This is a genomic window from Actinomadura syzygii (assembly GCF_008085905.1).
GTDB classification, from domain to species: Bacteria; Actinomycetota; Actinomycetes; order Streptosporangiales; family Streptosporangiaceae; genus Spirillospora; species Spirillospora syzygii.
The window spans coordinates 1-112,935 of sequence record NZ_VSFF01000011.1; the positions used below are offsets into that span (position 1 = coordinate 1).

Annotated in this window: 110 protein-coding genes and 2 riboswitches (1 of these 112 only partly in view); of the genes, 71 read left to right on the top strand and 39 right to left on the bottom strand. The window is 73.9% G+C overall.

Annotated features, from left to right (window positions below):
* The 3 genes from FXF65_RS27920 to FXF65_RS27930 all read right to left on the bottom strand — a co-directional run.
* The coding region (locus FXF65_RS27920; protein ID WP_342787566.1) for a biotin/lipoyl-containing protein at positions 1-495 on the bottom strand (495 nt) is incomplete at its 3' end.
* Between the two features lie 35 nt (positions 496-530).
* On the bottom strand, positions 531-1,973 hold the full coding sequence (gene lpdA, locus FXF65_RS27925; RefSeq protein ID WP_148353031.1) for a dihydrolipoyl dehydrogenase: 1,443 nt from the start codon (positions 1,971-1,973) through the stop codon (positions 531-533).
* 142 nt (positions 1,974-2,115) lie between these two features.
* Positions 2,116-3,660 (bottom strand): leucyl aminopeptidase, encoded by a 1,545-nt coding sequence (locus FXF65_RS27930; protein WP_148353032.1) that lies wholly within the window; start codon positions 3,658-3,660, stop codon positions 2,116-2,118.
* 202 nt (positions 3,661-3,862) lie between these two features.
* Between FXF65_RS27930 and FXF65_RS27935 the strand changes: the two genes are divergently transcribed.
* The 6 genes from FXF65_RS27935 to FXF65_RS27960 are packed head-to-tail and all read left to right on the top strand — an operon-like array spanning position 3,863 to position 10,668.
* On the top strand, positions 3,863-4,630 hold the full coding sequence (locus FXF65_RS27935; RefSeq protein ID WP_148353033.1) for a GntR family transcriptional regulator: 768 nt from the start codon (positions 3,863-3,865) through the stop codon (positions 4,628-4,630).
* Positions 4,631-4,669: 39 nt separating this feature from the next.
* The gene (locus FXF65_RS27940) at positions 4,670-4,897 is read left to right on the top strand and encodes a 4Fe-4S dicluster domain-containing protein (RefSeq protein ID WP_131763497.1); all 228 of its coding nucleotides are present in this window, start codon (positions 4,670-4,672) and stop codon (positions 4,895-4,897) included.
* A gap of 23 nt (positions 4,898-4,920) precedes the next feature.
* Positions 4,921-6,333 carry an ABC transporter substrate-binding protein gene (locus FXF65_RS27945; protein WP_148353034.1) on the top strand — a complete coding sequence of 471 codons (1,413 nt, stop codon included), beginning with the start codon at positions 4,921-4,923 and terminating at the stop codon, positions 6,331-6,333.
* Entirely contained in the window at positions 6,330-7,136 is an 807-nt protein-coding gene (locus tag FXF65_RS27950; protein ID WP_148353035.1) for an ABC transporter permease, read from the top strand. Before FXF65_RS27945 ends, FXF65_RS27950 begins: the two co-directional genes overlap by 4 nt.
* Entirely contained in the window at positions 7,136-7,924 is a 789-nt protein-coding gene (locus FXF65_RS27955; protein ID WP_148353036.1) for an ABC transporter ATP-binding protein, read from the top strand. The genes FXF65_RS27950 and FXF65_RS27955 overlap by 1 nt, the downstream gene beginning before the upstream one ends.
* Positions 7,924-10,668, top strand: a complete 2,745-nt coding sequence (locus FXF65_RS27960; RefSeq protein WP_148353037.1) for a fumarate reductase/succinate dehydrogenase flavoprotein subunit — start codon at positions 7,924-7,926, stop codon at positions 10,666-10,668. Before FXF65_RS27955 ends, FXF65_RS27960 begins: the two co-directional genes overlap by 1 nt.
* On the opposite strand, the gene FXF65_RS27965 is transcribed toward FXF65_RS27960, so the two are convergent.
* Positions 10,646-11,404 carry an adenosylcobinamide-GDP ribazoletransferase gene (locus FXF65_RS27965; RefSeq protein WP_148353038.1) on the bottom strand — a complete coding sequence of 253 codons (759 nt, stop codon included), beginning with the start codon at positions 11,402-11,404 and terminating at the stop codon, positions 10,646-10,648. The two genes, FXF65_RS27960 and FXF65_RS27965, sit on opposite strands and share 23 nt — an antisense overlap.
* Positions 11,401-12,345, bottom strand: coding sequence for a bifunctional adenosylcobinamide kinase/adenosylcobinamide-phosphate guanylyltransferase (locus FXF65_RS27970; RefSeq protein WP_148353039.1), 945 nt, complete (start codon positions 12,343-12,345; stop codon positions 11,401-11,403). Before FXF65_RS27970 ends, FXF65_RS27965 begins: the two co-directional genes overlap by 4 nt.
* Before the next feature lie 65 nt (positions 12,346-12,410).
* On the opposite strand from FXF65_RS27970, the gene FXF65_RS27975 reads away from it, so the two are divergent.
* Both FXF65_RS27975 and FXF65_RS27980 read left to right on the top strand, forming a co-directional pair.
* Positions 12,411-13,274 carry a DsbA family protein gene (locus FXF65_RS27975; protein WP_187412538.1) on the top strand — a complete coding sequence of 288 codons (864 nt, stop codon included), beginning with the start codon at positions 12,411-12,413 and terminating at the stop codon, positions 13,272-13,274.
* A gap of 55 nt (positions 13,275-13,329) precedes the next feature.
* Entirely contained in the window at positions 13,330-13,527 is a 198-nt protein-coding gene (locus tag FXF65_RS27980) for a hypothetical protein (RefSeq protein WP_148353041.1), read from the top strand.
* A gap of 60 nt (positions 13,528-13,587) precedes the next feature.
* Here the strand turns inward: FXF65_RS27980 and FXF65_RS27985 are convergent, their stop codons facing one another.
* Positions 13,588-14,589, bottom strand: coding sequence for an aldo/keto reductase family protein (locus tag FXF65_RS27985; RefSeq protein WP_148353042.1), 1,002 nt, complete (start codon positions 14,587-14,589; stop codon positions 13,588-13,590).
* 90 nt (positions 14,590-14,679) lie between these two features.
* On the bottom strand, positions 14,680-15,258 hold the full coding sequence (locus FXF65_RS27990; RefSeq protein WP_148353043.1) for a DUF3043 domain-containing protein: 579 nt from the start codon (positions 15,256-15,258) through the stop codon (positions 14,680-14,682).
* Positions 15,259-15,390: 132 nt separating this feature from the next.
* Between FXF65_RS27990 and FXF65_RS27995 the strand changes: the two genes are divergently transcribed.
* From FXF65_RS27995 to pspAB (FXF65_RS28020), 6 genes are all read left to right on the top strand, one after another.
* Entirely contained in the window at positions 15,391-16,197 is an 807-nt protein-coding gene (locus FXF65_RS27995; RefSeq protein ID WP_246178820.1) for a PspA/IM30 family protein, read from the top strand.
* Entirely contained in the window at positions 16,194-16,472 is a 279-nt protein-coding gene (gene pspAA, locus FXF65_RS28000; RefSeq protein ID WP_148353044.1) for a PspA-associated protein PspAA, read from the top strand. The genes FXF65_RS27995 and pspAA overlap by 4 nt, the downstream gene beginning before the upstream one ends.
* A 124-nt stretch (positions 16,473-16,596) precedes the next feature.
* Entirely contained in the window at positions 16,597-17,514 is a 918-nt protein-coding gene (htpX, locus tag FXF65_RS28005) for a zinc metalloprotease HtpX (RefSeq protein ID WP_148353045.1), read from the top strand.
* 3 nt (positions 17,515-17,517) lie between these two features.
* The gene (gene pspAB / locus FXF65_RS28010) at positions 17,518-18,087 is read left to right on the top strand and encodes a PspA-associated protein PspAB (protein WP_148353046.1); all 570 of its coding nucleotides are present in this window, start codon (positions 17,518-17,520) and stop codon (positions 18,085-18,087) included.
* Between the two features lie 68 nt (positions 18,088-18,155).
* The gene (locus FXF65_RS28015; protein ID WP_148353047.1) at positions 18,156-19,049 is read left to right on the top strand and encodes a M48 family metalloprotease; all 894 of its coding nucleotides are present in this window, start codon (positions 18,156-18,158) and stop codon (positions 19,047-19,049) included.
* Position 19,050: 1 nt separating this feature from the next.
* Positions 19,051-19,647, top strand: a complete 597-nt coding sequence (pspAB, locus tag FXF65_RS28020) for a PspA-associated protein PspAB (RefSeq protein ID WP_148353048.1) — start codon at positions 19,051-19,053, stop codon at positions 19,645-19,647.
* 20 nt (positions 19,648-19,667) lie between these two features.
* Here pspAB (FXF65_RS28020) and nadA read toward each other — a convergent pair whose 3' ends face one another.
* A complete protein-coding gene (gene nadA / locus FXF65_RS28025) occupies positions 19,668-20,822 on the bottom strand; it encodes a quinolinate synthase NadA (RefSeq protein WP_148353049.1) in 1,155 nt (384 codons plus the stop codon).
* A 239-nt stretch (positions 20,823-21,061) separates the two neighbouring features.
* Between nadA and FXF65_RS28030 the strand changes: the two genes are divergently transcribed.
* Positions 21,062-21,424, top strand: a complete 363-nt coding sequence (locus tag FXF65_RS28030) for a HesB/IscA family protein (protein ID WP_148353050.1) — start codon at positions 21,062-21,064, stop codon at positions 21,422-21,424.
* Between the two features lie 148 nt (positions 21,425-21,572).
* Positions 21,573-22,559, top strand: a complete 987-nt coding sequence (locus tag FXF65_RS28035) for a carbohydrate kinase family protein (protein WP_148353051.1) — start codon at positions 21,573-21,575, stop codon at positions 22,557-22,559.
* An 89-nt stretch (positions 22,560-22,648) separates the two neighbouring features.
* Here FXF65_RS28035 and FXF65_RS28040 read toward each other — a convergent pair whose 3' ends face one another.
* Entirely contained in the window at positions 22,649-22,957 is a 309-nt protein-coding gene (locus FXF65_RS28040) for a sulfurtransferase TusA family protein (RefSeq protein ID WP_148353052.1), read from the bottom strand.
* Complete coding sequence (locus tag FXF65_RS28045; RefSeq protein ID WP_148353053.1) at positions 22,954-24,276, bottom strand: cysteine desulfurase family protein; 1,323 nt, start codon at positions 24,274-24,276, stop codon at positions 22,954-22,956. The genes FXF65_RS28040 and FXF65_RS28045 overlap by 4 nt, the downstream gene beginning before the upstream one ends.
* Before the next feature lie 163 nt (positions 24,277-24,439).
* Here FXF65_RS28045 and ctaC point away from each other — a divergent pair, with 163 nt between their 5' ends.
* The 4 genes from ctaC (at position 24,440) to FXF65_RS28065 (ending at position 28,828) form a co-directional block, all read left to right on the top strand.
* Positions 24,440-25,231 carry an aa3-type cytochrome oxidase subunit II gene (gene ctaC, locus FXF65_RS28050; protein ID WP_148353054.1) on the top strand — a complete coding sequence of 264 codons (792 nt, stop codon included), beginning with the start codon at positions 24,440-24,442 and terminating at the stop codon, positions 25,229-25,231.
* Positions 25,228-26,895 carry an aa3-type cytochrome oxidase subunit I gene (gene ctaD / locus FXF65_RS28055; RefSeq protein ID WP_148353055.1) on the top strand — a complete coding sequence of 556 codons (1,668 nt, stop codon included), beginning with the start codon at positions 25,228-25,230 and terminating at the stop codon, positions 26,893-26,895. Before ctaC ends, ctaD begins: the two co-directional genes overlap by 4 nt.
* Before the next feature lie 3 nt (positions 26,896-26,898).
* On the top strand, positions 26,899-27,309 hold the full coding sequence (locus FXF65_RS28060; protein ID WP_148353056.1) for a cytochrome c oxidase subunit 4: 411 nt from the start codon (positions 26,899-26,901) through the stop codon (positions 27,307-27,309).
* Between the two features lie 223 nt (positions 27,310-27,532).
* Complete coding sequence (locus tag FXF65_RS28065) at positions 27,533-28,828, top strand: L,D-transpeptidase (RefSeq protein ID WP_246199167.1); 1,296 nt, start codon at positions 27,533-27,535, stop codon at positions 28,826-28,828.
* Between the two features lie 25 nt (positions 28,829-28,853).
* Here FXF65_RS28065 and FXF65_RS28070 read toward each other — a convergent pair whose 3' ends face one another.
* From FXF65_RS28070 to FXF65_RS28090, 5 genes are all read right to left on the bottom strand, one after another.
* Positions 28,854-30,254, bottom strand: coding sequence for a M48 family metallopeptidase (locus FXF65_RS28070; RefSeq protein ID WP_148353057.1), 1,401 nt, complete (start codon positions 30,252-30,254; stop codon positions 28,854-28,856).
* Positions 30,251-31,525: a hypothetical protein gene (locus FXF65_RS28075; protein WP_148353058.1), complete on the bottom strand. Its 1,275-nt coding sequence runs from the start codon at positions 31,523-31,525 to the stop codon at positions 30,251-30,253. The genes FXF65_RS28070 and FXF65_RS28075 overlap by 4 nt, the downstream gene beginning before the upstream one ends.
* A 39-nt stretch (positions 31,526-31,564) precedes the next feature.
* On the bottom strand, positions 31,565-32,407 hold the full coding sequence (locus FXF65_RS28080) for a CHAP domain-containing protein (RefSeq protein ID WP_246199168.1): 843 nt from the start codon (positions 32,405-32,407) through the stop codon (positions 31,565-31,567).
* Positions 32,408-32,601: 194 nt separating this feature from the next.
* Positions 32,602-32,800: riboswitch (cyclic di-AMP (ydaO/yuaA leader) on the bottom strand.
* A gap of 482 nt (positions 32,801-33,282) precedes the next feature.
* Entirely contained in the window at positions 33,283-34,224 is a 942-nt protein-coding gene (locus tag FXF65_RS28085) for a C40 family peptidase (protein ID WP_246199169.1), read from the bottom strand.
* A gap of 323 nt (positions 34,225-34,547) precedes the next feature.
* On the bottom strand, positions 34,548-35,948 hold the full coding sequence (locus tag FXF65_RS28090) for an NYN domain-containing protein (RefSeq protein ID WP_222868768.1): 1,401 nt from the start codon (positions 35,946-35,948) through the stop codon (positions 34,548-34,550).
* A 246-nt stretch (positions 35,949-36,194) separates the two neighbouring features.
* Here FXF65_RS28090 and FXF65_RS28095 point away from each other — a divergent pair, with 246 nt between their 5' ends.
* From FXF65_RS28095 to FXF65_RS28105, 3 genes are all read left to right on the top strand, one after another.
* Complete coding sequence (locus FXF65_RS28095; protein WP_148353059.1) at positions 36,195-37,985, top strand: DEDD exonuclease domain-containing protein; 1,791 nt, start codon at positions 36,195-36,197, stop codon at positions 37,983-37,985.
* 133 nt (positions 37,986-38,118) lie between these two features.
* Positions 38,119-38,868 carry a rhomboid family intramembrane serine protease gene (locus tag FXF65_RS28100; protein WP_148353060.1) on the top strand — a complete coding sequence of 250 codons (750 nt, stop codon included), beginning with the start codon at positions 38,119-38,121 and terminating at the stop codon, positions 38,866-38,868.
* Between the two features lie 39 nt (positions 38,869-38,907).
* Positions 38,908-39,195 carry an Lrp/AsnC family transcriptional regulator gene (locus FXF65_RS28105; protein WP_148353061.1) on the top strand — a complete coding sequence of 96 codons (288 nt, stop codon included), beginning with the start codon at positions 38,908-38,910 and terminating at the stop codon, positions 39,193-39,195.
* A 38-nt stretch (positions 39,196-39,233) separates the two neighbouring features.
* Here FXF65_RS28105 and FXF65_RS28110 read toward each other — a convergent pair whose 3' ends face one another.
* Both FXF65_RS28110 and FXF65_RS28115 read right to left on the bottom strand, forming a co-directional pair.
* Complete coding sequence (locus FXF65_RS28110) at positions 39,234-39,950, bottom strand: cache domain-containing protein (protein ID WP_148353062.1); 717 nt, start codon at positions 39,948-39,950, stop codon at positions 39,234-39,236.
* 17 nt (positions 39,951-39,967) lie between these two features.
* Complete coding sequence (locus tag FXF65_RS28115; protein ID WP_148353063.1) at positions 39,968-40,675, bottom strand: FadR/GntR family transcriptional regulator; 708 nt, start codon at positions 40,673-40,675, stop codon at positions 39,968-39,970.
* Positions 40,676-40,755: 80 nt separating this feature from the next.
* On the opposite strand from FXF65_RS28115, the gene FXF65_RS28120 reads away from it, so the two are divergent.
* Genes FXF65_RS28120 through FXF65_RS28135 form a run of 4 tightly spaced genes read left to right on the top strand, consistent with a single transcriptional unit; the run spans position 40,756 to position 44,762 of the window.
* A complete protein-coding gene (locus tag FXF65_RS28120; RefSeq protein ID WP_148353064.1) occupies positions 40,756-41,790 on the top strand; it encodes an ABC transporter ATP-binding protein in 1,035 nt (344 codons plus the stop codon).
* A gap of 38 nt (positions 41,791-41,828) precedes the next feature.
* The gene (locus tag FXF65_RS28125; RefSeq protein WP_148353065.1) at positions 41,829-43,034 is read left to right on the top strand and encodes an ABC transporter substrate-binding protein; all 1,206 of its coding nucleotides are present in this window, start codon (positions 41,829-41,831) and stop codon (positions 43,032-43,034) included.
* Positions 43,013-43,918, top strand: coding sequence for an ABC transporter permease (locus tag FXF65_RS28130; protein ID WP_222868769.1), 906 nt, complete (start codon positions 43,013-43,015; stop codon positions 43,916-43,918). Before FXF65_RS28125 ends, FXF65_RS28130 begins: the two co-directional genes overlap by 22 nt.
* Positions 43,919-43,952: 34 nt before the next feature.
* Positions 43,953-44,762 (top strand): ABC transporter permease, encoded by an 810-nt coding sequence (locus tag FXF65_RS28135; RefSeq protein ID WP_148353067.1) that lies wholly within the window; start codon positions 43,953-43,955, stop codon positions 44,760-44,762.
* A 1-nt stretch (position 44,763) separates the two neighbouring features.
* Here FXF65_RS28135 and trpD read toward each other — a convergent pair whose 3' ends face one another.
* Positions 44,764-45,813, bottom strand: coding sequence for an anthranilate phosphoribosyltransferase (gene trpD / locus FXF65_RS28140; RefSeq protein WP_148353068.1), 1,050 nt, complete (start codon positions 45,811-45,813; stop codon positions 44,764-44,766).
* Positions 45,814-45,836: 23 nt separating this feature from the next.
* Positions 45,837-46,262 carry a type 2 periplasmic-binding domain-containing protein gene (locus FXF65_RS28145; RefSeq protein ID WP_148353069.1) on the bottom strand — a complete coding sequence of 142 codons (426 nt, stop codon included), beginning with the start codon at positions 46,260-46,262 and terminating at the stop codon, positions 45,837-45,839.
* A 92-nt stretch (positions 46,263-46,354) separates the two neighbouring features.
* On the opposite strand from FXF65_RS28145, the gene ctaE reads away from it, so the two are divergent.
* The 5 genes from ctaE (at position 46,355) to FXF65_RS28170 (ending at position 51,903) form a co-directional block, all read left to right on the top strand.
* Positions 46,355-47,011: an aa3-type cytochrome oxidase subunit III gene (gene ctaE / locus FXF65_RS28150; RefSeq protein ID WP_342787576.1), complete on the top strand. Its 657-nt coding sequence runs from the start codon at positions 46,355-46,357 to the stop codon at positions 47,009-47,011.
* A 51-nt stretch (positions 47,012-47,062) separates the two neighbouring features.
* Positions 47,063-47,974, top strand: a complete 912-nt coding sequence (gene qcrC / locus FXF65_RS28155) for a cytochrome bc1 complex diheme cytochrome c subunit (protein WP_148353070.1) — start codon at positions 47,063-47,065, stop codon at positions 47,972-47,974.
* The gene (gene qcrA, locus FXF65_RS28160) at positions 47,971-49,086 is read left to right on the top strand and encodes a cytochrome bc1 complex Rieske iron-sulfur subunit (RefSeq protein ID WP_148353071.1); all 1,116 of its coding nucleotides are present in this window, start codon (positions 47,971-47,973) and stop codon (positions 49,084-49,086) included. The genes qcrC and qcrA overlap by 4 nt, the downstream gene beginning before the upstream one ends.
* Entirely contained in the window at positions 49,083-50,711 is a 1,629-nt protein-coding gene (gene qcrB / locus FXF65_RS28165; protein WP_148353072.1) for a cytochrome bc1 complex cytochrome b subunit, read from the top strand. The genes qcrA and qcrB overlap by 4 nt, the downstream gene beginning before the upstream one ends.
* A gap of 70 nt (positions 50,712-50,781) precedes the next feature.
* The gene (locus tag FXF65_RS28170) at positions 50,782-51,903 is read left to right on the top strand and encodes a glycosyltransferase family 4 protein (RefSeq protein WP_148353073.1); all 1,122 of its coding nucleotides are present in this window, start codon (positions 50,782-50,784) and stop codon (positions 51,901-51,903) included.
* 11 nt (positions 51,904-51,914) lie between these two features.
* On the opposite strand, the gene FXF65_RS28175 is transcribed toward FXF65_RS28170, so the two are convergent.
* Positions 51,915-52,538, bottom strand: a complete 624-nt coding sequence (locus tag FXF65_RS28175; RefSeq protein WP_148353074.1) for a YciI family protein — start codon at positions 52,536-52,538, stop codon at positions 51,915-51,917.
* Between the two features lie 165 nt (positions 52,539-52,703).
* On the opposite strand from FXF65_RS28175, the gene FXF65_RS28180 reads away from it, so the two are divergent.
* The 7 genes from FXF65_RS28180 (at position 52,704) to FXF65_RS28210 (ending at position 61,589) form a co-directional block, all read left to right on the top strand.
* Entirely contained in the window at positions 52,704-54,245 is a 1,542-nt protein-coding gene (locus FXF65_RS28180; RefSeq protein ID WP_187412539.1) for a penicillin-binding transpeptidase domain-containing protein, read from the top strand.
* A gap of 318 nt (positions 54,246-54,563) precedes the next feature.
* Entirely contained in the window at positions 54,564-56,441 is a 1,878-nt protein-coding gene (locus FXF65_RS28185; RefSeq protein WP_148353076.1) for a M23 family metallopeptidase, read from the top strand.
* Positions 56,442-56,487: 46 nt separating this feature from the next.
* Positions 56,488-57,312, top strand: coding sequence for a ferric reductase-like transmembrane domain-containing protein (locus FXF65_RS28190; protein WP_148353077.1), 825 nt, complete (start codon positions 56,488-56,490; stop codon positions 57,310-57,312).
* Positions 57,309-58,799, top strand: coding sequence for an NADH-quinone oxidoreductase subunit NuoF family protein (locus FXF65_RS28195; protein ID WP_148353078.1), 1,491 nt, complete (start codon positions 57,309-57,311; stop codon positions 58,797-58,799). Before FXF65_RS28190 ends, FXF65_RS28195 begins: the two co-directional genes overlap by 4 nt.
* 164 nt (positions 58,800-58,963) lie before the next feature.
* Positions 58,964-59,539, top strand: coding sequence for a DUF4142 domain-containing protein (locus FXF65_RS28200; RefSeq protein ID WP_246199170.1), 576 nt, complete (start codon positions 58,964-58,966; stop codon positions 59,537-59,539).
* Positions 59,540-59,574: 35 nt separating this feature from the next.
* Positions 59,575-60,780, top strand: coding sequence for a DUF1996 domain-containing protein (locus FXF65_RS28205; protein WP_187412540.1), 1,206 nt, complete (start codon positions 59,575-59,577; stop codon positions 60,778-60,780).
* 134 nt (positions 60,781-60,914) lie between these two features.
* Positions 60,915-61,589, top strand: a complete 675-nt coding sequence (locus tag FXF65_RS28210; protein ID WP_148353079.1) for an NAD(P)H-binding protein — start codon at positions 60,915-60,917, stop codon at positions 61,587-61,589.
* Positions 61,590-61,595: 6 nt separating this feature from the next.
* Here FXF65_RS28210 and FXF65_RS28215 read toward each other — a convergent pair whose 3' ends face one another.
* Positions 61,596-63,386, bottom strand: a complete 1,791-nt coding sequence (locus tag FXF65_RS28215) for an AMP-dependent synthetase/ligase (protein WP_148353080.1) — start codon at positions 63,384-63,386, stop codon at positions 61,596-61,598.
* Positions 63,387-63,538: 152 nt separating this feature from the next.
* Here FXF65_RS28215 and FXF65_RS28220 point away from each other — a divergent pair, with 152 nt between their 5' ends.
* From FXF65_RS28220 to FXF65_RS28245, 6 genes are all read left to right on the top strand, one after another.
* The gene (locus tag FXF65_RS28220; protein ID WP_148353081.1) at positions 63,539-64,234 is read left to right on the top strand and encodes a copper homeostasis protein CutC; all 696 of its coding nucleotides are present in this window, start codon (positions 63,539-63,541) and stop codon (positions 64,232-64,234) included.
* Between the two features lie 96 nt (positions 64,235-64,330).
* Entirely contained in the window at positions 64,331-65,098 is a 768-nt protein-coding gene (locus FXF65_RS28225; RefSeq protein ID WP_148353082.1) for a metallophosphoesterase family protein, read from the top strand.
* A gap of 60 nt (positions 65,099-65,158) precedes the next feature.
* Entirely contained in the window at positions 65,159-65,593 is a 435-nt protein-coding gene (locus FXF65_RS28230; protein WP_148353083.1) for an SRPBCC family protein, read from the top strand.
* Positions 65,594-65,646: 53 nt separating this feature from the next.
* Complete coding sequence (locus tag FXF65_RS28235) at positions 65,647-66,003, top strand: hypothetical protein (RefSeq protein WP_148353084.1); 357 nt, start codon at positions 65,647-65,649, stop codon at positions 66,001-66,003.
* A gap of 46 nt (positions 66,004-66,049) precedes the next feature.
* Positions 66,050-67,018: an ROK family glucokinase gene (locus FXF65_RS28240; protein ID WP_148353085.1), complete on the top strand. Its 969-nt coding sequence runs from the start codon at positions 66,050-66,052 to the stop codon at positions 67,016-67,018.
* A gap of 30 nt (positions 67,019-67,048) precedes the next feature.
* A complete protein-coding gene (locus tag FXF65_RS28245) occupies positions 67,049-67,753 on the top strand; it encodes an endonuclease/exonuclease/phosphatase family protein (protein WP_148353086.1) in 705 nt (234 codons plus the stop codon).
* Between the two features lie 13 nt (positions 67,754-67,766).
* On the opposite strand, the gene FXF65_RS28250 is transcribed toward FXF65_RS28245, so the two are convergent.
* Positions 67,767-68,603, bottom strand: a complete 837-nt coding sequence (locus FXF65_RS28250; RefSeq protein WP_148353087.1) for a hypothetical protein — start codon at positions 68,601-68,603, stop codon at positions 67,767-67,769.
* Positions 68,604-68,943: 340 nt separating this feature from the next.
* Between FXF65_RS28250 and FXF65_RS28255 the strand changes: the two genes are divergently transcribed.
* The 5 genes from FXF65_RS28255 (at position 68,944) to thiI (ending at position 74,088) form a co-directional block, all read left to right on the top strand.
* Positions 68,944-69,678 carry a lysophospholipid acyltransferase family protein gene (locus FXF65_RS28255; protein WP_148353088.1) on the top strand — a complete coding sequence of 245 codons (735 nt, stop codon included), beginning with the start codon at positions 68,944-68,946 and terminating at the stop codon, positions 69,676-69,678.
* Between the two features lie 64 nt (positions 69,679-69,742).
* Positions 69,743-70,924 (top strand): MacS family sensor histidine kinase, encoded by a 1,182-nt coding sequence (macS, locus tag FXF65_RS28260; protein ID WP_148353089.1) that lies wholly within the window; start codon positions 69,743-69,745, stop codon positions 70,922-70,924.
* A 20-nt stretch (positions 70,925-70,944) separates the two neighbouring features.
* Entirely contained in the window at positions 70,945-71,616 is a 672-nt protein-coding gene (locus FXF65_RS28265; RefSeq protein WP_187412560.1) for a response regulator, read from the top strand.
* 105 nt (positions 71,617-71,721) lie between these two features.
* Entirely contained in the window at positions 71,722-72,747 is a 1,026-nt protein-coding gene (locus FXF65_RS28270; protein ID WP_148353091.1) for a 6-phosphofructokinase, read from the top strand.
* A 114-nt stretch (positions 72,748-72,861) separates the two neighbouring features.
* Positions 72,862-74,088, top strand: coding sequence for a tRNA uracil 4-sulfurtransferase ThiI (gene thiI / locus FXF65_RS28275; protein ID WP_148353092.1), 1,227 nt, complete (start codon positions 72,862-72,864; stop codon positions 74,086-74,088).
* A gap of 12 nt (positions 74,089-74,100) precedes the next feature.
* On the opposite strand, the gene FXF65_RS28280 is transcribed toward thiI, so the two are convergent.
* The 3 genes from FXF65_RS28280 to aroF form a co-directional block, all read right to left on the bottom strand.
* Positions 74,101-75,000, bottom strand: coding sequence for a DUF5954 family protein (locus FXF65_RS28280; RefSeq protein ID WP_148353093.1), 900 nt, complete (start codon positions 74,998-75,000; stop codon positions 74,101-74,103).
* 40 nt (positions 75,001-75,040) lie between these two features.
* Positions 75,041-75,958, bottom strand: coding sequence for an EamA family transporter (locus FXF65_RS28285; protein ID WP_246199171.1), 918 nt, complete (start codon positions 75,956-75,958; stop codon positions 75,041-75,043).
* 278 nt (positions 75,959-76,236) lie between these two features.
* Positions 76,237-77,283: a 3-deoxy-7-phosphoheptulonate synthase gene (gene aroF, locus FXF65_RS28290; protein ID WP_148353095.1), complete on the bottom strand. Its 1,047-nt coding sequence runs from the start codon at positions 77,281-77,283 to the stop codon at positions 76,237-76,239.
* A gap of 282 nt (positions 77,284-77,565) precedes the next feature.
* Between aroF and FXF65_RS28295 the strand changes: the two genes are divergently transcribed.
* From FXF65_RS28295 to FXF65_RS28315, 5 genes are all read left to right on the top strand, one after another.
* Positions 77,566-78,189 (top strand): sulfite oxidase-like oxidoreductase, encoded by a 624-nt coding sequence (locus tag FXF65_RS28295; protein WP_148353096.1) that lies wholly within the window; start codon positions 77,566-77,568, stop codon positions 78,187-78,189.
* 108 nt (positions 78,190-78,297) lie between these two features.
* Positions 78,298-79,818 (top strand): histidine kinase, encoded by a 1,521-nt coding sequence (locus FXF65_RS28300; RefSeq protein WP_148353097.1) that lies wholly within the window; start codon positions 78,298-78,300, stop codon positions 79,816-79,818.
* Positions 79,819-79,893: 75 nt separating this feature from the next.
* Entirely contained in the window at positions 79,894-80,745 is an 852-nt protein-coding gene (locus FXF65_RS28305) for a LytR/AlgR family response regulator transcription factor (protein WP_148353098.1), read from the top strand.
* Positions 80,742-81,227, top strand: coding sequence for a hypothetical protein (locus FXF65_RS28310; RefSeq protein ID WP_148353099.1), 486 nt, complete (start codon positions 80,742-80,744; stop codon positions 81,225-81,227). Before FXF65_RS28305 ends, FXF65_RS28310 begins: the two co-directional genes overlap by 4 nt.
* Entirely contained in the window at positions 81,224-82,942 is a 1,719-nt protein-coding gene (locus FXF65_RS28315; protein WP_148353100.1) for a sodium:solute symporter family transporter, read from the top strand. Before FXF65_RS28310 ends, FXF65_RS28315 begins: the two co-directional genes overlap by 4 nt.
* Before the next feature lie 450 nt (positions 82,943-83,392).
* Here FXF65_RS28315 and FXF65_RS28320 read toward each other — a convergent pair whose 3' ends face one another.
* From FXF65_RS28320 to thiO, 6 genes are all read right to left on the bottom strand, one after another.
* The gene (locus FXF65_RS28320; protein ID WP_148353101.1) at positions 83,393-84,256 is read right to left on the bottom strand and encodes a deoxyribonuclease IV; all 864 of its coding nucleotides are present in this window, start codon (positions 84,254-84,256) and stop codon (positions 83,393-83,395) included.
* A 20-nt stretch (positions 84,257-84,276) separates the two neighbouring features.
* The gene (gene pknB, locus FXF65_RS28325) at positions 84,277-86,217 is read right to left on the bottom strand and encodes a Stk1 family PASTA domain-containing Ser/Thr kinase (protein WP_148353102.1); all 1,941 of its coding nucleotides are present in this window, start codon (positions 86,215-86,217) and stop codon (positions 84,277-84,279) included.
* A 36-nt stretch (positions 86,218-86,253) separates the two neighbouring features.
* On the bottom strand, positions 86,254-87,222 hold the full coding sequence (locus FXF65_RS28330) for a DMT family transporter (RefSeq protein WP_148353103.1): 969 nt from the start codon (positions 87,220-87,222) through the stop codon (positions 86,254-86,256).
* Positions 87,223-87,371: 149 nt separating this feature from the next.
* Positions 87,372-88,145 (bottom strand): thiazole synthase, encoded by a 774-nt coding sequence (locus FXF65_RS28335; protein WP_148353104.1) that lies wholly within the window; start codon positions 88,143-88,145, stop codon positions 87,372-87,374.
* Between the two features lie 3 nt (positions 88,146-88,148).
* On the bottom strand, positions 88,149-88,349 hold the full coding sequence (gene thiS, locus FXF65_RS28340; RefSeq protein ID WP_148353105.1) for a sulfur carrier protein ThiS: 201 nt from the start codon (positions 88,347-88,349) through the stop codon (positions 88,149-88,151).
* A complete protein-coding gene (thiO, locus tag FXF65_RS28345) occupies positions 88,346-89,473 on the bottom strand; it encodes a glycine oxidase ThiO (RefSeq protein WP_148353106.1) in 1,128 nt (375 codons plus the stop codon). Before thiO ends, thiS begins: the two co-directional genes overlap by 4 nt.
* Positions 89,463-89,577: riboswitch (TPP riboswitch) on the bottom strand. It overlaps the preceding gene by 11 nt.
* A 93-nt stretch (positions 89,578-89,670) precedes the next feature.
* On the opposite strand from thiO, the gene FXF65_RS28350 reads away from it, so the two are divergent.
* From FXF65_RS28350 to FXF65_RS43980, 4 genes are all read left to right on the top strand, one after another.
* Positions 89,671-90,882 (top strand): NAD(P)/FAD-dependent oxidoreductase, encoded by a 1,212-nt coding sequence (locus tag FXF65_RS28350; RefSeq protein WP_148353107.1) that lies wholly within the window; start codon positions 89,671-89,673, stop codon positions 90,880-90,882.
* Positions 90,883-90,984: 102 nt separating this feature from the next.
* Positions 90,985-91,359: an Rv2175c family DNA-binding protein gene (locus tag FXF65_RS28355; protein ID WP_067885292.1), complete on the top strand. Its 375-nt coding sequence runs from the start codon at positions 90,985-90,987 to the stop codon at positions 91,357-91,359.
* Positions 91,360-91,513: 154 nt separating this feature from the next.
* Complete coding sequence (gene thiE / locus FXF65_RS28360; protein WP_148353108.1) at positions 91,514-92,182, top strand: thiamine phosphate synthase; 669 nt, start codon at positions 91,514-91,516, stop codon at positions 92,180-92,182.
* Between the two features lie 144 nt (positions 92,183-92,326).
* A complete protein-coding gene (locus FXF65_RS43980; RefSeq protein WP_169809194.1) occupies positions 92,327-92,488 on the top strand; it encodes a hypothetical protein in 162 nt (53 codons plus the stop codon).
* Between the two features lie 33 nt (positions 92,489-92,521).
* Here FXF65_RS43980 and FXF65_RS28365 read toward each other — a convergent pair whose 3' ends face one another.
* Together FXF65_RS28365 and FXF65_RS28370 are read right to left on the bottom strand one after the other, a co-directional pair.
* Complete coding sequence (locus FXF65_RS28365; RefSeq protein WP_148353109.1) at positions 92,522-93,289, bottom strand: serine/threonine-protein kinase; 768 nt, start codon at positions 93,287-93,289, stop codon at positions 92,522-92,524.
* A 101-nt stretch (positions 93,290-93,390) separates the two neighbouring features.
* Complete coding sequence (locus FXF65_RS28370) at positions 93,391-94,443, bottom strand: polyprenyl synthetase family protein (RefSeq protein WP_148353110.1); 1,053 nt, start codon at positions 94,441-94,443, stop codon at positions 93,391-93,393.
* A gap of 159 nt (positions 94,444-94,602) precedes the next feature.
* On the opposite strand from FXF65_RS28370, the gene metF reads away from it, so the two are divergent.
* On the top strand, positions 94,603-95,538 hold the full coding sequence (metF, locus tag FXF65_RS28375; protein WP_148353111.1) for a methylenetetrahydrofolate reductase [NAD(P)H]: 936 nt from the start codon (positions 94,603-94,605) through the stop codon (positions 95,536-95,538).
* Here the strand turns inward: metF and FXF65_RS28380 are convergent.
* The 5 genes from FXF65_RS28380 to FXF65_RS28400 are packed head-to-tail and all read right to left on the bottom strand — an operon-like array spanning position 95,475 to position 98,189.
* Positions 95,475-96,077: a GNAT family N-acetyltransferase gene (locus tag FXF65_RS28380; RefSeq protein WP_148353112.1), complete on the bottom strand. Its 603-nt coding sequence runs from the start codon at positions 96,075-96,077 to the stop codon at positions 95,475-95,477. The two genes, metF and FXF65_RS28380, sit on opposite strands and share 64 nt — an antisense overlap.
* A 10-nt stretch (positions 96,078-96,087) precedes the next feature.
* Positions 96,088-96,420 carry a hypothetical protein gene (locus tag FXF65_RS28385; RefSeq protein WP_148353113.1) on the bottom strand — a complete coding sequence of 111 codons (333 nt, stop codon included), beginning with the start codon at positions 96,418-96,420 and terminating at the stop codon, positions 96,088-96,090.
* Positions 96,421-96,456: 36 nt separating this feature from the next.
* Positions 96,457-97,302 (bottom strand): hypothetical protein, encoded by an 846-nt coding sequence (locus FXF65_RS28390; RefSeq protein ID WP_148353114.1) that lies wholly within the window; start codon positions 97,300-97,302, stop codon positions 96,457-96,459.
* Positions 97,303-97,359: 57 nt separating this feature from the next.
* Positions 97,360-97,710 carry an ArsC/Spx/MgsR family protein gene (locus FXF65_RS28395; RefSeq protein WP_148353115.1) on the bottom strand — a complete coding sequence of 117 codons (351 nt, stop codon included), beginning with the start codon at positions 97,708-97,710 and terminating at the stop codon, positions 97,360-97,362.
* 14 nt (positions 97,711-97,724) lie between these two features.
* Complete coding sequence (locus FXF65_RS28400; protein ID WP_148353116.1) at positions 97,725-98,189, bottom strand: YbaK/EbsC family protein; 465 nt, start codon at positions 98,187-98,189, stop codon at positions 97,725-97,727.
* Between the two features lie 23 nt (positions 98,190-98,212).
* On the opposite strand from FXF65_RS28400, the gene FXF65_RS28405 reads away from it, so the two are divergent.
* The 6 genes from FXF65_RS28405 (at position 98,213) to FXF65_RS28430 (ending at position 105,315) form a co-directional block, all read left to right on the top strand.
* Positions 98,213-99,007 (top strand): L,D-transpeptidase family protein, encoded by a 795-nt coding sequence (locus FXF65_RS28405; RefSeq protein WP_148353117.1) that lies wholly within the window; start codon positions 98,213-98,215, stop codon positions 99,005-99,007.
* A gap of 264 nt (positions 99,008-99,271) precedes the next feature.
* Positions 99,272-99,787, top strand: a complete 516-nt coding sequence (locus tag FXF65_RS28410) for an SAV_6107 family HEPN domain-containing protein (protein WP_148353118.1) — start codon at positions 99,272-99,274, stop codon at positions 99,785-99,787.
* 259 nt (positions 99,788-100,046) lie between these two features.
* Entirely contained in the window at positions 100,047-101,465 is a 1,419-nt protein-coding gene (locus FXF65_RS28415) for an aldehyde dehydrogenase family protein (protein ID WP_148353119.1), read from the top strand.
* Between the two features lie 31 nt (positions 101,466-101,496).
* Positions 101,497-102,582 carry a Zn-dependent alcohol dehydrogenase gene (locus tag FXF65_RS28420; protein WP_148353120.1) on the top strand — a complete coding sequence of 362 codons (1,086 nt, stop codon included), beginning with the start codon at positions 101,497-101,499 and terminating at the stop codon, positions 102,580-102,582.
* A complete protein-coding gene (locus FXF65_RS28425) occupies positions 102,579-103,763 on the top strand; it encodes a CoA transferase (RefSeq protein ID WP_148353121.1) in 1,185 nt (394 codons plus the stop codon). The genes FXF65_RS28420 and FXF65_RS28425 overlap by 4 nt, the downstream gene beginning before the upstream one ends.
* 31 nt (positions 103,764-103,794) lie before the next feature.
* A complete protein-coding gene (locus FXF65_RS28430; RefSeq protein WP_246199172.1) occupies positions 103,795-105,315 on the top strand; it encodes an MFS transporter in 1,521 nt (506 codons plus the stop codon).
* Here FXF65_RS28430 and bldD read toward each other — a convergent pair.
* Entirely contained in the window at positions 105,211-105,705 is a 495-nt protein-coding gene (gene bldD / locus FXF65_RS28435) for a transcriptional regulator BldD (RefSeq protein ID WP_021597992.1), read from the bottom strand. The genes FXF65_RS28430 and bldD overlap by 105 nt on opposite strands.
* A 433-nt stretch (positions 105,706-106,138) precedes the next feature.
* Between bldD and pyrR the strand changes: the two genes are divergently transcribed.
* The 5 genes in view from pyrR to carB are tightly spaced (each overlapping or abutting the next) and all read left to right on the top strand, a layout consistent with a single transcriptional unit that may run on beyond the window.
* Positions 106,139-106,738: a bifunctional pyr operon transcriptional regulator/uracil phosphoribosyltransferase PyrR gene (gene pyrR / locus FXF65_RS28440; RefSeq protein ID WP_148353447.1), complete on the top strand. Its 600-nt coding sequence runs from the start codon at positions 106,139-106,141 to the stop codon at positions 106,736-106,738.
* Positions 106,735-107,676, top strand: coding sequence for an aspartate carbamoyltransferase catalytic subunit (locus FXF65_RS28445; protein ID WP_148353122.1), 942 nt, complete (start codon positions 106,735-106,737; stop codon positions 107,674-107,676). Before pyrR ends, FXF65_RS28445 begins: the two co-directional genes overlap by 4 nt.
* A complete protein-coding gene (locus FXF65_RS28450) occupies positions 107,673-108,962 on the top strand; it encodes a dihydroorotase (RefSeq protein WP_148353123.1) in 1,290 nt (429 codons plus the stop codon). Before FXF65_RS28445 ends, FXF65_RS28450 begins: the two co-directional genes overlap by 4 nt.
* Positions 108,959-110,077 carry a glutamine-hydrolyzing carbamoyl-phosphate synthase small subunit gene (gene carA, locus FXF65_RS28455; RefSeq protein ID WP_148353124.1) on the top strand — a complete coding sequence of 373 codons (1,119 nt, stop codon included), beginning with the start codon at positions 108,959-108,961 and terminating at the stop codon, positions 110,075-110,077. The genes FXF65_RS28450 and carA overlap by 4 nt, the downstream gene beginning before the upstream one ends.
* On the top strand, positions 110,077-112,935 hold the 5' portion of the coding sequence (gene carB / locus FXF65_RS28460) for a carbamoyl-phosphate synthase large subunit (RefSeq protein WP_246199174.1). 543 nt of this gene lie beyond the right edge of the window; the window shows 2,859 of its 3,402 coding nt (coding positions 1-2,859); the start codon lies at positions 110,077-110,079; its stop codon lies off the right edge, out of view. Before carA ends, carB begins: the two co-directional genes overlap by 1 nt.

Consider the following 112,935-nt stretch of genomic DNA (forward strand, 5'->3'; position numbering starts at 1 on the left):
GGCCGCGGGCGCCGGCTCCGGCGCCGCGGGCGGCTGCTGCGGGGCCTGCTGCTGGGCCTGCTGGGCCGGGGCGGGCGCCGGGGACGGCGGCGCGGGCGGCTGCTGCTGGGCGGGCGGCGGCCACGCGGCGGGCGGCGGGCCCTGCGGGGCCTCGGCCTGCGGCGCGGCGGCCTGCTCCTGCCGCGCCGGGTCCTGCTGCGCGGGCTCCTGCTGCTGCTCCTCCGCCGCGGGGGCGCCGCCGCCGGACGGCGCGTCGCCCTCGTCGCCGATGACGGCCAGCTCCGCGCCGACCTCGACGGTCTCGTCCTCGGCGACGGTGATGCTGGTCAGGATGCCCGAGGCGGGGGAGGGGATCTCGGTGTCGACCTTGTCGGTCGACACTTCGAGGAGCGGCTCGTCGGTCTCGACGCGCTCGCCCTCCTTCTTGAGCCAGCGGGTGACGGTGCCCTCGGTGACGCTCTCGCCGAGCTGGGGCATGGTGACGGAGACCGGCATGTCTCAGCGACTCCTTCGAGATACTTGGCGGCTTGTCAGCCGTGTACGTGCAGTGGTTTGCCGGCGAGGGCGAGATGCGCCTCGCCGACCGCCTCGGACTGGGTCGGGTGGGGGTGGATGAGCTGCGCGACCTCGCCGGGCAGCGCCTCCCAGTTGTAGATGAGCTGCCCCTCGGCGATCAGCTCGCCGACGCGCGCCCCGACCATGTGCAGGCCGAGGACGGGACCGTCCACGGCCGCGATCACCTTGACCTCGCCCTGCGTCCCAAGGATCTTGCTCTTGGGGTTGCCCGCGAGGTCGTAGGTGACTTCCTTGATCTCGTACCCGCGTTCGCGGGCCGTGGCCGACGTGATGCCGACCGAGGCCACCTCGGGGTCGGAGTAGGTGATGCGGGGGACGCCGTCGTAGTCGATCGGGGCCGGGCCGAGCCCGGCGAGCCGCTCGGCGACGAGGATCCCCTCGGCGAAGCCGACGTGCGCGAGCTGCGGGGACGGGATCAGGTCGCCGACGGCGGAGATCGTGGGGACGCTCGTCCGGCAGTACTCGTCGACCTTGACGAACCCGCGCTCGGTCTCGACGCCGGCCTCGGCGAGGCCGATGCCGTCGGAGACCGGCCCGCGGCCGACCGCGACGAGCAGCAGCTCGGCGTCGATGTTCTTGCCGCCTTCGAGGGTGACGGACACGCCGCCCTGCGTCGGCTTGGCGCCCTCGAAGCGGGTGCCGACCTCGAACTTGATGCCGCGCTTGCGGAAGGCGCGCTCCAACCGCTTGGAGCTGGACTCCTCCTCCAGCGGCAGCAGGTGCGGCAGCGCCTCGACGATCGTGACGTCCGCGCCGAACGAGCGCCACACGCTGGCGAACTCGACGCCGATCACGCCGCCGCCGAGGATCACCACCGAGCCGGGGACGCGGTCGAGCCGCAGCGCGTGGTCGCTGGAGATGACGCGCTCGCCGTCGATCTCCAGGCCGGGCAGCGTCTTCGGCTGCGAGCCGGTGCCGAGCACGATGTGCGCGCCCTCAAGGGTGCGGGCCTGCCCGTCGGCGGTGACGACCTCGACCGTGGTGGGGCCGGTGAGCCGCCCGGTGCCGTGCACGACCTCGATGCCCCGGGTCTTGATCAGCCCGGTGAGGCCCTTGACGGTCGTGGAGACGACCTTGTCCTTGTAGGCGTTCACGCCCGCCACGTCGATGCCCTCGAAGGTGGCCTTCACGCCGAACTTGGCGGCCTCGCGGGACTGGTCGGCGATCTCCGCCGCGTGCAGCAGCGCCTTGGTCGGGATGCAGCCGCGGTTGAGGCAGGTGCCGCCCAGGGACTCGTCCCGCTCGATCAGCGCGACGGACTTGCCGAGCTCGGCGGCGCGCAGCGCGCACGCGTATCCGCCGCTGCCGGCTCCCAGGACGACGATGTCGAAGGGGCCGCTGTTGGCCACTGGACGCTCCCTTTCCCGGTGGTGGCGCCGCGTGGGTCGAGGCGCCATGGGCGCGGCGGGGCGCGACGTCTCCGGGCCCCCGCCGCCATGAGAAATCTATTCTGCTCTTCGTCAGGGCCGGTGGGCGGCCCCCCGTGGAATTCCGGTCCGTCCTTTTTCGGCGCGGCCTCTCCGGGGCGTCCCGGCCCGGTCAGAGGACGCCGGCCGCGAGGTCCTCGGCGATGGCGACGAGCGTGCGGGCGGCGGCGCCGGTGCCGCCCTTCGGGGTGTAGCCGTAGGGCTCTCCCTTGTTGAACGCCGGGCCCGCGATGTCGAGGTGGACCCACCGGACGCCGTCCGGCACGAACTCCTTGAGGAACGTCCCGGCGACGAGCATGCCGCCCCAGCGCTCGCCGCTGATGTTGGCGATGTCGGCGACCGCGGAGTCGAGGCCCTTGCGCAGCTCGGCGGGCAGCGGCATCCCCCAGGCGGCCTCCCCGGCCCGGCCGGCCGCGGCGACGACCTTCTCGCGGACGTCGTCGTCGTTGGCCATCACGCCCGCGGTGCGGGTGCCGAGCGCGACGAGCTGCGCGCCGGTGAGGGTCGCGACGTCGACGAGCAGGTCGGGGGAGTCCTCGCCGGCGCGGACGATGGCGTCGGCCATGACGAGCCGCCCCTCGGCGTCGGTGTTGAGGACCTCGACGGTCTTGCCGCCGTACATGCGCAGCACGTCGGACGGGCGCTGCGCGGTGCCGCTCGGCATGTTCTCGGCGATCGCGAGGTAGCCGACGACGTCGACCTTCGGCGCGAGCCGCGCGATGGCGGCGAGCGCGCCGAGCACCGCGGCGGCGCCGCCCATGTCGGACTTCATCCAGTCCATGGCCTCGGAGGGCTTGAGGGACAGGCCGCCGGAGTCGAACGTGATGCCCTTGCCGACGAGGGCGAGCGTCTTCGTCGCCTCGGGGTGGGAGTAGGCGAGCCGGACGAGCCGCGGCGGGTTGACCGAGCCCTGCCCGACGCCGACGATGCCGCCGTAGCCGCCCTCGACGAGGGCCTTCTCGTCCAGCACCTCGATGGACAGCCCGGTCTCCCCGGCGACGCGCTCGGCCTCACCGGCGAGGTCCTCGGGGGAGAGGTGGGACGGCGGCGTGTTGACGAGGTCGCGGACGAGCTTGATGGACTCGGCGAGCACCCGGGCCCGTTCGACGGCGTCCTCCGCGCCGGACGCGGACGCGCCGGGACCGGCGAGGCGGATCTCCTCGACCGGGTTCTTGTGCTTGTCGCCGGTGCGGTAGGCGTCGAAGGAGTAGGCGCCGAGCAGCGCGCCGAGCGCGACGGCGGCGACGTCGTCGGCGGAGTCGGCGGGCAGTGCGACGGCGACCCGGGCGGTGCCCGCGAGCGCGCGGACGGCGGCGCCCGCGGCGCGGCGGACGTCCTCGGCGGACGGGTCCTCGCCCAGCCCGACGGCGACGATCAACCTGGCGGCGACGGCGCCCAGCGCGGGCAGCTTCACGACCTCGCCGGGCTTGCCGGCGGCGCCGAGCGCGGCGAGGGCCTCGGCGAGGCGTCCGTCCAGCGCGGCGTCGAGGTCGGCGGCGCCCGCGGCCGGCGCGACCCCCTGCTCGGCCGGGGCGACCCCGATCACTACCGCGTCGACGTCAATGCTGGCAAGGGATGCGCCGTCAAGGCTGATGCTCGTCACGTAGCACGATGTTAGTCCTCCCGTTGACCGGTTTCGCCCTTTTGGATCAAGCATTGCCCGCCCTGGACCCGGGGTACGGCAAGGCGTGCCGAAGCCCCCTTCGCGGGCCCGGGGGAGGGCGCGGCGGCGCCCGGGGGGTGGCGGAACGGCCGGGGCGCGGCGTCCCGCCGCAGGTCGCGGGGGGTGCCGCGGACGTTTTCCCTGGCGGAGCTCGTCCTCTATTCACCTATTCCGATGGATTTAGTAGGTTAACGCCGTGACCAGGACGAACTCCGCCGCCGGGCGGCTCACGCTGGCGGACGCGCGGCGGCTGCGCGCGGACCGCGCCCGGCAGGTCGCGGACGTGCTCCGCCGCCAGGTTCTGGACGGCCGGTTCGAGGGCGGCGCGCTGCCCGCCGAGGCCGACCTCGTCCGCGAGTTCGGCACGTCCCGCAACACGGTGCGGGAGGCGCTGGACCTGCTGCGCGCCGAGGGGCTCGTCGAGCGGTGCCCCGGCGTCGGCACGCTCGCCGTCGCCGCGAAGTACCCGCACGGGCTGGAGCGGCTGCTCGGCCTCGCCGAGACGCTGCGCGAGCACGGCGAGGTCGAGAACGAGGTCCGCACGACGGGGCTGATCACGCCGTCGACGGAGATCTCGGACCGGCTGCGGACGCCGCCGCGCGAACCGGTCGTCTACATCGAGCGGATCCGGCGGCTGAACGGGCTGCCGCTCTCGCTCGACCTCACCTACATCGCGCGCGACCTCGGGGAACCGCTGCTCGGCGAGGACCTCGCGCGCAACGACATCTTCGTCCTGCTCGAACGGATCGCCGGGCAGCGCCTCGGGCTGGCCGAGGTCACGCTGGAGGCCGTCAACGCCGACCCGCACTCGGCCGCGACCCTGGACGCCCCGCGCGGCGCGGCCCTGCTGATGCTCGAACGGCTCACCCATCTCGCGGACGGCCGTCCCGTCGACCTGGAGTTCATCCGGTTCCGCGGCGACCGCATCGCGATGAGCGGCACCCTGCGCCGCCCCCTTCCCTGACGCGCCCCGACGCGCCTTCCTTCCCGACTGGAGCACCCCATGTCCCTGGTGGAGAACCGCGCCGACGTCCCGGTGACGGTGGACGAGGCCCTCTGCATCGACGGCTGCACGCTGTGCATCGACGTCTGCCCGCTGGACGCGCTGGCCGTCCACCCCGAGACCGGCAAGGCGTACATGCACGTCGACGAGTGCTGGTACTGCGGCCCGTGCGCGGACCGCTGTCCGACCGGGGCCGTGACCGTGAACATGCCGTACCTCCTGCGCTGAAGGACGCCCCAATGAGACGCCCGATGAGAAGGCCGTTCGTTTTCGCGCTCCTCCCCCTGCTCGCCGGCTGCACCGTCGCGGGCAACGCGTCCGGCGGGGGCGGGTCCGGGGAGATCGTCGTGGGCTACCAGTCCAAGACCATCAACACCGTCACCGCCGGGACCCTCCTGCGCTCGCTCGGCTACTTCGACAAGCGCCTGAAGGAGGTGGGCGGGAAGCACTCCGTCGTCTGGCGCGACTACGACACCGGCGCGCCGATCACCGCGCAGATGCTCGCCGGGAAGATCGACATCGGCTCGATGGGCGACTACCCGCTGCTGATCAACGGGTCGCGGGCGCAGGCGCAGGGCGGCGACGCCGAGACCGAGTGGGTGTCGGTCACCGGCTACAACCTGCGCGGCTCGCTGAACGGCGTGGTCGTCGCGCCCGGCTCGAAGGCGAAGACGCTGCGCGACCTGAAGGGCGGGACGGTCTCCGCCAGCGTCGGATCGGCCGGGCACGGGACGTTCGTCCGGGCGGCCCGCAAGTACGGGCTCGACCCGTCCAAGGACGTGAAGGTGGAGAACCAGCAGCCGACCGTGGGGGCGTCCGCGCTCCAGGCGGGCAGCGCGGACGCCTTCGCCCAGTTCGTCGCCTGGCCCGGACTCCTGGTGAACAAGGGCCAGGCCAGGTTGCTCTACGACGGCGGCGACCTGAACGTCCCGACGTTCCACGGCGTGGTCGTCCGCAAGGGCTACGCGAAGGAGAAGCCCGAGATACTGCAGGCGTTCTTGCAGGCGCAGATCGACGCGACGAACTACCTGCACGCCCACCCGTTGCAGGCGGCGGAATCGGTGGCGGCGACGACCGGCCTGCCCGTCGAGACCGTGTACCTCTACAACGGCGCGGGCGGCGTGGCGACGTTCGACCCCACCATCAAGAAGGAACTGCGGGCCGCGTTCGTCCAGGACGTGCCGTTCCTCAAGTCGCTAGGCGTCATCCAGACGCCGCTCAAGGTGGACCCGTTCGTCAACGACGCCTACATCAGGAAAGTGGTCGGGCCGTCCTACGACCAGGAGTCCGCCTCCACCGTGAACCCGGCCGCCATCACCGGCGACGACTCTGTCTGCAAGAAAAAGGTGGACGACCCCAAGACCGCCGGTGAGGTGTGGGTGAAGGGCGAGCCCACGACCCGTCCCGTGGCCGACCCCGTGTGCCTGTTGAAGAACGTCCGGGCGTTGCAGGGCGAAGGCAAGCAGATCAGGGCCGTCTACATCCCCGACGCCGCCGCCGGGACGCGCTGGTTCGCCGACAAGGACGTCTGGGTCGAGGACCCGTCCGCGAAGGGCGGGCAACGGTTCAAGCCGTTCGCGACGCCGGAGGGCGCGCAGAAGTACGTGTCCGCGCACTCGGGGGCGAAGGTCGTCCCGTACGCCGAGGCGGTGCGGCGCGCATGAGCGGACTGCACCGCACCCGGCCCCGCCGCGACGGGCTGTACCGGTGGCCCGTCCGGGCGGCGTCGCTGCTGGCCGCGCTCGGCGTGTGGCAGCTCGTCACCGCCGCCGACCTGCGCGTCTGGGTGCGCTTCGACCGGTTCCCCGGCCCGGTGGACGTGGTCCGGGAGTTCGGCAGGCAGGTCGAGCACGGGCAGTACTGGCAGGACGTCACGCAGAGCCTCGTGCGGATCCTCACCGGGTTCGCGCTGGCGGCCGTCCTCGGCGTCGCGCTCGGCGTCGCCACCGGGCGCTCCCGCTGGGTGGGGGACGTCCTGCAGCCGCTGTTCGAGGTGGCCCGCCCGATCCCGGCGATCGCGCTCGTCCCCGTCGCGATCCTGCTGTTCCCCGCGAACGAGCAGGGGATCGTGTTCATCACGTTCGCGGCGGCGTTCTTCCCCGTCCTGGTCAGCACCAGGCACGCGGTCAAGGCGCTCCCGGTCGTCTGGGAGGACGCGGTCCGCACCCTCGGCGGCGGACGGTGGCGGGTGCTGGCCCGGGTCGTCCTGCCGGGGGTGCTGCCCGGCGTGTTCGGCGGCCTGTCCATCGGGATGGGCGTCGCGTGGATCTGCGTGATCTCCGCCGAGATGATCTCCGGCGACTTCGGCGTCGGCTACCGGACCTGGCAGGCGTACACGATCGTCGACTACCCCGGCGTGCTCGTCGGGATGGCGACCATCGGGCTGCTCGGCTGGCTCACCTCCGCGTCCGTGGAGCTGGCGGGCCGCCGCCTCACCCGATGGCTGCCGCGGGAGGGGGAGCGCTGATGACTGGCGAAGCGCACCGGGGGGCGCGGGGGGGCGCCCCCTCGCAGGGAGCACCGCACCGGGGGGCGCGGCGCGGGCTGGCGCTGCGGGCCGAGCGGCTCACGCTCGGGTACGGCGGGCGGTCGGTCGTCGCCGGGCTCGACCTGGACGTCGCGCCGGGGGAGATCCTCGTCGTGCTCGGGCCGTCCGGCTGCGGCAAGTCGACGCTGCTGCGCGCGTTCGCGGGGCTGCTGCGGCCGGTGTCCGGGGGCGTCCTCGCCGACGGCGCGGAGGTCTCCGGGCCGTCCGCCGACCGCGCGCTGATGTTCCAGGACGACGCCCTGCTGCCGTGGCGGACGGCGCGCCGCAACGTCGAGCTGGCGCTCGCCCTGCGCGGCGTGCCGCGCCGCGAGCGCCGCCGGGCCGCGCTCGGCTGGCTCGGCCGGGTCGGGCTCGCGGACGCGGCCGGGCGGCTGCCGCGCGAGCTGTCCGGCGGGATGCGGCAGCGCGTCCAGCTCGCCCGGACGCTCGCCGCCGGGCCACGCGCCGTCCTCATGGACGAGCCGTTCGGCGCCCTCGACGCGCAGACCCGCGCGTCCATGCAGCGGCTCCTCCTGGACGTGCTCGACGGCGCCCCCGCGACGGTCGTGTTCGTCACCCACGACGTGGACGAGGCGCTGCTGCTCGGGCACCGCGTCGTCGTCCTCGGCCCCGACGGGGTCGCGGCCGAGTTCCCCGTCCCGGCGTCCCGCGACGCGGTCCTCGCCGCGCTCGGCGCCGGTGCGTCTCGCCTGAAGGAGGCCGTCTGATGGAGATCCCGCCCGTGGCGGAGCGGCGCGAGCTGAGCTGCGACGTCCTGGTGGTCGGCGGCGGCACGGCCGGGACGATGGCCGCCATCACCGCCGCCGAGCACGGCGCGTCCGTGCTGCTGCTGGAGAAGGCGCACGTCCGGCACTCGGGGGCCCTCGCGATGGGCATGGACGGCGTGAACAACGCGGTCATCCCCGGCAAGGCCACGCCCGAGGACTACGTCGCCGAGATCACCCGCGCCAACGACGGCATCGTGGACCAGCGGACCGTCCACCAGACCGCCACGCGCGGGTTCGCGATGGTGAAGCGGCTCGAACGGTATGGCGTGAAGTTCGAGAAGGACGAGCACGGCGAGTACGCCGTCCGCAGGGTTCACCGGTCGGGTTCGTACGTCCTGCCCATGCCGGAGGGCAAGGACGTCAAGAAGGTGCTCTACCGGGTGCTGCGGCAGCGGTCCATCCGGGAGAAGGTGCGGATCGAGAACAGGGTCATGCCGGTGCGCGTCCTGACGTCCGGTGGACGCGCCGTAGGGGCGGTGGGGTTCGACACCCGCAGCGGCGAGTTCGTGACCGTCTCGGCCAAGGCCGTGATCCTGGCGACGGGCGCGTCCGGACGTCTCGGGCTCCCCGCGTCCGGCTACCTGTACGGGACGTACGAGAACCCCACCAACGCGGGCGACGGCCACGCCATGGCCTACCACGCGGGCGCCGAGCTGAGCGGCATCGAATGCTTCCAGATCAACCCGCTCATCAAGGACTACAACGGGCCCGCCTGCGCCTACGTCGCGAACCCGTTCGGCGGCTACCAGGTCAACGCGGAGGGGACCCGGTTCGTCGACTGCGACTACTGGTCCGGGCAGATGATGTCGGAGGTCAAGCGGGAGATCGACTCCGCGCGCGGCCCCATCTACCTCAAGCTCACGCACCTGCCGGACGAGACGCTGACGTCCCTCGAAGGCATCCTGCACACGACCGAGCGCCCGACCCGGGGCACGTTCCACGCGGGACGCGGCCACGACTACCGCACCCACGACGTGGAGATGCACATCTCCGAGATCGGGCTGTGCGGCGGGCACTCGGCGTCCGGGGTATGGGTGGACGAGAACGCGCGCACGACCGTCCCCGGCCTGTACGCGGCGGGCGACCTGGCGTGCGTCCCGCACAACTACATGATCGGCGCGTTCGTGTTCGGCGACCTCGCGGGGGCGGACGCGTCCGCGAACCTGGGGGAGCGGGCGGCGCTGCCGGAGGACCAGGTCCGGGCCGCGCACGAGCTGATCTACCGCCCGCTGCGCAACCCGGGCGGGCCGCCGCAGCCGCAGGTCGAGTACAAGCTCCGCCGCTTCGTCAACGACTACGTCGCGCCGCCGAAGACGCGGGCCAAGCTCGACATCGCCGTCGAGACGTTCACGCGCATGGAGGCGGAGATCGAGGCGATGGGCGCGCGGACCCCGCACGAGCTGATGCGCTGCGCGGAGGTCACGTTCATCCGCGACTGCGCCGAGATGGCCGCCCGCTCGTCGCTGACCCGCACCGAGAGCCGCTGGGGGCTCTACCACGACCGCGCCGACCTGCCCGAGCGGGACGACGCGACCTGGATGTACCACCTGAACCTGCGGCGCCGGGACGACGGGGCGATGGAGTTCGTCAAGCGTCCGGTCGCCCCGTACCTGGTGCCGGTCGACGGGTTCGCCGTCCCCGAGCCGGGGGAACCGGTGGTGCTCGCGCCGGAGCCGTCCGCGGCCCCCGCCGCCGCTCGCGCGGACGGCCCGGCGCGTCCGGTCGGGGAGGCGCGGCCGATCGGGCGGTCGCCGCGCCTCCTCGAACTCCAGCGGCTCGCCGAGACCGGGCCCGGCGTCGGCGAGATCGCCCCCTACCTCGACGATCCCGACCCGAAGGTGCGGCGCGCGGCCGTCGCCACGCTCACCGAGGTCGCGCCGGACGGCGTCGCCGGGGCCCTCGCGGCCGCGCTCGGCGACGCGCACGGCTCGGTCCGCCGGGCCGCCGCGACCGCGCTGCGCGAGCTGGTCGAGGTGCTGCCCGCGACCGACGCGCTGCGGGCCGGCCTCGCGCCCGCGCTCGGCAGCCGGGACGCGCTGGTCAGGGCCGCCGTCCTGGATGTCCTGCGCGCCCTGCGGCTCGGCTCCCCGGACGTCTTCGGCGGCGCGCTGCACGACGCCGACCACCGGGTGCGGATCCAGGCCGTCCGGGGGCTCGTCGCGCACGACGCGGCGGACGCGCTCGGACGGGCCGCCGACGACCCGTCCAGGGAGGTGCGGGTGGCGGTCGCGCACGGCCTCGGCACGGTCGGCGACCCGGCGGCGGCCGGGTCGCTCGGCCGCCTCCTCGCCGACGGCGACGCGCTGGTGCGGGCGGCGGCGCTGGAGGCGGCCGCGGGGATCGGCTGCCCGCCGCCGCTGGCCGAGGCCGCCCTCGCGGCCCTGCACGACCCGGCCTGGCAGGTCCGCGCGGGCGCTGCGCGGGGCCTCGCCGCCGCGCCCCCGGACGTCGCGGCCGGGCCGCTCGCCAAGGCCCTGGACGACGCGCACCTGGACGTCCGGAAGGCGGCCGTGCTGTCGCTCGCCGGGTTCCGGGACGTCCCCGAGGCGGCGTCCGCGCTGGACCGGGCGCGCAGCGACCCGGACGCCGACGTCCGCGCCCACGCCCGGCACGCGCTGGCCGGGGCCGGCGCGACGTCCGAGGTCGGGGCGGCGTCCGACGTCAGGGCAGCGTCGCCAGGGTGATGAGCGCGGCGGTGGCGGCGACCTCGACCAGCGCGCCGAGGACGTCGCCCGTCACGCCGCCGAGCCTGCGCACGGCCCGGCGGAGCAGGAGCAGCGCGGCGGCCGCGCCGCAGCCGACGGCCGCCGCGCTGTGCAGGGCGCCGCCGAGCCCTCCGGCGGCCGTCCCGGCGGCGACCGCCGCCGCCAGCACGGCGGCCGTCGCGGCGACCGCCGCGCGCGCCGGCACGGTGCCCGCCACCAGCGAGCCGAGCCCGCCCGGACGCGCGGACGGGACCCCGGCGCGGCACGCCCACGGCAGCGCGAGGCGTCCCGTCACGGCCGCGACCAGCGCCGCGACGGCCGGATGCGGGGCCGCCGCCAGCGCCGTCACCTGGACGAGCAGCGTCAGCAGCAGTGTGACGACGCCGAACGGCCCGATGTCGGACCGCTTCATGATCGCCAGCGCGTCGGCGGCGGGACGGCCGCTGCCGAGGCCGTCCGCGAGGTCGGCCAGGCCGTCCAGGTGCAGGGCCCGCGTCACGGTCGCGCTCGCCGCGACCGCCAGCGCGGCCGCGAGCAGGCCGTTGAGTTCCAGCAGGTCGCCCGCGAGGAGCACGAGCGCGGCGGCGCCGCCGGTGATCAGCCCGACGGCGGGCGCGAGCAGCATGGCCGAGCGCGCGGCGCCGCGGTCGACCCGCTCCGACCCGACCGGCACGATCGTGAGGAGCGTGACCGCCAGCCGCAGCCCGGCGATCATCCGAGTTCCAGCACGCGGCCCGCCACGACCAGCGCCGCCTCCTCGGACTCGGCCGCGAGCCGCTGGTTGAGCCCGCCCAGCAGGTCGCCGAACACCCGTCCGGACGCCGTCGTGGGGACGAGAGACAGCCCCACCTCCTCGCTCACCGCGACCACCCGCGCCTCAGTGCCGCGCCAGGCGGACACGAGGTCGTCCAGGACGGGTTGCACGAGGGGCGGGTGCTCCCAGGCCCCGGCCTCGTCCATCGCGGCGGCGAGCCAGGTCCCGATGCCGTCCACCAAGACCGCGCCGGTCGCCGACTTCAGCACGCCTACGAGATCGGTCGTCTCGACGGTGCGCCACCACGCCGGACGGCGGAGCCGGTGCGCGGTGACGCGATCCGTCCACTCCGGGTCGTCGTCGCGGGACGGGCCGGTGGCGACGTAAAGCACGTCCGCGCACGCGGCCAGGCGCAGTTCCGCCTCCGCCGACTTGCCCGAGCGGGTGCCGCCGAGCAGGAGTGTCCGGAACGGGCCATGATCAGGACGGCGCCAGAAGGCCGTCCTGCGTTCCAGCTCCGCCGGGGAGGAGACGCGGTGGTCGACGTGGACCGCCAGGATCTCCGTCCCGGACGTCACCGCTCCGACATGGCGCAGATAGCCCAGATGCTCGGGCGAGCCCACCAGATCCAGCAGGACGGCGTCGTACGCGACGCCCCTGACCGGCTCCGGCCTCGCCCCCGGAGCGGCCGCGACAAGGGCCCGTCCGCCGCGCGGAGCGCGCACCTCGTAGCCGCCGTGGACGTCCGCGCGCGGGAGGTCGTCCAGCGGGACGCCGTCGACGACCGCGCCGAACGGCCCGTACCGGGTCCCGGCGGCGCGCAGCCGCCCGCAGGACGCGCACCGGCACCCCGGCTCCGGCCACCCGCCGGACGCGGCCACGCCGCGAAGCTCGATGTCCATCTCGACCGGAACTCTACGGTTACGCTCGGCTGGAAGGCTCACGACGTCCCCCCGAGGAGGCCCCGGTGGGCAACCCCCCGAACGCGCCGTGGCCGGGCGGTCCGGCTCCGGGCCCGGGTCCCGGCGCGCAGCCGCCCTACGGCCCGCCGCCGCCCGGAGGCTGGCAGCCCGGACCGTTCGGCCCCCCGCCGCCCCCGCGCAGGAGCGGCGGCGGACCGGCGCTCCTGCTGATCGGCGGCGGTCTCGTCCTGCTGCTGGTCCTGGTCGGGGTCGTGGTGCTGGTGGCGCAGAGCGGAGACGACAAGGGCGGCGGGGGCGGCGGAGGAGGCGACGTCCGGCTCCAGGTCGGGCAGATCGCCGGGGGCGCGGAGGCCACCCCGCTCGCCGACGGGAGCCTCGTCATGGCCCGGCCCGGCGTGACGTCCCCGGTCGTCGACATCTACGAGGACTTCGCCTGCCCGCACTGCGGCGCGTTCGACCGCATGCACGACCCGATGCTCAAGGAACTGGCCGTGGCGGGACGGGCCAAGGTCGTCTTCCACCCGATGGTCATCTTCGGCGAGGGCAACCAGCCCGCGCACGACAACTCCCTCCGGGCGGCGTCGGCGCTGCGCTGCGTCGGCGACGGCGCCCGCTGGCTCTCCTACCAGGACGCCCTCTACGCCCGGCAGCCGCCGAGCCTGGAGACCCGGGGGTACGCGACGGCCGAACTGGTCGCCTACGCGCGGCCGTTCGGGCTCACCGACGACGGGTTCACGGCGTGCGTCGAGAATCAGCGCTACGCGGAAAGTGTCAGGACGGTCAGCCAGGGCTACATATCGTCCGGCGTGCAGGCCACGCCCAGCGTGCGGGTGAACGGACGGGCCCTGAGCACGTCCGACACCGAGAGCGCGGACGCCCTCCGCCGCGCCATCGAGGCCGCGTCCTGATCCCCGCGCCGGGCGGGACGGGCTAATCTCACCGCGACGAGGGAGGACGAACACGATGGCGTGGAGCTGGCGGCTGGAGAAGGCCGACGGGCGGACGGTCGGCATGTCGGAGGAGACGTTCTCCACCCAGGCGGACGCGGAGAGCTGGCTGGGAGAGAACTGGCGGGGGCTGCGCGCCGACGACGTCGACACGGTGACCCTGCTGGACGGCGAGTCGGTCGTGTACGGGATGAGCCTGCACGACCCTGAATGACCCCGCACACGGGGACGGGGACGGGCCGACGGCCCGTCCCCGTCCAATTCGCGCGGCCGCTCAGGGGCGGCGCGGCGGGCTGCCGGTCTTGGCCGGGTCGCGGATGACGACCGGGCCGAGCACGTCGTCGATGCGCTTCAGCACGTCCTCGTCCAGCTTGACCCCGGCCGCCTTGACGTTGTCGGCGACCTGCTCCGGACGGGACGCCCCCACGATCGCCGCCGAAACGTTCGGGTTCTGCAGCGTCCACGCGATCGCGAGCTGCGCCATCGACAGCCCGAGCTCGTCCGCGATCGGCCGGAGCCGCTGCACGCGGGTCAGCACGTCGTCGTTCAGGTAGCGCTTGATCATGTCGGCGCCGCCCTTGTCGTCGGTGGCGCGCGACCCCTCCGGCAGCGGCCGCCCCGGCAGGTACTTGCCGGTCAGCACGCCCTGCCCGATCGGCGACCAGACGATCTGCCCGACGCCCTCCCGCTCGGACAGCGGGACGACCTCCTCCTCGATCACCCGCCACAGCATCGAGTACTGCGGCTGGCTCGACACGATCCGGTCGAGGCCCATCTCGTCCGCGATCTTGAGAGCGCGCTCGATCTCCTCGGCCCGCCACTCCGACACGCCGATGTAGAGGACCTTGCCCTGCCGGACGAGGTCGTCGAACGCCCGCAGCGTCTCTTCCAGCGGGGTCTCGTAGTCGAACCGGTGCGCCTGGTAGAGGTCGACGTAGTCGGTCTCCAGGCGGCGCAATGACCCGTGGATCGACTCCAGGATGTGCTTGCGCGACAGGCCCCGGTCGTTCATGCCGGGACCGGTGGGCCAGTAGACCTTCGTGCAGATCTCCAGTCCCTCGCGGCGCTGCCCCTTCAGCGCGCGGCCGAGCACCGCCTCGGCGCGCGTGCCGGCGTACACGTCCGCGGTGTCGAAGGTGGTGATCCCCTCGTCGAGGGCCGCCCGCACGCACGCGCGTGCCGCGTCCTCCTCGACCTGGGAGCCGTGGGTGAGCCAGTTGCCGTACGCGATCTCGCTGACCTTCAGACCGCTCCGGCCCAGGTTTCGGAACTCCATGGCCACGACCCTAGTCCGCCGCGCACCGGGCCCTTCGCCCCGCCCGCGCCGCCGGCTCCCGGACGAGCGTCCGAGAGCGCGCCGGCCGGGTCAGACCTTTTCCTTCTCGCCGACCCGGACCTGCGGGTTCGGCACCCGCAGCCGCCGGATCTGCATGGCCCGCATCGCCGCGTACAGCCCGACGCCGCGCGCGTCCTCGTCCGGGTGGCGCTCGGCCGCCAGCTTCTTGATCCCCCGGCTGATCAGGATGCCCTCCACGAACACCGCGACCAGCAGGAACGGCGGCACGAACAGGACCAGCAGCCGGGCCAGCGGGATCGGCAGCATGCTCAGCAGGACGATCGCGAACATCGCGTACATCAGGTACGAGCCGATCGTGCGGCGCGCGTCCACGTAGTCGCGGGCGAGCTTGCGGACCGGGCCCTTGTCGCGCTTGAGCAGGTGCTTCTGGTCGCCCTTCGCCATCCCGGCGCGGGTCTTGGCGCGGTCGGCCGCCTGCCGCTCGCGCACCTTCCGGTACGCCTCCTTGCGGTTGGCCGGGGGCGCGGTGATCGGCTGCCGACGCAGCTTCTCGGCGTCCCGACGCTTCGGCGTGGGACGTCCCTTGCCTCCCGTCTTTACTACCTCAGGAGGATTCGCCGGGGCTTCCGGGGTACGACGCTTGAACACGGGATCAGACTACCGGCTGCGAACATCGTGGCTGCCTCGCGCGTTAACGCGTAGGGTGATAAGAACCCCAGCAGTGGTCATTGAGCCCAGTTCACGACTGAGGCGACAGCACGAAGGGACCGGCGCCGCGCGATGAGCGTGATGAAGCGAATGTCGATGATCTTCAAGTCCAAGGCGAACAAGGCCCTGGACCGCATGGAGGATCCTCGCGAGACGTTGGATTACTCCTACCAGCGACAGCTGGAGATGCTGCAGAAGGTCCGTCGGGGTGTCGCCGACGTCGCCACCTCGCGCAAGCGTCTCGAACTCCAGATCAACCAGCTCGAGCAGCAGCAGACCAAGCTGACCGACCAGGGCAAGAAGGCGCTGCAGGTGGGCCGCGAGGACCTCGCCCGCGAGGCGCTGACCCGGCGGTCCGGGCTGGAGAGCCAGCTGAACGACCTGCGCGGCCAGTACCAGCAGCTGCAGGGCGAGGAGGAGAAGCTCACGCTCGCCTCCCAGCGGCTGCAGGCCAAGGTCGACTCCTTCCGCACCCGCAAGGAGACGATCAAGGCGACCTACACCGCCGCCGAGGCGCAGACGAAGATCAACGAGGCGTTCTCCGGCATCTCCGAGGAGATGGGCGACGTCGGCCTCGCGATCCAGCGGGCCGAGGAGAAGACCGACACGATGAAGGCCCGCGCCGGGGCGATCGACGAGCTGCTGGCGTCCGGCGCCCTTGAGGACTTCTCCGGCCCGAAGGACGACATCCAGGCCGAGCTCGACCGGATGGGCTCCGGCCCCGGCGTCGATCTGGAACTGGAGCGTTTGAAGGCCGAGCTCGGCCAGGGTCCCGCGCCGAAGGAGCTGAACCAGGGCGGCGCGCCGACGGCCCATCCGCAGCAGCAGGACTCCCCGCAGCAGGCCCAGTGGCCGCAGAACCCCGGGGGTGCGCAGTGATCGTCCGCCTGATGGGCGAGGGGCAGCTCGACGTCGCCGACGCCGACCTGTCCTCCCTCAACACGCTCGACGCCGAGCTGGAGTCGGCGATCGAGACGGGCGACGAGACGGCCTTCCGCGCGGCCCTGCACGCGCTGCTGGAGAACGTCCGCAAGGTGGGCAGGCCGCTGCCGGCCGACAGCCTGGCGCCGTCGGAGCTGATCCTGCCGCCCGCCGACGCGCACATCGACGAGGTCCGCGCCATGCTGGGCGACGAAGGGCTGATCCCCGACTGAGCGCCGCCGACCGGACCCGACCGACCCGGCCGCCGGGCTGCGACCGGACAGCCAGGCACAAAAACCGGGTCCAGGTCGTTATGACAAGTGAATACGGTGTCGGGCAAGTACAGGGGGTGGCCGCATGGCCAGGACGCGCTATGCCTCCGACCGGGGGCTGACCTCGCGGATGCTCGTGACGATGTTCCTGCTGGGGCTGGTTTACGTCGTCTTCGTGGGAGCGTTCTTCGTCTTCGTGCCGCAGTGGGCCTTCGTCGCGTTGGCCATCGCGGTCGTCTTCTTGATGGCCCAGTACTTCTTCTCCGACCGGATGACGCTCTTCGCCATGCACGGCCGGGTCGTCACGCCGGACGAGGCGCCCGAACTGCACGGCGTCATCGACCGCATCTGCGCGATGTCGGACGCCCCGAAGCCGCGGGTCGCGATCGCCGACACCGACGTGCCGAACGCGTTCGCCACCGGGCGCAACCAGAAGAAGGCCGTGGTCTGCGTCACCACGGGGCTGCTCCGCAGGCTCGACCCGGTCGAGCTGGAGGGCGTCCTCGCGCACGAGATGGCGCACGTCGCGCACAAGGACGTCGCGGTCATGACGATCGCGTCGTTCCTCGGCATCTGCGCGGGCCTCATCACCCGCTTCGGCCTGCAGATGGGGCTGTGGGGCGGGTTCAGCCGCCGCAGCAACGACCAGAACACCGGGCTGATCCTGCTCGCCGTGGTCGCGGCGAGCGCGCTCGCCTACGCGGTCAGCTTCCTGCTCACCCGCGCGCTGTCGCGGTACCGCGAGCTGTCCGCCGACCGGGCCGCCGCGCTGCTCACCGGACGCCCGTCCGCGCTGGCCAGCGCGCTGACGAAGGTCAGCGGCGAGATCGCCCGCATCCCGACCAACGACCTGCGGTCCGCGCAGGCGTTCAACGCCTTCTTCTTCACTCCGGCGCTCGGCAGGGGCTTCAGCGTCTCGTCGCTGTTCTCCACGCACCCGACGCTCGACAAGCGGCTCGCGCAGCTCTCGAAGATCTCCGCCGAGCTCAGCAGGGGAGTCTGATCCGTGGGTTTCCTCGACACCCTCCTCGGTCGTTCCAAGCCCGCCAAGCCCGACCTCGACCAGTTGTTCGGGCTGTCGTCGGCCGCGATCACGCTGGAGGCCGGGACGGGCTTCAAGCCCACCGGGCAGGGCTCGGTGTGCTTCCGCGCGGCGGAGGGCGGCGCGTTCGCGCGGCTGCAGCAGGACGTCCAGGAGCTGCTGGACGCCGACGAGGGCCCCAAGGTCGAGATCAGCACCGACAAGTACGGCTACACGTGGCTGCTCGCCACGCACCGTCCGGAGGAGCTGCCCGACCTCGTCACCGACCTGCACGCGGTGAACTCGACGCTGGAGTCCGGCGGGTTCGGCCCGCACCTGCTGTGCTCGCTCGCCGGGTTCCGCGGGCCCGACGGGCAGCGGCTCGCGCTCGTCTACCTCTACAAGCGCGGCACGTTCTACCCGTTCGCGCCGCTGCCGGGGGAGAAGCGCGACAACGCGCTCGAACTCCAGGTCCGCGGCGCGGTCGGCGCCGACCTGCCCTTCGAGGACGACCTCGGCCGCTGGTTCCCCGTCTGGGGCGCCCCCGGCCTGTGATCATCCCGTCACGGCCGTCTGTGTCATGAGACGCTGACCGCCTCCCGGGAACGTTCTAACGTCCTTTCATGGACAGGGGTCTGGGCTGGCGGATGCTGGCCACGGTGGGTCTTGTCGCGCTCGTGTACGCGGGCGCCGTCCTGCCCGCGTTCCTGGCCGGGCCGGTCTGGGGCGCGGCGGCGGTGGCGGCGGCGCTGGCCGTCGCGGTCTGCTCGGTGCGCGCCGCCGACCGGCTCGCCCTGTACGCGATGGACGCGCGGCTCGTCACGTCCCAGGACGAGCCGGAGCTGCACGCCGTGCTCGACCGGCTGTGCATGTCGTCCGGGCTGCCGAAGCCGCGGCTCGCCGTGTCCGGCCAGGACCTGCCGAACGCGTTCGCCGCCGGGTCGGGGCCCGGCTCGGCCGTCGTCTGCGTGACGGAGGGGCTGCGGGCCCGGCTGGACCCGGCGGAGGTCGCCGCCGTCCTCGCCCACGAGACCGCGCACGTCGCCAACCGGGACGTGCTCGTCACCGCCGTCGCGTCCTTCCCCGGCATGTGCGCGGGCCTGTTCCTGCGCTGGTGGACGGGCCTCCTCACCGGACGCGGCAGGCGCGGCGCCCGGCGCGCCGCCGCCCTGGTCTCCGGGGCCGTCCTGCTGCCGCTCGGGGCCGCCGCGACCGTGCTGGGCGTCGCGGGCACGCTGACCGGGCTCGCGCTGTCCCGGCACCGGGAGCTGTGCGCCGACTCGACGGGGGCGCTGCTGACCGGGCGTCCGGCCGACCTCGCGTCCGCGCTCGGGAAGGTCCACGCGGGGATGCGGGACGCGTCCCGCGGCGACCGGCGGGCGCTGCGCCCGGTGAGCGCCCGCTGCGTGGCGGCGGCCGGCGGCGGGGCGCTCGGCCTGCTGTCCAGCCATCCGACGCTGGAGCGGCGGACGGAGCGGCTCGCGGCCCTGTCCTTCCGGTTCGAGAGCGGCGGCTGACATGCGGATCCCGGCCGGGCTGCGCGGCCGTCCCGCGCCCGCGCCGCCCGACCTCGACCGGCTGTTCGGGGTCCCGTCCGCGGCGGCGGCGCTGGCGGCGGCGACGGGGCTCGTCCCGTCCGGGGAGGCGGGCGTCTGCCACCGCCTCGTGGAGGGCGGGCCGTTCGGCGCGTTCGGCCGCGCGCAGCGCGACGTCGCCGGGCTGCTCGCCGGGGACGGGGCCCGCGCGACGGGCCTGACCGCCGACCCGCACGGCTGGGGCTGGGTGCGCGTCACCCGGCCCCCGGACGAGCTCGACCGCCTGGTCGCCGACCTGCACGTCGTCTGCGCCACGCTCACCGCCGCCGGGTACGGCGGCTACCTGCTGTGCTCGGCGGTCGCGTTCCGGCGGGACGGCGACCGGCAGCGCTGCGTCCTCGTCCACACGCCGGGCCGGGGGACGTTCTACCCGTTCGCGCCGCGCCCGTCCGGCGAGCCGGGGACGGTCCGCCGCAACAACACGGTCGAGACGCGCGTCCGCGAGGCGCTGGAGGGCGAGCTGCCGATCGAGCCCGACCGGGCCCGCTGGTTCCCCGTCTGGGACGCCCCCGGCCTCTGACCCCCGCCGGCCCGCTCGGGCTAGGGGAGGGCGAGCATCTGGTCGAGGGCGGCGCGGGCGTGGCGGGCGGTGTCCGGGTCCACCTCGATGACGTTCTCGACCCGTCCGGCGGCGAGCGACTCCAGCGACAGGACCAGGTGCGGCAGGTCGATGCGGTTCATCGTCGAGCAGTAGCAGACGGTCTTGTCGAGGAACATCACGTTCTTGTCCGGGTGGGCGTTCGCGAGCCGCCGGACGAGGTTCAGCTCCGTCCCGATCGCCCAGGACGACCCGGGCTCGGCGGCCTCGATCGCCCTGATGATGTACTCGGTCGAGCCGATCTCGTCGGCCGCGGTGACGACCTCGTGCTTGCACTCGGGGTGCACCAGGACGTTCACGCCCGGAACGCGGGCCCGCACGTCGTCCACCGACTCCTTGGTGAACCGGCCGTGCACCGAGCAGTGCCCGCGCCACAGGATCATCTTCGCGTCCCGGATCTGGCCGGGCGTAAGGCCGCCGTCGCGGCGGTGCGGGCTGTAGACGACGCAGTCGTCCAGCGAGAAGCCCATCTCCAGGACGGCGGTGTTGCGCCCGAGGTGCTGGTCGGGCAGGAACAGGACCTTCTTGCCCTTGGAGTAGGCCCAGTCCAGAGCGCGCTTGGCGTTGGACGAGGTGCACACCACGCCGCCGTGCCGTCCGACGAAGCCCTTGATGTCGGCGGAGGAGTTCATGTACGTCACGGGGACGACGTCGCCCGCGACGCCCGCGTCCTCCAGGACGTCCCAGCACTCCTCGACCTGGTCGAAGGTCGCCATGTCGGCCATCGAGCAGCCCGCGCCGAGGTCGGGCAGGATCACCCGCTGGTGGGCGGCGGTCAGGATGTCGGCGGACTCGGCCATGAAGTGCACGCCGCAGAACACGACATAGTCGGCCTCGGGCCGCGCCGCCGCCTGCTGCGCGAGCTTGAACGAGTCGCCGGTGACGTCCGCGAACTGGATGACCTCGTCGCGCTGGTAGTGGTGGCCGAGCACGAAGACCCGGTCGCCGAGGGCGGCCTTGGCGGCGCGGGCGCGCTCCACCAGCGCCGGGTCGGAGGCGGGCGGCAGCTCGCCGGGACAGTCCACGCCGCGCTCGCTGGCCGGGTCGGATCCGCTGCCGAGCAGCAGCAGAGGAAGGTCACGCACTGGGGTGGTCACGGCCTCTCCCTTCGCGGCGAGGGCTTATCGTCGCTTTGACGACTAATGATGGCACATCCCCGGACGTACCGGCGTGTGACGTAGACCGCACCGTTCCGGGGCGTTAGACATGGGCGATAAGCGGAATGGCCTTGTAGCGAGGTACGTTGTCCTACGGGAAGGGGCGTGCGACGACGTCCTGGAGGACAAGCGACAGTCCGCCGCAGCGTGCGGCGCAGCGAGACCCGGGAGCTGAACACATGACGGTTTCAGGCGAGACCACGCAGGAGACCACGCAGCAGGGCGTCGTCCTCACCGACGCCGCCGCCGAGAAGGCCAGGGGCCTGCTCGCGCAGGAGGGCCGCGACGACCTTGCGCTGCGTGTCGCCGTGCAGCCGGGCGGCTGCTCCGGCCTGATCTACCAGCTCTTCTTCGACGAGCGGGAGATGGACGGCGACGTCGTCCAGGACTTCAACGGCCTCGACGTGCGCGTCGACCGGATGAGCGCCCCGTACCTGACCGGCGCCACCATCGACTTCGTCGACTCGATCGAGAAGCAGGGCTTCACGATCGACAACCCGAACGCGTCGGGTTCCTGCGCCTGCGGCGACTCCTTCAACTGAGCGAGTCTCGGGAGGGGCGGCGCCGGACCACGGGTCCGGGCCGCCCCGTTCCGATGCCCGCTGTTCCCATGCCGGGCTGCGCACCGGGCGGGACGTGTGGTGCGATGGGAAGTACTGTTCGACGACCCACCACGAGGAGAGCGACGCCGTGCGCATCGCCGTGACCGGTTCCATCGCGACCGACCATCTGATGACCTTCCCCGGGAGGTTCACCGACCAGTTCCTGCCCGACCAGTTGGACCGGGTGTCGCTGTCCTTCCTGGTGGACGAGTTGCAGATCCGCCGCGGCGGGATCGCCGCCAACATCTGCTTCGGCATGGGGAGCCTCGGCAAGGAGTCGATCCTCGTCGGCTCCGTCGGTGACGACTTCGCCGACTACCGCTCCTGGCTCGAACGGCACGCGGTCGACACGGCGTCCGTGCACGTGTCCGACATCCACCACACCGCCCGGTTCCTGTGCACCACCGACCAGGACCAGAACCAGATCGCCACGTTCTACGCGGGCGCGATGAGCGAGGCCCGCTCGATCGAACTGCAGCCGGTCGCCGACCGCGTCGGCGGGCTCGACCTCGTCGTCGTCAGCCCGAACGACCCCGAGGCGATGCTGCGGCACACCGACGAGTGCCGCGGCCGCGGGCTGGCGTTCGCGGCCGACCCGTCCCAGCAGCTCGCCCGGATGGAGGGCGCGGACGTCCGCCGCCTCATCGACGGCGCCGCGTACCTGTTCAGCAACGAGTACGAGAAGGCCCTCGCCGAGGAGAAGACCGGCTGGACGAGCGAGGAGATCCTGTCCCGCGTCGGCGTCCGGGTCACCACGCTCGGCGCGAAGGGCGTCGTCATCGACCGCCAGGGCGAGCCGGGGCTGCACGTCCCCTGCGTCCCGGTCACCGACGTCGCCGACCCGACCGGCGTCGGCGACGCGTTCCGCGCCGGGTTCCTGTCGGCCACCGCGTGGGGGCTGCCGCTCGAACGCGCCGCCCAGGTCGGCAACGCCATCGCCGCGCACGCGCTCGAGGCCGCCGGGCCGCAGGAGTACTCGCTCGGCCGCCGGGCGTTCCTCGACCGGTTCACCGCCGCCTACGGCGCGTCCGCCGCCGCGGAGGTCGAGCCGCACATCGCCTGCCCCAACCCGTAGCCACGCGACATGAGGAAGGGCCGCGCCGGACGGCGCGGCCCTTCCTCGTTCGGTCCCAGTGCGTGCCGAGCCTCAGTACGTGCTGAGCCTCAGTACGTGCGGCGGATGTGGAAGCCCCAGCCGCCCTGCTGGAGCGTCTCCTCCCAGACGAAGTCCTGCGACTTCATCCGGCACCAGGCCGGGACGTCGGTGCGGGCGGCGGCGTCGTCGGCGAGGACGGCCACGACCTGCCCGACCGGCACCTCCCGGATCCGCTCCGCCAGCATGATGATCGGGATCGGGCACTTGCGGCCCAGCGCGTCGATGACGAGCACCGGCGGCGGGCCGGGCGACGCTTCGGCGGGCGGCGGCGGGGCGGCGGGCGCGGCCCCGTTCTTGGCGCGGCCTCGGAACCTCATGGGCGCGACCGCCTCCCTGTCTCGAAGGTGCTCGTGTCCGAGCCGTCCGTCGTCGTGTCGTCCGCCGCCGGATCGTCCGTCGTCGGATTCAGCGCCGGGCCGTTCGGCGTCGGGCCGTTCGGCGTCGGGTCGTTCGGCGTCGTCCGGCGGAGCCGGGCGACGACGTCCGGAAGGACGGCGAGGAACCGGTCCACGTCGTCCGCGCGGACGTCACGCGGCAGCGATACCCGCACGTTCCCATGGGTAATCACTCCCATCGCCTCCAGCACGTGACTGGGACGCAGCGTATCCGCCGTACACGAGCTTCCGGACGAAACGGCGAAACCCAACCTGTCCAGTTCGGTCAGCAGAGCCTCGCCCTCCACATAGAGGCACGAGAACGTGACCAGGTGCGGCAGCCTCCGCACCGGGTCGCCCACCACCTGGACGTCGGGGACCGTCCGCGGCACCTCGGCGCGGACGCGGTCGACGAGCGCGGACAGCCGCGGCGCCTCCGCCTCCATCTCCGCCCGGTACGCCTCCAGCGCGGCGGCCGCCGCGACGACGGCGGGGACGTTCTCGAACCCGGGGACGCGGCGCCGCTCCCGCTCGTCGTCCGGCAGCGGCGACCGCCACCGGACGCCCTTGCGGACGGCGAGCACCCCGACCCCCGCGGGCCCGCCCCACTTGTGGGCGCTGCCCGCGAGCAGCGACCAGCCGTCCGGGACGTCCGCCCGGCCGAGGGACTGCGCCGCGTCCACGAACAGCGGGACGCCCGCGCCGCGGCACGCCTGCGCGACCTCCGCGACCGGCTGGACGGTCCCGACCTCGTGGTTGGCGGACTGGAGGCAGGCGAGCGCGGTGTCCGGACGCAGCGCGGCGGCGAACTCCGCCGGGTCGGCGCGGCCCGTCTCGTCGACGCCGACGACCGTCACCTCGCCGCCCTCGCGCTCGTGCGCCTCGGCCGCGTGCAGGACGCTGGAGTGCTCCACCGCGGACACGACGAGGTGCCGCCCGGCCCGGCGGCGCGCCAGGAGCCCGCCGAGGACCGCCAAATGCACCGCCTGGGTGCCGGACGAGGTGAACGACACCTCGTCCGGCCGCGCGCCTAGGACCCCGGCCACCCGCGCGCGGGCCCGGTCGAGGAGGACGCGGGCGCCGCGGGCCGTCCCGTACAACCGGGCCGGGTCGGCCCAGCCCGCGTCGAGCGCCTCCAGCAGCGCCGCGCGGGCCGCCGGGTGCGGCGGCTCGGTCGAGGCGGCGTCGAAATAGGCGCCGAAACGGGCGGTGCCCGGGTGATCGGCGTCGCGGTGGGCGCCGGGCGTGCTCGGTTCGGCCACGCGGAAACACTAACCGGGCACCCGATCGGGGGTTGCGGCGACCCTCGCGCTAGTGTGTCCACCACACGTGTGACAACTGATCTCTCCGCCCGGCAGCCCGGGCTTTCATCCGTGGGGAAGGCATTCCGTGAGTCCGACCCGCTCTAGGGAGCGGCGTACGCCTGTGCGCAGTCGCCGCGCATTGAAGAGCGCCGGCGCGCTGGTGCTGCTGGCGTCGTCCGCGACCGCGTGCAGCGGCAGCCGCCTCGGCCTGCCCGAGCCGATCAGCGTGCAGGGCGAGCGCATGCTCCACCTGTGGCAGGGCTCCTGGATCGCGGCGTTCGCGGTCGGGGGCGTCGTCTGGGGCCTGATCATCTGGGCGGTGCTGTTCCACCGCAAGCGCTCCAACGACCTGCCGCCGCAGGTCCGCTACAACATGCCGATCGAGATCCTGTACACGGCGGTCCCGTTCGTCATCATCGCGGTCCTGTTCTACTTCACCGCGCGGGACGAGAACTTCGTCGAGAAGACCACCGACAATCCCGCGGTGACCGTCGACGTGACGGGCTTCCAGTGGAGCTGGCAGTTCGACTACAAGGAGAAGGACGCCGCGGGTCAGGAGAAGCTCGCCGCGCGCGTCGTCGGGCAGCCGGTCGCGCCGAACGGCCCGGCCCCCGCCAAGCCGGTGATGACGATCCCCACGGGCAAGACGGTCCGCGTGCGGCTCCACTCCAACGACGTCATCCACTCGTTCTGGGTCCCGGCGCTGATCTACAAGAAGGACGTCATGCCGGGCTACACCAACGAGTTCGAGTTCACCGCGAACAAGACCGGCGTCTATGAGGGCCGCTGCGCCGAGCTCTGCGGCGTCGACCACAGCCGGATGCTGTTCCAGCTCAAGGTCGTGACTCCCGACCAGTACGCCAAGTTCATCGCCGATTCGAAGGCCGCTCTGGCCGCGGGAGGTGCCCAGTGACGGCCATCGGTCACGCACCGAGCGCGTCGGTCGCCGCGCCGCGGACGAGCAAGGGCCGCATCCTCGCGTCCTGGCTGTCGTCCACCGACCACAAGGTGATCGGCTACCTCTACCTGATCACGTCGTTCTTCATGTTCCTGTTCGGCGGCGTCCTCGCGCTGGTGATGCGCGCCGAGCTGTTCAAGCCGGGACTCCAGGTCGTCAGCAACGAGCAGTTCAACCAGCTGTTCACCATGCACGGCACGATCATGCTGCTGATGTTCGCGACGCCGCTGTTCGCGGGCTTCACCAACGTCATCATGCCGCTGCAGATCGGCGCGCCCGACGTGGCGTTCCCGCGGCTGAACATGCTGGCGTACTGGCTGTTCCTGTTCGGCAGCATCATCGTCATCGCGGGCTTCCTGACGCCGGGCGGCGCGGCCAGCTTCGGCTGGTTCGCCTACGCCCCGCTGTCGGACGCGGTGCGCTCGCCGGGCATCGGCGGCGACATGTGGGTGATGGGCCTGGCGATGTCCGGGTTCGGCACCATCATGGGCGCCGTCAACTTCATCACCACGATCCTGTGCATGCGGGCGCCGGGCATGACGATGTTCCGGATGCCGATCTTCACGTGGAACGTCCTGCTGACGTCCATCCTCGTGCTGATCGCGTTCCCGGTCCTCGCCGCGGCGCTGCTGGCGCTGGAGGCCGACCGCAAGCTCGGCGCGCACATCTTCGACTCCGCGCACGGCGGCGCGCTGCTCTGGCAGCACCTGTTCTGGTTCTTCGGGCATCCGGAGGTCTACATCATCGCGTTGCCCTTCTTCGGCATCGTGACCGAGATCCTCCCGGTGTTCAGCCGCAAGCCCATCTTCGGTTACATCGGCCTGGTGTTCGCGACCATCAGCATCGCGGGCCTGTCCATCACGGTGTGGGCGCACCACATGTTCGTCACCGGCCAGGTGCTGCTGCCGTTCTTCTCGTTCATGACGTTCCTCATCGCCGTGCCCACGGGGGTGAAGTTCTTCAACTGGGTGGGGACGATCTGGCGAGGGCAGTTGACGTTCGAGTCGCCGATGCTGTGGTCGCTGGGCTTCCTCGTGACGTTCCTGTTCGGCGGCCTCACCGGCGTCATCCTTGCCTCGCCGCCGATGGACTTCCAGCTCTCCGACTCCTACTTCGTGGTGGCGCACTTCCACTACGTGGTGTTCGGCACCGTGGTGTTCGCGATGTTCGCGGGCTTCTACTTCTGGTGGCCGAAGTGGACCGGCAAGATGCTGAACGACACCCTCGGCAAGATCCACTTCTGGCTGCTGTTCATCGGCTTCCACGGCACGTTCCTCGTCCAGCACTGGCTGGGCGCCGCGGGCATGCCGCGCCGGTACGCCGACTACGCCAGCGAGTTCCAGGGTCTGAACGAGGTGTCGAGCATCTTCTCGTTCATCCTCGGCGCGTCCATGCTGCCGTTCTTCTACAACGTGTACATCACGTGGAAGCGCGGCAAGCGGGTCGAGGTCGACGACCCGTGGGGCTACGGCGCCTCGCTGGAGTGGGCGACGTCGTGCCCGCCGCCGCGGCACAACTTCAACTCGATTCCGAAGATCCGTTCCGAGCGGCCCGCGTTCGACCTGCACCACCCGCACGTGGGCGCGCAGGGCGAGCTGGCCGGGACGAAGGGGGAGTAGGCGATGCGCGTCCAGGCGTTCATGTTCTACGGGTCCGCGCTGTTCTTCCTCGCCACCGACATCGTGTACTGGCTCTGGTCGAAGGACTGGACGGGTACGACGGCGCTGGCCCTCGCGGTCGGGCTCGCCGGGCTCATCGGGTTCTACGTGCACTTCACCGTCCGGCGTCTCGAACGCGCCAACGGCGGCCCCCTCTACGAGGACGACCCCGAGGGCGACATCGCGGACGCGGCGGGCGAGCTGGGCTTCTTCAGCCCGCACAGCTGGTGGCCGCTGTTCGTCGGGCTGTCGGCGGCGGCGGTGGCGCTCGGCATCGTGTTCGGCTGGTGGCTGGTGATCCTCGGGGTCGCCGCCGCGCTGCTGTCGACGATCGGTCTCGTCTTCGAGTACTACCGGGGCCATTTCGCGCACTGAGTCCATTTCGCCCATCCCATTCCCCCGCGTTAGGCCCGGAGATGACCGGGTTTGGGGGCGGCCGGATGAGAATGGTTCACTGATCGGTAAAAGAACCCCATCGAGGGCCGGTGTCCGCTTTTTAGCGGGTACCGGCCTTTTCACATACTGGGCGCCGTTCCCAGCGACCGGGCTGGCAGGCGGACCGATCGCCCAGGTGGACGACCGGGGGGACCACATGCGGGTGAGTGGCTCAGGACCGGGAGACCGGAGACGGCGGGCCGTCGCGGTGCTCGCCGGGGCGAGCGCGATGGCGGTGATGGCGGCCGGGGCGGCGGCCTGCTCGGGCGGGCCGGACGGCGCGGACGCCGTGAAGCTGACGTTGTCGCCGGCGGGCGGCGGGGGCGGGGCGGCGCTGCAGCCGGACAGCCCCATCGCGGTCCACGCGCACAGGGGGACGATCGCGAACGTGACCGTGGCGGGCGGCGCCGCGCCGATGGAGGGCGACCTGAGCGCCGACCGGACGCGGTGGCGGTCCCGCTGGACGCTGGAGCCGGGCGCGACCTACACGGTCGGCGCCACGGCGATCGGCAAGGACGGCCGGACCAGGACGATCACCGACCGCTTCACCACCGCGAAGGTGGCGCAGACGAACGCGGTGAAGGTCGAGGCGCCGTTCGGCAAGGAGACCGTCGGGGTCGGCATGCCGATCATCGTGCACTTCAACCGCGCGGTGCAGGACCGCAGGGCCGTCGAGCAGGCGCTGGAGGTGCGCTCGGACAAGACGGTCGAGGGCGCCTGGCGCTGGTTCGGCGACAAGGAGGTCGTGTTCCGGCCGAGGCAGTACTGGCCCGCGCAGACCAACGTGACGTTCCAGGCACATCTCAGCGGCGTCAGGACCGGCGGGGACGTGTACGGCGGGAAGAACACCGCGCTCGGGTTCAAGATCGGCGACTCGCATGTCTCAACGGCGGGCGAGGACAGCCACAAGATGGTCGTGAAGATCAACGGGAAGAAGGCCCGCACCATTCCGACGAGCATGGGCAGGGGCGGGGCCCGCATGTTCACCACGACCAACGGAGTCCACCTGACGATGGACAAGCGGGACCCGACCGTCATGACGTCCGGCTGGATGGGCGTCGGGCCGGGGAGCGCCGGGTACTACAGCCTGACCGTGTACAAGGCGGTGCAGATCTCCGACAGTGGCGAGTACGTGCACAGCGCGCCGTGGTCGGTGGGCGCCCAGGGCAGCGAGAACGTCAGCCACGGGTGCATCAACATCAGCCCGTCCAACGCCGCGTGGTTCTACAAGATGTCCCAGCGCGGCGACCCGGTGACGGTGACGGGGACGAGCCGCGAGCTCGAACCGGAGAACGGCTGGGGCTACTGGCAGATCGGCTGGACCGAGTGGGTGAAGGGCAGCGCCATGGGACGTTCGGTCTCCACGGCCCCGCACCTGGACGCCGCGACCCTGTCCGCGCAGAAGCAGCAGCGGGACGCGAAGAAGCAGGCCGAGAAGCAGCGGGCCGAGGGCAACTGACGTCCCCGGCCCGCCGGGCGGCGGCCTAGCTCGGCGGCCGGCGCAGCGGCGCCGGTTCCGGGACGCGGTGCATCCGCGCCCAGTCGCGGGCCATGGCGATCCTGTCGGGACCCGAGGGATGGGTCATCCACAGCAGGTACTCCATGGCGTCCGGGCTGAGGTCGGAGATGTTGCGCACCGACAGCGCGTGCTGCATCGACACGAACGTCGACGGGTCGCGGGTGAGGCCGAGGGCGTGCGCGTCCGCGCGCGCCTCGATCCGCCGGCTGACGAGGTTCTGGACCGGCGCGCCGAGTTGCGTCCCCGCCGCGACCAGCGCGAGGACGAGCGCGATGGAGCGCGGGTCGGCCGCCCCGCCGGTGCGCTCGCCGGTGCGCCGTCCGGGGCCCGGCTCCGGGACGACCCCGGCGCGCCTCAGCAGGCGCGGAGAGGTCGTCAGGAGGTAGAGCAGGCACACGGCTCCGGACACGCCGAGCGCGCCGACGAGCGTCCCCCACAGGACGTCGTCGCGCTTGGCGTGGCCGAGCTCGTGCCCGACGATCGACTCGATCTGCGGGCGCGGCGACTTCAGCAGCGTGTCGTAGAGGACGATCCGGCGCGTCGACCCGAACCCGGAGACGTAGGCGTTCAGCGACGTCGTCCGGCGGGAGGCGTCGGCGACGAGGACGTCCTCGACGGGCACGCCGTCCCGCTTCGCCATCGCGAGCAGGTCGCTGCGCAACTGCCCGCGCGGCAGCGGGTGGAACTTGTTGAACACCGGCTCGACGGCGACCGGGTAGAGGAACGACACGAGGACGACCAGCAGGAAGCCGCCCGCGGCGGCGCCCGTCCACCAGTAGCGCGGGAAGCGGCGCGTCACCGCGTACAGCAGGAGCAGGACGACCGTGTAGATGACCCAGGTGACGGCGAGGGACTTGAGCTGGTCGACGAGCCACGAGGGCCAGCTCTGTGTGGACAGCCCGTACCGGCGCAGCACCGACTCGCTCCAGATGTGGAACGGGAGCCCGGCCGCGCGCAGCAGCGTCGTCAGCGCGACGGCGGCGACGGCGACGCGCAGGGGCCATCGGCGGGTGCGGGCGGTGACCCAGCCGATGAACCGCGCGCCGAGCGGGGTCAGGCCGAGCACGAGGACCAGCACCAGCCCGGCGGCGAGCCCCGCGTAGGCGGGCGGGTTGAGGGCCGAGTCGAACGACCTGGAGCGGGCGATCTCGGCGGGGGAGAAGTCGAGCGCCGGGTCGGGCCGCACATGCCCGCCGGGGACGCTCCCCGGCAGCGGGTTCCACGGCGTGGTCAGCGCGAGGACGGCGGCGAGCGCGGCGAACAGCGCCGCCGCGGCGATCGCGGCGGCGAGCCGGGGGGTCCGGGTGCCGCCGGAGCGGTCCGGTTCGGCGGCGACGGCCCGCCCCTCGTCCACCTCCTCGCTCATGTGAGCTCCCTCTTCAGATAGTCGCGCCACAGGGCGGTGAACCGGGTCCGGTCGAGGCCCAGCACGTCGCGCAGCGCGGTCGCCTCCGGGACGCGGCCGGCCGTCCGGTAGAGCTGCGCGAGCGTGCCCTCACCGTACCGGTCCGCGATCATCCGGCAGGCGAGCCAGGACTCCTGGTATGCCTGGGAGAGGCGCGCGGAGCCGCCGGCGAACGCGGCGGCGGCGGGCAGCGTCGCCGGGACGCGCCCCGCGGCGACGTCGCGGCGCAGCTCGCCCGCCGCCGCGCGGACGCCGATCTTCGCGTCCCGGTAGCCGACGTAGTCGGCGAAGCCCTCGATCAGCCACAGCGGGGTCGTGCGGTCGCTGGCGCCGCCGGTCGCGACGTGGGTCAGCTCGTGGGTGAGCACGACGCCGCGGCCGAGCCGGTTGAGGCGGCCGAACGTGCCGGGGGAGATGACGACCCGGTCCTCGCCGCGCCCGCCGCCGGCGGACGGCGCGGCCGTCGCGAGCGCCGCGATCTGGCCGAGGCTCTGCCCGGGTCCGGCCAGCGCGGAGGCGAGCGCCGCGTCCGCCGGGGCCAGCGCGACGACCCGCTGCGCCCACCCCTTGCCGACGACGCCGCTCACCACCGGGACGGCGGCGTCGAGGCGGCGGGCGATGTCGGCGAGCCCGGTCGCGTCGCCCGCCACGAGGGACGCGCGGCCCTTGACGACCGTGAGGGGGCCGCCGTCCCAGATCTCGGCGTCGTCGCGGAACCCGCGGGACGAGCCGTCGCCGACGACCGTCCAGCCGCCGGGGCGCGGGGCGAGCGACAGGTGGCGGGTGCGGGCCACGTCCCCGCGGTCGAAGCCGCGCAGCCGGTAGCGGACCTCGACGCGGACGACCGCGACGCCCGCCGCGTCGTCCACCGCCTCGACGCCGGCGACGCGCTCGCGCCAGCCGTCCAGGGGAAGCCTGCGCAGGTTGCCGTACATGCGGGACTGGACGTCCTGGAACGCGGCGGGCGCGGACGCGACCGTCGCCATGAAGGCCGTCCGGTCGCCGCTCCGCACGGCGGCGGCGCGGCCCGCGAGGACGGCCGCCGCGTCGGCCGGGGCGAACGAGCGCGCCGCGCCGTCGGCGTGGGCGCGCGGCTCGGCGTGCCGGCCGGAGCGGACGCCGAGCAGGCCCCCGCCGCCCGCGAGCAGCGCGGCGGCCCCGCCCGCGCCCAGCGCGAGCGCCCGGCGGCGCGGCACGGGGCCGCCGGCGCCGGGGCCGGGTCCGTCCTCCATGCGCGAGATCCTATGCAGCGCCGGGCCGGGAGGTCGCGGTCATGACCGGTAGTCGGGGTATCCGTAGCCGACGACGTCGTCGGCCGAGCGCGTCCTGACCCGGACGGCGTTGCCGGTGTTCCCCTCGACGGCCTCGATCGTGCCGTCGTCCACCTTCTTGATCACCATGCCGACGTGCCGGATGTCGGAGCTGGCCTTGCCGCCGCTCCAGGCGTAGAAGACGATCGCGCCGGGCCGGGGCTCGGCGCCCCAGCGGCCGTTCCGCTGGAACCAGCGGGCGTGTTCGACGGTCCACGCGTCGGCGCCCATCCCGGCGGTGAAGCCGAGCCGCTCGCCCACCCAGGAGATGAACATGTCGCACCAGTTCGCGTCGCCGTAGCCGGAGAGGGCGCCGCCGTCGCGGGCGAGCGTCTCCTGCGCGCGGGACGTGCCCATGTACCACTTCTGGAACTTGGTCTCGCCGCCCGCGTCCTCGGCGACGCCGACCTGCGAGCGCGCGAGCGCGATGGCCTCGGCCGCCGTCGGCCGCCGCTGCTGCTCCGACGTCTTCTCGGACGCCTGCGGCTCCGGCGCGTCCGGCTGCGGACGGCCGCTCGATGACGCTTCGGGCTGCGGCTTGGAACGTTCCTTCTTGGGGGCCCCGGCCGACCGGGACGTCTCGGACGACACCGTCCGCGCGTCCTCGCGGCCGCTCACGCCGGCGGCCGCGGCGCTCGCCGGGGCCGCGTCGCCGAACGCCAGGACGGACGCCTGCGCGGTCGCCGCGGCGGCGCCGAGCACGGCGGCGCCGGCGATCACGCCGCCGGTCGTCCGCCAGGTCAGGGAGAGGGGGGACGGCTTGCGGTGCCGTCCGGAGGTCTGCTTGCGGTGCGCGCCTGGCACGGGGGATCTCCTCGGCTTCCGGTCCGTCCGCCGGGGCGGCCGCCCGGATCGGCGGCGCGCGGGAGGGACGGGGACTCCGGCGAGCGGGGGCGCCAGCGCGGAGCACGGGGAATGGTCACGGCGGGAGGGCAGGGGAAAGGGAGGGCGCGGCCGCGCGGTGGCGGCCACGCCCCAGGTGACGCTGCGGGACTCACTCCTCTTCTTCCAAGACGCCTACCGGGTTAGCTGACGGGTTCGGGCGTGGAAGTGGCCCTACGGCGGACTCTCACCGGACGTGCGGGAGAGGGCCGCCGATTCACCCCGGTGCCGGAATGCCCGTCCGGGAGGGTGTCCCGGACTCCGGCGGACGTGGGTCCCCGGTTCCGCGCTGGGCGGACTCGGCGCTGCCGCTGCGATCCTGGGGGCGGAATGGGGCCCGGCGCGGGACCTGTCTCCCGCGTGCGAACGAGCGGCGCCTGATGGTGGGCGGACGGCGGCCCGTCGCCGGGGACCGTCCTCGCCCGACCCCTCGGGTCCGCCGCGGGCGGCGCGCTCAGCGCCATGCTCGCGTGAGGCGCGCGAGCGGCGGGTGGGGGGTCGTCGGTCTGCGTGCAGACCGGTGCGGCGCCCTCCGGGCGCCGCGCGGACGGCGCGTGGAGCGCGCCGCCGGGGGGAGGCGGCGCGTGGAGCGCGCCGCCGGCACGCGGCCGGAAGCGCCGCGTGCGGCCGCGGCGCCTGGTGGGCGTCGCGGGGGCCATGGCGCCTGGCGGGCGCCGTGAATGGGGTACAAGGTACCAAAGCCCCAAGAGAAGGCAAACCCCCACAAAATCAACAACGGACCAGGTCAAGCCTGGTCCGTTGCCGAAGTAGCCCTACGGAAGGGGAGGCGTCGCGCGTCAGGGACGCCCGGCGCCGTAGTAGTTGCTCGCGTAGTAGCTGGAGTTGATGCTCACGACCGTCACGGTCTTGCCGGTGCTCGGGGCGTGGATCATCTGGCCGTTGCCCACGTACATGCCGACGTGGCTGAGCCCGCTGAAGAACACCAGGTCGCCCGGCTGGAGGTCGGACTTGGCCACCCGCTTCGTGGCGGCCCACTGGGAGTTGGTGGTGCGGGTGATGTTGACGCCCGCCGCCGCCCACGCCTTCATCGTCAGGCCGGAGCAGTCGTAGGAGCTCGGGCCCGTGTCGCCCCAGCCGTACGGCTTGCCCCGCTGCGCGTAGGCGAAGTTGAGCGCCAGCCGCGCCGGGCCGCTGGCCGGGCCGTTGTAGGTCCCGCCGATGCCGCCACCGCCGCCGCCGGACGACGACCCGCCGCCGAGCTTCGCCAGCAGCTTCTTCTGCTTGTTGACCTCGAGCTGGAGCTTGCGCTTCTGGTCCTGCAGCTCCTTGTTCTTGGCCTTCACGTCGTCGTACGCGTTCTTGGCCTGAGCCTCCTCGCGGCGGAGCCGCTGCGCGGTGGCGAGGAACTGGGTGAGCTGGGAGTTGCGCTCGTGCGACAGGTGCGAGAAGACGGCCGCCTGGTCGAGGATGGCCTGCGGGTCCTTGCTCCCGACGAAGCCGGTCACGTCGGCCGAGTCGCCGTTCTTGTAGGCGGTGGCCGCCATCTGCGCGATCTTGGAGCGCTGCTCCTCGAACGCCGCCTGCTCCTGCGCGCTCGACTTCCTGGCGCCGTCGTACTTCCTCTTGGCGATCTTCAGCTTCTCGTTCAGCTGGTTGTACTGCTCGACCTTGTGGTCCATCTGCTCGTTGAGCTGGTCGAGCTTCTTCTGCACCTGCGCCCTGGTCGGCTTGGGCTCGGCGTGCGCCAGCACCGGGGGGTAGGCCAGGGAGGCGGTCACGGTCAGGCAGACCACCGCCGCAAGGCGGCGGGACGCTCTCCTGCTCGCCGTGCCCCCGCTCCGGTCACGCCGGTGCGCCGGTGCCCCGATGAGATCATTGGCCACGATCGGTTTCGCCCCTCTCGTCCACGACGTCAGCGGACGACATTAGCGAGGGGCAACAACCGTCACAACCGATTCGTCGCAGTTCAATTGACATTTGCGCAGATCGTCCACTATTTGTGACCTCATGATCACGAAGGGCGAAGCGTCCCTTATCGCAGGCTTATGGGGACCTTATGGGCGGTCCGGAGCGGCCCGTCCCCTGCCGCGGCGCGGCGGCGCTAGGAGCGGCCGAGGCGGCGCAGCAGCAACGTGGACGGGCACGGCCGCGCGCCGGCCCGGCGGGCGGCGTCCGCGACCTCCCGGTCGGAGGACACCACCACCACGGCCCGTCCCGGCGGCTCGGCCCGCACGAGGTCGCCGATCAGCTCGTCCGCGGTCTGGCCCGGACGGCTGAACAGCACCCGGACGCCGCGCGGCGCCGCGATCGCGACCGGCGCGTCCAGCTCGGCGCCGTCGAACACGCAGGTCACCTCGGCGCGGGTCTGCGCGGCGAGGCCGCCGAGCCCGGACAGCAGCCGGGACCGCTGGTCGGCCAGCGGCAGCTCCCCGTACCCCGTCTTGGTGACGTTGTAGCCGTCCACGACGAGGTGCACCCGGGGGAGGGTCAGCAGGCGGTCGAGCAACTGGGGGTCGCCGTCGGACAGCGCGCGTCCCGGCAGCGCGCGGTGGGCCTGCCGGTCCGGTTCGAGGCCGCCGACCACGTCCGCCGGACGGTCGATCGTGGACGGCAGCGCCAGCTCCCGCCGGACGCCCTGCGCCGCGTCCACCAGCGTGTCGAGCAGCATCCGCAGCCGGACGTCGTCGACGTTGCGGCCCTCCCGCGCCGCCCGCTTCGCCGCCTCGGCGGCGGCCTCGGCCTGCGCGGCGCGGGCGCGCAGCTTGCGCAGCTCCTTCTCGGCCGCCGCGGTCGACTCGCGCGCCTCGGCGAGCTTGCGCTCGGCCTCCGCGGCGACCGCGTCCGCGCGCTCCTCCGCCGCGCGGAACCGGGTGCGCGCGTCGTGCAGCTTGCGGCGCAGCTCGGCCACCTCCGCCTTCGCGTCGCGCAGCTCGGCGCGCAGCCGGTCGGCGTCGGCGGAGCGGCCCGCGCGGGCGGCGGCGAGCTCCTCCTTGAGCGCGGCGACGCGGCGCTCGGCGGCCTCCTCCTCCGAGGCGGAGGCGGAGCGTTCCAGCTCGGCCCGCGCGGACTCGACGAGGCCCGTCCAGCCGCTCGGGCGCAGCAGGTAGGCGAGCGCGGCGACGCGGACCGGGTCGGCGGCGGGCGGCACGTCCCCGCCCTCGACGGCCTCCACCAGCGCGGCCTGCGACCGGCGCAGCGGCTCGGCGACGCGGCCGCGGAACGCCGCGTCCTTCTCCAGCGCGGCCGCGATGTGCTGGCCCGCGAGCTTCGCGCGCTTGCGCCGCTCGAACCGCGCGAACGGGCGCAGCGGCGCGGGGACGTCGTCCGCCGGGAGCCCGCCGATCACGTCGGCGGCGACCTCCACCACCGACTGCCGGACGGCCTCCGGCAGCGGCCCGCCGAGGCGCTCGCCGCCCGAGCCCGGGGTCTGGGCGCGCGAGTCGTCCGCCCGTCCGGTCGGGCGCGCCTCCGCCGGGCCTCGCTCGTGCTCGGCGCGCCGCACGGGGGCCTCGCCGCCGGGGGTCGCTTCGGGGCCGCTGTCGATGATCCCGCTCCTTCCGGGCTTTCGCCGCCGGTGGGCTGTGTCTTCCCGAGCCGTCCGCGCACTAACCAGGGCGGACGCGTGATCGGACGAACGCGCGCGGCCCCCGTGCCGGTCCCGCGACCCCCCGGCCCGGCGGGACCCTCCGGCGCCCCACAACCCTAGCGGCCCCGGCTTCTGTCGGTGGGGTCCTCTACGGTCGCGCACATGACGGCTGCGCACGGTGTCCAGGGCGCCGAAGTCCCCGCGGGCGGCGTCCAGGGGACGCTGGACGACCTCGGCACCCCCCTCTCCGGGGTCACCTTCGTGGTGGTCGACCTGGAGACCACCGGCGGGTCGGCCGCCGACTCGGCCATCACCGAGATCGGCGCGGTGAAGGTGCGCGCGGGTGAGGAGCTCGGCGAGCTCGGCACCCTGGTCGACCCCGGCGGGCCCGTCCCGCCGTTCATCACCGCGCTGACCGGCATCACCACCGCGATGGTGACGGCCGCGCCGCGGATCGAGGCGGTGCTGCCCGCGTTCCTGGAGTTCGCGCGGGGCTGCGTGCTCGTCGCGCACAACGCGCCGTTCGACATCGGCTTCCTCAAGGCCGCGTGCGCCGAGCACGGCTACGCCTGGCCCGCGTTCCCCGTCGTCGACACCGTCGACCTCGCGCGCCGCGTCCTGTCCAAGGACGAGGTCCCCAACTGCAAGCTCGGCACGCTCGCCCGGTTCTTCCGCACGCCGAACGAGCCGACGCACCGCGCGCTCGCCGACGCCCGCGCCACCGTCGACGTCCTGCACGGGCTGATCGAGCGGATCGGCTCGTTCGGCGTCACCTCGCTGGAGGAGATGCGCGGCTTCGCCAAGGCGCCGACCCCCGAGCAGCGCCGCAAGCGGCACCTCGCCGACGACGTCCCGAGCGCGCCCGGCGTGTACCTGTTCGAGGACGCCTCCGGCGAGGTCCTCTACGTCGGCAAGAGCGGCGACCTGCGGTCGCGGGTGCGCAGCTACTTCACCGGGTCCGAGACGCGCTGGCGCGTCCGGGAGATGGTCGGCATCGCCGAGAACGTCCGGACGATCGTGTGCGCCACCGGCCTGGAGGCCGAGGTCCGCGAGCTGCGGCTGATCGCCGAGCACAAGCCGCGCTACAACCGCCGGTCCAAGTTCCCCGAGCGGGCGATCTGGCTGAAGCTCACCGTCGAGCCGTTCCCGCGGCTGTCGATCGTCCGCGAGTGCCGCGCCGACGGGGCGCGCTACCTCGGGCCGATCCCGTCGCGGCGGCAGGCCGAGGAGGCGCGGGCGGCGCTGCACGAGGCCGTCCCGCTGCGGCAGTGCACCCAGCGGCTGACGCTGCGGGTGATCGAGAGCGGCAAGGGGCGGGCGTGCGCGCTCGCCGAGCTCGGCCGGTGCGGCGCGCCCTGCGACGGCCGCGAGTCCGCCGACGCCTACGCCGTCCACGTCGGGACGGCCCGCGCCGTCATGGCGGGCGACGTCCGGCCCGTCGTCGCCGCCGCGCGGGTGCGCATCGACCGGCTGGCGGCCGAGCAGCGCTACGAGGAGGCCGGCGCCCAGCGCGACCGGCTGGCCGCGTTCGTCCGCGCCGCCGCGCGCGGGCAGCGGCTCGCCGCGCTGTCCCGGCTGCCCGAGCTGGTCGCGGCGCGGCCCGCGTTCGACGGCGGCTGGGAGCTGTCGGTGGTCCGCTACGGGCGGCTCGCCGCCGCCGGGACCGTTCCGCCCCACGCCCAGCCCCGCCCCTACGTCGACGCGCTCATCGCCACCGCCGAGACGGTGTTCCCGCCGTCCGGCGAGGCCCCCGGCGGGGTCGCGCTCGGCGCGCCGCCGTCCGCCGGGGCCACCGCCGAGGAGATGGAGTGCGTGCTGCGCTGGCTCGACCTGCCCGGCGTCCGGCTCGTCGAGGTCGACGGCGCCTGGACGTGCCCCGCGCACGGCGCCGAGGGCCTCCGCGAATGGATCGACCGCGCCTACGACCGGGGTTACGAGCCGGGGGCGTCATGACCGGAGCGGAGCGAGGATCATGGCGCCCTCCTGCCTTCCGGGGGCCGTCCCCCGGAAGGCAGGAGTCCCGTGGGCGGGGCGGCCGCCGCTAGGGTGACCGTGGAATCCCGGCGCTCGGAGAGGACGACCCCGCATGGCCCTGCCTCTCTACGACAGCCAGCCGGCCCGGCGCGTCCCGTGGGTCACGTACCTGCTGGTGGCGGCCAACGTGGTGGTGTTCCTGCTCACCCCGATGTCGAACTTCGCCGCCTGGTACGGGCGCGACCACGTCCGCGAGTGCAAGGCGGCCCACTTCACCTACGAGTACGGCGCCGTCCCGAAGGAGCTGACGACCGGCGACCAGCAGGCGCTGCCCGCCGACATCGTCCGCGAGTGCGGGCCAGCGGGCTTCCACAAGGCGCCCTGGACGTCCGCGTTCACCTCGATGTTCCTGCACTCCGGCGCGCTGCACCTGCTCGGCAACCTGGTCGCCCTGTTCGTCGTCGGGATGGGCCTCGAAGACCGGCTCGGGCGCCTCCGCTACCTGCTCAGCTACCTGTTCTTCGGGCTCGTCGCCGTCTACGGGTTCGCCTGGACGTCGCCGGACTCCACCGTCCCGCTGATCGGCGCGTCCGGCGCGATCGCGGGGGTGATGGGCGCCTACGTCATCCTCAACCCGCGCGGGCGGATCGTGAGCTGGGTGCCGCCGGTCATCGTGGTGCGGCTGCCGGTGTGGGTGGTGCTCGGGTACTGGTTCGTCCTGCAGTGGCTGTCGCTCGGCGACGACAAGAGCAACGTGGCCTACACGGCGCACATCTACGGCTTCCTGGCGGGCGTGGCGTTCGCCCTCCTCGCGCGCCGCGCGGGACCGGCCCGCCGCGTCGCCGCCCTGAGCCGCGGCTAGATAGGGTCGGGACGTCCGGAGCGTCAGGGGAGGGGTGCAGTGGTCACTGCGATCGTGTTCGTGAAGGCCGACGTCGCGCGCATCCACGAGGTGGCCGAGACGATCGCCGCCGTGGACGGCGTCAGCGAGGTCTACTCCATCACCGGCGACCACGACCTCATGGCGATGGTCCGGGTGCGGCGCAACGAGGACCTCAACGACATCATCCCGGGCCGCATCAACAAGATCCCCGGCATCGTCGGGACGGAGACGCACATAGCGTTCCGCACCTACTCCCAACACGACCTGGAGCAGGCGTTCGCCCTCGGCCTCCCCGACGCCGACTGAGACGCCGGCCGAGACGCCGACCGAGACCGCCGGCCGCCCTATCCGGCGGTCACCACGGACAGGGAGAGGTCGCCGCAGGGGCGGGACGCGAAGCCGGGGGCGCCGCGGTAGACGGCGCCGGGCGGCCAGGCCGCCGTGTTGGACGCCATCACCCGGCCGGGCGCGTTCACGACGAACGCGGGCGCGGGGATCTCGCGCAGCGCCGGGACGATCTCGTGCTCGAACGTCCGCGCGTACACGTCGGCGGCGGCGACGCCCGCGAACGTCCCGCCGACGAGGACCGGCGCCGACAGCGTGAGGACGTACTCGTCGCTGCACAGGTAGTCGACGTAGGGGCCGCAGACGGTCCGCTCGGCGCCGCCCGCCGGGCCGGTGAACCACTCCCAGCGCGTGTAGTCGGCGCGGACGCTGCTCTCCGGGTCGAGGTCGCGCAGCAGCTGGGACGGCCGCCCGGCGGGCCCGGTCTGCCACCACTCCAGGTACCAGGCGGCGTCGGCGAGCAGCTCGGGCGCGGCGATGAAGCCGAGCCCGCAGATCAGCGGGCCGAGCCGGGCGAACAGCAGCGGGCGCAGCGCGGCGAGGTCGGCGCGGACGGGGTCGCGGCCGGTGCGGCGGACGTCGTCCAGGCGGCGGCCCGCCGCGTCGCGGACCTGCGCCACCGCCTCGAAGACGCCGTCCAGGGTGGCGCGCACGCGGGCGGCCGCCGCGCGGGCGGCGGGGGGACCGTCCACGGCGGCCGGGGGCTCGGCGGGCATGGGGTCCCCCTCGGGAGTCAGAGTTCGAGCCGTCGTTCAATCAGACGTTGTACCGCATTCAGGACGTGACTTTCAGCTACATCGCGGGCGGCGGCGTCGTCGGCGCGCTCGATGGCGTCGACGATCCCGGCGTGCTCGGCGTCCACCGCGGCGCGCCGGTCGGGCAGGTCGTGCACGGCCCAGACCAGCGGCCCGATCTCGGCCTGGAGCCGGATCTCCTCGCGGGTGAGCCGGACGGACTGGGACGCCGCCGCGATGTCGAGGTGGAGCCGCCCGTCCAGGCGGCACATGCGGGCCCCGGCGGCCATCTCGTCCAGCGAGCGGCGCAGCCTGCGGACGTCGTCGGGCAGCGACCGGGCGGCGGCTAGCCGCGCGGCGGCGCCGGCGATCGCGGCGTAGTGGTCGCCGAGGTCGCGCAGCTCTTCCGCGCTGAGCGGGCGCAGCCGCTCGTCGAGGTCGAACGGCCTGGCCGGGGCCCGGACGAAGCTCCCGCCGCCGCGCCCCCGCCGGGTCTCGATGAGCCCCTGCTGACGCAAGGCCATCAGTGCTTCGCGTAGTGTGACCGTTGATACACCGAGATATGCGGCCAAATCGGTCTCGCTCGGCAGTTGCTCGCCGTCGGCGAGGAGCCCGAGCGCGATCGCGTCGCCGAGCCGCCGCACGACCGCGTGCACCCGCGCCGTGTTGTCGACCGGGGCGAACACGACGAGGTGCGCGTTCTCCATGGGCCCCCTTCCCGGTGTTCACACAGTGATACCGGAACATCACTTGAACTGAAACCTATGAATCCATATGTTTTCTGTTCATGCCGGAAGCAGCGGTCAGGATCCGCGATCTGCGCAAGACCTTCGGCGCCGTCGAGGCGGTGGCCGGCGTCGACCTCGACATCGGGGACGGCGAGTTCTTCTCCATGCTCGGCCCGTCCGGGTCGGGCAAGACGACCGTCCTGCGGCTGATCGCGGGCTTCGAGCGGCCGACGGCCGGGACGGTGGAGCTCGGCGGCGTGGACGTGACGGGCCTCGCCCCGTTCGACCGCGACGTCAACACCGTCTTCCAGGACTACGCGCTCTTCCCGCACCTGGACGTGCTGCGCAACGTCGAGTACGGCCTCAAGGTGCGGCGGGTGCCGCGGGCGGCGCGCCGGGAGCGGGCGGTCGAGGCGCTGCGCAGCGTCCGCCTGGACGGCCTGGAGCGGCGCCGTCCGGGCGAGCTGTCCGGCGGCCAGCGGCAGCGGGTCGCGCTGGCCCGCGCGCTGGTCAACGAGCCGCGGGTGCTGCTGCTCGACGAGCCGCTCGGCGCGCTCGACCTGAAGCTGCGCGAGGAGATGCAGGTCGAGCTGAAGAGCATCCAGCGCCGGGCCGGGATCACCTTCGTGTTCGTGACCCACGACCAGGAGGAGGCGCTGACCCTGAGCGACCGGGTCGCCGTCCTCGACCGGGGCCGGGTGCAGCAGGTCGGGACGCCCGCCGAGGTGTACGAGCGGCCGGCCACCGGGTTCGTCGCGGGCTTCGTCGGGACGTCCAACCGCGTCGGGGACGTCTGCGTGCGGCCGGAGAAGCTCCACGTCGAGATCGGGGACGACCTCCCCGGTCCGCCCGGCGGGGGCCGGCACGCGCTCGGCACGGTCGCCGAGGTCGTCTACGCGGGCGCGGTCACCCGGTTCGTCATCGACCTGGACTCGGGGGACCGGGTCGTGGCGCTCCAGCAGAACCTGCGGACCTCGTCCACGGACGTGACGCGCCAACGCGGCGCCCGCGTCCGGGTCGGCTGGGAGGCGGCGCACGAGTTCCGCGTCCCGTCCGACGCCGTGCCCGCCTCGCCCGCCGCGCCCGCTTCCTGAGCACGACTCCCAACCCCCGAACATAAGGAGACCCCCCAATGTGGTCCACGCGCACGGCGATCGCCGCCGCGGCGACGCTCGCGATCGGGCTGACGGCCGCCGCCTGCGGCGACTCGGGCGACAAGGCGACGGGCGCCGGGCAGGGCGGCCTCACCGTCCCGAAGGTGCCGATGCGGCAGTCGCTCGGGCAGGGCGAGGGCCAGGTCAACCTGGTCGCCTGGGCCGGGTACGCCGAGGACGGCTCCAACGACCCGAAGGTCGACTGGGTCACCCCGTTCGAGAAGCAGACCGGCTGCAAGGTCAACACCAAGGTCGCCGGGACGTCCGACGAGATGGTGACGCTGATGCGGACCGGCGAGTACGACGCGGTATCCGCCTCCGGCGACGCCTCGCTGCGGCTGATCGCGTCCGGGACGGTCGCGCCCGTCAACACCAAGCTCGTCCCGAACTACGCCGACGTATTCGCCGGCCTGAAGACGAAGCCGTGGAACTCGGTGAACGGCGTCCCCTACGGCATCCCGCACGGGCGCGGCGCGAACCTGCTCATGTGGCGCACCGACAAGGTGAAGGCCGCGCCGGACTCGTGGGGCGCGGTGTTCGACGGGAACTCCCCGTACAAGGGCAAGGTCACCGCCTACGACTCGCCGATCTACATCGCGGACGCCGCGCTGTACCTGATGTCGGCGCGACCGGAGCTCGGCATCAAGAACCCGTACGCGCTCGACCAGAAGCAGTTCGACGCGGCGGTCGGGCTGCTGAAGACGCAGCGCGGGCTGGTGGGGGAGTACTGGTCCGACTACACGAAGGAGGTCCAGGCGTTCAAGAGCGGCGACTCCGTCCTCGGGACGACGTGGCAGGTCATCGCGAACCTCGCCCAGTCGGAGAAGGCGCCGGTGGAGGTGGCGCTGCCGAAGGAGGGCGCGACCGGCTGGTCCGACACGTGGATGGTCGGGGCCAAGGCCAAGCACCCGGACTGCGCCTACAAGTGGATGGACTGGATCGTGTCGCCCAAGGCGAACGCGCAGGTCGCCGAGTGGTTCGGTGAGGCGCCCGCCAACGCCAAGGCGTGCGCGGAGACCTCGGACAAGAAGTTCTGCGACACCTTCCACGCCACCGACGAGACCTACTTCTCGAAGGTGCACTTCTGGACGACCCCCATCGCGCAGTGCCTCGATGGCCGCAAGGACGTCAAGTGCGTCGACTACTCCAAGTGGACCCAGGCGTGGACGACGATCAAGGGCTGACCGCGGGCCGCCGCCCGGCGCTCCGGCGCCGGGCGGCGGCCCTGCTGCACCGCCGTCCCCGGCTGCGGCTGTCGCTGCTGCTGTCGGCGCCGCTCGCCTGGCTGGTCGCCGGGTACCTCGGCGCGCTCGCCGCGATCTTCGTGACCGCGTTCTGGACGACGGACGTCTTCACCGGCGAGGTCGTCCGGCAGTTCACGCTCGCCAACTTCCAGACCCTCGTGGACGAGCCCGTCTACCGGACGGTCGCGCTCCGCAGCCTCGGCGTCGCCGCCGCCGTCACCGTGATCGACGCGGTGGTCGGCGTCCCGATGGCGCTCTACATGGCCAAGGTCGCGAAGCCCCGGCACCGGCCGTACCTGGTGATCGCGATCCTGGCGCCGCTGTGGGCGGCCTACCTCGTCAAGGCGTACGCGTGGCGGGTCATGCTGGCGGAGGGCGGGCTGGTCAACGAGGCGCTCAAGCCGTTCGGACTGTCCGGCCCCGGCTACGGCCTCACCGCCACCGTGATCGTCCTGGCCTACCTGTGGCTGCCGTACATGATCCTGCCCGTCTACACGGGGCTGGAGCGGCTCCCGGACTCGCTGCTGGACGCGTCCGGCGACCTCGGCGCCCGGCCGCTGCGCACGCTCCGCTCCGTCGTCCTGCCGCTGGCGTTCCCGGCGCTGGTGGCGGGCTCGATCTTCACGTTCTCGCTGTCGCTCGGCGACTACATCACCGTGAAGATCGTCGGCGGTCGGCGGCAGCTCCTCGGCAACGTCGTCTACGACAACATCGGCGCCGCCAACAACCTGCCGTTCGCCGCCGCCGTCGCCACGATCCCGGTCGTGGTGATGCTCGGCTACCTCGCCGCGGCCCGCCGCACCGGCGCGCTCAGGGAGCTCTAGATGACAGGGAGCTCTAGATGACAGGGAGCTCTAGATGACCTTCTCGCCCGCCGCGCGGATCGCGCTGCGCGTCCTCATGGGCCTCGGCCTCGCCGTGATCTACGTGCCCCTGCTGGTCGTGCTGGTCAACTCCGTCAACGCCGACCGGGCGTTCGGGTGGCCGCCGTCCGGGTTCACCGGGCACTGGTGGACGCGGGCCATGGACAACGACGGCGCCCGGCGGGCCGTCCTCACCAGCGTCAAGGCGGGCGTCGGGGCCACCGCCGCCGCGCTCGTCCTCGGCACCCTCGCCGCGTTCGCCGTGGCCCGGCATCGGTTCTTCGGACGCGAGGCCGTGTCGCTCGTCGTCGTCCTGCCGATCGCGCTGCCCGGCATCGTCACCGGGATCGCGCTCAGCAACGCCTTCCAGGTGGTGCTGAAACCGCTCGGCATCGGCCTCGGCCTGTTCACGGTCATCGTCGGGCACGCCACGTTCTGCGTCGTCACGATCTACAACAACGTCCTCGCCCGGCTGCGGCGGACCGGGGCCAACCTGGAGGAGGCGTCCGCCGACCTGGGCGCCGACACCTTCCAGACGTTCTGGTACGTGACGTTCCCCGCCCTGCGCTCGGCCCTGTTCGCGGGCGCGCTGCTCTCCTTCGCGCTGTCCTTCGACGAGATCATCGTGACCACCTTCACCGCGGGCCCCGGCGCCGAGACGCTGCCGATCTGGATCTTCAACAACCTGTTCCGCCCCAACCAGGCCCCGGTCGTGAACGTCCTGGCAGCAGCGTTGATCGTGCTGTCGATAGTCCCGATCTACCTAGCTCAGCGGCTCTCCAGCGCCTCCCGCGGCGTGACGTGAGTCAGCCGCGCAGGCGTTGGGAGATCTCCACCCAGCGGTCGAGGAGGGTGGTGGCGGCGCCGGAGTCGACGGCTTCGGCGGCGCGGGCGGTGGCGGCGCGGAGGGACTCGGTCAGGTCGGCGGGGGCCGGGGCGCCCTCGTAGGCGACGATCAGGGCGGCGGCGTTCAGCAGGACCATGTCGCGGACGGGGCCCGGCCGTCCCGCGAACGTCTCGCGGGCCACGCGGCCGTTGAACGTCGCGTCGGCGCCGCGCAGGTCGTCCGGGCGCGCCGGGGGGATCCCCAGGTCGGACGGGTCGAACGTGGTCTCGGTCGCCGTCCCGTCGCGGACCACCCACACCGTGGACGTGCCGGTCGTGGTCAGCTCGTCCAGGCCGTCGTCGCCGCGGAACACCAGCGACGAGCAGCCGCGCGCGGCGAACACGCCCGCCATGACGCCCGCCATCCGCGGGTGGAACACCCCGACCGCCTGCGCGCCGGGACGCGCCGGGTTCGTCAGCGGGCCGAGGAAGTTGAACACGGTGGGGGTGCCGAGCTCGCTCCGCGTCCGGGACGCGTACTTGAGCGCCGGGTGGTACAGCGGCGCGAAGCAGAAGGTGATGCCGATCTCCGCGGCGATCCGCGCGGTGGACTCCGGCGGCAGGTCGATCGCGACGCCGAGGTGCTCCAGCAGGTCGGCCGCGCCGCAGGAGGACGAGGCGGCCCGGTTGCCGTGCTTCACCACCCGGACGCCCGCCGCCGCGGCCACCACGGCGGCCATCGTCGACACGTTGACGGTGTGGGCGCGGTCGCCGCCCGTCCCGACGAGGTCGGCGATGGGGCCGGGGACGTCGATGGGCGTGGCGTTGTCCATCATGCCCTCGGCGAGGCCGGTGACCTCATCGACCGTCTCGCCCTTGGCGCGCAGCCCGATCGCGAAGCCCGCGATCTGCACGTCCGTGGCCTCGCCGGACATGATGGCGTTCATCGCCCAGGAGGTCTCCTCGCTGGTCAGCGAGTCTCCGGAGACCAGCGCGTTGAGCAGCGCCGGCCAGGTGGTGCGCGCGTCCATGTCGTGCCGTTCTCTCGGGCGCCCTACAGGGCGGGGAGGCGGGTCTCCAGGCGCCGCCGCATCAGCCCGGCGAGCGCGTTCGCTACGGCCATCGGGTCGAGCGGGAGGCTCACCACGGCGTCGGCCCGGGACCAGGTCGCGAGCCAGCCGTCGTCGCGGCGGCCGATGATCGCGAGGACCGGCGGGCAGTCGTACACCTCGTCCTTGGCCTGCCGGCACACGCCGAGGCCGCCCGCGGGCTGGGCCTCGCCGTCGACCACGAGGACGTCGATCCCGCCCTGGTCGAGCGTCTCCACCACGGCCGGCTGGGTCGCCCGCTCGACGAACTCGACCTTCGGGAGGCCGGCGGCCGGGCGGCGGCCGATCGCCAGCCGGATCTGGGCGCGGGTGCTCGCGTCGTCGCTGTAGACGAGGACCTTCATCGGGCTCTCCGGGGCGGTGCTGCTCATGGCGTGAAGGGTACCGGGTCACGGGCGCGCGGGACACGCGCGGGAACCCTTGTAGGGGGGTCATGCGTCACTCACTGGATGGGGGCGCAATAATGCTGCCCGTGACAGCTTCCGCGATAGAGACAACACCTCACGCACGGGCGAACCGTCCCAATTTGGTCAGCGTGGGGACCATCGTTTGGCTGTCGTCCGAGCTGATGTTCTTCGCGGCGCTGTTCGCGATGTTCTTCACGATCCGCTCTGTGACGATCGGCCAGTCCGGGCACGACGCGTGGCCGGGCGCCCCGCTCGACCTGCCGCTGTCGTCGGTCAACACGACGATCCTGGTGCTGTCCTCCGTGACCTGCCAGATGGGCGTCTTCAAGGCCGAGGCGGGCAAGGTCGGGCGTGACGGCGGCCTGCTGAACTTCCGCCGCTGGGGGCTGCGCGAGTGGTACATCCTCTCGCTCCTCATGGGCGCGTACTTCGTCGCGGGGCAGGGATACGAGTACTACAACCTCGTGACCAAGGACGGGCTGACCTTCTCGTCCTCGGCCTACGGGTCGATCTTCTACCTGGCGACGGGCTTCCACGGCCTGCACGTCATCGGCGGCCTCATCGCCTTCCTGTTCATCCTCGGCCGCACCTACGCGGCGAAGCGGTGGACGCACGAACAGGCGACGAGCGCGATCGTCGTGTCCTACTACTGGCACTTCGTCGACATCGTCTGGATCGGCCTGTTCTCGGCCGTCTACCTGCTCGACATGTGACAGCCCGACCACCCTTGACCCACCCAAGACATGACCCGAACGGGGATTTCCGTGAAAAGGATCACCGCATGGCGACGGCGCCCGTGGGCGGGCTACGCCGTCGTGCTGGCGGCCCTGGCGGCGATCGGCGTGGTCTACGCCGGCTTCTCGCCGCGGAGTGACCGGGCCGAGGCGCAGAGCAGCGCCCAGGCCGCGCAGGACCTGAAGCACGGCCAGGAGCTGTTCAACAAGAACTGCGCGAGCTGCCACGGGCTGAACGCCGAGGGCACGAAGGACGCCAAGGGCAAGCCCATCGCGCCGAGCCTCATCGGCGTCGGCGCGGCATCCGTCGACTTCCAGGTCAGCACGGGCCGCATGCCCGCGATGAACCCTGGCGCGCAGGTTCCGCGCAAGGAGCCGATCCCCGACTTCAACACCTCGATCAAGACCGACTACGAGGAGCCGGAGAAGCGCGAGGCGGCGGAGAAGCAGAAGGCCCAGGCCGAGAAGAACCTGGCCGACCTGCGCGCCTGGATCGCCTCGCTCGGCGGCGGGCCCGAGGTGCCCCCGGCCTCCGCGGTCGACCCCGACAAGGGCGACGTCGCGCTCGGCGGCAAGCTGTTCCGCACCAACTGCGCCCAGTGCCACAACTTCACCGGCCAGGGCGGCGCGCTGACCGGCGGCAAGTACGCGCCCCCGCTGTCCGGGGACGACGTCACGCCCACCCAGATGTACGAGGCGATGGTGACCGGCCCGCAGGCGATGCCGGTCTTCAACGACACGACGCTCACGCCGCAGGACAAGCAGGCGATCATCTCCTACCTGGTCAAGACCCGCGAGGAGCCGAACCCGGGCGGGAACGGCCTCGGCCGCATCGGCCCGGTGAGCGAGGGCCTCGCCGGCTGGCTGATCGGGATCGGCCTGCTGGTGCTGGCCGCCATGTGGATCACCGCGAAGAAGCCGAAGAAGCTGAAGAAGTCATGAGCGACGACAAGAACGAGACCGAGGGCGCACAGGGCCCCGGCGAGGACGGCCGCCGCCGCGAGCGGGTCATCGGCACGCCCTCCCCCGCGCGGGAGAAGGCGCTGCTCGCCGAGGACGACATCTCGGCGCCCGCGGGCGTGGGCGAGCAGCTCGACGAGGCGTCGATGAAGCGGGCGGAGCGCATCGTCGCGACGTTCTTCCTGGTCGCGTTCGCGGCCAGCGTCGCGTTCATCGCCTACTTCATCGGCTGGAGTGGCCGCGACGGCGGCATGCACGGCGTGGTGCGCGCCCGCGAGTCCAACTTCTGGCTCGGCGGGACGATGGCGCTGTCGTTCATCGCGATGGCCGTCGGCGTGACGATCTGGGTCCGCCGGCTGATGACCAGCAAGCCGATCGTCCAGGAGCGGCACGAGCTGGCCGCCGACGAGGAGACCAGGGCCGCGTTCGCGCAGGACTTCCTGGAGGGCGCCGAGGACAGCGGCATCACCAAGCGGCCGCTGCTGCGCCGCACGCTGCTGCTCGCCGCCGCGCCGCTCGGGCTGGCGCCGCTCGTCCTGCTGCGCGACCTCGGCCCGCTGCCGGAGAAGCGGCTCCGCCACACCTACTGGGGCGAGGCGGTCAAGAAGGCGCAGGCCGAGGGCAAGAAGGGCGTCCGCCTGGTGGTGGACGGCACCAACAAGCCGCTGCGGGTCAGCGACTTCTCCTCGCCCGGCGGGATGATCACCGTCCTGCCGGAGGGCATCGAGGAGGAGGTGCCCGAGGAGCAGGTGCTGACGCAGAACGCCAAGGCGGTCACGATCCTGATCAACGTTCCGGCGGACAAGTTCAAGCCCGCCAAGGGACGTGAGAACTGGCACGTCAACGGCATCGTGGCGTACTCGAAGGTCTGCACGCACGTCGGCTGCCCGGCCGCGCTGTACGAGCAGACGACGCACCACATCCTGTGCCCGTGCCACCAGTCCACGTTCGACGCCACCGACGCCGCCAAGGTCATCTTCGGCCCGGCGGCGCGGCCGCTGCCGCAGCTCCCGCTCTCCGTGGAGGACGGGTACATCGTCGCGACCAGCGACTATCACGAGCCGGTCGGCCCGAGCTTCTGGGAGCGCGGATGAGTCAGGCGACACCTCCGAAGGCCATCGAGGGGACGCTCGGCTTCATCGACGAGCGCCTCGGCTCCACGACCTTCTTCAGGCGGAACGTCAAGAAGGTCTTCCCGGACCACTGGTCGTTCATGCTGGGCGAGATCGCCCTGTACTCCTTCATCATCCTGCTGCTGACCGGGACGTTCCTGACGCTCTGGTTCAAGCCGAGCATGGTGGAGGTCGTGTACGACGGGTCGTACACGAAGCTGCAGGGCGTGAAGATGTCCGAGGCCTACGACTCGACGCTGCACATCAGCTTCGACGTCCGCGGCGGCCTGCTCATGCGGCAGATCCACCACTGGGCCGCGATCCTGTTCATGGCGTCGATCCTGGCGCACATGCTGCGGGTGTTCTTCACCGGCGCGTACCGCAAGCCGCGCGAGCTGAACTGGCTGATCGGCATCGGCATGTTCACCCTCGGCATGCTGGAGGGCCTGTTCGGCTACTCGCTGCCGGACGACCTGCTCTCCGGCACCGGGCTGCGCATCACGCAGGGCGTGGCGGAGTCGATCCCGCTGGTCGGCACCTACATCTACATGTTCCTGTTCGGCGGCGAGTTCCCCGGCCAGGACATCGTGCCCCGCCTGTACATGCTGCACATCCTGCTGATTCCGGCGCTGATCCTCGGCATGGTCACCGCGCACATGATGATCATGTGGCACCAGAAGCACACGGCGATGCCGGTCAAGAACCAGACCGAGCAGCAGGTGTACGGCTACCCGTTCTACCCGGTGTTCATGGCGAAGACCGGCGCGTACTTCCTGTTCACCTTCGGCGTGGTGGCCCTGCTCGGCGCGTTCGCGCAGATCAACCCGATCTGGCTGTTCGGCCCCTACGACCCGGGCGCGATCTCGTCCGGGTCCCAGCCGGACTGGTACATGGGCGTGCTCGAAGGCGCCCTGCGCATCATGCCGAACTGGGAGATCACCGCCTGGGGCCACACGCTCAGCCTGAACGTGCTGATCCCGGCGGCGGTGCCGCTCGGCATCGTGTTCGGCGGCGCGGCGGCGTGGCCGTTCATCGAGGCGTGGGTGACCGGCGACAAGCGGCAGCACCACGTGAACACGCGGCCGCGCAACGCCCCGGTCCGCACCGCGACCGGCATGGCGGCCGTCACGTTCTACGGGCTGCTGTGGCTCGCGGGCGCGAACGACGTCCTCGCGGAGCGGTTCCACGTCTCGCTGTTCGCGACGACCTGGTTCTTCCGGGTGACGGTCTTCCTCGGGCCGCTGATCGCGTTCATCGTGACGAAGCGGATCTGCCTGGGCCTCCAGCGCAAGGACGCCGACACGATCGGGCACGGCGTGGAGAGCGGCGTCATCCTCATGTCGCCGGAGGGGCGGTTCTCCGAGCGGCACGAGGCGCCGCGCGAGGAGGAGAAGACCGTCATCCTCTCCAAGGAGAACGCCCGCCCCGAGGCGCCCGCGCGGGACGCCGAGGGCATCCCGGCGCCCGGCAGCAAGGGCCCGCTCGGGCATCTGCGCTCGCGGCTGAACCGCGCGTGGACCTTCGACGACATCCCCGTCGAGGAGCACGAGCACGGCCACAGCGACCAGAAGGCGATCGAAAGCGGGTCGGAGCAGGTCAAGCACTGATCCAGCGCTCACGAAGGCCCGGCGTCGCGATGGCGGCGCCGGGCCTTCGGCGTACGTATGCTGGCCCGCGATGAGGACGCTGTTCGTCACCAACGACTTCCCGCCCCGGCCGGGCGGGATCCAGGCGTTCGTGCACGGGCTGGCCGCGCGGCGGCCGCCCGGCTCGGTGGTCGTGTACGCCCCGGCGTGGAAGGGGGACGCGGCCTTCGACGCGGCGCAGCCGTTCCCGGTCGTCCGGCATCCGGGGTCGCTGATGCTGCCGGAGCCGGGGGTGCGGCGCCGCGCGGCGGAGATCATGCGCGCGGAGGGCTGCGACTCGGTGGTGTTCGGCGCGGCGGCGCCGCTCGGCCTGCTGGCCCCGGCGCTGCGGCGGCACGGGGCCGAGCGGCTCGTCGGGATCACGCACGGGCACGAGGCGGGCTGGGCGGCGCTGCCGGTGGCGCGCCGCCTCCTCGCCCGCATCGGCGACGACACGGACGTCCTCACCTACCTCGGCGAGTACACGCGGTCCCGGATGGCGCGGGTGCTGTCGCCGGACGCGGCGGCCCGGATGGCGCGGCTCGCGCCCGGCGTCGACGAGACGGTGTTCCGCCCCGGCGCGGGCGGCGACGAGATCCGCGCGCGGCACGGGCTGGCCGGACGTCCGGTGGCGGTGTGCGTGTCCCGGCTGGTGCCGCGCAAAGGGCAGGACGCCCTGATCCGCGCCTGGCCGCGCGTCCAACGGATGGTTCCGGACGCGGCGCTGCTGCTCGTCGGCGGCGGCCCGTACCGCGCCGACCTGGAGCGTCTCGCCGCGTCGTCCGGCGTGGACGGCTCCGTCGTGTTCACCGGCGGCGTCCCGTGGGAGGAACTGCCCGCCCACTACGACGCGGGCGACGTGTTCGCGATGCCGTGCCGGACCCGCCGCCGGGGCCTCGACGTCGAGGGCCTCGGCATCGTCTACCTGGAGGCGTCGGCGTCCGGGCTGCCGGTGGTGGCGGGCGACTCGGGGGGCGCGCCCGACGCCGTCCTGGACGGGGAGACGGGCCTGGTCGTGCCGGGGCGGTCGGCGTCCCGCATCGCGGAGGCGGTCGGCGGCCTGCTCGCCGACGCCGGACGCGCCCGCCGGATGGGGGAGCGGGGCAGGGCGTGGGTCGAGCGCGACTGGCGCTGGGAGACCCAGGCCGCCCGGCTCGCGAAACTGCTCGACTGACACGCGGCCCGCTACCGGCGGCCGCCGAACTCCCAGGCGTGGATCTCGACGTCCGTGTAGCGGCCGTTGCGGGCGTACGGGTCGCCGTCCATCAGGGTCTCGGCGGCGGCGCGGTCCGGGAGCTCGACGAGGAGGACGGTGCCGGTCCGGTCTGCGCCGTCGTCGGACAGCAGCGGGCCGTACGCGATCAGCCGGTCGCCGTAGAGGCCGTCGAGGTAGCGCTGCTGCGCCTGTCCGAGGGATTCGGCTCCGAGGGATTCGGCGAGCTTGTCGTCGCCGGGGGCCGCCGCCTTGCCGTGCGCGATGACCAGGAAGCGCTCGTAGCCGGGGACCGCCGTGGCGAACTGCCACATCGTCCGGCCGAGGACGTTCGTCCAGCGGCTGATGAGGACGTCGCCGTAGACGCCGGCCTTGTAGTTCGGCTCCTCGAACGCGAACTCGCGGGCGGCGGCCGGGCCGGGGAGGTCGGCGATGTGCATGCTGCCCGTCACCGTCTCGCCGTCGGCGCCGAACGTCGGGCCGCGCGCGATCAGCTCGTCGCCGTAGCGGTCCATGAACGCCCAGTGGGCCTCGGCCAGCTCCATGCGCAGCGGGAACGTGCCCGGCCTGTCCCGGCAGTAGAAGAAGTACTCCACGTCGCAGGGATCTTAGCGAGGCCGGGTCCGGGCGCGGGGCGACGGGCCCCCGCCTTCCAGGTTCGGCCACGAAATCGGGCTTCCGGTACATGCGTGGAACGTTCGGACACTGAGATGATCAACATCCGAACGGACGGGCGGCGGCGGACGAGCGGAGGCGGGCGAGTGCGGTCCCGGGGTGTGAAGGTGCTGGCCGTCGTGCTGGCGGTGGTGCTGACGACGGGCGTCGTCGCGGGCTGGGCGTTACGGCGGCGGCGCGACCACGACACGGCGGAGCGCGTCGCGGCGCGCTACTTCGCGGCGTGGAGCAATGGCGACCTGGACAGGATGCGGGGCCTCGCCGCCGACCCGCCCGCCGACTTCGACGCGCAGCACCGGGCGCTGACGATCGGGCTGGCGGTCACGTCGATCGCGCTGGACCCGCGTCCGGTCGTCCGGTCGGGCCCGGACGCCGCGCACGCGCCGTTCACCGTCAGCCGGTCGCTCGCCGGACACGGGACCTGGACGTTCGCCTCGGAGCTGCGGCTCGGCCGGGTGGAGGGGCGGTGGCGCGTCCGGTGGACGCCCGCGACGCTCTACCCGGGGCTGAAGGGCGGCGGCCAGTGGACGGTGGGCCAGGTGCGCGTCCCCGCCGTGACCCTGTCCGACCGCGCCGGGCGCCCCCTCGCCAACGAGGGCCCGCTCGCCCCGTACCTGGCCGGGATCGCGTCCCGGCTGGGCGACGAGGAGGAGCGGATCGTCCCGGCGGTCGTCCTGCGCGACGGCGGCGGCCCGCCGCAGCGCGTGAAGCTTTTTGGGACGGTGAAGGGCCGCAGGGTCCGGACGACGCTGGACCGGCGGGTGCAGGCGGCGGCGGAGAAGGCGCTGGCGGCGGCGCCGGGACGGGCGGCGATCGTGGCCGTCCGGCCGTCCAGCGGCGAGGTCGCCGCGGTGGCGGACGGCCTCGGCGGGCTCGGCGCGTTCGGCAGCGGGTACCCGCCCGGCTCGACGTTCAAGGTGGTGACGGCGGGCGCGCTCGTCGCGGAGGGCGCGGACGCCGGGACGGGCGCCGACTGCCCGGCCTCGACGGTCACGGCGCAGCGCACGATCCGCAACGACGAGGGCCACGCGCTCGGCCGGACGACGCTTCGGGACGCGTTCGCGGCGTCCTGCAACACCACGTTCGCGCAGCTCGCGGTCGAGCGGCTCGGCCCAGCGAAGCTCGCGGCGTCCGCCCGCCGCTTCGGGTTCGGCACGCGGATCACGCCGGGCACCGACGCCGCGGACGGCGGCTTCCCCGCGCCGCGCAGCGGCGCGGAGCTGGCGGAGGCGGCGATCGGGCAGGGCCGCGTCCTCGCGAGCCCGCTGCTGATGGCGTCGGTCGCCGCCGCCGTGGCGGACGGCTCGTGGCGCTCGCCCCGGCTGCTGCCGCCGGACCTCGTCCGCGAGGGCGGGGGAGCGGTGCCCGCGCCGCGTCCGGTGCCGGGGACGGGCGCGCTCCGCGCGATGATGCGGGCGGTCGTCACCGGCGGCACGGCGGCGGGTGCGGGGCTCCCGGACGGGACGTCCGGCAAGACCGGCACGGCCGAGATCGCGAGCGGGCCCCCGCACGCCTGGTTCATCGGCTTCCGCGACGGCCTCGCCTTCGCGGTCTTCGTCGAGACGGGCGGCTCCGGCCCGAAGGTCGCCGCGCCGCTCGCCGCCCGCTTCCTGGCCGCCCTCCGCTGACCCGTCCTGGGATCCGCCGCCCGGATCGGTGAACGCTCCGTGGCGCCCGCCCGTACCGCTGATGAGGGCCGAACGGCCGCGGGACGGCGTCCGCACGGTTTTTCGCTCCAACCGGCACCCGAGTGGCTCCGGGGGCGTATGCTCCCGGAGTGATCGGGCGGGTTCCCCGGAATCCGCCATGGGGAAAGCGGTGGGAGCGAGCGGGCTCCCGAGCCGCCGCCCCCGATGTCTCAGCGGGACGGTCGCCAGGCCGAGAGCCGGGCGACCTGGAGCCTACCGGCGTTCGCCGAGCCCTCCGCCTCCTCCACAGGAGAGGGCATGGCGCGACGCGATTTCGGGCATGCGTCTGGGCGGAACACGCATGCTTCACCGTGGGCGGAGACGCCCGCGCGCCCCTCGTCGAGACCCGAGCCCCAGCGGGGGCCGCGGTCGGAGGAGCCGCAGTGGCCCGAGGGGTCCTGGTGGTCCGAGCAGCCGGACTGGTCCGAGCGCGGCCGGAGGTCGGCGCGCCGCGAGCCGTCCCGGCGCGACATCAAACGGCACGAGCAGCGCAAGCGCGTCCGGCAGGCGCGTAACGAGGACCGGCCGCGCACACCCTGGCCGGGCCCGACGCGCGGCGAGCAGCCGGACGCCCGCGACGACCGGTTCGGGGCGCGCAACCGCCCGCCGTCCGGCCGCGACGCCGAGACCCGGCGCTTCGACGCCCGCACACCCCCGCCCCCGCCCCCGCCCCCGCAGCCTCCCGCGCCGCCTGCGCCCGAGGCGCGGCCCGCCGCCGCGTTCGACGCGCGCACCGGTGGGGCGGGCGCCCGGCCGGACCGTTCCCGCGAGTTCCCCCAGCGCGGTCGGTCCCGGCAGCGTCCGGAACGCCGGACGGAGGAGCGGCGGACCCGCTCCGCGCAGCCCGCCCCCGGACGGCCGGGCCGCCGGACGGCGACCGCGCGTCCCGGTCCGAAGGCGAGGCCGCGGCGCGGGAAGCGGCCCACCGACCGGATGGGGGTCGGGGCGATCGTGCTGTCCACCGCCGTCGGCCTGGCCCTGCTCGGCATCGCCGAACGCGCGCTGCTGGACGGCGGCCCGGTCGGCGGCGCGTCCGGCACGGTCGGCTCCCAGCGCGCGATCCCCCCGGCGCAGCGCGGCGGCGTCCCGGCGCAGCAGCCCCGGCAGTCGCCGCGGACCGGGCCGGACGGGACGCCCGCGACGCCCGCCGCCCCCGACCTGAAGGTTCTCGCCGCGCGGGTCCGCGAGCTGACGCTGGCGCAGCGCGGTGCCGCCGCCCGGCAGGCGTACGGCGCGGCGCCCACCGCCGCGCCGGTCGTCGGCGCCACCCACACGAGCGCGGACAGGACCTGGGTGCTCGGGACGACCGCGATCCCCGTCCCCGACGCGAGCACCGCGAACCCCGAGGTCGCCTTCTACGCGGCCCGCTGGACGGGACGCGACTGGCAGGTCGGCCTCTCCGGCGCCCGCGTCTTCGACGGCCTGCTCAGGACGGCCCCGTCCGGCGTCATGCCCGCGGCCGAGACGCAGACCCTGCGCCGGTACGCCGCGCTCACCGCCCAGCAGGCCACCGCGCTCGTCAACGGGACGCGGACCGGCGACAAGCTGATGCTGCCCTGGAAGGTCGGCGACTCGTGGTCGATGACCACCGCCGACGACACCGAGTCCGCGCGCCCGCTCGGGTCGCTGGCGTTCGCGGGCGGGGACGGCCGCGTCCTCGCCGCGGGCGCGGGCCGCCTCTACCGGTTCTGCGCCGACTCCGCCGGCCGCGCCATGGCCGTCGTGATCCACCCGAGCGGCGTCGCCACCACCTACTACCACCTGCGGACCGGGCCGAAGCCCGGCGACGGCGCCGTCGTGAGGCAGGGCGCGCCGCTCGGCCGCACCGGCGCCGACCGGTCCTGCGGCGGGGCCGCCGCGCCCGACGCCGACGTCGCGTTCGGCGTGCGCCGCGCGCTCGGCACGGTCCCGCTGGACGGCGCGCGACTCGGCGGCTGGACGTTCCGGGAGCGGGCGAAGCCCCTCCTCGGGTTCGCCGAGCGCGGCGTCCTCCAGGTGCTGCCGGGGGCGCTGCTCGCCAACCTCGGACCGGTCCCCCCGGCCGCGGACGACCCGCCGCCGTCCCCGCCGTCCCCCGGCGCCGATCCGAAGGGCGGCGGGGGAACGGCCGCCGACCCGGCGACCGGCGCCAACTAGAAGAGGAGCCAGAGCGGTGCGTATCCGCAACAGTGATGATCCCGCGGTGCCCAGCTGGGTGCTGCGCGTGGTGCTCGTCGGCGCCGTGCTGGTGCTGGCCGGTTCGGCGACCCCGCAGGGCGCCGTCGCGGTCGCGAACGTGCAGTACTTCCTCAACTTCTACGCGGGCGTGTTCGCGCTCGTCGCCTACACGACCGCCGTGATGAGCGGGCTGCTGGCGACCGACCGGCTGATCCTGAAGATCCGGCACCGGGTGCTCGCGCAGGCGCTGCACCGGGCGTCGGCCGTCGTCGCGACGGCGATGCTGGTCGCGCACGTGACGGTGAAGGTCATGGCGGGGCTCGCGGTGCCCGCGCAGGCCGTCGTCCCGTCGGCGGGGCCGATCGGGATCGGCACGGTCGCCGCGGACCTGCTGCTGCTCGTCGTGATCACCGGGATGCTGCGGGCGCGGTTCGCGTTCCGCGGCAAGGCGTGGGTGTGGCGGTCGACGCACGTCCTCGCCTACGCCGCGTGGCCGATGGCGATCCTGCACGGGCTGATCACCGGCCGGCCCGCCGCGCCGTGGGTCGTGCTCTCCTACGTGATGAGCGTGGTGTTCGTCGTGCTCGCGCTGATCACCCGGCTGATCGTGGTGGTCAAGCCGCGGGACGTGCGGGTCCTCGGCGAGGAGTTCGGCGCGTACGGCCGTCCGGACGGCGCGGGCCGCGCCCGGGACCGGCGCGCCATGGCCGCCCGCGACCACGAGGAGGGGCGCGCCGCCGCGATGGCCCGCGCCCGCGCGGCGGGCGACTTCGCCGACCCGCGCGGCACCGTCTCCGACCCGCGTGGCATGCCCCTGGCGGGCGGCGGTGACGCCGAGGTCCTGCGATGAGCCGGGCCGTCACGGTCTCCGGGATCGGCGGGCCCCGGCTGACGCTCGGGTTCGACCGGTTCGACCGGCTGGACCTCGACCGGCACCTCGCGGTGCACGGCCGCCTCCGCGCCCCCGACCTGGACGACCTCGTCCGCATGGCGGAGCAGGTCGACCTGCGCGGGCGCGGCGGCGCCGGGTTCCCGTTCGCCCGCAAGCTGATGGCCGTGGCGGCGCGGGTGAAGTACCCGACGACCGACCCGCCGCCGCTGCTGCCCGGCGAGAAGAGCGACTCGCGCGGCTCCGCCGAGGACGTCGTCGTGGTGGTGAACGGCGCCGAGGGCGAGCCCGGCAGCGCCAAGGACAAGGTGCTGCTCGGCCGGGCGCCGCACCTCGTCCTCGACGGGGCGCAGATCGCGGCGTCCGCGCTCGGCACGCAGCGGATCGTCGTCGCGGTCGAGGACGACGAGGCCGCCCGCTCGGTCCGCGCGGCGATCAGCGAGCGGCGGATGCCCGCCCGGATCGTCCGGCTGACCGAGCGGTTCATCTCCGGGGAGAGCGGCGCGGTGGTCCGCGCGATCAACGGGGAGACGCCGATCCCGCCGGGGGTGAAGGTCCGCGCGTCCGAGTCCGGGGTGGACGGCTGCCCGACGCTGCTGTCCAACACCGAGACGTTCGCGCAGCTCGCCGTGCTGGTGTCGCTCGGCCCCGACCTGTACGCGTCTGCCGGGACCGAGGACGAGCCCGGCACCACGCTGCTCACCGTCGGCGGCACGCAGGTCGTGGAGGCGCCGCTCGGCACGCCGCTGCCCGCCGTCCTCGACCAGTGCGGGGCGGACCCGTCGCCGGGCGTCCTCGTCGGCGGCTACCACGGGATGTGGCTCGACGCGGGCGGGGTGTCGCGCGCCGTCCTGTCGCGCGCGGGGATGCGCCGCGTCGGCGGGACGGTCGGCGCCGGCATCATCCTGCCGCTCACCCGGGGCACGTGCCCGCTCGGCGAGGTCACGCGGATCGCCGCGTACATGGCCGCGCAGTCCGCCGGGCAGTGCGGGCCGTGCCGGCTCGGGCTGCCCGACGTCGTCCGGTCGCTGAACGCGCTCACCGAGGGTGCGGGGACGGTCGAGGACGTCCGCCGCGCCGCGGGCGTCGGACGCGGCCGGGGCGCCTGCACCCACCCGGACGGGACGGCCCGGTTTGTCCTGTCCGCGATGGAGGCGTTCGGCGCGGACATCGACGCGCACCGGTGGGGCGGCGGCTGCGGCCTGTCGACCTACGGGGTGCTGCCGCTGCCGGTGCCGGACGGCACGGAGGTGCGGGTCGCGATCGACTGGAGCCGCTGCGACGGGCACGGGCTGTGCGCCTACCTCGTCCCGGAGCTGATCCAGCTCGACCGGCACGGCTTTCCCGTGGTGCTCGGCACGGACGTTCCGGCGTGGATGGAGAAGGACGTGCAGAAGGCCGTCGCGATGTGCCCGGCTTTGGCGCTGCGCGTCGTCGGAGGAATCTGAAAAAGGTGAGGGGAGATTGAACCCCGGGACCGGCGCGGTGCGTATTGGACGCCGAACCCGCGCCGTGTCCGTCGAGAGATCCTCGGAAGGAGGAAGAGATTCTCTTGAGGAAATCCTACGGAATCGCCGAAACGCGCCCGCGGCGGCGCGTCGGCCGGGGTCGCGTGATCTTGGTCGTGCTCGCGGCGGCCGCCGTCGCGGCGGCGTTCGCGGTCGTCATGTACCCGAACGGAGTGACGGCGAGCAGCGCGGCGAACAACCTCGGCGGCACCGTGCACACCCGCTGGGGGCCGCTGAGCACCCTGGACCGGCAGTTGCTCGTCAAGGTGCGGCAGGCGGGCCTGTGGGAGATGCCCGCAGGTCAGCAGGCACAGCAGCGGGCCGCGACGCCCCGCGTGCGGGAGGTCGGCGAGATCATCAACCAGCAGCACCTGCAGCTGGACGCCGACACCCGCGCCACCGCGCAGCGGCTCGGCGTGCTCCTCCCGAACGAGCCGAACGGGAGCCAGAAGAGCTGGCTGCGCGAGATGTCCGGCAAATACGGGATCGATTTCGACAAGACGTTCGTGCTGCGGCTGCGCGCCGCGCACGGCCAGGTCTTCACGGTCATCGCGAAGGTCCGCGCGCAGAGCGAGAACAGCGAGATCCGCGCGTTCGCTGAGCGGTGCCTCAAATTCGTCAACACGCATATGTCGCTGCTGGAGAGCACCGGCCTGGTACCCAGGCGGGCCCTGCACTGACGTATTTCCCACCCCGCAAAAGGGAGCACCTTTCCATGGGACATAAGAAAAAGGTCTTCGCCGTGCTCATCCCGGCGGTGGCCCTCGCCACGACGGTGAGCCAGGCGGCGACCGGGACCGCGGTCGCGCAGCAGGGGCGGACGGTCCAGGCGTACGGGCAGCCGACGGCCGACCCGTCCGCGGAGCCGCCCGCCGACCCGTCGGCCGAGCCGCCCGCCGATCCCTCGGCCGGGCCGCCCGCCGACCCCTCGGCGGACCCGCCGGCCGATCCGTCGGCCGACCCGTCCGCGCCCCCGCAGGACCCCGGAGCCGGCGGGCGGACGGGCGGCTCGCCGCCTCCTCCGCAGAGCCAGGTGAAGCAGGGTCCGCGCCGCGACCAGTTCGTCGACATCAGGCGGGCCCCGCGCGTGCAGACGCCGCGCGCCTCGCGGGCCGGGTCTTCCGGCGTGTTCTCCGTCAACTGCGGGACGAACGAGGGCCAGGCGCACAGCAACCCGGACAACGTCGTCGCCGCGCCCGGCGTCGTGAACGGCGCGCACCACATCCACGACTACGTCGGCAACCTCGACACCGACGCGTTCTCGACCGACGAGACCCTCACCGCCGCCGGGACGACCTGCACCAACGGCGACAAGTCGGCGTACTTCTGGCCGGTGCTGCGGCTGCGCTCGGGCCAGGACGACTCCGAGCGCGCCGGGCAGAGCAAGGTCGACGGGAACGTCGGCAGCGTCGTCGAGCCGTCGTCGGTGAAACTCCAGTTCCTCGGGAACGCGCGCGGCAAGGTTCGGGCGATGCCGCAGTTCCTGCGGATGGCGACGGGCGACGCGAAGTCAGCGACGAACGGGCTGACGAACGCGAACGCGCTGTGGTCGTGCAGCGGGTTCCAGAGCCGGGGCTTCACCGACAAGTACCCGCTCTGCCCGCGCGGCAGCCAGGTGCTGCGCGTGCTGAACTTCGCGGGCTGCTGGGACGGCCAGAACACCGACAGCGCCAACCACCGCACGCACGTGTCCTTCGCCGACAAGCGGACCGGCCAGTGCCCGCAGGGCACGGTCGCCATCCCGCAGTTGCGGATGACGCTGAGCTACCGGGTGCCCGCGCGCGCGCTGGCGTTCGCGCTCGACTCGTTCCCCGAGCAGGGGCACGACCCGGTGACCGACCACGGCGACTTCATCAACGTGATGGGGCAGCGGCTGATGCGGCAGGCGGTCACCGCGATCAACTCCGGACGCCGCCGCTGAGTGCGTCCGGAAGGTCCGGACCGTCCGGGGGCGATCCGGTATGCGCGGCCGGTGCGGGCGCCGCTGGACAGGACGGCGCCCGCACCGGCCGCGTCGGCGCGACTCGGGGCCGCCCGGGTCCGTACGATCGCGGCATGGACATCGTGATCGCGGGCGGGCACGGCAAGATCGCGCTGCGGCTCTCCCGGCTGCTGGCGGCGCGCGGGGACGCGGTGCGGAGCATCGTCCGCAACCCCGCCCACGCGGGCGACGTGCGGGACGCGGGCGCCGTCCCGGTCGTGTGCGACCTGGAGGCGGCCGGCGTCGGCGAGGTCACCCGGCACGTGACCGGCGCGGACGCGGTCGTGTTCGCCGCGGGCGCGGGCCCCGGCAGCGGCGCGGCGCGCAAGGACACCGTCGACCGCGGCGCGTCGGTGCTGATGGCCGACGCGGCCGAGCGGGCGGGCGTGCGCGGCTTCGTGCAGATCTCCGCGATGGGCGCGGGCGAGCCGCCCGCGCCGGGCCGCGACGACGTCTGGGCCGCCTACGCGCGCGCCAAGGGCGAGGCCGAGGACGACCTGCGCCGCCGCGACGCGCTCGACTGGCTGATCCTGCGCCCCGGGCGGCTCACCGACGACCCGCCCACCGGACTCGTCACGCTCGCCGAGCCGCCCGTCGGCCGCGACGTGGTGACCCGCGACGACGTGGCGGCGGTGATCGTGGCGCTGCTCGACGCGGACGACGTCCGCCGCCGGACGCTCGACCTGCTGAACGGCCCGACCCGGATCGAGGACGCGGTCGCCGCGCTCCGCCCGGCCCTGGGCGCCTAGCCAGGGCTACGACGTGTAGAGGCCCTCGATGTCCGCGGCGAAGTCCTTCATGACGACGTTGCGCTTGACCTTGAGGCTCGGCGTGAGGTGCCCGGCCTCCTCGGTGAAGTCGACCCCGAGGACCACGTACTTCTTGATCGCCTCGGCGTGGCTGACGGAGGTGTTGGCCGCCGCGACCGCGCCGTCGATCTCGGCGATCAGGTCGGGGTCGGCGCGCAGCTCGTCCAAGGTCGTCGACGCGGGCTTGCCGTGCCGCTCCTTCCACGGGCCGAGCGCCTCCTCGTCGAGGGTGACGAGCGCGCCGATGAACTTGCGGCCGTCCCCGACCACGAGGCACTGGCTGACCAGGGGATGGGCGCGGAGCCTGTCCTCCAGCGGGGCGGGCGCGACGTTCTTGCCCGCCGCGGTCACCAGGATCTCCTTCTTCCGGCCGGTGATCTTCAGGAAGCCGTCCGTGTCGAGGGAGCCGAGGTCGCCGGTGTGGAACCAGCCGTCCTCCAGGGCCTCCTTGGTGGCGTCCTCGTCGTTCCAGTAGCCGCGCATGACGTTGACGCCGCGGACGAGGACCTCCCCGTCGTCGGCGATGCGGACGTCCACGCCCGGGATCGGCTGGCCGACCGTCCCGATCTTGATGGCGGTGGGCCGGTTGACGCTGGCCGGGGCGGTCGTCTCGGTGAGGCCGTAGCCCTCCAGGATCGTGATGCCGACGCCGCGGAAGAAGTGCCCGAGCCGCTCGCCGAGCGCCGCGCCCCCCGACACCGCGTACTTCACGTTCCCGCCGACCGCCGCCCGCAGCTTGCCGTAGACGAGCACGTCGAACAGCTTGTGCCGCGCCTTGAGCGCGAGGCCGGGACGCCCCGCCTGGAGCGCCCGGCTGTAGGCGATCGCCGTCTCCGCCGCCGCCTTGAAGATCTTCTCCTTGCCCTCGGCGGCGGCCTTCTGCTCGGCGCCGTTGTAGACCTTCTCGAACACGCGCGGGACGGCCAGCAGGAACGTCGGCCGGAACGAGGCGAGGTCGGGCAGCAGGTTCGGGACGTCGCTGTGCCCGAGGACGATCCCGCCCTCGACCGTCGCGACCTGGATCAGCCGCGCGAACACGTGCGCGAGCGGCAGGAACAGCAGCGTGGAGCTGCCGTCGACGGCGACCTCGGCGATCGCGCCGCGCACCCCGTTGCGAGCCGTCGAGACGAGGTTCCCGTGGGTGATCTCGCAGCCCTTCGGGCGTCCGGTCGTGCCGGACGTGTAGACGAGCGTGGCGACGTCGGCGGCCGCGCGGGAGCGGCGGCGGTCCTCGACGACCCCGTCGCCGACCTCCGCGCCGAGCCGGACGACCTCGTCGACGCCGCCCGCGTCGATGCACCACACGTGCGCGAGGCCGGGCAGCCGCTCGCGGACGCCCTCCACCAGCGCGATGTGCGCGTCGGTCTCGGCGAACACGGCCTTCGCGCCGGAGTCGCCCGCGATCCACTCGATCTGCTCGGCGGACGACGTCTCGTAGATCGGCACGGAGACCGCGCCGGCCGTCCAGACCGCGTAGTCGAGGACCGTCCACTCGTAGCGGGTCCGGGACAGCAGCGCGACCCGGTCGCCCGGCTCGATCCCGGCGGCGGCGAGGCCCTTGGCGATGTCGGACGCCTCGGCCGCGAACTCGGCCGCGGTGACGGCGCGCCACGCGTCCCCGCTCCGGCGGCGCGCCACGATCGTGCCGGGCTCCTCGGCCGCCCTTCGGAACGGCGTGTCGGTCAGGGTGGCGGAGTCGGGGACCTGCACCATCGCGGGGACGCTGAACTCGCGCACTGCCTGCTCCTGTTGTCGGCGTACGGGGTGGCGGGAAGGTGGCGGCGAAGTCGGCGCCTTCTCCGGAGTCGAATGATACCCACGGGTAGCCCGGCCGGGCCGTCTACGCTGGGCGGGACGCACACCGGCCATGGGTTCCGGGGGGAGCAACCGTGTCGCTGCTCGAAGTGATCGCGCTGACCGCCGACGACGCGCGCGCCGCGCAGGACGGCGGCGCCGACCGGATCGAGGTCGTCGCCGACATGGCCGCGGACGGGCTCACCCCCGACCCCGACGTCGTCGCCGCGATACGCGCCGTCACCACCCTGCCGTTGCGGGTGATGCTGCGCGCCAACGCCGGGTTCCGCACGTCCGGCCGCGAGCTCGACCGGCTCCGGCTCGCCGCCGCAGGCCTCGCCGAGCAGGGCGCGGACGGGTTCGTCCTCGGCTTCCTCGACTCGTCCGGGCACGTCGACGCGGGCGCGACCGGCAAGCTCGCCGCCGACGCCGCGCCGCTGCCCTGGACGTTCCACCGCGCGATCGACCACGCCGCCGACCCGGCGCACGCCTGGGACGTCGTCCGCGGCCTCGGCGGCGCGCTCGACACCGTGCTCACCGCCGGGTCCCCGCGCGGCGTGGACGCGGGAATGGACGTCCTCGTCCGGCGCGCCGCCGACGATCCGGACGCGGCCGGGATGATCATGGCCGGGGGCGGGCTGCGCCGCAAGCACGTCGCGGCCCTCGCCGCCGCGGGCGTCACCGCGTTCCACGTCGGCACCGCCGTCCGCCCGGACGGCGCCTGGGACGCGCCGGTCGACCCCGCCCTGGTGGGGGAGTGGCGGGCCCTGGTGTCGGCCGCCGCCGGCTGACCCCGCGCACGGCGCGGACGCAGCGCGCACGCGGTGCGGACACACGGTGCGGACCCGTCCGTCTACACGGGCGAACCGCGCCATTAGAGTCGGTTCATGAGGATCCATGTGGTGAGCGACGTGCACGGCCGCGCGGACGCGCTGGCGCGCGCCGCGGAGGGCGCCGACGCGCTCGTCTGCCTCGGCGACCTGATCCTCTTCGTCGACTACCAGGACCACGGGCAGGGGATCTTCGCCGAGCTGTTCGGGCAGGAGAACGCCGACCGGTTCATCGCGCTGCGGACCGCGAAGCGCTTCGCCGAGGCCCGCGAGTTCTCCCGCGGCCTGTGGGCGTCGCTGGACGGCGAGCCGTGGCCGCACATCGAGCGCGCCGTCGACCGGCAGTACGCCGAGCTGTTCGCGGCGATGCCGTCCCCGGCCTACCTCACGTACGGGAACGTCGACGTCCCGCGCATGTGGGCGCGGCACCTGCGGGACGGCCACCACGTCCTCGACGGCGAGACCGCCGAGATCGGCGGCCTGCGGTTCGGGTTCGTCGGCGGCGGCCTGCGCACCGAGTACCGCACCCCCTACGAGCTGGACGACGACGCCTACGCGGCCAAGGTCGAGGCGGTCGGCGCCGTGGACGTGCTGTGCAGCCACATCCCGCCCGCCGTGCCGGAACTGCTGTACGACAAGGTGGCGCGCCGGTTCGAGCGGGGCAGCGAGGCGATCCTCGACGCGATCCGCCGGACGCAGCCGCGCTACGCGCTGTTCGGGCACGTCCACCAGCCCCTCGCCGCCCGGACGCGTATCGGCCGGACCGAATGCGTGAACGTCGGGCACTTCCGGGCTCGCGGCGCGCCGTACGTCCTCACGGTGTGAAAGATACTTTGCTCTACCAGACGGGCCCGGACGGGCTCAGCGCCCCGGAGGGAGACGCAGATGGCTGACCGCACGAGCTCCTCCATCACGATCAAGGCCGGAAAGGCCGAGATCATGGCGGTGATCGCCGACCTGGAGGAGTACCCGCGGTGGGCGAGCGGGATCCGCGGGTTCACCGTCCAGGAGACCGGCGCCGACGGCCGCGCGTCCCGCGCCCGCCTCACCTTCGACGGCGGCCCGTTCAGCGACACCGTCGGCCTCGAGTACGCCTGGGAGGACGACGACCGCGTCACCTGGACGCTGGTCGAGCCCGGCTCCGTCGTCACCGGCCTGCGCGGCTCCTACGGCCTCGCCGAGGAGGACGGCGCGACCGAGGTGACCTACGAGCTCGCGGTCGACGTCCGCATCCCGTTGATCGGCATGGTCAAGCGCAAGGGCGAGAAGCGCATCATCGACTCCGCACTCAAGAGCCTCAAGCGCCACGTCGAAAGCTGAGCACGTCACGGAGGCGATACCGTTCACGCCGACGACGGATGGAAGATGGACCCATGAGCGAGCATCCGGGCGACGTCCTCACCGAGGCCGCCAGACTGGTCGACGCGCTGATCAAGCGGGTCGGCGGCGGCCCGGACACCGCCCCCGACCCGGGCGATGACCCAGGCGACGACCCGGGCGAGGACCCGTGGCGCGACGCCGCCGGGCACCTGCGGGACGCCGGACGGTCGCTGCTCGCCGCCGCGCAGGACGTGGCGGCGGCGTTCGACCGTCCCTCCCCGGGCGGCCGGGACGGCCCCGCGGAGGCGTCGGAGAGCGCACGGGCGGGTACGTCCGAGCGGTCGGGACGCCCCGAGACGGGCGAGCCGTGGTCCGCCGCCACCGGCGGCGGCCCCATCGACATCGGGTAGTGCGGTACGGGCTCCATCCGGGGCGCGCGAGGAGGAGGAAGCGTACATGGCCCTGACCATCGGCGTTGATGTGGGCGGCACGAAGGTCGCCGCCGGGGTCGTCGACCACCGGGGGACCATTCTGGAGAAGGTTCGCCGGCCGACTCCGTCGACGAACCCCAAGGAGACCGCCGAGACCATCGCCGAGGTCGTCGACCTGCTCAAGGGCAAGTTCGAGGAGGTGACGGCGGTCGGGCTCGGCACCGCCGGCTTCGTCGACGAGTCGCGCTCCACCGTCCTGTTCGCCCCGAACCTCGCCTGGCGGGAGGAGCCGATCAAGGAGAAGGTGGAGAGCCTGGTCGGGCTGCCCGTCGTCGTCGAGAACGACGGCAACGCCACCGCGTGGGGCGAGGCCAGGTTCGGCGCGGGACGCGGCGAGAACTTCCTCGTGCTGGTCGCGCTCGGCACCGGCATCGGCGGCGGCATCATCATCAACGGCGAGCTGTACCGGGGCCGCTTCGGCATCGGCGCGGAGATGGGGCACTTCCGGGTCGTCCCGGACGGCCGCCGCTGCGGCTGCGGCAACCGCGGCTGCTGGGAGCAGTACGCCAGCGGCAACGCCCTCGTCCACGAGGCCCGCGACCTCGCCCGGGTCGCGCCCGCGATGGCCGGGCGCCTCCTCGAACTCGGCGACGGCCGCCCGGAGGGCATCAGCGGTCCCGAGGTGTCGCAGGCGGCCCGCGAGGGCGACAAGGCCGCGCTGGAGTGCTTCCGGACCATCGCGCACTGGGCGGGCCAGGGGCTCGCCGACCTCAGCGCGATCCTCGACCCGGGCGCGTTCATCATCGGCGGCGGCCTCTCCGACGCGGGCGACCTCCTCCTCGACCCGATACGCGCCGCGTTCGAGGACGCGCTGACCGGCCGCGGCCACCGCCCGCTGCCGGACATCCGCATCGCCGAGCTGGGCTCGGCCGCGGGCATCGTCGGCGCCGCCGACCTGGCCCGCGTCCGCCCCCGCGAGGACGTCACCGTCTGACCATGGCCGTCTGAACAGGGCCGTCTGGACATGGCCGCGCTCCGCCTGCTGAGCTACAACATCCGGTCGCTGCGCGACGACCCGGTCGCGCTGGCGCGGGTCGTCCGCGGGCTCGCCCCGGACGTCATGTGCCTCCAGGAGGTACCGCGCTTCGGCGCCTGGTGGTTGAGGCGCCGCCGCCTGGCGCGCGCGTCGGGCATGGGCGTCGCGGCGGGACGGCGGGCCTGCGGGCTCGGCGTCCTCGCCGCGCCGCGCGTCCGCCGGGTGGCCCGCGAGTTCCACCTGCTCACCCCGGACCCGGACCTGCACCGCCGCGCCCTGGCGATCGCCGTCCTGGAACTGGACGGCGCCCGCGTCATCGCCGCGAGCACGCACCTGGACCTGCGGGACGGGCCGCGCCTGCGCCACGTCCGCGAGATCCTCGCCCACCTGGACCGCGCCCGCGCCCGCCACCGCGCCCCGGTGGTCCTGGCAGGCGATGTCAACGAGGAGCCGGGCGGCCCGTCCTGGACACTCCTCGCCGACCATTTCAAGGACGCCTACGCGACCGCCCCGTCCGGCGAGGAACTGACCTTCTCGTCCCGTAACCCGGCCCGCCGCATAGACGCCGTCTTCACCGACCCGGACATCCGGATCAACGGCTGCGGCGTCCCCACGGCCGACGAAACCCTGACGGCCCTCTACCCGGAGGCCACCGACCACCGCCCCCTGCTGGCGGAACTGGAGCTCTCCTAGAACTGGAGCTTTCCTAGACGACGGCTCCGTCGTCGGGGTCTCTCGGTTCGTCGCCCATGCGGAGGACGAGGGTGACGAAGCCGCCGATGAAGGCGGCGACGGCGAGGAAGGCGGCCCAGCCGGGGACCTCCCAGTCGAGGATGACGGTGACGAGGAGGTAGAGCGGGCCGCCGATGAGCGCGATCCAGGCGCCCTTGGTCAGCGGGTCGGCGCTCGGCAGCGGCGGGGGAGGCGGCGGGACGTAGTGGGAGTCGTCGTCGGCGTCCGGCGGGAAGTCCGGGGGCTCGGCGGCCTTGACGACGCGGGCGCGGGGCAGGCGGCCGGTGCGGTCGTCGCCCTCCCGGGGCGGCTCGGCGGGCTCGCGGACGTTCTCCTCGTCCGGCCAGGGGACGTCGTCGCCGTCGGGGGTGGAGTCGAAGCCCGCGACGATCTCGGCCCAGATGGCGTCCTCGTCGCGCTCGGCGACGTCGCCCGGGTCCTTGGCGGGGGCGGCGCCGCCCTCGGCGTCGCGGGGCCCGCCGACGTCGACGTCGGCCTCGGGACGCTCGGACGGCTCGTCCGAGCGTCGGGCCGACGCGTCGCGCAGCCGGGCGAGGTGGGCGCGCAGGATCCCCTCGGCGGCGGGCTTCATGTCGACGTCGACGTAGAGCCGGTCGAGCAGGTCGCCGCCGAGGTGCTCCCCGGCCGGCTCGGCGAGCTCGGCCAGGTCGGCGAGGTCGGACGGCGAGGACGCGTACGCCGCCACCCCGGCCTCGCCGAGGGCCGCGAGCATCGCGTCGGCGAGGTGCGGGGCGAGGTCGACGAGCGGGGCGTAGGCGTCCGCTGACAGTCCATTGCCACGGCGATTCACGGGGCCGGCTCCTTCGGGCACTCCGGCGTGGCCGACAGCCTCGGCATGACGGCCTCCGCTCCCCATCGACATGTGCGTCCGGCCGCGCCGCCCGCGGCGGCCCGTCCGGACACCCTGAAACGTGTGTCCCACGGTATTCGCTGCGCCGCCCGGGACAAGCCCCGCGGCGCACCCGATTGAGATTGACGCATCAAACCCTACGTTCATTCCCGGGACCCGGCGACGCCCGCGTACCGGCCGGTAGAAGGGCGGGACGCGGAGTGGGAGGATGTCCCATCATCCCGTCTGCCAGGGGCCGGACGCGCCGCCCCGCAGGCGCCGGCCCGAGGAAGGTCCCCGCATGCTCTGGTTCTGGATCCTGCTCAGGGTCGTCCTCTCGCCCATCCTCTATCTGGGGTGGTGGCCGCGGAACCGGGGGATCCGGAACGTCCCGAAGCGGGGTCCGGCACTGCTCGTCAGCAACCACTTGTCGTTCGCGGACCACTTCTTCGGGCCGCTGCCGCTGATGCGCCCGATCTTCTTCATCGGCAAGGGCGAGTACTTCACCGGCAAGGGCCTGAAGGGGCTGATCAGCAAGGGCTTCTTCACCGGGGTCGGCGTCGTGCCGGTGGACCGGACCGGCGGCTCCGCCTCCGAGGCCGCGCTGCGGACGGGGCTGCGCATCCTCGCGGAGGGCAAGCTGCTCGGCATCTATCCCGAGGGCACCCGCGCCCCCGACGAGCGGCTGTACCGGGGCAAGACGGGGGTGGCGCGGCTGGCGCTGAAGTCGCGGGTCCCGGTGGTCCCGATGGCGATGACCAACACGCACCGGCTGATGCCGCCCGGCCGGACCCTCCCGCGGCTCGGGGTGCGGCCCGGGGTGCGGTTCGGCGAGCCGATGGACTTCTCCCGCTACTACGGCCAGGAGGACGACCGGGACGTCCTGCGGCAGATCACCGACGAGATCATGCAGGCGATCCGGGAGCTGTCCGGGCAGGAGTACGTCGACCGGTACGCCGCCGAGGTGAAGGCGGAGCTTGCCGGGAAGACCGTCGTGCCGGTCGACGACGACGGCGGCCTCAGCGACCGGGGATAGGCCGGGTTCGAGCGGGCCGGGTTCGAGCGGGCTGAGTTGAGCGGGCCGAGTTGAGCGGGCGGGGATGAACGGCGGCGAGCCGGGGCTGGGGCTGGAGGCCGCGCTGTGGCGGGCCGTGGCGGTCTACCGCGTCCTGGCGCTGGGGTACGCGGCGGTCGTGATCGCCATGAACTTCGGCGGGTACGCCCATCCGGCGGCGGGCTGGGCGGTGCTCGGCGTCATGGCCGCGTGGACGGCGTACGCCGTCCGCGCCTACGCCGATCCGCGGCGGCGGAACCGGGACCGGCGGGGCTGGCCACTGCTGGCCGCCGACCTGGCGGTGGCGGCCGGGTGCCTGCTCGCGACCGCGTGGGTGGAGTCGGTGCCGAACATCCAGGCGGGACGTCCGACGCTGCCGGTGTCGTGGGTGGCGGCGCCGGTGCTGGCCTGGGCGGTGGCGGGCGGACGCCGGGTCGGCGTGCTCGCCGCGCTGGTCCTCGCCGCCGCGAACCTGCTGGTCCACGCGCTCGCCGGGACGACGGGCGGGATGGGCTCGCGGACGTTCAACGGCATCGTCCTGCTGGTCTTCGCGGGCCTCGTGGTGGGGCACGTCGTCCGGCTGGCCCTGGACGCGGAGGCGCGGCTCGCGCGGGCGGTGGAGCTCGAGTCGGCGACGCGGGAGCGGGAGCGGCTCGCCCGCGGCATCCACGACTCGGTCCTCCAGGTGCTGGCGATGGTGCGGCGGCGCGGCGGGGAGCTGGGCGGCGAGGCGGCCGAGCTCGGACGGCTGGCGGGCGAGCAGGAGGCGGCGCTGCGGTCCCTGATCGGCGCGACCCCGGTCCGGGAGGCGGGCGGAGAGGCGCGCGGGGAGGTCGACCTGCGTCCGCTGCTCACCGCGCACGGGTCGCCGTCCGTCACGGTGTCCACGCCCGCGACGGACGTCCGGCTGCCCGCGCACGCCGCGCGGGAGGTGGCGGCGGCGGTCGCGGCGGCGCTGGACAACGTCCGCCGGCACTGCGGCCCCGGCGCCCGCGCATGGGTCCTGCTGGAGGACGCCCCCGGCGAGGTGACGGTCAGCGTCCGCGACGACGGCCCCGGCATCCCCGCCGGGCGCCTCGACGAGGCCGCGGCGGGCGGGCGGCTCGGCGTCGCCCAGTCCATCCGCGGCCGGGTCCGCGACCTCGGCGGGACGGTCGCGATCACGTCCGCCGAGGGCGCGGGCACCGAGATCGAGATGACCGTGCCGCGGCTAGGGTTGGGGGCGTGAGCGAGGTTCCCCTCCGGGTCATGGTCGTGGACGACCACCCCATGTGGCGCGAGGCCGTCGCCCGCGACCTCGCCGAGGCCGGGCACGAGGTCGTCGCGACCGCCGGGGAGGGCCGCGCCGCCGTCCGCGTCGCCGCCGCCGCGCGCCCGCAGGTCGCCGTCGTCGACCTCCAGCTCCCCGACATCAGCGGCGTCGAGGTCACCCGGCACCTGGCGGCCGCCGACCCGCCCGTCCGGGTGCTGGTGCTGTCGGCGAGCGGGGAGCAGCAGGACGTCCTGGACGCCGTCAAGGCAGGTGCGACGGGCTACCTGCTCAAGTCCGCCGCCCGCGAGGAGTTCCTGGACGCCGTCCGCCGCACCGGCGAGGGCGACGCCGTGTTCACGCCGGGGCTCGCCGGGCTCGTCCTCGGCGAGTACCGCCGCCTCGCCGCCGGGCCCGCGCCCGCCGCCGACGACGCGCCCCGCCTCACCGACCGCGAGACCGAGGTGCTGCGCCTCGTCGCGAAGGGGCTGACCTACAAGCAGATCGCCGAGCGGCTGGTCCTGTCCCACCGGACGGTGCAGAACCACGTGCAGAACACCCTGCGCAAGCTCCAGCTCCACAACCGCGTCGAGCTCGTCCGGTACGCCATCGAGAAAGGGCTCGATCGGGACGCCGGGGACCCGCCGAACGGCTATGGTCTAGACCAATGACGGCACGCCGGGCGACCCGGCGAATGCCGCGTTCCGCCGTGCGCGGACGGCTAGTCTGACCATGTGGATCGAGGGAGGAGCCCGGTGGCGGGACAAGGAGACGGCATGCGCGTCGGAGTGCTGACCGGGGGCGGCGACTGCCCCGGCCTGAACGCGGTGATCCGCGCGGTCGTGCGCAAGGGCGTCCAGGTCTACGGCTACGAGTTCGTGGGCTTCCGGGCGGGCTGGCGCGGCCCCCTCGAAGGCGACACCGTGGCGCTCGACGTCCAGGCCGTGCGCGGCATCCTGCCCCGCGGCGGGACCATCCTCGGCTCGTCCCGGACCAACCCGGTCAAGGTCGAGGGCGGCATCGAGCGGATCAAGGACAACCTCGCCGGGCTCGGCGTGGACGCGCTGATCGCCATCGGCGGCGAGGACACCCTCGGCGTCGCCCGCGAGCTGTACGCGAACGGCGTCAACGTCGTCGGCGTGCCGAAGACGATCGACAACGACCTCAACGCCACCGACTACACCTTCGGCTTCGACACCGCGGTGAACATCGGCATGGAGGCCGTCGACCGGCTGCACACCACCGCCGAGAGCCACCACCGCGCGCTGATCTGCGAGGTCATGGGACGGCACGCGGGCTGGATCGCGCTGCACGTCGGGATGGCCGCGGGCGCCAACGTCATCCTGATCCCCGAGCGGCCCTTCGACATCGACAAGGTCTGCCAGTACGTCGAGAGCCGGTTCAAGACCCGCTACGCGCCGATCATCGTCGTGTCCGAGGGCGCGCACCCGATGGACGGGCAGATGGAGCTCCAGGCCAAGGAGCGCGACGCGTTCGGGCACGTCCGGCTCGGCGGCATCGGCCAGGCCCTCGCCGACGAGATCGAGAAGCGCACCGGCAAGGAGGCCCGCGCCACGGTGCTCGGGCACATCCAGCGCGGCGGCACGCCGACCGCGTTCGACCGGGTCCTCGCCACCCGCTTCGGCCTCCAGGCGATCGACGCCGTCAAGGACGGCGACTACGGCAAGATGGTCTCGCTCAAGGGCACCGACATCGTCCGCGTCGGGCTGGACGAGGCGACCAAGGAGCTGAAGACCGTCCCGCTGGAGCGCTACTCCGAGGCCGAGGTCTTCTTCGGCTGACCGTCCCCGGCTGACCGTCCCTTGGCGGGAACAGTCATACGCGGTCGCGATGTTGGTCTCTCTGGGCCACACTGGAGACCCGTCCTTGACCTGTTCCCGCCGGGAGGATCACGCATGACCACGCTCGACACCGCGCCCGCGGACGTCCGGGAGCAGTCGCCGGTCGACGGCGAGCCGTGCGTGCTGCTCAAACTGGGCGAGGTCGTCCTCAAGGGCAAGAACCGCGAGCTGTTCGAGCGCCGCCTCGCCGACAACGTGCGGCAGGCCGTCCGCCCGATCGCCCGGGTGGACGTCATCCGCCGCCACGGCGTGTTCATCGTCCGCAAGCACGACGCCGACCTCGCCACCATGGGCCGGGTCGCGCAGCGGATCACCGACGTCATGGGGATCGTCTGGGCGCACCGCGCCTGGCTCGTCGGCAAGGACGTCGCCAGCGTCGAGCGCGCCTCCCTGGAGCTGATGGACGGCCGCACCGGCTCGTTCGCCGTCCGGTCCCGGCGCCGCGACAAGCGGTTCCCGATGACGTCCACCGAGCTCGACCGGCACATCGGCGCGCTCGTCGCCGACAAGTACGGCCAGCCCGTCAAGCTCAAGGACCCCGACCACACGCTGTCGATCGAGGTCGACCGCGACGAGGTCTTCGTCTACTCCGGCGGCCTGCCCGGCCAGGGCGGGCTGCCCGTCGGGATGAGCGGCCGGGCCCTGGTGCTGATGTCCGGCGGGATCGACTCGCCGGTCGCCGCGTACCGGATGATGCGGCGCGGCCTGCGCGTCGACTACCTGCACTTCTCCGGCATGCCGTTCACCGGCCCCGAGTCGATCTACAAGGCGTACGCGCTGGTCCGCGAGCTGGACCGGTTCCAGGGCGGGTCGCGGCTGTTCGTCGTCCCGTTCGGCAAGGCGCAGCAGCAGATCAAGTCGTCCGGCGCCGACCGGCTCGCGGTGATCGCCCAGCGCCGGCTGATGCTGCGGACCGGGGAGGTGCTCGCCAGACGGCTGCGCGGCGCGGCGCTGATCACCGGCGACGCGCTCGGCCAGGTGTCCAGCCAGACGCTCGCGAACCTCACCGCGCTGGACGACGCCGTCGAGATGCCGATCCTGCGCCCGCTCGTCGGCATGGACAAGGTCGAGATCATGGACCAGGCCCGCCGGATCAGCACGCTGTCGATCTCCGAGCTGCCGGACGAGGACTGCTGCACCATGCTCGCGCCGCGCCGCGCCGAGACCAAGGCCAAGATCGACGACCTGCGGCAGATCGAGAAGCGCCTCGACGTGGGGGAGCTGGCCGACCAGCTCGCCGGCTCGGTGCAGGAGCACCGCCCGGTCTACGGCGACTCCTAGGCGTACCGCGCTTCAGCGGGCGTCGAAGTCGGTGGGGCGCGGCGGCTCGGGGCCGTCCGGGCCGAGCAGCGTGATCCGCTCGACGCGGACGATCCGGAACCGGCGCCCGGCGACGGCGATGCCGTTGCGGCGCGTGTCGTCGGCCATCAGCTCCGCCGCCTCGGCGAACTGCGCCACGTCCGTCGCGCCGGGGCTCTCCACCGCCGGCACCACGTGCCGGAAGTAGGTGACCAGCGCGTCGCGGGCCTGCCGCGGGGCGTCGTGCAGCCGCCCGACCGGGCGCCACCGCCGCTCCGTCCGCTCGGCGACCGTGAACGCGGGCGCCAGCGCGACCGGGGTGAGGTACGCGCCGGACGGCTCGCCCCCCGCAGCGGCGGCCGCGTCCAGCACCTGGCACAGCAGCTCGGTCATCGCGAAGTCGGCGGCGGGACCGTCCTCGGCCAGCAGGTCGTAGGGCCGGACCGCCGTCCCGCGCCCCCCGGCCGGCGGCTCGTCGAGGTCGGTCGGCCGGGGCGGCTCGGGCCCGTCCGGGCCGGTGCGGACGAGCTGCTCGATCCGCACGATCCGGAACCGCCGCCCGCCCGCCGTCACCTCGTCGACCGGCTCGTCCTGCAGCGTCCGCGCGGCGGCGAGCAGCTCGGCCCCGTCCGGCGCGCCGTCCGCGGCCCGTTCCTCCAGGTGGACGGCCAGCAGCTCACGCGCGCCCTGCGGCAGCGGATCGCACTGGCACACCACCTGCCAGCCGTCCCGGACCTGTTCGGCGGCCGTGAACAGCGCGCCGACGACGACCAGCTCCGGGTAGGCGGAGAGGGCGCGGCGGGCGTCCGCCAGCACGACCGCCGCGACGGGGTCGACGCCGTCCAGATCCTCCGGGAACAGCCGCCCCCCGGCGTCACCATCGCCCGTAGTCATGCCGGACATCATCCTCGCCGCGCCCTCGGCGGCCAATGGTTCAGACCAATTCGTTACCGCCCTGTGCGCGACCGCCCCTCGTCCGCCGCCGGACCGGCGCGACGAGCGCCACCAGGCTCGCCGCCAGCAGCGCGAGTCCGGCGAGCGCGGGGCCGCCGAGCCGCTCGCCGAGCAAGGCCGTGCCGAGCACCGCGGCGACCGCCGGCTCCGCCAGCGTCAGCGTCGTCGCGGTCGTGGCGGGCGTCGTGCGCAGCCCGCGCGCGAACAGCAGGTATCCGCCGCCCGTGGTGACCACGCCGAGGTAGAGCGCGATCAGGCCGCCGGGCACGGTGAGCGCCCAGCCCGCGGGCGCGACGGCGAGCACCGGGACGAGCGGCACGGCCGCCGTCCCGAACAGCGCCCCGGCGACGGCCCGGTCGTCCTCGCCCCGGGTGATCAGGACGGACGCGATCGTCGCGTACACCGCGTACGACAGCCCGGACAGCAGCGACAGCCCGATGCCGACCGGCTCGGCGCCCGCGTCCCGCCCGCCGCCGACGAGCAGCGCGCAGCCGGCGACGGCCCCGGCCGTGGAGAGCGCCCAGCGGCCGGTCGGCGCGGACCGCCGGGCCGCGACGCCGAGCACGCCGGTGAACGCGGGCGCGCTCCCGATCGTGACGACCGTGGCGACCGCGACGCCGGTCCGCCCGGCCGCCGCGAAGAACGCCGTCTGGTAGACGGCGATCGCGACCGCGCCGGCGCCGATGAGCGGCAGGTTGCGGCGGCCGCGCAGCAGCCGCCGCAGCCCGGCACCGCGCCGGGTGAGCGCGGCGGCGGCGAGCAGGATCAGCCCGCCGATGATGATGCGGACGGCCGCGACGGACAGGGCGGACGACCCGTCCGCGAAGGTGCGGACGGTCCCGGTCGTCCCCCAGAGGGACGCCGCGATCATGATGTCGGCCCGCCCGCCCCCGCGCACGCGCGAGGAGGAGGGGCCCCTTCCAGAGCGGCGGCGGGCGGACGTGGATACGGACATGGACGTGCGCTGGGACACGAGGAAGGCTCCCGAACTCGAATCCGACGGAGAAGGTCATCCGGATTCGGGGCACGGAAGGACGCGGCCGGGCGCGGGCCGCGCCGGGCCGGGTCTCAGTACGCGCGAGTGCGTTCGCCGCGCCCCGTCAGGAGCGCGGCGGTCCGCAGTTCGGGGTCCAGTACTCCACGCGCCGCACGATAGCCGATCGGCGCGCCGGAGGGTCAGGCCGGGACGGCGTCCGGGTCCGGGGCCTCGGTGGGCGTCCGGCCGACGATCGGCGGCAGGTCCCGCATGAGCTTCGCCAGCTCGCGCAGGTCGCCGTCCACCAGCGCCTGGGGGCCGTCGACGAGCGCGGTCTCCGGGTGCGGGTGGACGTCGATGATCACGCCGTCCGCGCCGACCGCGATCGCCGCCCGGGTCAGCGGCAGGACGAGGTCGCGGCTGCCGCCCGAGTGCGACGGGTCCACGATCACCGGCAGGTGGGACAGGCGCTGCGCCACCGGCACCGCGGAGATGTCGAGCGTGTTGCGGGTCGCCTTCTCGAACGTGCGGATGCCGCGCTCGCACAGCACGATGTCGAGGTTGCCGCGCTGCGCGACGTACTCGGCCGCCATCAGCCACTCCTCGATCGTCCCGGCCATGCCGCGCTTCAGCATGACCGGCTTGCCCGCCTCGCCCGCCGCCTGCAGCAGCGCGAAGTTCTGCGCGTTGCGGGTGCCGATCTGCAGCATGTCCGCGTAGGACGCGACCAGCTCCACGTCGCCCGCGTCCACCACCTCGGTGACGATCGGCATGCCCGTCTCCTCCCGCACGTCCGCGAGGATCCGCAGGCCCGCCTCGCCGAGGCCCTGGAAGGCGTACGGGGACGTCCGCGGCTTGAACGCGCCGCCGCGCAGCAGCGTCGCCCCGGCCGCCCGCGCCATCTGCGCGGCGCCGAGGGTCTGCTCCGGCGTCTCCACCGCGCACGGCCCGGCGATCAGCGTCACCGTGCCGGGGCCGATCGGCACCCCGCCGACCCGCACGACCGACCGCTCGGCGTGGTTCTCCCGGCTGACCAGCTTGTACGGGGCTGAGATCCGGACGACGTCGCTGACGCCGCGCATCCCGCGCAGGTTCAGCGTGCCGAACTGCTGGACGTCGCCCACGAGCCCGACGATGGTCCGCTCCACGCCGCGGCTGACGAACGCCTCGCCGCCCGCCGTCTCCACGAGCGAGACGACGGCGTTGACATCCGCCTGGCTGGCCTCCGGGGCCATGACGACGACCATGGTGTACTGCCTCTCCTTATCAGCCGGGCGCGTGCCCGGTGCCCTGGCGGGCCTCGCGAACGGCCCCCTGGGACGACGAAAGCCCCGGGCCGATGCGGCCCGGGGCTCTCGCCTTCTGTGGTCTGTCAGCGCAGCGTCTGGCAGACCAGCCTCCCGGGCCGGTCGTACCAAAAGAAATAGACGATGCTGCGCATGGGCACAGCGTAGCCGAAGTCGCGGCGTGCGTCGGGAGCCCACCCCGAATATGGCTCAGCTCACGCCGGATGGCAGGATGGCCGCGTCATGTCCCACCCCGATCGGTCCACGCCGACGCCACGCGAGCTGCCGCCCGGCCAGTACGTCCCCCGGGGCTGGCCCGTCCTGCACTACGGGCCGGTGCCGAAGTTCCGGCCCAAGGACTGGGACTTCCGCGTCTTCGGCGCGACGGAGTCCGGCGAGCAGCACCGCTGGACGTGGGACGAGTTCGACGCCCTCCCGAAGGCGTCCGCCGTCGCCGACTTCCACTGCGTCACGAAGTTCACCATCCCGGACAACGAGTGGGAGGGCGTCCCGTGCTCGGCGGTCGTCGAGCTGGCCCCGCCCGCCCCGGACGTGACGCACGTGATGGTCTGGGCCGAGTACGGCTACAGCGCCAACATCCGGCTGATCGACTTCCTCGCCGACGGGACGATGTTCGCCACCCACCGCGACGGCGAGCGGCTCAGCCCCGACCACGGGTTCCCGCTGCGCGTCGTCGTCCCGCACCTGTACGCGTGGAAGAGCGTGAAGTGGGTCCGGGGCGTCGAGTACCTGGTCAGGGACCGGCGCGGCTTCTGGGAGGAGCGCGGCTACCACAACGTGGCCGACCCCTGGCGGGAGCAGCGCTACTCCTACCAGGAGGACGAGGGCGAGTCGCCGCCGCTGTGACGGCCGTCCCGGATCGCGCGCGCCTTGGGCGTATGCGACACATCCGAGACCTTCGTAAATGGCCAACAGACGCGCCCGCGCGGACGACAGGCGTTACCGTACGTTGTCATGTTCCTACCGTCCGTCGCGGACGTCGTGGCGTGCGCCGCCGCCTCCGGCGCCACCGCGGGAGCGTGCGCGCTGCGCGGGCGGCTGTCCCGGCGGGTGCGGCCGTCCCGGCCGGCCCGGTGGTCGCCGGCGCGGTGGTCGCCGCCCCCGGCCGTGCCGTGGCCGCGCCGGGGGCCGTTCCGGGCGCGCCTCCCGTGCCGCCGGGCCCGGCCGCCGCTGCCGCCCGCGCGGCGCCCGCCGACGCGCGGCGCGCTGTCCGGCGGCCTGCCCGGTGCTCCGTCCGGCCGGGCCGAGCCCGCCGCGTTCGCGAGCCTGCACCTGCTGTCGCGCGCGTCCCCGGCCCTGCGCGCCGGGCTGACCGAGGACGCGGCGCGCAAGGCCGCCCGCCCGCTGCGCGCCCTGCTCGGCGCCGAGGCCGTCGCGCTGGTCGGCGTCCTGCCGCCGGACGACGCGCACGACCCCGACGGCCTTGACGACCCCGACGACCTCGACGGGGACGCCGAGCCGGGCCGGGTCCGCGCCGCGCCCCGGCTGCTCGCGTGGGACGGCGCGGCCCGCGGCGCGCACGCGGCGGACGCCGTCCGGCACGCCCTGCCGGTGCTCGCCACCGGCCGCCCGCGGGTGATCGCCCCGGAGCTGCTCGGCTGCCCGAACCCGCGCTGCCCGGCGCGGGTCGCGATGGTCGCCCCGCTCACCGTCGAGGGACGGGTCGAGGGCGCGCTCACCGCCTACTGGCGGAACGCGTCGACCGCGCGGGTCCGGGCGGTCGGCGAGGCGGCCCGGCTGGTCACCGGCCAGCTGGAGCTCGCCGGGCTGGACGGCGCCCGGCTCCGGCTCGCCGAGGCCGAGATGCGGGCGCTGCGCGCGCAGATCTCCCCGCACTTCGTCTACAACTCGCTGACCACGATCGCCTCGTTCGTCCGCACCGACCCGGGGCGCGCCCGCGAGCTGCTGCTCGACTTCGCCGACTTCGCCCGCTACTCGTTCCGCGACCCGCGCGACTTCACCACGCTCGCCGACGAGCTGCGCTCCATCGACCGCTACCTGCTGCTGGAGCGGGCGAGGTTCGGCGACCGGCTGCGGTTCCGGGTGGACGTCGCGCCCGAGGTGCTGCCCGTCGCGGTGCCGTTCCTCGCGCTCCAGCCGCTGGTCGAGAACGCCGTCCGGCACGGCATGGCGGGCCGCGCCGGCGCCTTCCACGTCTCGATCATCGCGCGCGACTCCGGCGCCGAGGCCGCGATCAGCGTCGAGGACGACGGCGTCGGCATGGACCCCGAGCGCCTCCAGGAGATCCTTTCCGCGCCGCTCGGCGGGCCCGGACCGACCGGCTGGGGGAGCGTCGCGACCCGCGCGCGGCGGCGCGACGGGGGCGGCGCGGGCATCGGGCTCGCCAACGTCGACGAGCGGCTGCGACAGGTCTACGGGGACGAGTACGGGCTCACCGTCGAGACCGCGCTCGGCGCCGGGACCAAGGTAAATTTACGCGTCCCGAAGTACCGTCCAGGAGTGTTTCCGGACTGACGAGCGCCCCTCCGCACGGCACTCACTTTTCGGAACCGATTGCGGACAGACGGTAATCGCGGCAAAGTCGCCCTCATGCTGCACGTCCTGGCCGTCGACGACGAACGCCCCGCGCTGGAGGAACTGACCTACCTGCTCCGCCAGGATCCGCGGGTCGGACGGGTCGGCTGCGCGGGGGACGCCTCGTCCGCGCTGCGCGATCTGAGCCGGATGCTGGTCGACGGCGAGCGCCTCGACGCCGTCTTCATGGACATCCGCATGCCCGGCCTCGACGGGCTCGACTTCACCCGCCTCCTCACCGGCTTCGCCGCGCCGCCGAACGTCGTCTTCGTGACCGCGCACGACGACTGCGCCGTCACCGCGTTCGAGCTGGGGGCGCTCGACTACCTGCTGAAGCCCGTCCGGCCGGAGCGGCTCGCCGAGTCCGTCCGGCGGGTGGCGGGGGCCGTCGAACGGGCCGGTCCGCGCGGCGGGGACGCGCGCGATCCGGAGGACGAGATGATCCCCGTCGAGCTGGGCGGCCGTACCCGGCTCGTGTCCCGGCGCGCGGTCACGCACGTCGAGGCGCAGGGCGACTACGTCCGGCTGCACACGGCGGACGGCGGGTACCTCGTCCGGATGCCGCTGTCGGCGCTGACCAAGCGGTGGGAGGCGGCCGGGTTCATCCGCATCCACCGGAGCACGCTGGTCGCGTCCGCGCACATCACCGAGGTGCGGTTCGACGGGGGCCGCGCCGCCGTCCAGATCGGGGACGAGCTGCTCCAGGTCAGCCGCCGGCACACCCGCGAGGTGCGGGACCGGCTCGTCCGCAAGTTCCACCACCCGGACGCCGCGGACGGCGGGACCCGCGGCGGCGAGAACGGTGCTGGCGAGAACAGGGGCGGCGGGAACGGTGCCGCCGGGAACGGAGGCGGTGAGCGGCGATGACCGGCGACCAGCGGGCGGCGCGCACCGCGACGGCCGCGCCGCGCGAGCGCAGGCCGTCCGGCGGGCCCGGCCCCGATCCGTCCGGCCCTGATCCGTCCGGCGCCGACCGGTCCGGCGCCGACCCGGACGACTCCGGGGGCGAGCCGCCGGATCCCGACCCGCCCCATCCCGTCCCGGGCCCCGCCGAGGCGCGGGCGCTGATCCGCGTCCAGCTCGGCATCGCGCTGCGGACCGGCGCGGTCGTCCTCGCCGCCGTGGCGGGGCTGCCCGCGCTGCTCGCGCTGGTCCCGGCGCTGGCACGGGTCCGGGCGGACGGCGTGCCGGTGTGGTGGACCGTCCTCGCGGCGGGCCTCCAGCCCCTCTGGGTGGTCACCGCCCTCTGGCAGCTGAAGCGCGCCGAACGCGCCGAACGCGCCGCCATCGCCCCTGCCGTCGCACCTTCGCGCGGGTCGGCCGAGCGCGGGGAGGCGGGGCGGCGGTGACCGGGGTCGCCGCCGCGGCGGCGCCGGTCGCGCTGCTCGCGGCGCTCGGGCTGACCGCCGCGCTCGGCGCGCGGGGCCGCCGCCGGGCCCGCACCGCCGCCGACTTCCTCGTCGCGTCCCGCGGCGTCACCCCGTGGTGGAACGCGTCGGCGGTGAGCGGGGAGTACCTGTCCGCCGCCGCCTACCTCGGCGCCGCCGGGCTCGTCCTCGCCTACGGCGCCGACATGCTGTGGCTGCCCGTCGCCGCGACCGCCGCGTACGTGCTGCTGCTCGCGTTCGTCACGGCGCCGCTGCGCCGGTCCGGCGCCTACACCGTGTCGGACTTCGCGGAATGGCGGCTCGGGTCCCGGGCCGTCCGGCGGATCGTCACCGGCTGCGTCTGCTGCGTCGGCTGGTTCTACCTGCTGCCGCAGTTCCAGGGCGCGGCCCTCACGCTGCGGGTGCTGACCGGCGCGCCCGGCTGGGCGGGCCCCGCCGTGGTCGTCGCGGTCGCGGTGGTCCTCGTCGCCTCGGGGGGGATGCGGAGCATCACCGCCGTGCAGGCCGTCCAGTTCTGGGTGAAGATCGTCGCGGTCGCGGTGCCCGCGGTGGCGCTCGCCGCGATGTGGCGGCTGGACGGCGCCCCCGACCCGCTCGACGGGGCGCCGCCGCGCTTCGAGCACGTCACGCGGGTGCGCGTCGCCGCCGACGCCGACGTCACGGTGCCCGCCGCAGTGACCGTCACCGCGCGCGGAAGCGTCGACGGCGCCCCCCGCGACGGCGGCCCGGTGCCGCTCGCGCCGGGACGGCACCGCGTCGGCGGCGGCACCGAGATCGTCTTCCCGGCGGGCGCCGCGGCGCCGCACGCGGAGCGGCTCCCCGTCCAGGACGGCGCCACCTGGTCCACGCCGTTCGCGCGCGGCGAGGAGCACGGCCTCTTCCGCACCTACTCGGCGCTGCTCGGCATCCTCCTCGGCACGATGGGGCTGCCGCACACCCTGATGCGCTTCTACACGAGCACCTGCGGGGCCGCCGCCCGGCGCACCGCCGCGTTCGTGCCCGTCCTGCTCACGCTGTTCTCCGTGTTCCCCGTCCTGTACGCGGCGCTCGGCCGCCTCTACGCGCCCGAGCTGCTGATGACCGGCGACACCGACGCGACCCTCCTCGCGCTGCCGCGGAGCATGCTGCCGGGACCCGCGGGCGCGCTGCTCACCGGAATCGTCGCCGCCGGGGCGTTCGCCGCGTTCATCTCCACGTCCTGCGGGATCGTCGTCGCCCTCGCCGGGACGATCTCGCAGTGCTCCCGCCGCCGCAGCGGCGTCACGGCGTTCCGGGGCGGGATCGTCGTGGCGCTCGCCGTGCCGCTAGCGCTGCTGCCGCTCGCCGGGACGCAGGGCGCCGCGACGCTGGTCACGACCGCGCTCTGCGTGTCGGCGTGCTCGCTGTGCCCGCTGCTCGTCCTCGGCATCTGGTGGCGCGGGCTCACCGCCGCCGGGGCCGCCGCCGGGCTCCTCGCGGGCGGCGGGACGGCCGTCGCCGCCGGGCTCGTCCGCGTGCTCGGCGGCGCCTGGCCGGGCTGGGCGGGCGCCGTCCTCGGCGAGCCCGCGGTCGTCGCCGCGCCGCTGGCCTTCGCCGTCATGGTCGGCGTCTCGCTGCTGACCCGGGGCCGCGTCCCGCGCCGGGCCGGACGGGCGATGATGCGGCTGCACCTGCCCGAGGACGCGCTCGCCCGCTGACCGTCCGGCAGTCATCGAAAATCGTGCGACGCCCCGTGGTGGACCGTTCCCAACGACCGTTCGTCCCGTCCCGCCGACCGCTCGTCGCATGGCTACGCTACGCATATCTCTGACTACCAACCGCTTACCGAGGGCAGGGTTTTCGCAGTACGGAGCGGTGGCACCACACCTCTAGAGTTCTCAGTGGCGCCACAAGCGCACCGCCCCGGAGGGCGGGCGGCGGGACGAAGGGCCGGAAGGCCGCCGCTCCCGGCGCGAACCTCCCACAAGAGCAAACCCGGAGATCCGGCCAACGCCAGTCGAAACGCCGGATCGTGCGTCGCTGGATCCCGTACCGGGGGGGTGGGATCCGGCGACCTGTGGCTCAGGCGTCGTCGGACAGTCGGGGGGTTGTCCGGCGGCGCCTGGGTCCGTTCTCGTCTGGACCCCCGCGCCCCGAACCCGGCGGGATCACTGGTCGCGGAGGCGTTTCAGGGTCGCGACGTCCTTGCCGTGGGGCTCCGGCGCCCGGCCCGGCGTCTCGATCAGGAACGGGACGCCCGCCGTCGCCGGGTGGCGGAACAGCTCCCCGAACGCGGCCTCGCCGATGTGACCGGCGCCGATGTTCTCGTGGCGGTCCCGGCCCGAGGCGCAGGGGTCCTTCGAGTCGTTGGCGTGGATCAGCTTGAGGCGTCCCTCGCCCACGGTGGCGACCAGCGCGTCGATCGTGTCCTTGACGCCGCCGGGCGCGGCCAGGTCGTGGCCCGCCGCGAAGGCGTGGCAGGTGTCGAAGCACACGCCGAGCTTCGGATGGTGCTCCAGCCGCTCGAAGAACGGGCCGAGCTCCTGGACCTTGGCGCAGAGCATGTTGTTCTGGCCCGCCATGGGTTCGAGGAGCAGGTCGGGGCCGTCGTCGGGGATCTCCTCCAGCAGCGGGAGGACGTGCTCGCGCACCTGGGCCATGGCCGCGTCGTAGGTCTGCGTCACCGACGAGCCGGTGTGGACGACGACCCCCCGCGCGCCGATCGCCCGCCCTCGCACGAGCGAGTGCCGGATGCTCGCGAGCGACTTCGCCAGCGTCTCGGGGTTCGGCGAGCCGACGTTGACCAGGTACGGCGTGTGCACGTACACGGGGACGTCGGCGCGGGCGCGGAGCTTCTCGTCCTCGGCGGGCCTGCCCGCGGGCTGCGCCCAGCCGCGCGGGTTGGCGACGAACACCTGGATCGCCTCGGCGCCGATGTCGGCCGCGTACTTCAGGCCGCCGGTCGCGAGGCCGCCCGCCACGGGCACGTGGCCCCCGACGGGGCTGGTGGGAGGGGCGATGGGTGAGGTCATGGCGGGTTCAGCCTATCCGCTCACGGCCCCCGCACGATCGTGACCGTGGACCCGCGCGGGGCCTCGCCGTCGCGCGGCGACTGGAAGCGGACGTTGTCGCCGCCGAAGCCCGTCACGTTGACGCGGAAGCCGGAGTCTTCCAGGGCCTTCTTCGCGTCGTCGACGCGGCGGCCGGTCAGGTCGGGGACGGGGATGCTCTGCTCGCCCCCGTCGTCGTCGCAGCCCCACTGGATCGGGCCCGCGTCGACGAGGCAGTCGCGCTTGTTGACGACGAGCGTGACCTCGTCGCCCCGGGACACGCCCTCGCCCTCGGCCGGGTTCTGCTCGACCACGCTGTTCGACGGCTTCCCGTCGACCTTCTTCTTCTCGACCTTGACGTTCAGGCCCATCGAGCGGAGCCGGTTGGCGGCGGTGTCGCCGTCCTGGCCGATCAGGCCGGGCATCGACATGCCGGTGGACAGGATGATGCCGACCGGCTCGTCGGGGGAGCGGCGCTCGCCCGCGTCGGGGTCGGTGCCGATGACCCTGTCGCGTTCGACGGTCTGGGACGGAGTGCTGGTCGTCCGCCCGACCTTGAAGCCCTCGTCCTCCAGGGTCTGCTTCGCCTCGGGGAGGGACTTGCCCGACACGTCCGGCACCTTGCGGGGCGTGATGCCACGGGACGGTGTCAGCGTCACCGTCGCGCCACTGGCGACGCGGGACCCGGCGGCCGGGTCGGTCTTCACCACGTCGCCCTTGTGGACGCGGTCGTCGTACACGGCCTTCGCGGTGCGGACCTTCAGGCCGGAGCTCTCCAGCCGGTCGCGGGCGTCGGTGAGCTTCATCCCGACGATGGACCGCGGGACGTGCTCGTACTGCCCGGACGTCTGGTACCACACCGCCCAGCCCAGGATGATCGCCGCGACGGTGCCGAGCGCGACCAGGACGTACCGGCCGGTCAGCGCGCCGATCGCGCGGTCGGCGCGGGTCCGCTCGGCGGCGGGGGCGTACTCGCGCGGCAGCGTGGCGGCGTCGAGGACGGCCGTGCGCCCGCCCGCCGGCGGGCCCATCGGCGGGGTCTCCAGCACGCTGGTCTCGGTGCGGGACGCCTCCTCGATCCGCCGGTCGATGTCGCGCGGCAGGCCGCCGAACACCTCGGCGACCTCGGCGAGGTACTGGTTGGCGTCCCGGGGGCGGCGGTCCGGGTCGTGGCTCGTCGCGTCCGTGACCAGCTCGTCGACCCGGAGCGGGATGCCGGGGACGACGCTGGACGGCGCCGGGACCTTCTCGTTGACGTGCTGGAACGCGACGGCGAGCGGCGTGTCGCCCCGGTGCGGGAGCCGCCCGGTGAGCAGCTCGAACAGCATCACCCCGGCCGCGTACACGTCGGAGCGGACGTCGGCGTCGCCGGTCATGACCTGCTCGGGGGCGAGGTAGCCGACCGTCCCGATGATCACGCCGGTCTTGGTCATCTTGCTCGCGGTCTCGGCCCGGGCGAGCCCGAAGTCGGCGACCTTGACCTGGCCGTCCTCGGTGATCAGGACGTTCTCGGGCTTGACGTCGCGGTGCACGAGCCCGGCCCGGTGCGCGGCGCCGAGCGCGGCGAGCACCGGCTGCATGATCTCCAGCGCGGCGCGCGGGCCGAGCCGGCCGAGCGAGCCGAGCGCGTCGCGGAGCGTGTGCCCGGCGACGTACTCCATCACGAGGAAGACGTGCTCGCCGTCGGTGCGCTGGTCGTAGACGGCGACGACGTTCGGGTGGGACAGCGCGGCGGCGGCCTTGGCCTCGCCGATGAAGCGGGCGACGAAGTCCTCGTCGGCGGCGAGCCCGGCGTGCATGATCTTGATCGCGACGACCCGGTCGAGCCGGATGTCGCGGGCCACGTAGACCGTCGCCATGCCGCCCCGCGCGACGCGGGACTCAATGCGGTAGCGCCCGTCGAGCACCCGCCCGACGAGGGGATCGGCACCCGTCGCGTCCATCGGTGCGAGTTTACGGCCCGGTCAGACGTGGTCTCATCAGTCGTGAGTATGAGCATCGACGAGCCCGGGGTCCGTCCCCGGTGGGACGGGCGGGGCGGACGGGTCCACCGGGGCGCGCCGCCGCAGCGGCCGGGTGCTGCGGGATACGGCCACGCCGCCGAGGCACAGCAGCCCGCCGGCGAGCGTGATGAGCCCGGGGACCTCGCCGAGGAACAGCCACGACATGAACACGACGATCGCGGGCACGGCGTAGGTGGTGGCGCCCATCTTCCCGGCGGACGTCCGGGCCAGCGCGTACCCCCAGGTGGTGAACGCGATCGCGGTGGGGAAGACGCCCAGGTAGACGACGTTGAGGGTGGCGCTCGCGGGAGCGTCCGCGGCCTGGGAGACGAGCTGCCCGGCGAACGGCAGCGTGGCCGCCGTGCCGATCGCGCAGCCGAACGTGGTGAACTGCAGCGCGGAGGCGTGCCGCAGCGCGGGCTTCTGGCTGACGACGCCCGCCGCGTAGGTGACGGCGGCGGCGACGCAGAGCAGGACGCCGCCGACGGAGGAGTTCCCCTCCCCGGACATCGACAGCCCGACGACGGCGGCGCCCGCGAACGACACCACGAGGCCCGCCAGCAGCCGGGACGACAGGCCCTCCTTCAGCAGCCAGCCGCCGAGCAGGGCGATCAGGATCGGGCCGATGTTGACGACGAGCGCGGCGGTCCCGGCGTCCACGAGCTGCTCGCCCCAGTTCAGCGCCACCATGTACGCGCCGAACCACAGGACGCCCGCCGTGACGATGCCGGGCCACGCCTGCCTGGGCGGCAACCCCTCCCGCCGGACGAGCAGCAGCGCGCCGAGGACGATCGTCCCGGCGAGGAGGCGGCCGAGGGCGAGGGCGCCCGGGCTGTACTCGGCGCCCGCGCTGCGGATCGAGACGAAGGCCGAGGCCCAGAGGACCACCGTGACCGCGGCCGCGGCGATCGCGAGCTTGCCTGAGGCGGGGTTCTCGTGCTGCATGTCACGCACCTTAGGTATGGGACGTTTCCATGAACACCGAAGGGACGTGCCAGGTTGCGGCACGCGGACCCGGGGGTGGACGGCCCCAGTCTCCGTCCGTCCACTGTTCAGGTCCAGCGAATATTGCTGCAACCAAACCTTTAGCGCTGCTACGACGTCGCGAGGCCCTCGAACGGCGAGGACGCCTGCGCGTAGCGGCGCTTCGGGATGCGCCCGGCCAGCCGCGCGAGCCGTCCGGCCTCGACCGCGTGCCGCATCGCCGCCGCCATCCGCTCCGGGTGCCGCGCGCGGGTGACGGCCGTCGCGAGCAGGACGGCGTCGCAGCCGAGCTCCATCGCGAGGGCCGCGTCCGACGCGGTGCCGAGCCCCGCGTCCAGGATCACCGGGACGCCCGCCCGCTCGACGATCAGCTCGATGTTGTGCGGGTTGCGGATGCCGAGGCCGGACCCGATCGGCGAGCCGAGCGGCATCACCGCCGCGCACCCGATCTGCTCCAGCCGCCGCGCGAGGACGGGGTCGTCGTTGGTGTACGGCAGGACGACGAACCCGTCCGCGACCAGCTGCTCGGCGGCCTCGACCAGCTCGATCGGGTCGGGCAGCAGGGTGCGCTCGTCCGCGATCACCTCCAGCTTCACCCAGGACGTGCCGAGCGCCTCCCGGGCGAGCTTCGCGGTCAGGACGGCCTCGCCCGCCGTGAAGCAGCCCGCCGTGTTCGGCAGCACCCGGATCCCGCACTCGGACAGGACGTCCAGCACCGAGCCCCGCGCGGACGGGTCGACGCGCCGCATCGCGACCGTGGTCAGCGCCGTCCCGGACGCGGCGAGCGCCGCGCGCAGCACGCTCATGCTCGGCGCGCCCCCGGTCCCCATGATCAGCCGGGACCCCAGCTCCTCGCCCGCGATGACCAGCCTGTCGTCGTCCACCCCTCAACCTCCCTGAACCGCTGTGAGCACTTCCAGCCGGTCGTCGTCGCCCAGCCGCGTCGTCTCCCACGCCGAGCGGCGGACCACCTCGTCGTTCAGCGCGGCGGCGACGCCGGCTCCGGCGGCCGTCACGGACGCGACGGCCTCGGCCACGGTCGCGCCGTCCGGCAGGTCGCGCGGCTCGCCGTTGACGATCACCTTCATGAGGTCACCTCGGGAGAGAAGCGGTCGGGTGCGAACGGGGCGGCGACGTCGGGGACGGGGGCGTCCAGCAGCGTCGCGGCCAGGATGTCGGCGCTGACCGGGGTGAGCAGCACGCCGTTGCGGAAGTGCCCGGTGCCGACGTACAGGCCGGGCAGCGCGGTCGGGCCCATCACCGGCGCGTTGTCCGGGGAGCCGGGGCGCAGGCCCGCCGACACCTCGGCGAACTCCAGCTCGGTGATGCCGGGGAGCAGCTCGCGGGCGTCCCGCAGCAGCTCCCACAGCCCGCCCGCCGTGACGCGGGTGTCGAAGCCCAGCTCCTCCTGGGTGGCGCCGACGACGACCTCGCCGTCCGCGCGGGGAACCAGGTAGACCGACGAGCCCTTCACGATGCCGCGGGTGGAGCGGGCGATGAACGGCGTCCGCGCGCGGAGCCGGATCACCTGCCCCTTCACCGGACGGACGGGTGGAACGGTCCCGGACGGCAGCCCGTCGAGGTCGCCGGACCAGGGGCCCGCCGCGAGCAGGACGCGGTCGGCGCGCAGCTCCGTCCCGTCGTCGAGCCGGACGCCGACGGCGGCGTCGCGCTCGACGAGGAGCCCGGCCGCGCGCCGCCGGACGAGCCGGACGCCGGTCCGCTCGCCCGCCGCGAGCAGCGCGGGGGTGAGCCGGCGCGGGTCGATCGAGCCGTCCTCGGGGGCGAGCAGCCCGCCGCGCACGCCGGGCGCGAGCATCGGCTCGGCGCGGCGGCACTCGCGGCCTGTCAGCGCCTCGACGGGGATGCCGAGGCTCTCCTGGAAGCGGCGCAGGTCGTCCAGGTGCCCGAGGTCGTCGGCGTCGAACGCGACCTCGATGATCCCGTCCGTCCGGTACCCGGTGCCGAGGCCGGTCAGGTCCTCCAGTTCGGCGACGAACGCGCCGTACCGCTCGCGGGACGCGAGGCCGAGCCGCAGCAGCGGCTCCTCGCCGTAGGTCAGCTCGCTGACCGGGGTGAGCATCCCCGCGGCGACCGCCGACGCGCCGCTCGCGGGCTCGGGGTCGACCAGCGTGACGGCCGCGCCGCCCGCGGCGGCCCGCCAGGCGGTGGCGAGGCCGATGACCCCGGCCCCGACGATCACGATCTCCATGCGCGCTCCCTTCGCCGGCATGATCCGGATCAGGTCGTGGCGGTCGGCGGCCCGTTCCAGCCGCCCTCTCAGCCCGGTCGTACCGGACTCCCGCGCTCTGTGCCGTTTTAGCTGGTTCACACCTTAGTCCCCCGGGTCATGTGCGCCTGTCTGGACAGGCGCCCAGTTCCGGAGGGGCGCCCGTTAGGGTGACCTTCATGGACAGGGTCATCGTCGTCGGCGGCGGGCTCGCCGGGGTGCGCGCCGTGGAGTCGCTGCGGAGCAGGGGGTACGAGGGCGGGCTGACGCTCGTCTCGGCGGAGCGGCACCTGCCCTACGACCGGCCCCCGCTGTCCAAGGCGGTCCTCGCGGGGGAGTCCGACGACACGACCGTCGACGCCGACTGGGACGCCCTGCGCGCCGACCTGCTGCTCGGCGAGCGCGCCACCGGCCTGCGGCTGGACGAGCGCGGCGGCGTCGTGGCGTCCACGGCGGGCGACCTGCCGTTCGACGGCCTCGTCATCGCGACCGGGGCCGTCCCGATCACGCTGCCGGGGGACGGCCCGCAGCACGTCCTGCGCACCATCGACCAGGCGCGCGACCTGCGCTCCCGGCTCGTCGAGGGCGCCCGCATCGTGATCGTCGGCGCGGGCTGGATCGGCGCGGAGGTCGCCACCGCCGCCGCGAAGAAGGGCTGCGCGGTCACCGTCGTCGAGGCCGCGGACGCCCCGCTCGCCGGCGCGCTCGGCCCCGAGGCGGGCGCGCACACCGCCCCCTGGTACACCGAGGCGGGCGTCGAGTTGCGCACCGGCGTCAAGGTCGCGGAGGTCCGGGACGGCGGGCTCGTCCTCGCGGGCGGCGGCCGGATCGACGCGGACGAGGTCGTCACCGGCGTCGGCGTCCGTCCCGACCTGTCCTGGCTGGACGGCTCCGGCCTGCTGCTGGAGCGCGGCATCGTCACCGACGGCTCGTTCCGCACCTACAGGGGGGCCGAGGAGCCCGGCGCGCTCCGCCCCGACGTCGTGGCCGTCGGCGACTGCGCCGCCTGGTGGTCGGCCCGGTACGGGCGGCGGCTCCTCGTCGAGCACTGGGACGTCGCCCTCAACGCTCCGGACGTGGCCGCCGCGTCCCTCCTCGGCCAGGACGCCGTGTACGACACCGCCCCCTATTTCTGGTCCGAGCAGTTCGGGCGCATGGTGCAGTACGCGGGCAGCCACGCGGCGTCCGAGCGGACGGTGCTGCGCGGCGACCCGTCCGGCCGGAAGTGGACGCTGGCGTGGCTGACCGGCGACCGGCTCGACGCGGTCCTCGCCGTGGACCGGCCGCGCGACCTCGTCCAGGCGCGGCGCGTGATCGCCGCCGGGACGCCGGTCGACCCGGACGCGCTCGCCGATCCGGACGTCCCCGTCCGGCAGGCCGCGCGGGGATAGCGCGGCTGGGCGGTACGCGCATCGCGCGTCCCGCGCAGACGTTACGGCTGTTCAGGGGGTTTGATTCTTCCGAAGGCGTGGTAGCAAGGGGGCGTGACGCAGATGCACGCAACCGTTGACAGCGCACTGGACCCCCGGACCGACGCCCTCGCGGGCGAGTGGCTCTCCCTCAAGGAGGCCGCCGCGCGACTCGGGATCAAGCCCAACCGGATCAAGCAGCTCATCAGCGAGCACCGCCTGCTCGCCGTCCGCCGCGAGGGCGAGCCCCAGGTGCCCGCCGCGTTCATCAAGGACGGCCAGGTGATCAAGGGCCTGCCCGGCACGCTGACGCTCCTGTCGGACGCGGGGTTCGACGACGTCGAGACGATCCGCTGGCTGTTCACCGCCGACGACACCCTGCCCGGCACGCCCGTGGACGCGCTCACCGAGAACCGGGGGACCGAGGTCCGCCGCCGCGCCCAGGCGATGGCCTTCTAGACCGGCCTTCTAAACCGGCCTTCCAGACCGGCCGTTGCAGGCCGCGGAGCCGCTCAGGGCGGCACCCGCGGCAGACCGACCACCACGCACGTGACACGATCGCGGGGTCGCGCGGAACTCCCGCGCGGCCCCGCGACCTCATGGAAGGGCCGACGTGTCCAGGCATCTCCCCGGCGAGCGCGCCGTCGCGCTCCGCGCCCGCCTCGGCAGGGCCCGCCTCTACCTCTGCACCGACGCCCGCGAGCGCCAGGGGGACCTGCCCGACTTCCTCGACGCCGCCCTCGCGGGGGGCGTCGACATCGTCCAGCTCCGGCAGAAGGGCCTGGAGGCCCGGCGGGAGATCGCGCACCTGGAGGTCTTCCGGGACGCGTGCGACCGGCACGGCGCGCTGCTCGCGGTGAACGACCGGGCGGACGTGGCGCACGCCGTCCGCGCCGACGTGCTGCACCTCGGCCAGGACGACCTGCCCGTCCCCGCCGCCCGCGAGATCGTCGGCGGCGACCCGCTGATCGGCCGGTCCACGCACTCGGACGGGCAGGCGTCCGCGGCCGCCGCCGAGCCGGGCGTCGACTACCTCTGCGCGGGCCCGGTGTGGCCGACGCCGACCAAGCCGGGCCGCTCGGCGCCGGGCCCGCCGCTGCTGAAGCACGTCGCGGAACGCCGTCCGACCCGGCCGTGGTTCGCGATCGGCGGGATCGACCTCGGCAACCTCGACGAGGTCCGCGCGGCGGGCGCGAGCCGCGTCGTGGTCGTCCGGGCGATCACCGAGGCGGACGATCCGGGCGCCGCGGCGGCGGAGTTCGCCCGCCGCCTCGCGCCCTGACCCTTGTCCTCGCGCCCTGACCCTTGTGCTCGCGCCCTGACCCTTGTGCTCGCGCCCTGACCCTTGTGCTCGCGCCCTGACCCTTGTCATGGTTTGACCCGGATCACAGTGCGCCCCGGTGCGCGATCGCCCACAATGGAGATCATGAGCGTGGGACCCGACGACGAGCGGCCGGTCGAGCTGGACGACGACCTGGAGATCCTGCCCGACCAGACCTCCGACGACACCGACACGGGCTGGGGCGAGTGGCGCTCCGGCGGAGGCGACGACGACCGCCTCCTGGAGGACCGTCCGCCGCACTGGTGAACCCCGGCGGCCCGGCGGTCGGGGCGGCCGGTTTCAGAAGAGCATGCCGAGTGCGAAGCCGGACACGACGACGGCCGCGAGCGCGACCATCATCCGCCAGCGGTAGCGGGGGATGCGGGTCGGGCGCGGCTTCGGCGCGGGCCCGTGCCCCTCGCGCAGCGCGCGGATGAGCTGCGCGGCGGTCGGCCGCGCGGCGGGGTTCTTGTCCAGGCAGCGGGCGACGAGGTCGCGCAGCGGGCCGTCCAGCCCGCCGAGGTCGGGCCGCCGGGACGTGACGCGCCGCATCACCGCCGCGCTCGGCCCGGTGCCGAACGGCGGGCGCCCCGTCGCGGCGAACACCATGGTCGCGCCCCAGGCGAACACGTCGGCGGGCGGGCCGACCGGCTCGTCCTCGACCTGCTCCGGGGCCAGGTAGGCGGGCGACCCGCCCGGCGCGTCCGGGTCGCGGGCGTCGACGACCTTGGCGCCGTCCGGGGTCAGCAGGACGTTGGCGGGCCGGAGGTCGCCGTGCGCGACCCCGGCGCGGTGCAGCGCGTTGAGCGCCGCCGCCGTCCGCCCCGCGACCTTGCGGAGCTGCGGCGCGGGCAGCGGACCGCGATCCTCGACGACCTGCTGCAACCGGGGGCCCTCGGCGTCCCGTCCGACGACGTAACCGCCGCTCGCGGGACGTCCCTGCGGCGGCCGCGCCGCCTTGCCCGTGCGTCCGGGATGGGGGGACCTGGCCGCGCCGCCGGGGCGCGCCGGACGGGCGTCGCGCGGACGCCCGGGGTTCGTCCTCCCGCGGGAGGTGTCGTGCGGCACTGGGGGACTCCGACTCGGCGGGGACGGACGAAGATCTCCCTAATTTGTACCGTGTCAATGGAACGTTCGAGTGCCGAACCCCAATCTTCCGGGGCCCTTTGTTACGTAACGCGGGTGGTCGCGGCCACCGCGAGGGCGGAGAGGGCCTCGTGGGCCTCCGTCGTGATGGGGGCGGCCTCCAGGGCCTTCTCGGCCTCGCCCAGGTAGCGTTCGATCATCGCCTCGCAGGCGGTGAGGCCGCCGGTCTCCTGGATGATCGCGCGCAGCTCGTCCACACCGGGGCGGTCGAGGTCCGGGTCGCCGAGGCGGCGCCGCAGGGCCGCCGCCTGCGGCGCGGAGGCGCGCTCCAGGGTGAGGGCGATCAGCACGGTCCGCTTGCCCTCGCGCAGGTCGTCGCCCGCGGGCTTGCCGGTCTCGGCGGGGTCGCCGAACACGCCGAGGACGTCGTCGCGTAGCTGGAAGGCGATGCCGAGCGGCAGGCCGTAGGAGGCGAGCGCGGAGATCACGTCGGGACGGGCCCCGGCGAGGGCCGCGCCGAGGTGCAGCGGGCGCTCGATCGTGTACTTGGCGCTCTTGTACTCGACCACCCGGAGCGCCGTGCTGACGCTCGCCTCGCCGCGCGTCCCTTCCAGCATGTCGAGGTACTGGCCGCACATGACCTCGGTGCGCATCAGGTCGTAGACGGCCCGGCCCCGGCCGCGGACGGCGTCGGCCAGGCCGCAGGTCTCGAACATCTCGCCCGACCAGGCGAGGCACAGGTCGCCGAGCAGGATCGCGGCGCCGCCGCCGAACGCCTCCCCGTCGCCCGGCCAGGACTGCGCGCGGTGCAGCGCCTCGAACCGGCGGTGGACGGACGGCTGCCCCCGCCGCGTGTCGCTGGAGTCCATCACGTCGTCGTGGATCAGGGCGCTCGCCTGCAGCAGCTCCAGCGAGGCCGCGGCCGTGACGATGTCCGGGCCGTCCGCGCCGCCCGCCGCGCGCCACCCCCAGTAGCAGAACGCCGGGCGGAGCCGCTTGCCCCCGCCGAGGAGGGCGTCGAGCGCGGACATCAGCGGCGCGAGGTCGCCGCTGATGCGGAGGAGGGCGGGGCGCTGCCGGTCGACGAAGGCCAGGAGCGCCTCGTCGACCTCGCGGCGGATGCGGCTGGTCGACATGCCGAGATCGTATCCACCTGGGCGGATCCAACCGTCCGCCGAAAACGTGAGATGTCACTAAATCTTCAGAAATGCGGACATAACGCCCGTGCGGTGTGTTGAGGGTCACCCGGATCGGAAGGGCGCGAGGCCCTCGGGGGGCTTCTGTAGGCTTGGGGAATGCCACGTCTCCGCCCAGAACGTCCGCCGACCGTCCGCGAGCTGCTGGCCTCGGGCGGCCGGTCGTTCTCGTTCGAGTTCTTCCCGCCGAAGACCGACAAGGGCGCGCGGAACCTGTGGCGCGCGATCCGCGAGCTGGAGTCGCTGCACCCGACGTTCGTGTCCGTGACCTACGGCGCGGGCGGCGGCACCCGCGACAAGACCGTCGACATCGTCGAGCGGATCGCGACCGACACCACGCTCACCCCCGTCGCGCACTTCACCGCCGTGAACCACTCCCAGGCCGAGCTGCGCAACCTCATCGGCCGGTTCGCCGCCGCCGGCGTCCGGAACGTCCTCGCGCTGCGCGGCGACCCGCCCGGCGACCCGATGGGGGAGTGGGTCAAGCACCCGGAGGGCGTCGAGTACGCCGCCGACCTCGTCCGGATGATCCGGTCCTACGGCGACTTCTGCGTCGGCGTCGCCGCGTTCCCCTACAAGCACCCGCGCTCGGCCGACATCGACGGCGACACCCGCCACTTCGTCGAGAAGTGCCGCGCGGGTGCCGACTACGCGATCACGCAGATGTTCTTCCGCGCCGACGACTACTTCCGGCTCCGCGACCGCGTCGCCGCCGCGGGCTGCGACGTGCCGATCCTGCCGGGCATCATGCCGGTCACGCAGCTCAGCACGATCGAGCGGTCCGAGCAGCTGTCCGGCGCGCCGTTCCCGCCGGAGGTGCGGGCCCGGTTCGAGGCCGTCGGCGACGACCCGGAGGCGGTCCGCCGCCTCGGCATCGAGCACGCCGCCGAGCTGTGCCGGGAGCTGCTCGACCAGGACGCGCCCGGCATCCACTTCATCACGTTCAACAAGTCGACGGCGACGCGCGAGGTCTACTCGCTGGTCGACGGGGCCGGGTACGGCGCGAGGGGCAGCGTCCCGCCCATGACCGCGTAGCGGGGCCCGCCGCCGGGGAACTCGAAGTCCGTCAGCAGGTCGACCATGCCGACGGAACGGTACAGGGTGCGGGCGGGCGTGTCCGGCCGCCGCTCCAGCGTGGACAGCACGACCGTCCGCTGCGGCCGCCCCTCGCACAGCGCGTTCAGCAGCGCCCGGCCGAAGCCCCGGCCCTGGGCGTCCGGATGGACGTGCAGCTCCGCGACCTCGAAGGCGTCCTCCAGCCAGGACTCCGCGTGATCAGGGCCGCCGCGGTCGGCGAGCGCGCGGTACACGACGTCGTGCCACCACTGGCCGGGCGCCCCGCGGAACCCGTACGCGAACCCGTGGACGCCGCCCGCCAGCACGGGCAGCGCGCCGCGCCGCTCGACCACGAACGCGCGGAACCCGGGGTGGGCGGCGTGCCGCTCCATGATGGTGTGGCGTCCCGGAAGCTGCTCCCTCGGCGGGGCCATCGCGGCGGCGTACACGTCCAGCATGGGGCCGAGCCTGCGTAGGAAGGCGCGTTCGTCGATCTCGCGCAGCTTCAGGTCCCTCACCCGACAGAGACTAGACCCGGGCGACCGTCCGCTGCGTCGCGGAGAGCCGGTCGTAGATGTCCCAGAGGATGCGGTCGGCGGCCTTCTTCAGCGTGCCGCGCTCGGTGTCGAGCCGGCCGCCCCACTCGCGCGCCTCCGGGCCCAGCCAGGCGTCCGTCCCGCCGAGGGTCCGCACGGGCGGGTCGAGGGCGCCGCGGAGGCGGTCGATGCTGCCGTAGGCGTCGGCGTACGCGCGGTAGAGGTGCTCGTAGTCCGGGTTCGGACGCTCGTCCGGGGACAGCTGCGCGGCGGCCGCGCCGGTCAGCGGCGGCGGAAGGCTTCCGGGGGGCGGTGGAGCGGCCATGGCGACCTCACATCCGGGGGCTCGGGGGCCGGGGGCTCAGGCGACGTCGGCGGCGTGCGGGCGCGGGCCGATCCGGGCGAGCGCCTCCCGCGCCCGCGGGCTCAGGTCGGCCCCGGCCAGCACCTGGACGGCGACCGGGCGCACCCCCGCCCGGTCGGCCTCGGCGAGGAAGGCGCGCAGCCAGCGCGCGTCCATGGTCATGTGGTGGCTGGACACGCCGAGCGCCTCCTGCACGGCCCTCACCTTCGCCTCGTCGCCGTGCGCCGCCTTGAGCAGGGCCGCCGCGCCCGCCGGGCCGAGGCGCTCGTACAGCGCCCCGGTGTAGTCGGGGTCGTCGGCGTTGGCCTTCAGGTGCCGCCACACCGGGTCGGGGACGGGCCGTCCGTCCCGGATCGAGGCGACCACGGCCAGCGCGTCGGTCCTGGCGGCTTTGGTCGCGGCCTTGCGGTCGGGGAAGTTGCCGATGTCCCCGGCGCCGCGCGGCGTCGGTGCGTGCTGGGACGGCCCGCGCGGCGGCTGGACGGACTTCGGCGGTTTCGCCGGCTGCGGCGTCCGGGTCCCCGGCGTCGGCGCGGGGGTGGGCGCGGGCGGCGCGTCCACCTCGCCGCCCGGGGACGGGTGCGTGACCGCGTAGTTGTAGCGCCGGGTCAGCATTTCGAGCTGCTCGGCGGCCCACCGCGCGACCTCGTCCGCCTGCCGGTACCCGGCCGTCGGGACCCCCGGCGGCGGACGGTGCCCGTTCAGCCAGCCCTGGATCGCGTTCTGCGCGTCCTGGAGCTGCCTGATCACCTGGTCCAGCGCGGGCGGGTCGATCCCCCTGAACTGCGGGTCGCGGGCGCCCGGACCGGTGCGCATCTGCCCGCCGCCCATCTGCGCGCCCATCGACCCTCCCGGAGGTCACCGTTCGGCGTTGTCCGACTCCCCAGAATCACACCCTGCTCAGCGGCTGTCGAGTGCTTCGCGCACGGACGCCTCGTCTCGTGCCACGACGGCGGCGTCCCCGGACAGGACGATCGGCCGCTGGATCAGCACCGGGTTCGCCACCATGACCTCGATCCACCGGGCCCGGTCGCGGTCGAGGTCCTTGAGCCCGAGCTCCTTGGCGACCGGCTCGTTCAGGCGCGCCACGTCCCACGGCTCGGCGCCGATCCGCGTGAGGACGGCGTCGAACTCCTCCGCCGTGGGCGGGTCGTCCAGGTAGCGGCGCTCGGTGTACTCGACGCCCGCCGCGTCCAGCGCGGCCTTCGCGGCGCGGCTCTTCGAGCAGCGCGGGTTGTGCCAGATCTCCATGTCGGCCATTCTCGTCACTCCACTTCGGCTGCGGCGCCCCCGGTGATCCGCAGCAGTTCCTCGTACGACGTCGGGAAGACGGTGTGGGGATGCCCGCCCGCCGCCCAGACCCGGTCGTACCGTTCCAGCCAGACGTCCACGAGGGTACGGATCGGCGCGGGGTGGCCGAGCGGGGCCACGCCGCCGATCGGCTGCCCGGTCGCCTCCCGGACGAACTCCGGCGACGCCCGCCTCACCTTCGCCGCTCCCACCAGCGCCGCGACCTTCGCCGTGTCGACCCGGTGCGCGCCGCTCGTCATGACGAGGAGGGGCGCCCCGTCCGCGTCGAACACCAGGCTGTTGGCGATCGCGCCCACCTCGCAGCCGAGCTGCTCGGCGGCGGCCTGCGCCGTCCGCGCGGAATCGGGCAGTTCGACGATGGCTCCGGTCGCGCCATGGTCCAGCAGGGCCTTTGCGACGATTTCGGCATTCGGATGCATGGGTAGCACTTTAAGGTCGCCTCATGCGAGGGAGACCGATCGACGTGCGGAAGACCGCGGTACTGGTGGCCGGGGCCGTCCTGCTGGCGGCCTGCAACGGGACGGACGAGGCGGCGCCCCCGCCGCCGAAGGTCTCACCGTCCTCGAAGCCCGCGGGCCCCGCCCAGACGCCCACCCCGACGCCCACGCCTACGCATCGCAAGCTGAAACCGGGTGCGAAGGGGGCCGACGTCGAGGCGCTGCAGAGCCGCCTCAAGGAACTGCACTACGACCCGGGGAAAGTGGACGGGAAGTACGGGGTGTCCACGCAGATGGCCGTGTGGGCGTTCCAGGGGGTCAACCGGCTCAAGCAGAAGAGCACGCTGACCGCCTCCTTCTGGAAGGCCCTGGACGCGCCCAAGGAACCGCGTCCGATGGCCAAGAAGCGCGAGAAGGACCGGGTTGACGTCGACCTCCGGCGGCAGTACCTCGTCCTCTACAAGGACGGCGCGCCGCGCCTCATCTCGCACATCTCGTCCGGCTCGGGGGAGCGCTACTGCGCGAAGGACCGGGGCGCCAAGGTCCCGCGCTGCCGCTACGCCACGACCGGCACCGGCGACTTCCGGACCGGACGCCGCGCCTCCGGCTGGGAGACCTCGCCCCTCGGACAGCTCTACAACCCCATCTACTTCAACGGCGGCATCGCCTTCCACGGCGCCCTGGACGTGCCCGACTACCCCGCCTCGCACGGGTGCGTCCGGATGCCGATGCACATCGCCGAGTACCTCCCCGGCATCCTCGGGACGAACGTTCCAGTGCACGTCAGACGGCCTTCCTGAGGAACTGTCCGACCCGCCTGTTCCACTGCTGTCAAGCCCGCTGACCTGCGGGACACGACACACGTTCGAACACGTTGACGAATCGCCGGGCGGGCGCTTTACTGGGAATGCGTCGAACTTATGTTCGACGTGGTGCGGGACTCGCGGCCCGCGCCAGGGCGACGTCCCCGCCGGGGCATGCGGTGCTCCGGCGGGACGGACGGCCGGGCGGAGTGAGGGGAAGCTCTCCGCCCGGCCGGCCCGAGCCCCGGAAGGAGGCAGACCATGTCCGGAACGATGACCGCGCGCGGGGCCCACCCGGCCGCGCAGGTCCATTCGGCCGCGGCGTCCGCGCCGCCGCCGAGCCCGCGCCACCGTCCGCTGCCCGCCCCCCGCCCGGCGCACACCGCCGCCGGCCAGTTGCACGCCGCCCGCATGGGCCTCGCGGAGGCGGCCGAGGCCACCTCGCCCGCCGTCCGCTACGTCTGCGCCCACCTGGCCGCGCTGCGCGCCGCCGCCGCGGTGCTGGCGTCCAAGGACCCGCTGGAGACCCACCGGCGCGGACGTCCGCGCAGCGTGTGGGTGCTGCTGCCCGAGGCGGAGCCCGCGCTGCGCGAGTGGGCCGCCTTCTTCGCCGCCGGCGCCGACAAGCGCGCCGCCGCCGAGGCGGGCCTGCCGCGCGCCGCCACCCCGCGCGAGGCCGAGGAGCTGCTGCACGACGCCGAGGTCTTCGTCACCCTCGTCGAGGACACCCTCGGCATCACCAGCCAGCCGACGCTGCCCGTCCCCGAGGCGGGCTGACCTCACCGGAGGCCGTCCCCCTCCCCGGGGCGGCCGCACCGGGGGCCGGGGCGCCCGTCCCGCCCGGCCTCACCACCGGCGGCGGCCCGCCCCGGCCCCCACCGACCAGCCCTTCGCCGACGCGTCGGCGAAGGGCTCAGTGCGGTGTGGGTGGGGACCCCGGTCCTGGGCGGTGGGGGGCGGGAGCATAGCGTCGGGGGCGGTAGGGCCGCCGGAGCGGTGGGCCTCCGTGGAATCCTCCGAGCCCCGAGGAGACGCCGTGCACGATCGAGACGCCCTCTACATCGATGGAGCCTGGACGAGCCCGCAGGGCGGCGGCGTCATCGCCGTCGAGAACCCCGCCACCGAGGAGACGCTCGGCACCGTGCCGGAGGGGACGGCCGAGGACGCCGACCGGGCCGTCCGCGCCGCCCGCGCCGCGCTGCCCGCCTGGTCGGCGACGTCCTACGCCGAGCGGGCCGAGTACCTCGGACGGCTCCGCGACGCCCTCGCGTCCCGCACCGACGACATCGCCCGGACGATCGCGAGCGAGGTCGGCACCCCCATGCGCCTCGCGACCCGCGTCCAGGCGGGGCTGCCGCAGACCGTCGTCGGGTCGTACGCCGAGCTGATCGCGGGCGGCCTGCCGGAGGAGCGGATAGGCAACTCGCTGGTGGTCCGGGAACCGGCCGGGGTCGTCGCCGCGATCACGCCGTGGAACTACCCGCTGCACCAGATCACCTGCAAGCTGGCGCCCGCGCTCGCGGCCGGCTGCACGATCGTGATCAAGCCGAGCGAGGTCGCGCCGCTGGTCTCCTACCTGCTGATGGACGCCGTCCACGAGGCCGGGATCCCGGCGGGCGTGGTCAACCTCGTCCCCGGGTACGGGCCGGTCGTCGGGGAGGCGCTCGCCGCCCATCCCGAGGTGGACATGGTGTCGTTCACCGGCTCGGTGCGGGCCGGGTCCCGGGTCGCCGAGCTGGCCGCCGGGACGATCAAGAAGGTCGCGCTGGAGCTCGGCGGCAAGTCCGCCAACGTCATCCTGGACGACGCCGACCTGAGGACCGCGGTGAAGGTCGGCGTCGCCAACGCCTACCTGAACGGCGGCCAGACCTGCACCGCCTGGACGCGGATGCTCGTCCACCAGGACCTCTACGAGCAGGCCCTCGACCTCGTGAAGGGCGCCGCCGAGGGGTACGCGCCGGGCGACCCGCTCGACTCGTCGACCCGGCTCGGGCCGCTCGTGTCCAAGACCCAGCTCGAACGGGTGCGGGGCTTCATCGACACCGGCGTCGCCGAGGGCGCGCGCGTCGTCACCGGCGGGACGGCCGCGCCGGACGGCTTCGACCGCGGCCACTACATCGCGCCGACCGTGCTCGCCGACGTCGACCAGGACGCGACGGTCGCGCAGGAGGAGATCTTCGGCCCGGTCCTGTCGGTCATCCCGTTCCGCGACGACGACGAGGCCCTCCGGATCGCGAACAACTCCCGCTACGGACTCGCGGGCGGCGTGTGGTCCGCCGACCAGGACCGGGCGCTCGCGTTCGCCCGCCGGGTCAAGACGGGCTCCATCGACGTGAACGGCGGCGCCTACAACCCGCTGGCCCCGTTCGGCGGGTACAAGCAGTCCGGGCTCGGGCGCGAGCTGGGCCGGTACGGCCTGGACGAGTTCCTGGAGACCAAGTCCATCCAGCTCTGACAGCTCCGACCCCAGCCGAGGAGAGGCATCCATGGTCAAGGCCGTCGTCGCCACCGGGCCGGACGTCCCGCCGCAGGTCCGCGACATCGAACTGCCCCCGGTCGGGCCCGGGGACGTCAGGGTCCGGGTGGCGGCGGCCGGGGTGTGCCATTCCGACCTGTCGATGGTCGACGGGACGCTGGCGCCCGCGTTCCCGCTCGTCCTCGGGCACGAGGCGGCCGGGACGGTCGCGGAGGCCGGCGAGAACGTCACGCGGGTCCGTCCCGGCGACCACGTCGTGCTGAACTGGGCCGCCGCCTGCGGCGAGTGCTGGTTCTGCGGCGAGGGCGAGCCGTGGCTGTGCGGCGCGGCGGAGGGGGCGGTGAGCCCGCCGTCCGGCGCCACGCTGGACGGGGCCGCGCTCCACGCCTGCATGGGCGTCGGCGGATTCGCCGAGGAGCTGGTCGTCGCCGAGCGGTCCGTGGTGCCGCTGCCCGCGTCCGCGCCGCTCGACCTGAGCGCGCTGCTCGGCTGCGCGGTGCTGACGGGCATCGGCGCCGTCCGCGGCACCGCGGGCGTCCGCGAAGGGCAGTCGGTGCTGGTCATAGGGCTCGGCGGGATCGGGCTCTCGGCCGTCATGGGCGCCCGCCTCGCCGGGGCCGCGACGATCATCGCCGTCGACCGGGGCACGGAGAAGGAGGGCCTAGCCGAGGCGGCGGGCGCGACGCACTACCTGGAAGGCGACCCGAAACTGGCGAGACAGGTCCGCGCGCTGACCGGCGGACGCGGCGCCGACCACGCCTTCGAGTGCGTGGGCAAGGCCGACCTGATCCGGACGGCGTGGCAGTCGGTGCGCAGGGGCGGCCAGTGCACGGTCGTCGGCGTGGGCGCCCGCGACGACTCCGTCACGTTCAACGCCCTGGAGCTGTTCCACTTCAACCGGCGGCTGACGAGTTCGGTGTACGGCTCGTCCGTCCCGGACAGGGACGTGCCACTGCTCGTCCGCGAGGTCGAGGCGGGACGGCTCGACCTGTCCACCCTGGTCACGCACCGCATCGGCCTGGACGGCGTCCCCGCCGCGTTCGACCGGATGCGGGGCGGCCAAGGCGCGCGCTCCCTCATCGAGATCGGCCCATGACGGCGGGCCCGCTCGCGGGGCTGCGCGTGGTCGAGCTGTCCAGCTTCGTCGCCGCGCCGCTCGGCGGCATGACGCTCGCCCAGCTCGGCGCGGACGTGATCCGCGTCGACCAGGTGGGCGGCGGCCCCGACATCGACCGCCACCCGCTGGCCCCGTCCGGGCGCAGCCTGTACTGGGCGGGGCTCAACAAGGGGAAGCGGTCCGTCACGCTCGACCTCCGCTCCCCGGACGGACGCGACCTCGCCGCCGCCCTCGCCGTCGAGGCCGGTGTCGTCCTGACCAACGCGCCGCCCCGCGACGGGCTCACCTACGAGGCGCTTCGGGAGAAGCGGCCAGACCTGATCCACGTCCAGTTGCAAGGACGCAGGGACGGCGCAAACGCGGTCGACTACACCGTCAACGCCGCGATGGGCTTCCCGTCCATCACGGGCCCGGCCGACCACGACGCCCCGGTCAACCACGTCCTGCCCATCTGGGACGTCGCCTGCGGCCTCTACACGGCGGTCGGGCTGCTGGCCGCCGAGCGGCACCGGCTGCGCACGGGCGAGGGGCAGAGCATCCGCGTCGCGCTGCACGACGTCGCGCTCGCCACGGCCGGGAACCTCGGCTACCTCGCGGAGGCGCAGCTCGGCGCCCCGCGCCCGAGGCTGGGCAACGACCTGTTCGGCGACTTCGGCCGCGACTTCGCCACCGCCGACGGCCGCGTCATGGTCGCCACGCTGACGCCCCGCCACTGGCGCGACCTGGTGGCGGCGACCGGGCTCGGCGAGGTGGCGGACGCCCTGGAACGGGCCTTGGACGCCGACTTCCGCCGCGCCGGGGACCGCTTCGCCTACCGCGAGGCGCTCGGCGGCGTCCTCGCGCCCTGGTTCGCGTCCCGCACGTGCGCTGAGGTCGAGGAGGGTCTGCGCGGAACGTCCGTCCTGTGGTCCCGCTACAGGGACCTCGCGGAGGTCACCGGCGCCCTCGACGGCGAACCCCTGATGGCCGTGCTCGACCAGCCCGGCATAGGCAAGCACTTCGCCCCAGGTTCACCGCTGCTGTTCAACGGCGCGTCCACGCCGCCGAGAACCGCCCCCACGCTGGGCGAACACACCGAGGACGTGCTCCGCGACGTCCTGTCCCTGTCCCCGCGGCGCGTCGAGGCCCTACGCGCCGGCGGGACGATCGCCGCTCCATGAGATAGTTAGGTAGGCGAACTAAGGAGGGGACGTGGCGGCGGGCGGCGTTCGCGGGCTCGTGCCGCTGCTCGCGTTCCTCGGCGTGATGGCCTACTCGCTGTCGATGGCCGTCGTCACGCCCGCGCTCCCGCAGATCCAGGGCGGCCTCCACACGACCCCCGCCGGGGCGGCGTGGTCGCTGACCGCGATGACGCTCTCCGCGGCCGTCGCGACGCCCGTCGTCGGACGCCTCGGCGACCTGCACGGCCCCCGGCGCGTCCTGCTCGCGGTGCTGCTGGTCTCCCTCGCGGGCATGGTCGTCGCGGCCCTGGCGACGACGGTGCCCGCGATGCTGGCCGGACGAGCCCTCAGCGGCGTCGGCGGCGGCGTCTTCCCGCTCGCCTACACGATCATCCGGGACGTCGTCCCGCCCGCGAGGACGGCGTCGGCGATCGGGCTCATGTCGTCCATGCTGGGGCTCGGCGGGGCCGTCTCCTGGTGCCTCGCCGGGCCGATCATCGACCTGCTCGGCTGGCGGTGGCTGCTCTGGGCGCCGGTCGCCGGGCTCGCGCCGGGCGTGGCGCTGGCCTGGTGGATCGTTCCACGATCGGCGCCCCGGAAGGCCGCCGGGGTCGACTGGTACGGCGCCGCGCTGTTCGCGGCCTGGCTCGTCGCGGCGCTCACCGCGCTCACCCAGGGCATGGACTGGGGCTGGACGTCGCCCGGCGTCCTCGGCCTGCTCGCCCTGTCGGCGGTCACCGCCGCCGCGTGGCTGCGGGTGGAGGGGCGGGTGGCCGCGCCGCTGGTCGACCTGCGGCTGATGCGCGCCCGCGGGGTGTGGACGGCGAACGCCGCGTCGCTGCTGTCCGGGTACGCGCTGATGGCGGGCGGGCTGCTGTTCCCGCTGCTCGTCCAGCTCCCGGCGGACACCGGCTACGGGTTCGGCGGGACGGCCACCCAGGCGGCCCTGCTGCAACTGCCCGCGAGCGTCGGCATGACGCTCGCGGGGATGACGGCGGGCCTGCTCGACCGGCGGATCGGCTCCCGCATGGTCCTGCTCGGCGGCGCGCTGACGACGGGCCTCGGATACGCCTTCGTGGTCTTCCAGCACGCGGCGATGTGGCAGCTCTACGTCGGCGGCCTGGCCCGGGGCATCGGTCTCGGCTTCGCCTACGCGGCGGTCGCGAACCTGGTGGTCGCGGCCGTCCCGGCGGGGGAGACGGGCGCGGCGACCGGGATCAACACGCTCGTCCGGACGGTCGGCGCGTCGCTCGGCACGCAGATCAGCGCGGTCGTCGTCGCGGGCGTCCCCGGCGACGCCGGGTACACGGCCGGGTTCGCGGTGAGCGCCGCCGTGATGGCCGCCGTGCTCCCGCTGGCGCTGCTCGCCCCGCGCCGCCGGAACCGGACCCGGACGCGAAACGGGGCCCGGCATGACGCCGGACCCCGTCCCGATGGTGCGTGCGGATCAGAACGACTCGACGGCGCGGCGCGCCTCCGGGTCGAGGACGCCCCAGCCGATCAGCTCTTCGGTCAGCTCGGTCGGGGACTTGTCATAGATGACCGCGAGTGAACGCAGGTCTTCCTGACGAATGGACAGGACCTTTCCGTTGTAGTCGCCCCGCTGGCTTTGGATCGTCGCGGCGTAACGGGCGAGAGGACCGGCCTTGTCTTTCGGAAGCTGCTGCAACCGCTCTAGATCGATCACGAGCTTGGGTGTAGGCCCGAGCGGGCTCGGCGCGGCTCCGCCGGGCAGCAACTCGGAAACCGGCACGCCATAGAAATCGGCGAGCTCGGCCAGCTTCTGAACGGTGACGGCGCGGTCGCCCCGCTCGTACGAACCCACGACGACGGCCTTCCAGCGGCCACGTGACTTCTCCTCCACGCCGTGCAGGGACAGGCCCTGCTGGGTGCGGATGGCGCGCAGGCGCGCGCCGAGAGCCTTAGCGTATTCAGACGGCATTTCGCGGCCCCCAGGCTCACTTTCATCGTCGTCGGACTCCGGCTTGCGCCGGAGGGGAGCCGATTCTCGAAGCCTCGGCCTCAGGAGTGGCCCCCGGGGATGGTTACGGACAGTGACGGTAAAACGGGGAAGCCCACAGGTCAAGCCGATTGGAAAAAACCGGTCGAATCCGCAGGACTTCGACCGGGTGGCACGGATCGCCCGCAAGCCCGGCGGGCCAGGCGGTCCGGGCCGTCCGCCGGTCCGCTCCCCGGTTTCCGAAGTTCTCCGATGTGACCCCTCTCACCTGCGAAGACGCGGGGCGGTCCGGGTGCGGGGCAGCGCGGGCCGGCTGCTACCGTGTGAGGGACATGACGTCCTTTAAGACCCGTCCCGTGAGGCGGGAAAGGAGGTTCAGGCGGTGAATGCTGCCTCCAGCCAGGACCGGCGGACGGTGGCGCGCGTGGCGGACGGTGACCCCCGGCCCAAGGCCGTTCTGGAAGGTCCCGACATCAGACGCGCGCTGACCCGGATCGCCCACGAGATCCTCGAGCGGACCAAGGGCGGCCACGACGTCCTGCTGCTCGGCATCCAGACCCGCGGCGTGACGCTCGCCGAGCGGCTCGCCGGGGCGCTGCGCGAGGTCGAGGGCCGCCCGGTGCCCTGGGGCTCGCTCGACGTGACCATGTACCGGGACGACCTGCGGATGCGCCCGGCCCGCGCGCTCGGCCGCACCGAGGTGCCGCCGGAGGGGATCGACGACCGGGTCGTCGTCCTCGTCGACGACGTCCTGTTCTCCGGCCGGACCGTCCGCGCCGCCCTGGACGCCCTCAACGACCTCGGCAGGCCGCGCGCCGTCCAGCTCGCCGTGCTGGTCGACCGGGGCCACCGGCAGCTGCCGATCCGCGCCGACTACGTCGGCAAGAACCTGCCCACCTCGATGCGGGAGACCGTGAAGGTCCTGCTGGACGAGAACGACGGGCACGACGAGGTGCTGCTCGGCCCCGCGCTGCCCGACCCCGCACTGCCCGGCACGTCGGGAGGCGCCCGGTGAACCGCCATCTGATCTCCGCCGCCGACCTGACCCGCGACGACGCGCTCCTCGTCCTGGACACTGCCGAGGAGCTCGCGCAGATCGCGGGCCGGTCGATCAAGAAGCTGCCGACGCTGCGCGGCCGGACGGTCGTGAACCTCTTCTTCGAGGACTCGACCCGCACCCGCATCTCGTTCGAGGCGGCCGCCAAGCGGCTGTCCGCCGACGTGATCAACTTCTCCGCCAAGGGGTCGAGCGTGTCCAAGGGCGAGAGCCTGAAGGACACCGCGCTCACCCTGGAGGCGATGGGCGCGGACGGCGTCGTCGTCCGGCACGGCGCGTCCGGCGCGCCGCACCGGCTGGCGGGCTGGGTCCAGGGCAGCGTGGTCAACGCCGGGGACGGCACCCACGAGCACCCGACCCAGGCGCTCCTCGACGCGTTCACGATGCGCAAGCGGCTCGGCGACCTGGAGGGCCGCAGGGTCACGATCGTCGGCGACGTCCTGCACAGCCGGGTGGCACGATCCAACGTCCTGCTGCTCGACACGCTCGGCGCGGACGTCACCGTCGTCGCGCCGCCGACGCTGCTCCCGGTCGCGATCGGCACCTGGCCGTGCTCGGTCTCCTACGACCTCGACGGCGTGATCCCGAAGAGCGACGTCATCATGATGCTGCGCGTCCAGCAGGAGCGGATGAACGCGGCGTACTTCCCGTCCGTCCGCGAGTACAGCCGCCGCTACGGGCTGGACGCCGAGCGGATGGCGCAGCTGCCCGACCACGCGATCGTCATGCACCCCGGCCCGATGAACCGGGGCGTGGAGATCGCCGCGGAGGTCGCCGACTCGGTCCGCTCCACGATCGTCGAGCAGGTCGCGAACGGCGTCAGCGCGCGCATGGCCGTCCTGTACCTGCTGCTCGGCGGGTCCGAGCCCGCCATCGGCAAGGAGGTCTCCCAGTGAGCCAGACGTACGTCATCAGGGGCGCGCGGATCCTCGGCGGCGAGGCCGCCGACGTCCTCGTCCGCGACGGCGCCATCGCCGAGGTGGGCGCCGGCCTGGACGGGTCGGGGGCGCAGGTCGTCGACGCCGCCGGGCTGATCGCCCTGCCCGGCCTGGTCGACCTGCACACCCACCTGCGCGAGCCCGGCCGCGAGGACGCCGAGACCGTCGAGTCCGGGACGAAGGCCGCCGCCGTCGGCGGGTACACGGCCGTCCACGCGATGGCGAACACCGACCCCGTCGCCGACACGGCGGGCGTGGTCGAGCAGGTGTGGCGGCTCGGCCGCGAGGCCGGGTACTGCGACGTCCATCCGGTCGGGGCCGTCACCCGGAGCATCGCCGGGGAGCAGCTCGCCGAGCTCGGCGCGATGGCCGACTCCGCCGCCCGCGTCCGGGTCTTCTCCGACGACGGGCACTGCGTGTCGGACGCGGTCATCATGCGCCGGGCGCTGGAGTACGTGAAGGCGTTCGACGGCGTCGTCGCGCAGCACGCGCAGGAGCCGCGGCTCACCGAGGGCGCGCAGCTGAACGAGGGCGAGATGTCCGCCGCGCTCGGGCTGCGCGGCTGGCCCGCGGTCGCCGAGGAGGCGATCATCGCGCGGGACGTCCTGCTCGCCCAGCACGTCGGGTCGCGGCTGCACGTCTGCCACGTGTCCACGGCGGGCTCGGTGGAGATCCTCCGCTGGGCGAAGAGCAAGGGCTGCCCGGTGACCGCCGAGGTCACCCCGCACCACCTGCTGCTGGACGACACCAGGGCCGGGACCTACGACCCGATCTTCAAGGTGAACCCGCCGCTGCGCACCGCCGCCGACGTCGACGCGCTCCGCCGCGCCCTCGCCGACGGGACGATCGACTGCGTCGCCACCGACCACGCCCCCCACCCGGTGGAGGCGAAGGAGACCGAGTGGGCCGTCGCCGCGATGGGCATGGTCGGCCTGGAGACCGCGCTGCCGGTCGTCCAGGAGGCGATGGTCGAGACGGGGCTGCTCGACTGGGCCGGGGTCGCCGACCGGATGTCCGTCCAGCCGGCGCGCATCGGGCGCCTCTCCGGGCAGGGCCGCCCGCTGGAGGCCGGGTCGCCCGCCAACATCACGCTGTACGACCCGTCGCCGCGCCGCGCCGTGGACCCGTCGGCCCTGGCGTCCAAGAGCCGCAACACCCCGTTCGCGGGGCTGGAGCTGCCGGGACGGGTCGTCGCGACGTTCCTGCGAGGCAGGCCGACCGTCCTGGAAGGGAAGCTTCAATGAGCCCTGCTCTGCTCGTACTGGAAGACGGCAGGGTGTTCCGCGGGACGCCGTACGGAGCCGAGGGTGAGACCTTCGGCGAGATGGTCTTCAACACCGGGATGACCGGCTACCAGGAGACGCTCACCGACCCGTCGTACGCGCGCCAGATCGTCGCGATGACGTCCCCGCACATCGGCAACACCGGCATGAACGGCGAAGACCCCGAGTCGGCCCGCATCCAGGTCGCCGGGTACGTGGTGCGCGAGCCCGCGCGGGTGGCGTCCAACTGGCGGGCCACCGGTTCGCTCGGCTCGGCGCTGCGCGACCAGGGCGTCGTGGGCATCGCGATCCCCGGCACCCGCGCGCTGACGCGGCACCTGCGCGACAAGGGCGCGATGCGCGCCGCCATCTTCAGCGGGACGGCGGCCGTCGCGCCCGGCGAGGACGCGCTGCTCGAACGGGTGCGGCAGAGCCCCTCGATGGAGGGCGCCGACCTCGCGCGGGACGTCTCCACCGAGGAGCCGTACATCATCCGCGCGCAGGGCGAGAAGCGCTTCACGGTCGCCGCCGTCGACCTGGGCATCAAGGCGATGACGCCGTACCGGATGTCCGAGCGGGGCTGCGAGGTGCACGTCCTGCCCGCGACGAGCACGGCCGAGGACATCCTCGCGCTCGACCCGGACGGCGTGTTCTTCTCCAACGGCCCCGGCGACCCCGCCGCCGCCGGGTACGCGGTGGACGCGCTCAAGGGCGTCCTCGACGCCGGGACGCCGTTCTTCGGCATCTGCTTCGGCAACCAGATCTTCGGACGCGCCCTCGGCCTCGGCACGTACAAGCTGCGGTTCGGCCACCGGGGCATCAACCAGCCCGTCCAGGACCGCGCGACCGGCAGGGTCGACGTGTCCGCGCACAACCACGGCTTCGCCGTCGACGCGCCCGCGGACGGCCCGTTCGACACGCCCTACGGCCCGGCCGAGGTCACCCACGTCAACCTGAACGACGGGTGCGTGGAGGGGCTGCGGCTCCTCGAACGCCCGGCGTTCAGCGTCCAGTACCACCCGGAGGCCGCTGCGGGCCCGCACGACGCGTCGGGCCTGTTCGACCGGTTCAGCGAGCTGATGGAGGGCCCGAGGTAATGCCGCGCCGCGAAGACCTGAACTCCGTCCTGGTCATCGGCTCCGGGCCGATCGTCATCGGCCAGGCGTGCGAGTTCGACTACTCCGGCACCCAGGCGTGCCGGGTGCTGAGGGCCGAGGGCCTGCGGGTGACGCTGGTCAACAGCAACCCCGCGACGATCATGACGGACCCGGAGTTCGCCGACGCCACCTATGTCGAGCCGATCACCCCGGAGGCCGTCGAGAAGATCATCGCGCGGGAGCGGCCGGACGCGCTGCTGCCCACGCTCGGCGGCCAGACGGCCCTGAACACCGCGATCGCGCTCTACGAGGCGGGCGTGCTCGCCGAGTACGGGGTCGAGCTGATCGGCGCCGACGTGGACGCGATCCAGGCCGGGGAGAACCGCGAGAAGTTCAAGGAGGTCGTCGCCAAGGTCGCGCGCGAGCGGGGCCTGAACGCCGAGTCCGCCCGGTCGGTCATCTGCCACACGATGGACGAGTGCCTCGCCGGGGCCGCCGAACTGGGCTACCCGGTCGTCGTCCGGCCGTCGTTCACGATGGGCGGCGCCGGGTCCGGGTTCGCGCACGACGAGGACGACCTGCGCCGCATCGCCGGGGCCGGGCTCGACGCGTCCCCGACCACCGAGGTGCTCCTGGAGGAGTCGATCCTCGGCTGGAAGGAGTACGAGCTGGAGGTCATGCGCGACCGCCACGACAACGTGGTGATCGTGTGCTCCATCGAGAACCTCGACCCGATGGGCGTCCACACCGGCGACTCGATCACGGTCGCGCCCGCGATGACGCTGACCGACCGCGAGTACCAGAACATGCGGGACGTCGCGATCGCCGTGATCCGCGAGGTCGGCGTCGACACCGGCGGCTGCAACATCCAGTTCGCCGTCCACCCCGGCACCGGCCGGATGATCGTCATCGAGATGAACCCGCGGGTGTCGCGGTCGTCGGCGCTCGCGTCCAAGGCCACCGGGTTCCCCATCGCGAAGATCGCGGCGAAGCTCGCCATCGGCTACACGCTGGACGAGATCCCGAACGACATCACCCGCGAGACGCCCGCCTCGTTCGAGCCCACCCTCGACTACGTCGTGGTGAAGGTGCCCCGGTTCGCGTTCGAGAAGTTCCCCGGCGCGGACGGGACGCTCACCACGCACATGAAGTCCGTGGGCGAGGCCATGGCCATCGGGCGCTGCTTCACCGAGGCGCTGCAGAAGGCGCTGCGGTCGCTGGAGCAGAAGGGCTCGTCGTTCAGCTGGGCCGGCGAGGCGGACGCGGCCGAGCTGACCGAGTCCGCCAGGCGCCCGCACGACGGGCGGCTCCGGGACGTGCAGCGCGCCCTCTGGGCCGGGGCGAGCCTGGAGGAGCTGTACGAGGCGACCGGCATCGACCCGTGGTTCCTCGACCAGATCTCCGCGATCAACGAGGTCGCCGAGGAGATCCGCACCTCCGACGACGCGCTCACCAGGGAGAAGCTGGTCCGCGCCAAACGGCACGGGTTCTCCGACGCGCAGCTCGGCGAGCTGCGCGGCCTGTCGGAGGAGGTCGTGCGCGAGGTCCGGCACGCGCTGGGCGTCCGCCCCGTGTACCTGACCGTCGACACGTGCGCCGCCGAGTTCGAGGCGCGGACGCCGTACCTCTACTCGGCCTACGACGAGGAGACCGAGGTCCCGCCGGGGGCCAGGCCGAAGGTCCTCATCCTCGGCAGCGGGCCCAACCGCATCGGGCAGGGCGTCGAGTTCGACTACTCCTGCGTCCACGCCTCGTTCACGCTCGCCGAGGCGGGCTACGAGACCGTGATGGTCAACTGCAACCCCGAGACCGTCTCCACCGACTACGACACCTCCGACCGGCTCTACTTCGAGCCGCTCACACTGGAGGACGTCCTGGAGGTCGTCCACGCCGAGCAGCAGTCCGGCGAGGTCGCGGGCGTGATCGTCCAGCTCGGCGGGCAGACGCCGCTGGGCCTCGCGCAGAAGCTCAAGGACGCCGGGGTCCCGATCGTCGGCACCTCGCCGGAGAGCATCCACCTCGCCGAGGAGCGGGGCGCGTTCGGGCGCGTCCTGCACCGGGCCGGGCTGCTCGCGCCGAAGCACGGGACCGCCTCGTCCTACGAGGAGGCCCGCGAGATCGCCGCCGAGATCGGGTACCCGGTGCTCGTCCGGCCCTCGTACGTGCTCGGCGGGCGCGGCATGGAGATCGTGTACGACGACGTCACGCTGGAGTCGTACATGGCCCGCGCGACGGAGGCGAGCCCCGAGCACCCCGTCCTCGTCGACCGCTTCCTGGACGAGGCCATCGAGATCGACGTCGACGCCCTCTTCGACGGCGAGGAGCTGTACCTCGGCGGCGTCATGGAGCACATCGAGGAGGCCGGCATCCACTCCGGCGACTCGGCGTGCGCCCTGCCGCCCATCACGCTGGGGCACGACGACGTCCGCCGGATCCGGGAGGCGACGGAGGCGCTCGCGCGGGGCGTCGGGGTGCGCGGGCTGATGAACGTCCAGTACGCGGTGTCGGCGGGCGTCCTGTACGTGCTGGAGGCGAACCCGCGGGCGTCCCGCACGATCCCGTTCGTGTCGAAGGCGACGGCCGTGCCGCTCGCGAAGGCCGCCGCCCGCGTCATGATGGGCGCGTCCGTCGCGGAGCTGCGCGCCGAGGGCATGCTCCCGGCGGCGGGCGACGGCGGGAGCCTCCCGCTGGACGCGCCCATCGCGGTGAAGGAGGCCGTCCTGCCGTTCGACCGGTTCCGCAACGAGCGCGGGCAGGGCGTCGACATCGTCCTCGGGCCCGAGATGCGCTCCACCGGCGAGGTCATGGGCATCGACGAGGTGTTCGGCACCGCGTTCGCCAAGTCGCAGCAGGCCGCC

Bases quoted from the DNA above. Each gene is read 5' to 3' on its own strand.
- lpdA (WP_148353031.1), bottom strand. From the start codon at position 1,973: ATGGCGCCTCGACCCACGCGGCGCCACCACCGGGAAAGGGAGCGTCCA.
- FXF65_RS27930 (WP_148353032.1), bottom strand. From the start codon at position 3,660: ATGCTTGATCCAAAAGGGCGAAACCGGTCAACGGGAGGACTAACATCG.
- FXF65_RS27940 (WP_131763497.1), top strand. From the start codon at position 4,670: ATGTCCCTGGTGGAGAACCGCGCCGACGTCCCGGTGACGGTGGACGAG.
- FXF65_RS27945 (WP_148353034.1), top strand. From the start codon at position 4,921: ATGAGAAGGCCGTTCGTTTTCGCGCTCCTCCCCCTGCTCGCCGGCTGC.
- FXF65_RS27950 (WP_148353035.1), top strand. From the start codon at position 6,330: ATGAGCGGACTGCACCGCACCCGGCCCCGCCGCGACGGGCTGTACCGG.
- FXF65_RS27955 (WP_148353036.1), top strand. From the start codon at position 7,136: ATGACTGGCGAAGCGCACCGGGGGGCGCGGGGGGGCGCCCCCTCGCAG.
- FXF65_RS27960 (WP_148353037.1), top strand. From the start codon at position 7,924: ATGGAGATCCCGCCCGTGGCGGAGCGGCGCGAGCTGAGCTGCGACGTC.
- FXF65_RS27965 (WP_148353038.1), bottom strand. From the start codon at position 11,404: ATGATCGCCGGGCTGCGGCTGGCGGTCACGCTCCTCACGATCGTGCCG.
- FXF65_RS27970 (WP_148353039.1), bottom strand. From the start codon at position 12,345: ATGGACATCGAGCTTCGCGGCGTGGCCGCGTCCGGCGGGTGGCCGGAG.
- FXF65_RS27980 (WP_148353041.1), top strand. From the start codon at position 13,330: ATGGCGTGGAGCTGGCGGCTGGAGAAGGCCGACGGGCGGACGGTCGGC.
- FXF65_RS27985 (WP_148353042.1), bottom strand. From the start codon at position 14,589: ATGGAGTTCCGAAACCTGGGCCGGAGCGGTCTGAAGGTCAGCGAGATC.
- FXF65_RS27995 (WP_246178820.1), top strand. From the start codon at position 15,391: ATGAGCGTGATGAAGCGAATGTCGATGATCTTCAAGTCCAAGGCGAAC.
- htpX (WP_148353045.1), top strand. From the start codon at position 16,597: ATGGCCAGGACGCGCTATGCCTCCGACCGGGGGCTGACCTCGCGGATG.
- FXF65_RS28015 (WP_148353047.1), top strand. From the start codon at position 18,156: ATGGACAGGGGTCTGGGCTGGCGGATGCTGGCCACGGTGGGTCTTGTC.
- pspAB (WP_148353048.1), top strand. From the start codon at position 19,051: ATGCGGATCCCGGCCGGGCTGCGCGGCCGTCCCGCGCCCGCGCCGCCC.
- FXF65_RS28030 (WP_148353050.1), top strand. From the start codon at position 21,062: ATGACGGTTTCAGGCGAGACCACGCAGGAGACCACGCAGCAGGGCGTC.
- FXF65_RS28040 (WP_148353052.1), bottom strand. From the start codon at position 22,957: ATGAGGTTCCGAGGCCGCGCCAAGAACGGGGCCGCGCCCGCCGCCCCG.
- FXF65_RS28060 (WP_148353056.1), top strand. From the start codon at position 26,899: ATGCGCGTCCAGGCGTTCATGTTCTACGGGTCCGCGCTGTTCTTCCTC.
- FXF65_RS28070 (WP_148353057.1), bottom strand. From the start codon at position 30,254: ATGAGCGAGGAGGTGGACGAGGGGCGGGCCGTCGCCGCCGAACCGGAC.
- FXF65_RS28075 (WP_148353058.1), bottom strand. From the start codon at position 31,525: ATGGAGGACGGACCCGGCCCCGGCGCCGGCGGCCCCGTGCCGCGCCGC.
- FXF65_RS28095 (WP_148353059.1), top strand. From the start codon at position 36,195: ATGACGGCTGCGCACGGTGTCCAGGGCGCCGAAGTCCCCGCGGGCGGC.
- FXF65_RS28100 (WP_148353060.1), top strand. From the start codon at position 38,119: ATGGCCCTGCCTCTCTACGACAGCCAGCCGGCCCGGCGCGTCCCGTGG.
- FXF65_RS28110 (WP_148353062.1), bottom strand. From the start codon at position 39,950: ATGCCCGCCGAGCCCCCGGCCGCCGTGGACGGTCCCCCCGCCGCCCGC.
- FXF65_RS28115 (WP_148353063.1), bottom strand. From the start codon at position 40,675: ATGGAGAACGCGCACCTCGTCGTGTTCGCCCCGGTCGACAACACGGCG.
- FXF65_RS28120 (WP_148353064.1), top strand. From the start codon at position 40,756: ATGCCGGAAGCAGCGGTCAGGATCCGCGATCTGCGCAAGACCTTCGGC.
- FXF65_RS28125 (WP_148353065.1), top strand. From the start codon at position 41,829: ATGTGGTCCACGCGCACGGCGATCGCCGCCGCGGCGACGCTCGCGATC.
- FXF65_RS28135 (WP_148353067.1), top strand. From the start codon at position 43,953: ATGACCTTCTCGCCCGCCGCGCGGATCGCGCTGCGCGTCCTCATGGGC.
- trpD (WP_148353068.1), bottom strand. From the start codon at position 45,813: ATGGACGCGCGCACCACCTGGCCGGCGCTGCTCAACGCGCTGGTCTCC.
- FXF65_RS28145 (WP_148353069.1), bottom strand. From the start codon at position 46,262: ATGAGCAGCACCGCCCCGGAGAGCCCGATGAAGGTCCTCGTCTACAGC.
- ctaE (WP_342787576.1), top strand. From the start codon at position 46,355: ATGCTGCCCGTGACAGCTTCCGCGATAGAGACAACACCTCACGCACGG.
- qcrA (WP_148353071.1), top strand. From the start codon at position 47,971: ATGAGCGACGACAAGAACGAGACCGAGGGCGCACAGGGCCCCGGCGAG.
- qcrB (WP_148353072.1), top strand. From the start codon at position 49,083: ATGAGTCAGGCGACACCTCCGAAGGCCATCGAGGGGACGCTCGGCTTC.
- FXF65_RS28170 (WP_148353073.1), top strand. From the start codon at position 50,782: ATGAGGACGCTGTTCGTCACCAACGACTTCCCGCCCCGGCCGGGCGGG.
- FXF65_RS28185 (WP_148353076.1), top strand. From the start codon at position 54,564: ATGGCGCGACGCGATTTCGGGCATGCGTCTGGGCGGAACACGCATGCT.
- FXF65_RS28195 (WP_148353078.1), top strand. From the start codon at position 57,309: ATGAGCCGGGCCGTCACGGTCTCCGGGATCGGCGGGCCCCGGCTGACG.
- FXF65_RS28205 (WP_187412540.1), top strand. From the start codon at position 59,575: ATGGGACATAAGAAAAAGGTCTTCGCCGTGCTCATCCCGGCGGTGGCC.
- FXF65_RS28210 (WP_148353079.1), top strand. From the start codon at position 60,915: ATGGACATCGTGATCGCGGGCGGGCACGGCAAGATCGCGCTGCGGCTC.
- FXF65_RS28225 (WP_148353082.1), top strand. From the start codon at position 64,331: ATGAGGATCCATGTGGTGAGCGACGTGCACGGCCGCGCGGACGCGCTG.
- FXF65_RS28230 (WP_148353083.1), top strand. From the start codon at position 65,159: ATGGCTGACCGCACGAGCTCCTCCATCACGATCAAGGCCGGAAAGGCC.
- FXF65_RS28235 (WP_148353084.1), top strand. From the start codon at position 65,647: ATGAGCGAGCATCCGGGCGACGTCCTCACCGAGGCCGCCAGACTGGTC.
- FXF65_RS28240 (WP_148353085.1), top strand. From the start codon at position 66,050: ATGGCCCTGACCATCGGCGTTGATGTGGGCGGCACGAAGGTCGCCGCC.
- FXF65_RS28245 (WP_148353086.1), top strand. From the start codon at position 67,049: ATGGCCGCGCTCCGCCTGCTGAGCTACAACATCCGGTCGCTGCGCGAC.
- FXF65_RS28255 (WP_148353088.1), top strand. From the start codon at position 68,944: ATGCTCTGGTTCTGGATCCTGCTCAGGGTCGTCCTCTCGCCCATCCTC.
- macS (WP_148353089.1), top strand. From the start codon at position 69,743: ATGAACGGCGGCGAGCCGGGGCTGGGGCTGGAGGCCGCGCTGTGGCGG.
- FXF65_RS28265 (WP_187412560.1), top strand. From the start codon at position 70,945: ATGGTCGTGGACGACCACCCCATGTGGCGCGAGGCCGTCGCCCGCGAC.
- FXF65_RS28270 (WP_148353091.1), top strand. From the start codon at position 71,722: ATGCGCGTCGGAGTGCTGACCGGGGGCGGCGACTGCCCCGGCCTGAAC.
- thiI (WP_148353092.1), top strand. From the start codon at position 72,862: ATGACCACGCTCGACACCGCGCCCGCGGACGTCCGGGAGCAGTCGCCG.
- FXF65_RS28280 (WP_148353093.1), bottom strand. From the start codon at position 75,000: ATGACTACGGGCGATGGTGACGCCGGGGGGCGGCTGTTCCCGGAGGAT.
- aroF (WP_148353095.1), bottom strand. From the start codon at position 77,283: ATGGTCGTCGTCATGGCCCCGGAGGCCAGCCAGGCGGATGTCAACGCC.
- FXF65_RS28295 (WP_148353096.1), top strand. From the start codon at position 77,566: ATGTCCCACCCCGATCGGTCCACGCCGACGCCACGCGAGCTGCCGCCC.
- FXF65_RS28300 (WP_148353097.1), top strand. From the start codon at position 78,298: ATGTTCCTACCGTCCGTCGCGGACGTCGTGGCGTGCGCCGCCGCCTCC.
- FXF65_RS28305 (WP_148353098.1), top strand. From the start codon at position 79,894: ATGCTGCACGTCCTGGCCGTCGACGACGAACGCCCCGCGCTGGAGGAA.
- FXF65_RS28310 (WP_148353099.1), top strand. From the start codon at position 80,742: ATGACCGGCGACCAGCGGGCGGCGCGCACCGCGACGGCCGCGCCGCGC.
- FXF65_RS28320 (WP_148353101.1), bottom strand. From the start codon at position 84,256: ATGACCTCACCCATCGCCCCTCCCACCAGCCCCGTCGGGGGCCACGTG.
- pknB (WP_148353102.1), bottom strand. From the start codon at position 86,217: ATGGACGCGACGGGTGCCGATCCCCTCGTCGGGCGGGTGCTCGACGGG.
- FXF65_RS28330 (WP_148353103.1), bottom strand. From the start codon at position 87,222: ATGCAGCACGAGAACCCCGCCTCAGGCAAGCTCGCGATCGCCGCGGCC.
- thiS (WP_148353105.1), bottom strand. From the start codon at position 88,349: ATGAAGGTGATCGTCAACGGCGAGCCGCGCGACCTGCCGGACGGCGCG.
- thiO (WP_148353106.1), bottom strand. From the start codon at position 89,473: ATGGAGATCGTGATCGTCGGGGCCGGGGTCATCGGCCTCGCCACCGCC.
- FXF65_RS28350 (WP_148353107.1), top strand. From the start codon at position 89,671: ATGGACAGGGTCATCGTCGTCGGCGGCGGGCTCGCCGGGGTGCGCGCC.
- FXF65_RS28355 (WP_067885292.1), top strand. From the start codon at position 90,985: ATGCACGCAACCGTTGACAGCGCACTGGACCCCCGGACCGACGCCCTC.
- FXF65_RS43980 (WP_169809194.1), top strand. From the start codon at position 92,327: ATGAGCGTGGGACCCGACGACGAGCGGCCGGTCGAGCTGGACGACGAC.
- FXF65_RS28370 (WP_148353110.1), bottom strand. From the start codon at position 94,443: ATGTCGACCAGCCGCATCCGCCGCGAGGTCGACGAGGCGCTCCTGGCC.
- metF (WP_148353111.1), top strand. From the start codon at position 94,603: ATGCCACGTCTCCGCCCAGAACGTCCGCCGACCGTCCGCGAGCTGCTG.
- FXF65_RS28385 (WP_148353113.1), bottom strand. From the start codon at position 96,420: ATGGCCGCTCCACCGCCCCCCGGAAGCCTTCCGCCGCCGCTGACCGGC.
- FXF65_RS28390 (WP_148353114.1), bottom strand. From the start codon at position 97,302: ATGGGCGCGCAGATGGGCGGCGGGCAGATGCGCACCGGTCCGGGCGCC.
- FXF65_RS28395 (WP_148353115.1), bottom strand. From the start codon at position 97,710: ATGGAGATCTGGCACAACCCGCGCTGCTCGAAGAGCCGCGCCGCGAAG.
- FXF65_RS28400 (WP_148353116.1), bottom strand. From the start codon at position 98,189: ATGCATCCGAATGCCGAAATCGTCGCAAAGGCCCTGCTGGACCATGGC.
- FXF65_RS28405 (WP_148353117.1), top strand. From the start codon at position 98,213: ATGCGAGGGAGACCGATCGACGTGCGGAAGACCGCGGTACTGGTGGCC.
- FXF65_RS28410 (WP_148353118.1), top strand. From the start codon at position 99,272: ATGTCCGGAACGATGACCGCGCGCGGGGCCCACCCGGCCGCGCAGGTC.
- FXF65_RS28420 (WP_148353120.1), top strand. From the start codon at position 101,497: ATGGTCAAGGCCGTCGTCGCCACCGGGCCGGACGTCCCGCCGCAGGTC.
- FXF65_RS28425 (WP_148353121.1), top strand. From the start codon at position 102,579: ATGACGGCGGGCCCGCTCGCGGGGCTGCGCGTGGTCGAGCTGTCCAGC.
- bldD (WP_021597992.1), bottom strand. From the start codon at position 105,705: ATGCCGTCTGAATACGCTAAGGCTCTCGGCGCGCGCCTGCGCGCCATC.
- carA (WP_148353124.1), top strand. From the start codon at position 108,959: ATGAGCCCTGCTCTGCTCGTACTGGAAGACGGCAGGGTGTTCCGCGGG.